98 protein-coding genes, 1 tRNA gene and 2 rRNA genes (2 of these 101 cut by a window edge) are annotated in these 107,500 nt (G+C 65.7%); 42 read left to right on the forward strand and 59 right to left on the reverse strand.

Annotated features, from left to right (window positions below; all coding sequences use genetic code 11):
* The 3 genes in view from cysD (E5554_RS01965) to E5554_RS01975 are tightly spaced (at most 8 nt apart) and all read left to right on the forward strand, a layout consistent with a single transcriptional unit that may run on beyond the window.
* Positions 1-348, forward strand: the end of a protein-coding gene (cysD, locus tag E5554_RS01965; protein WP_136185816.1) for a sulfate adenylyltransferase subunit CysD. 558 nt of this gene lie to the left of the window's left edge; only the last 348 of its 906 coding nucleotides appear in the window; its start codon lies off the left edge, out of view; its stop codon occupies positions 346-348.
* Positions 348-2,270, forward strand: coding sequence for a sulfate adenylyltransferase subunit CysN (cysN, locus tag E5554_RS01970; RefSeq protein ID WP_136185817.1), 1,923 nt, complete (start codon positions 348-350; stop codon positions 2,268-2,270). Before cysD (E5554_RS01965) ends, cysN (E5554_RS01970) begins: the two co-directional genes overlap by 1 nt.
* An 8-nt stretch (positions 2,271-2,278) precedes the next feature.
* Positions 2,279-3,010 carry a 3'(2'),5'-bisphosphate nucleotidase CysQ gene (locus E5554_RS01975; RefSeq protein WP_281729015.1) on the forward strand — a complete coding sequence of 244 codons (732 nt, stop codon included), beginning with the start codon at positions 2,279-2,281 and terminating at the stop codon, positions 3,008-3,010.
* Here the strand turns inward: E5554_RS01975 and E5554_RS01980 are convergent.
* Both E5554_RS01980 and E5554_RS01985 read right to left on the reverse strand, forming a co-directional pair.
* Positions 3,007-4,458, reverse strand: coding sequence for a carboxylesterase family protein (locus tag E5554_RS01980; RefSeq protein WP_136185819.1), 1,452 nt, complete (start codon positions 4,456-4,458; stop codon positions 3,007-3,009). The genes E5554_RS01975 and E5554_RS01980 overlap by 4 nt on opposite strands.
* A gap of 97 nt (positions 4,459-4,555) precedes the next feature.
* Positions 4,556-5,116 (reverse strand): TetR/AcrR family transcriptional regulator, encoded by a 561-nt coding sequence (locus E5554_RS01985; RefSeq protein ID WP_136185820.1) that lies wholly within the window; start codon positions 5,114-5,116, stop codon positions 4,556-4,558.
* A gap of 124 nt (positions 5,117-5,240) precedes the next feature.
* On the opposite strand from E5554_RS01985, the gene E5554_RS01990 reads away from it, so the two are divergent.
* The 6 genes from E5554_RS01990 (at position 5,241) to E5554_RS02015 (ending at position 10,120) form a co-directional block, all read left to right on the forward strand.
* Positions 5,241-5,753 (forward strand): nuclear transport factor 2 family protein, encoded by a 513-nt coding sequence (locus E5554_RS01990; RefSeq protein WP_136185821.1) that lies wholly within the window; start codon positions 5,241-5,243, stop codon positions 5,751-5,753.
* 104 nt (positions 5,754-5,857) lie between these two features.
* Entirely contained in the window at positions 5,858-6,679 is an 822-nt protein-coding gene (locus E5554_RS01995) for a TauD/TfdA family dioxygenase (RefSeq protein ID WP_210729791.1), read from the forward strand.
* Between the two features lie 37 nt (positions 6,680-6,716).
* A complete protein-coding gene (locus E5554_RS02000) occupies positions 6,717-7,469 on the forward strand; it encodes a 3-oxoacyl-ACP reductase family protein (RefSeq protein ID WP_048939222.1) in 753 nt (250 codons plus the stop codon).
* A gap of 37 nt (positions 7,470-7,506) precedes the next feature.
* Positions 7,507-8,121, forward strand: coding sequence for a TetR/AcrR family transcriptional regulator (locus tag E5554_RS02005; RefSeq protein WP_136185822.1), 615 nt, complete (start codon positions 7,507-7,509; stop codon positions 8,119-8,121).
* 73 nt (positions 8,122-8,194) lie between these two features.
* On the forward strand, positions 8,195-9,034 hold the full coding sequence (locus E5554_RS02010; protein ID WP_037512962.1) for a TauD/TfdA family dioxygenase: 840 nt from the start codon (positions 8,195-8,197) through the stop codon (positions 9,032-9,034).
* 78 nt (positions 9,035-9,112) lie between these two features.
* Positions 9,113-10,120, forward strand: a complete 1,008-nt coding sequence (locus tag E5554_RS02015; protein ID WP_136185823.1) for an LLM class flavin-dependent oxidoreductase — start codon at positions 9,113-9,115, stop codon at positions 10,118-10,120.
* 9 nt (positions 10,121-10,129) lie between these two features.
* Here the strand turns inward: E5554_RS02015 and E5554_RS02020 are convergent, their stop codons facing one another.
* Genes E5554_RS02020 through E5554_RS02040 form a run of 5 tightly spaced genes read right to left on the reverse strand, consistent with a single transcriptional unit; the run spans position 10,130 to position 14,684 of the window.
* Positions 10,130-11,137 carry an alpha/beta hydrolase gene (locus E5554_RS02020; RefSeq protein ID WP_247594355.1) on the reverse strand — a complete coding sequence of 336 codons (1,008 nt, stop codon included), beginning with the start codon at positions 11,135-11,137 and terminating at the stop codon, positions 10,130-10,132.
* Positions 11,112-11,858 carry a DUF2889 domain-containing protein gene (locus E5554_RS02025; RefSeq protein WP_136185824.1) on the reverse strand — a complete coding sequence of 249 codons (747 nt, stop codon included), beginning with the start codon at positions 11,856-11,858 and terminating at the stop codon, positions 11,112-11,114. Before E5554_RS02025 ends, E5554_RS02020 begins: the two co-directional genes overlap by 26 nt.
* A gap of 5 nt (positions 11,859-11,863) precedes the next feature.
* A complete protein-coding gene (locus E5554_RS02030; protein ID WP_136185825.1) occupies positions 11,864-13,030 on the reverse strand; it encodes a thiolase family protein in 1,167 nt (388 codons plus the stop codon).
* Complete coding sequence (locus tag E5554_RS02035; protein WP_136185826.1) at positions 13,027-13,431, reverse strand: OB-fold domain-containing protein; 405 nt, start codon at positions 13,429-13,431, stop codon at positions 13,027-13,029. The genes E5554_RS02030 and E5554_RS02035 overlap by 4 nt, the downstream gene beginning before the upstream one ends.
* Positions 13,431-14,684, reverse strand: a complete 1,254-nt coding sequence (locus tag E5554_RS02040; protein WP_010336460.1) for a cytochrome P450 — start codon at positions 14,682-14,684, stop codon at positions 13,431-13,433. Before E5554_RS02040 ends, E5554_RS02035 begins: the two co-directional genes overlap by 1 nt.
* Before the next feature lie 234 nt (positions 14,685-14,918).
* Here E5554_RS02040 and E5554_RS02045 point away from each other — a divergent pair, with 234 nt between their 5' ends.
* Genes E5554_RS02045 through E5554_RS02060 form a run of 4 tightly spaced genes read left to right on the forward strand, consistent with a single transcriptional unit; the run spans position 14,919 to position 19,038 of the window.
* The gene (locus tag E5554_RS02045) at positions 14,919-15,149 is read left to right on the forward strand and encodes a ferredoxin (protein ID WP_004209034.1); all 231 of its coding nucleotides are present in this window, start codon (positions 14,919-14,921) and stop codon (positions 15,147-15,149) included.
* A 22-nt stretch (positions 15,150-15,171) separates the two neighbouring features.
* A complete protein-coding gene (locus E5554_RS02050; protein WP_136185827.1) occupies positions 15,172-16,005 on the forward strand; it encodes a coniferyl-alcohol dehydrogenase in 834 nt (277 codons plus the stop codon).
* 5 nt (positions 16,006-16,010) lie between these two features.
* Positions 16,011-18,221 (forward strand): acyl-CoA dehydrogenase, encoded by a 2,211-nt coding sequence (locus tag E5554_RS02055; RefSeq protein ID WP_136185828.1) that lies wholly within the window; start codon positions 16,011-16,013, stop codon positions 18,219-18,221.
* A gap of 10 nt (positions 18,222-18,231) precedes the next feature.
* On the forward strand, positions 18,232-19,038 hold the full coding sequence (locus E5554_RS02060) for an enoyl-CoA hydratase/isomerase family protein (RefSeq protein ID WP_136185829.1): 807 nt from the start codon (positions 18,232-18,234) through the stop codon (positions 19,036-19,038).
* 264 nt (positions 19,039-19,302) lie between these two features.
* Here E5554_RS02060 and E5554_RS02065 read toward each other — a convergent pair whose 3' ends face one another.
* The 4 genes from E5554_RS02065 to E5554_RS02080 form a co-directional block, all read right to left on the reverse strand.
* On the reverse strand, positions 19,303-20,037 hold the full coding sequence (locus E5554_RS02065) for a transcriptional regulator (RefSeq protein ID WP_010336464.1): 735 nt from the start codon (positions 20,035-20,037) through the stop codon (positions 19,303-19,305).
* A gap of 31 nt (positions 20,038-20,068) precedes the next feature.
* Positions 20,069-21,538, reverse strand: coding sequence for an aldehyde dehydrogenase family protein (locus E5554_RS02070; protein WP_136185830.1), 1,470 nt, complete (start codon positions 21,536-21,538; stop codon positions 20,069-20,071).
* Between the two features lie 51 nt (positions 21,539-21,589).
* A complete protein-coding gene (locus tag E5554_RS02075) occupies positions 21,590-22,327 on the reverse strand; it encodes an SDR family oxidoreductase (protein ID WP_136185831.1) in 738 nt (245 codons plus the stop codon).
* Between the two features lie 100 nt (positions 22,328-22,427).
* The gene (locus E5554_RS02080; RefSeq protein ID WP_136185832.1) at positions 22,428-23,210 is read right to left on the reverse strand and encodes a hypothetical protein; all 783 of its coding nucleotides are present in this window, start codon (positions 23,208-23,210) and stop codon (positions 22,428-22,430) included.
* 185 nt (positions 23,211-23,395) lie between these two features.
* On the opposite strand from E5554_RS02080, the gene E5554_RS02085 reads away from it, so the two are divergent.
* Positions 23,396-23,935, forward strand: coding sequence for a cupin domain-containing protein (locus E5554_RS02085; RefSeq protein WP_136185833.1), 540 nt, complete (start codon positions 23,396-23,398; stop codon positions 23,933-23,935).
* Positions 23,936-23,941: 6 nt separating this feature from the next.
* Here the strand turns inward: E5554_RS02085 and E5554_RS02090 are convergent, their stop codons facing one another.
* From E5554_RS02090 to E5554_RS02125, 8 genes are all read right to left on the reverse strand, one after another.
* A complete protein-coding gene (locus tag E5554_RS02090; protein ID WP_017501849.1) occupies positions 23,942-24,634 on the reverse strand; it encodes a CDP-alcohol phosphatidyltransferase family protein in 693 nt (230 codons plus the stop codon).
* 78 nt (positions 24,635-24,712) lie between these two features.
* Positions 24,713-25,135 carry a nuclear transport factor 2 family protein gene (locus E5554_RS02095; protein ID WP_136185834.1) on the reverse strand — a complete coding sequence of 141 codons (423 nt, stop codon included), beginning with the start codon at positions 25,133-25,135 and terminating at the stop codon, positions 24,713-24,715.
* Positions 25,135-25,896, reverse strand: coding sequence for an SDR family oxidoreductase (locus E5554_RS02100; protein ID WP_069338578.1), 762 nt, complete (start codon positions 25,894-25,896; stop codon positions 25,135-25,137). The genes E5554_RS02095 and E5554_RS02100 overlap by 1 nt, the downstream gene beginning before the upstream one ends.
* Before the next feature lie 27 nt (positions 25,897-25,923).
* Positions 25,924-26,823, reverse strand: a complete 900-nt coding sequence (locus E5554_RS02105) for a TIM barrel protein (protein WP_136185835.1) — start codon at positions 26,821-26,823, stop codon at positions 25,924-25,926.
* Positions 26,820-28,496, reverse strand: coding sequence for a class I adenylate-forming enzyme family protein (locus E5554_RS02110; protein WP_136185836.1), 1,677 nt, complete (start codon positions 28,494-28,496; stop codon positions 26,820-26,822). The genes E5554_RS02105 and E5554_RS02110 overlap by 4 nt, the downstream gene beginning before the upstream one ends.
* A gap of 4 nt (positions 28,497-28,500) precedes the next feature.
* Complete coding sequence (locus E5554_RS02115; protein ID WP_017501844.1) at positions 28,501-29,484, reverse strand: MDR family oxidoreductase; 984 nt, start codon at positions 29,482-29,484, stop codon at positions 28,501-28,503.
* Positions 29,485-29,526: 42 nt separating this feature from the next.
* Entirely contained in the window at positions 29,527-30,207 is a 681-nt protein-coding gene (locus E5554_RS02120; protein WP_136185837.1) for a TetR/AcrR family transcriptional regulator, read from the reverse strand.
* Between the two features lie 210 nt (positions 30,208-30,417).
* Entirely contained in the window at positions 30,418-32,847 is a 2,430-nt protein-coding gene (locus E5554_RS02125) for a TonB-dependent receptor (RefSeq protein ID WP_136185838.1), read from the reverse strand.
* 258 nt (positions 32,848-33,105) lie between these two features.
* On the opposite strand from E5554_RS02125, the gene E5554_RS02130 reads away from it, so the two are divergent.
* Positions 33,106-33,906: an SDR family NAD(P)-dependent oxidoreductase gene (locus E5554_RS02130; RefSeq protein ID WP_247594356.1), complete on the forward strand. Its 801-nt coding sequence runs from the start codon at positions 33,106-33,108 to the stop codon at positions 33,904-33,906.
* A gap of 1 nt (position 33,907) precedes the next feature.
* Here E5554_RS02130 and E5554_RS02135 read toward each other — a convergent pair whose 3' ends face one another.
* From E5554_RS02135 to E5554_RS02150, 4 genes are all read right to left on the reverse strand, one after another.
* Positions 33,908-34,291 carry a VOC family protein gene (locus E5554_RS02135; protein WP_099231316.1) on the reverse strand — a complete coding sequence of 128 codons (384 nt, stop codon included), beginning with the start codon at positions 34,289-34,291 and terminating at the stop codon, positions 33,908-33,910.
* A 13-nt stretch (positions 34,292-34,304) separates the two neighbouring features.
* Entirely contained in the window at positions 34,305-34,772 is a 468-nt protein-coding gene (locus E5554_RS02140; protein WP_136185840.1) for a VOC family protein, read from the reverse strand.
* A gap of 3 nt (positions 34,773-34,775) precedes the next feature.
* The gene (locus tag E5554_RS02145; protein WP_136185841.1) at positions 34,776-35,927 is read right to left on the reverse strand and encodes a sulfotransferase; all 1,152 of its coding nucleotides are present in this window, start codon (positions 35,925-35,927) and stop codon (positions 34,776-34,778) included.
* A 127-nt stretch (positions 35,928-36,054) separates the two neighbouring features.
* On the reverse strand, positions 36,055-36,921 hold the full coding sequence (locus tag E5554_RS02150) for an AraC family transcriptional regulator (protein WP_136185842.1): 867 nt from the start codon (positions 36,919-36,921) through the stop codon (positions 36,055-36,057).
* Between the two features lie 151 nt (positions 36,922-37,072).
* On the opposite strand from E5554_RS02150, the gene E5554_RS02155 reads away from it, so the two are divergent.
* Genes E5554_RS02155 through E5554_RS02190 form a run of 8 tightly spaced genes read left to right on the forward strand, consistent with a single transcriptional unit; the run spans position 37,073 to position 45,388 of the window.
* Positions 37,073-37,894 (forward strand): SDR family oxidoreductase, encoded by an 822-nt coding sequence (locus E5554_RS02155; RefSeq protein ID WP_136185843.1) that lies wholly within the window; start codon positions 37,073-37,075, stop codon positions 37,892-37,894.
* Between the two features lie 21 nt (positions 37,895-37,915).
* Positions 37,916-38,929, forward strand: coding sequence for a zinc-binding dehydrogenase (locus tag E5554_RS02160; RefSeq protein ID WP_136185844.1), 1,014 nt, complete (start codon positions 37,916-37,918; stop codon positions 38,927-38,929).
* On the forward strand, positions 38,926-40,182 hold the full coding sequence (locus E5554_RS02165; RefSeq protein WP_136185845.1) for an alkyl sulfatase dimerization domain-containing protein: 1,257 nt from the start codon (positions 38,926-38,928) through the stop codon (positions 40,180-40,182). Before E5554_RS02160 ends, E5554_RS02165 begins: the two co-directional genes overlap by 4 nt.
* 23 nt (positions 40,183-40,205) lie before the next feature.
* Positions 40,206-41,111 (forward strand): sulfate adenylyltransferase subunit CysD, encoded by a 906-nt coding sequence (cysD, locus tag E5554_RS02170; protein WP_125989614.1) that lies wholly within the window; start codon positions 40,206-40,208, stop codon positions 41,109-41,111.
* Positions 41,111-43,033 (forward strand): sulfate adenylyltransferase subunit CysN, encoded by a 1,923-nt coding sequence (gene cysN, locus E5554_RS02175; protein WP_136185817.1) that lies wholly within the window; start codon positions 41,111-41,113, stop codon positions 43,031-43,033. The genes cysD (E5554_RS02170) and cysN (E5554_RS02175) overlap by 1 nt, the downstream gene beginning before the upstream one ends.
* Before the next feature lie 8 nt (positions 43,034-43,041).
* Positions 43,042-43,791: a 3'(2'),5'-bisphosphate nucleotidase CysQ gene (locus tag E5554_RS02180; protein ID WP_281729016.1), complete on the forward strand. Its 750-nt coding sequence runs from the start codon at positions 43,042-43,044 to the stop codon at positions 43,789-43,791.
* A 21-nt stretch (positions 43,792-43,812) separates the two neighbouring features.
* Positions 43,813-44,976 carry a sulfotransferase gene (locus E5554_RS02185; RefSeq protein WP_136185847.1) on the forward strand — a complete coding sequence of 388 codons (1,164 nt, stop codon included), beginning with the start codon at positions 43,813-43,815 and terminating at the stop codon, positions 44,974-44,976.
* Positions 44,977-44,980: 4 nt separating this feature from the next.
* Positions 44,981-45,388, forward strand: a complete 408-nt coding sequence (locus tag E5554_RS02190; protein WP_136185848.1) for a nuclear transport factor 2 family protein — start codon at positions 44,981-44,983, stop codon at positions 45,386-45,388.
* A 4-nt stretch (positions 45,389-45,392) separates the two neighbouring features.
* Here the strand turns inward: E5554_RS02190 and E5554_RS02195 are convergent, their stop codons facing one another.
* The 4 genes from E5554_RS02195 to E5554_RS02210 all read right to left on the reverse strand — a co-directional run bounded on the left by E5554_RS02195 (position 45,393) and on the right by E5554_RS02210 (position 50,425).
* On the reverse strand, positions 45,393-46,310 hold the full coding sequence (locus E5554_RS02195) for an SDR family NAD(P)-dependent oxidoreductase (RefSeq protein ID WP_136185849.1): 918 nt from the start codon (positions 46,308-46,310) through the stop codon (positions 45,393-45,395).
* A gap of 83 nt (positions 46,311-46,393) precedes the next feature.
* Complete coding sequence (locus E5554_RS02200; RefSeq protein ID WP_136185850.1) at positions 46,394-47,611, reverse strand: CoA transferase; 1,218 nt, start codon at positions 47,609-47,611, stop codon at positions 46,394-46,396.
* A gap of 68 nt (positions 47,612-47,679) precedes the next feature.
* Positions 47,680-48,828: a MaoC family dehydratase N-terminal domain-containing protein gene (locus tag E5554_RS02205; RefSeq protein WP_136185851.1), complete on the reverse strand. Its 1,149-nt coding sequence runs from the start codon at positions 48,826-48,828 to the stop codon at positions 47,680-47,682.
* Positions 48,829-48,844: 16 nt separating this feature from the next.
* Positions 48,845-50,425 carry an AMP-binding protein gene (locus tag E5554_RS02210; RefSeq protein ID WP_136188225.1) on the reverse strand — a complete coding sequence of 527 codons (1,581 nt, stop codon included), beginning with the start codon at positions 50,423-50,425 and terminating at the stop codon, positions 48,845-48,847.
* A gap of 158 nt (positions 50,426-50,583) precedes the next feature.
* On the opposite strand from E5554_RS02210, the gene E5554_RS02215 reads away from it, so the two are divergent.
* The gene (locus E5554_RS02215) at positions 50,584-51,417 is read left to right on the forward strand and encodes an IclR family transcriptional regulator (RefSeq protein WP_037521968.1); all 834 of its coding nucleotides are present in this window, start codon (positions 50,584-50,586) and stop codon (positions 51,415-51,417) included.
* Here E5554_RS02215 and E5554_RS02220 read toward each other — a convergent pair.
* The 12 genes from E5554_RS02220 to E5554_RS02270 all read right to left on the reverse strand — a co-directional run bounded on the left by E5554_RS02220 (position 51,403) and on the right by E5554_RS02270 (position 65,248).
* A complete protein-coding gene (locus E5554_RS02220) occupies positions 51,403-53,001 on the reverse strand; it encodes an SMP-30/gluconolactonase/LRE family protein (RefSeq protein ID WP_136185852.1) in 1,599 nt (532 codons plus the stop codon). The genes E5554_RS02215 and E5554_RS02220 overlap by 15 nt on opposite strands.
* A gap of 1 nt (position 53,002) precedes the next feature.
* Entirely contained in the window at positions 53,003-54,418 is a 1,416-nt protein-coding gene (locus E5554_RS02225) for an aldehyde dehydrogenase family protein (protein WP_136185853.1), read from the reverse strand.
* A 144-nt stretch (positions 54,419-54,562) separates the two neighbouring features.
* A complete protein-coding gene (locus E5554_RS02230) occupies positions 54,563-56,347 on the reverse strand; it encodes a thiamine pyrophosphate-binding protein (protein WP_004209074.1) in 1,785 nt (594 codons plus the stop codon).
* Entirely contained in the window at positions 56,344-57,720 is a 1,377-nt protein-coding gene (locus E5554_RS02235; protein WP_048939217.1) for an aromatic ring-hydroxylating dioxygenase subunit alpha, read from the reverse strand. The genes E5554_RS02230 and E5554_RS02235 overlap by 4 nt, the downstream gene beginning before the upstream one ends.
* Before the next feature lie 167 nt (positions 57,721-57,887).
* Positions 57,888-59,717: an NAD(P)/FAD-dependent oxidoreductase gene (locus E5554_RS02240; protein WP_136185854.1), complete on the reverse strand. Its 1,830-nt coding sequence runs from the start codon at positions 59,715-59,717 to the stop codon at positions 57,888-57,890.
* A gap of 186 nt (positions 59,718-59,903) precedes the next feature.
* Positions 59,904-60,074: a hypothetical protein gene (locus tag E5554_RS22920; RefSeq protein WP_155276487.1), complete on the reverse strand. Its 171-nt coding sequence runs from the start codon at positions 60,072-60,074 to the stop codon at positions 59,904-59,906.
* Between the two features lie 137 nt (positions 60,075-60,211).
* On the reverse strand, positions 60,212-60,889 hold the full coding sequence (locus tag E5554_RS02245; protein ID WP_136185855.1) for an SDR family NAD(P)-dependent oxidoreductase: 678 nt from the start codon (positions 60,887-60,889) through the stop codon (positions 60,212-60,214).
* A gap of 19 nt (positions 60,890-60,908) precedes the next feature.
* Positions 60,909-62,357 (reverse strand): NAD-dependent succinate-semialdehyde dehydrogenase, encoded by a 1,449-nt coding sequence (locus E5554_RS02250; protein WP_136185856.1) that lies wholly within the window; start codon positions 62,355-62,357, stop codon positions 60,909-60,911.
* Between the two features lie 163 nt (positions 62,358-62,520).
* On the reverse strand, positions 62,521-63,069 hold the full coding sequence (locus E5554_RS02255; RefSeq protein WP_136185857.1) for a nuclear transport factor 2 family protein: 549 nt from the start codon (positions 63,067-63,069) through the stop codon (positions 62,521-62,523).
* Position 63,070: 1 nt separating this feature from the next.
* Positions 63,071-63,949 carry an SDR family NAD(P)-dependent oxidoreductase gene (locus E5554_RS02260; protein WP_136185858.1) on the reverse strand — a complete coding sequence of 293 codons (879 nt, stop codon included), beginning with the start codon at positions 63,947-63,949 and terminating at the stop codon, positions 63,071-63,073.
* Between the two features lie 11 nt (positions 63,950-63,960).
* Positions 63,961-64,500, reverse strand: coding sequence for a nuclear transport factor 2 family protein (locus E5554_RS02265; RefSeq protein ID WP_136185859.1), 540 nt, complete (start codon positions 64,498-64,500; stop codon positions 63,961-63,963).
* Between the two features lie 112 nt (positions 64,501-64,612).
* Positions 64,613-65,248 carry a TetR/AcrR family transcriptional regulator gene (locus tag E5554_RS02270; RefSeq protein ID WP_004209084.1) on the reverse strand — a complete coding sequence of 212 codons (636 nt, stop codon included), beginning with the start codon at positions 65,246-65,248 and terminating at the stop codon, positions 64,613-64,615.
* Positions 65,249-65,331: 83 nt separating this feature from the next.
* On the opposite strand from E5554_RS02270, the gene E5554_RS02275 reads away from it, so the two are divergent.
* Positions 65,332-66,456 (forward strand): acyl-CoA dehydrogenase family protein, encoded by a 1,125-nt coding sequence (locus E5554_RS02275; protein WP_136185860.1) that lies wholly within the window; start codon positions 65,332-65,334, stop codon positions 66,454-66,456.
* 34 nt (positions 66,457-66,490) lie between these two features.
* Here E5554_RS02275 and E5554_RS02280 read toward each other — a convergent pair whose 3' ends face one another.
* Positions 66,491-67,573, reverse strand: a complete 1,083-nt coding sequence (locus E5554_RS02280) for an IS110 family transposase (RefSeq protein ID WP_247594309.1) — start codon at positions 67,571-67,573, stop codon at positions 66,491-66,493.
* A 79-nt stretch (positions 67,574-67,652) separates the two neighbouring features.
* On the opposite strand from E5554_RS02280, the gene E5554_RS02285 reads away from it, so the two are divergent.
* Genes E5554_RS02285 through E5554_RS02305 form a run of 5 tightly spaced genes read left to right on the forward strand, consistent with a single transcriptional unit; the run spans position 67,653 to position 72,532 of the window.
* A complete protein-coding gene (locus E5554_RS02285; protein WP_136185861.1) occupies positions 67,653-68,792 on the forward strand; it encodes an acetyl-CoA C-acyltransferase in 1,140 nt (379 codons plus the stop codon).
* A 22-nt stretch (positions 68,793-68,814) separates the two neighbouring features.
* Complete coding sequence (locus E5554_RS02290; protein WP_136185862.1) at positions 68,815-69,576, forward strand: 3-hydroxyacyl-CoA dehydrogenase; 762 nt, start codon at positions 68,815-68,817, stop codon at positions 69,574-69,576.
* Positions 69,576-70,367 (forward strand): enoyl-CoA hydratase-related protein, encoded by a 792-nt coding sequence (locus tag E5554_RS02295; RefSeq protein WP_136185863.1) that lies wholly within the window; start codon positions 69,576-69,578, stop codon positions 70,365-70,367. Before E5554_RS02290 ends, E5554_RS02295 begins: the two co-directional genes overlap by 1 nt.
* A gap of 3 nt (positions 70,368-70,370) precedes the next feature.
* The gene (locus E5554_RS02300) at positions 70,371-71,534 is read left to right on the forward strand and encodes an acetyl-CoA C-acetyltransferase (RefSeq protein WP_010336216.1); all 1,164 of its coding nucleotides are present in this window, start codon (positions 70,371-70,373) and stop codon (positions 71,532-71,534) included.
* Positions 71,534-72,532 carry a nitronate monooxygenase family protein gene (locus E5554_RS02305; protein WP_136185864.1) on the forward strand — a complete coding sequence of 333 codons (999 nt, stop codon included), beginning with the start codon at positions 71,534-71,536 and terminating at the stop codon, positions 72,530-72,532. Before E5554_RS02300 ends, E5554_RS02305 begins: the two co-directional genes overlap by 1 nt.
* Position 72,533: 1 nt before the next feature.
* Here E5554_RS02305 and E5554_RS02310 read toward each other — a convergent pair whose 3' ends face one another.
* From E5554_RS02310 to E5554_RS02325, 4 genes are all read right to left on the reverse strand, one after another.
* The gene (locus E5554_RS02310; protein WP_136185865.1) at positions 72,534-74,150 is read right to left on the reverse strand and encodes an alpha-amylase family glycosyl hydrolase; all 1,617 of its coding nucleotides are present in this window, start codon (positions 74,148-74,150) and stop codon (positions 72,534-72,536) included.
* A 302-nt stretch (positions 74,151-74,452) separates the two neighbouring features.
* On the reverse strand, positions 74,453-75,823 hold the full coding sequence (locus E5554_RS02315; RefSeq protein ID WP_136185866.1) for an efflux transporter outer membrane subunit: 1,371 nt from the start codon (positions 75,821-75,823) through the stop codon (positions 74,453-74,455).
* The gene (locus tag E5554_RS02320; protein ID WP_010336212.1) at positions 75,820-78,981 is read right to left on the reverse strand and encodes an efflux RND transporter permease subunit; all 3,162 of its coding nucleotides are present in this window, start codon (positions 78,979-78,981) and stop codon (positions 75,820-75,822) included. Before E5554_RS02320 ends, E5554_RS02315 begins: the two co-directional genes overlap by 4 nt.
* A gap of 10 nt (positions 78,982-78,991) precedes the next feature.
* Positions 78,992-80,125: an efflux RND transporter periplasmic adaptor subunit gene (locus tag E5554_RS02325; RefSeq protein WP_026109107.1), complete on the reverse strand. Its 1,134-nt coding sequence runs from the start codon at positions 80,123-80,125 to the stop codon at positions 78,992-78,994.
* 197 nt (positions 80,126-80,322) lie between these two features.
* Between E5554_RS02325 and E5554_RS02330 the strand changes: the two genes are divergently transcribed.
* Positions 80,323-81,051: a response regulator transcription factor gene (locus E5554_RS02330; protein WP_136185867.1), complete on the forward strand. Its 729-nt coding sequence runs from the start codon at positions 80,323-80,325 to the stop codon at positions 81,049-81,051.
* Complete coding sequence (locus E5554_RS02335) at positions 81,048-82,418, forward strand: HAMP domain-containing sensor histidine kinase (protein WP_136185868.1); 1,371 nt, start codon at positions 81,048-81,050, stop codon at positions 82,416-82,418. The genes E5554_RS02330 and E5554_RS02335 overlap by 4 nt, the downstream gene beginning before the upstream one ends.
* On the opposite strand, the gene E5554_RS02340 is transcribed toward E5554_RS02335, so the two are convergent.
* Genes E5554_RS02340 through E5554_RS02355 form a run of 4 tightly spaced genes read right to left on the reverse strand, consistent with a single transcriptional unit; the run spans position 82,415 to position 86,665 of the window.
* The gene (locus E5554_RS02340; RefSeq protein ID WP_097384879.1) at positions 82,415-82,729 is read right to left on the reverse strand and encodes a DUF3325 family protein; all 315 of its coding nucleotides are present in this window, start codon (positions 82,727-82,729) and stop codon (positions 82,415-82,417) included. The genes E5554_RS02335 and E5554_RS02340 overlap by 4 nt on opposite strands.
* Positions 82,726-84,240 carry a PepSY-associated TM helix domain-containing protein gene (locus E5554_RS02345; RefSeq protein ID WP_136185869.1) on the reverse strand — a complete coding sequence of 505 codons (1,515 nt, stop codon included), beginning with the start codon at positions 84,238-84,240 and terminating at the stop codon, positions 82,726-82,728. Before E5554_RS02345 ends, E5554_RS02340 begins: the two co-directional genes overlap by 4 nt.
* Complete coding sequence (locus E5554_RS02350; RefSeq protein ID WP_136185870.1) at positions 84,237-84,545, reverse strand: ketohydroxyglutarate aldolase; 309 nt, start codon at positions 84,543-84,545, stop codon at positions 84,237-84,239. The genes E5554_RS02345 and E5554_RS02350 overlap by 4 nt, the downstream gene beginning before the upstream one ends.
* Positions 84,542-86,665 carry a TonB-dependent siderophore receptor gene (locus tag E5554_RS02355; RefSeq protein WP_136185871.1) on the reverse strand — a complete coding sequence of 708 codons (2,124 nt, stop codon included), beginning with the start codon at positions 86,663-86,665 and terminating at the stop codon, positions 84,542-84,544. The genes E5554_RS02350 and E5554_RS02355 overlap by 4 nt, the downstream gene beginning before the upstream one ends.
* Before the next feature lie 197 nt (positions 86,666-86,862).
* Between E5554_RS02355 and E5554_RS02360 the strand changes: the two genes are divergently transcribed.
* Positions 86,863-89,256: a membrane-bound PQQ-dependent dehydrogenase, glucose/quinate/shikimate family gene (locus tag E5554_RS02360; RefSeq protein WP_136185872.1), complete on the forward strand. Its 2,394-nt coding sequence runs from the start codon at positions 86,863-86,865 to the stop codon at positions 89,254-89,256.
* A gap of 22 nt (positions 89,257-89,278) precedes the next feature.
* On the opposite strand, the gene E5554_RS02365 is transcribed toward E5554_RS02360, so the two are convergent.
* A complete protein-coding gene (locus tag E5554_RS02365) occupies positions 89,279-90,448 on the reverse strand; it encodes a TonB-dependent receptor (protein ID WP_136185873.1) in 1,170 nt (389 codons plus the stop codon).
* Positions 90,445-91,530, reverse strand: coding sequence for an endonuclease/exonuclease/phosphatase family protein (locus E5554_RS02370; protein WP_136185874.1), 1,086 nt, complete (start codon positions 91,528-91,530; stop codon positions 90,445-90,447). Before E5554_RS02370 ends, E5554_RS02365 begins: the two co-directional genes overlap by 4 nt.
* Positions 91,531-91,728: 198 nt before the next feature.
* Here E5554_RS02370 and E5554_RS02375 point away from each other — a divergent pair, with 198 nt between their 5' ends.
* Complete coding sequence (locus E5554_RS02375) at positions 91,729-92,499, forward strand: thioesterase family protein (RefSeq protein WP_136185875.1); 771 nt, start codon at positions 91,729-91,731, stop codon at positions 92,497-92,499.
* Here E5554_RS02375 and E5554_RS02380 read toward each other — a convergent pair whose 3' ends face one another.
* Positions 92,500-93,834, reverse strand: coding sequence for an acetyl-CoA hydrolase/transferase C-terminal domain-containing protein (locus tag E5554_RS02380; RefSeq protein ID WP_136185876.1), 1,335 nt, complete (start codon positions 93,832-93,834; stop codon positions 92,500-92,502). It lies immediately after the preceding gene.
* A 129-nt stretch (positions 93,835-93,963) separates the two neighbouring features.
* The gene (locus E5554_RS02385; protein ID WP_125989431.1) at positions 93,964-95,463 is read right to left on the reverse strand and encodes a CoA-acylating methylmalonate-semialdehyde dehydrogenase; all 1,500 of its coding nucleotides are present in this window, start codon (positions 95,461-95,463) and stop codon (positions 93,964-93,966) included.
* Between the two features lie 154 nt (positions 95,464-95,617).
* On the opposite strand from E5554_RS02385, the gene E5554_RS02390 reads away from it, so the two are divergent.
* The 3 genes from E5554_RS02390 to E5554_RS02400 all read left to right on the forward strand — a co-directional run bounded on the left by E5554_RS02390 (position 95,618) and on the right by E5554_RS02400 (position 98,578).
* A complete protein-coding gene (locus tag E5554_RS02390; protein ID WP_136185877.1) occupies positions 95,618-97,246 on the forward strand; it encodes an AMP-binding protein in 1,629 nt (542 codons plus the stop codon).
* A 49-nt stretch (positions 97,247-97,295) separates the two neighbouring features.
* Positions 97,296-97,733 (forward strand): c-type cytochrome, encoded by a 438-nt coding sequence (locus tag E5554_RS02395; protein WP_136185878.1) that lies wholly within the window; start codon positions 97,296-97,298, stop codon positions 97,731-97,733.
* A gap of 68 nt (positions 97,734-97,801) precedes the next feature.
* Positions 97,802-98,578 carry a DUF4019 domain-containing protein gene (locus tag E5554_RS02400; RefSeq protein WP_136185879.1) on the forward strand — a complete coding sequence of 259 codons (777 nt, stop codon included), beginning with the start codon at positions 97,802-97,804 and terminating at the stop codon, positions 98,576-98,578.
* Between the two features lie 30 nt (positions 98,579-98,608).
* Here E5554_RS02400 and E5554_RS02405 read toward each other — a convergent pair whose 3' ends face one another.
* Positions 98,609-99,001 (reverse strand): group III truncated hemoglobin, encoded by a 393-nt coding sequence (locus E5554_RS02405; RefSeq protein ID WP_136185880.1) that lies wholly within the window; start codon positions 98,999-99,001, stop codon positions 98,609-98,611.
* A gap of 98 nt (positions 99,002-99,099) precedes the next feature.
* Positions 99,100-100,008, reverse strand: coding sequence for an SDR family NAD(P)-dependent oxidoreductase (locus E5554_RS02410; protein ID WP_136185881.1), 909 nt, complete (start codon positions 100,006-100,008; stop codon positions 99,100-99,102).
* A 157-nt stretch (positions 100,009-100,165) separates the two neighbouring features.
* On the opposite strand from E5554_RS02410, the gene E5554_RS02415 reads away from it, so the two are divergent.
* Both E5554_RS02415 and E5554_RS02420 read left to right on the forward strand, forming a co-directional pair.
* Entirely contained in the window at positions 100,166-100,942 is a 777-nt protein-coding gene (locus tag E5554_RS02415) for an SDR family oxidoreductase (RefSeq protein WP_136185882.1), read from the forward strand.
* Between the two features lie 37 nt (positions 100,943-100,979).
* Positions 100,980-101,594, forward strand: coding sequence for a glutathione S-transferase (locus E5554_RS02420; RefSeq protein WP_136185883.1), 615 nt, complete (start codon positions 100,980-100,982; stop codon positions 101,592-101,594).
* Here E5554_RS02420 and E5554_RS02425 read toward each other — a convergent pair.
* On the reverse strand, positions 101,591-102,046 hold the full coding sequence (locus E5554_RS02425; protein ID WP_136185884.1) for a MarR family transcriptional regulator: 456 nt from the start codon (positions 102,044-102,046) through the stop codon (positions 101,591-101,593). The two genes, E5554_RS02420 and E5554_RS02425, sit on opposite strands and share 4 nt — an antisense overlap.
* An 82-nt stretch (positions 102,047-102,128) precedes the next feature.
* Here E5554_RS02425 and E5554_RS02430 point away from each other — a divergent pair, with 82 nt between their 5' ends.
* On the forward strand, positions 102,129-103,214 hold the full coding sequence (locus E5554_RS02430) for an alpha/beta hydrolase fold domain-containing protein (protein ID WP_136185885.1): 1,086 nt from the start codon (positions 102,129-102,131) through the stop codon (positions 103,212-103,214).
* On the opposite strand, the gene E5554_RS02435 is transcribed toward E5554_RS02430, so the two are convergent.
* Positions 103,211-103,861, reverse strand: a complete 651-nt coding sequence (locus tag E5554_RS02435) for a TetR/AcrR family transcriptional regulator (RefSeq protein WP_237235285.1) — start codon at positions 103,859-103,861, stop codon at positions 103,211-103,213. The two genes, E5554_RS02430 and E5554_RS02435, sit on opposite strands and share 4 nt — an antisense overlap.
* 101 nt (positions 103,862-103,962) lie before the next feature.
* Between E5554_RS02435 and E5554_RS02440 the strand changes: the two genes are divergently transcribed.
* Positions 103,963-104,286 carry a 2Fe-2S iron-sulfur cluster-binding protein gene (locus E5554_RS02440; RefSeq protein ID WP_069337270.1) on the forward strand — a complete coding sequence of 108 codons (324 nt, stop codon included), beginning with the start codon at positions 103,963-103,965 and terminating at the stop codon, positions 104,284-104,286.
* Between the two features lie 11 nt (positions 104,287-104,297).
* Positions 104,298-105,518, forward strand: a complete 1,221-nt coding sequence (locus tag E5554_RS02445; RefSeq protein WP_136185886.1) for a cytochrome P450 — start codon at positions 104,298-104,300, stop codon at positions 105,516-105,518.
* Positions 105,519-105,576: 58 nt separating this feature from the next.
* On the opposite strand, the gene E5554_RS02450 is transcribed toward E5554_RS02445, so the two are convergent.
* The 3 genes from E5554_RS02450 to E5554_RS02460 form a co-directional block, all read right to left on the reverse strand.
* Positions 105,577-105,653: transfer RNA gene (locus E5554_RS02450), tRNA-Met, on the reverse strand.
* A gap of 110 nt (positions 105,654-105,763) precedes the next feature.
* Positions 105,764-105,878, reverse strand: a 5S ribosomal RNA gene (rrf, locus tag E5554_RS02455).
* 143 nt (positions 105,879-106,021) lie between these two features.
* Positions 106,022-107,500, reverse strand: a 23S ribosomal RNA gene (locus tag E5554_RS02460); it runs 1,313 nt beyond the window's last position.

Below are 107,500 nucleotides of genomic sequence, written 5' to 3' on the forward strand. Positions count from 1 at the left end.
TGGACCGAGCTCGACATCTGGCAATATATCCAGCTTGAGGGCATCGAGATCGTGCCGCTCTATTTCGCCGCCCCCCGCCCCACCGTCGAGCGCGACGGCATGCTGCTGATGGTCGATGATGACCGCTTCCCGCTTGAACCGGGCGAAGTGCCGGTCGAGCGATCGATCCGCTTCCGCACGCTTGGCTGCTATCCGCTCACCGGCGCGGTCGAGAGCGAGGCCAGCACCCTGTCGGAGGTGATCCAGGAGATGCTGCTCACCACCACATCCGAGCGCCAGGGCCGCGCCATCGACAAGGATGCCGGCGGCGCCGGCATGGAGAAGAAGAAGCAGGAGGGTTACTTCTGATGTCCGACGTGATCACACAGGACCCCGTCTACCAGACCGATGCGCTGATCGCGCAGGATATCGACGCCTATCTCGACGTCCATCAGCACAAGACCATGCTGCGCTTCATCACCTGCGGCAGCGTCGATGACGGCAAGTCCACCCTGATCGGGCGACTGCTCTATGACAGCAAGATGATCTTCGAGGATCAGCTCGAAGCGCTGCAGGCAGACTCCAAGCGCGTCGGCACGCAAGGCGGCGAGATCGACTTCGCCCTGCTGGTCGATGGTCTCGCCGCCGAGCGCGAACAGGGCATCACCATCGACGTCGCCTATCGCTTCTTCGCCACCGAGAAGCGCAAGTTCATCGTCGCCGATACGCCCGGCCATGAACAATATACCCGCAACATGGTCACCGGTGCCTCCACCGCCGACCTCGCCGTCATCCTGATCGACGCGCGCAAGGGCATATTGACCCAGACGCGGCGCCATAGCTACCTCGCCCATCTGATCGGCATCCGCAACATCGTGCTGGCCGTCAACAAGATGGACCTGGTCGGCTATGACCAGGCCGTGTTCGACAAGATCGTGGCGGATTATGCCGCGTTCGCCCAGAGCATCGGCATCAGCGCCTTCACGCCGATCCCCATCTCCGGCTTCAAGGGCGACAATATCACCGCCCGGTCCGACAACACCCCCTGGTATCAGGGGCCGACCCTGATGGCGCATCTCGAAAGCGTCGAGGTCGATGCCACCACCGCGGCGGCCAAGCCCTTCCGCATGCCGGTCCAGTGGGTCAATCGCCCCAATCTCGACTTTCGCGGCTTTGCCGGCCTGATCGCCAGCGGATCGGTCAAGCCGGGTGACGCCGTGCGCGTGCTGCCCTCGGGCAAGACATCGACCATCTCGCGTATCGTGACGCTCGATGGCGACCTCGACGAAGCGATCGCCGGCCAGTCGGTCACGCTCTGCTTTGCCGACGAGATCGACTGTTCGCGCGGCGACGTCATCGCGGTCGCCGACAATCCGCCGGAGGTCTCCAGCCAGTTCGAGGCGACCATCGTGTGGATGGATGACGAGGCGATGCTGCCGGGCCGGCCCTATTGGCTCAAGATCGGCACGCAGAGCGTCTCGGCCACCGTCCAGGCGCCCAAATATGTCGTCAACGTCAACACCATGGAGCATCTGGCCGCCAAGACGCTGGACTTGAATGCCATTGGCGTTGCCGAACTGGCGACCGACAAGCCGATCAGCTTCGAGCCCTATGCCGACAACCGCACGCTCGGCGGCTTCATTCTGATCGACAAGATCACCAACCGCACCGTGGCGGCGGGCATGCTCCACTTCGCGCTGCGCCGCGCCCAGAATGTCCATTGGCAGGCGACCGACATCGGCCGTGACGCCCATGCCAGCCTCAAGAACCAGACGCCGCGCGTGCTGTGGTTCACCGGCCTCTCGGGCTCGGGCAAGTCGACCATCGCCAATGAGGTGGAAAAGCGGCTCGCGCTGATGAACCGCCACACCTTCCTCTTGGACGGCGACAATATCCGCCATGGCCTCAACAAGGATCTGGGCTTTACCGATGCCGACCGGGTGGAGAATATCCGCCGCGTGGGCGAGGTCGCCAAGCTGATGACCGACGCGGGCCTGATCGTGCTGACCGCCTTCATCTCCCCCTTCCGCGCCGAGCGCGAGATGGTGCGCGAGATGCTTGCCGACGGCGAGTTCATCGAGATCTTCGTCGATACCCCGCTCGAGGTCGCCGAGGCGCGCGACGTCAAGGGTCTCTACAAGAAGGCCCGTTCGGGCAGCCTCAAGAACTTCACCGGCATCGACAGCCCCTATGAGGCGCCCACCAGCCCCGAAATCCGGGTCAACACCGTCGAGATGACCCCGGAGGAAGCCGCCGAGCATATCATCCGCAAGATCATGCCGCTCAAATGAGCAATGTCATGACGGACGCGGACCTCGCCGCCCATCTCGCCGACACCGCCGGCCGCCTGCTGCTGGAGGTCCGTGCCTCGGGCCTGTTCAGCGCCAAGGCGCTCGGCAAGGCCGGCGACCAGACCGCCAACCAGTTCCTCGTCCATGCGCTGCGGGAGCAGCGGGCACAGGATGGGTTGCTCTCCGAGGAGATGGCCTGCGATGGAGCCAGACTTACCCACAGCAGGGTGTGGATCGTCGATCCGGTCGACGGCACTCGCGAATATGGCGAGGAACGTGCCGACTGGGCCGTCCATGTCGGCCTCGCCATCGACGGCGTGCCGACCATCGGCGCGGTTGCGCTGCCCGGCCATGAGCAGGGCATCGTCCTGCGCACCGACCAGCCGCGCGCCATCCCGCCCGCGCCCGAGAAGCTCCGCATGGTCGTCTCCCGCACCCGACCCGCCCCCCAGGCGGTCGCGGTCGCAGAGGCGCTGGGCGCCGAACTGGTGCCCATGGGCAGCGCCGGCGCCAAGGCCATGGCGGTGATCCTGGGCCAGGCCGACATCTACCTCCATGCCGGCGGCCAATATGAATGGGACAGTTGCGCCCCCGCCGCCGTCGCACTCGCCCACGGCCTCCACGCATCCCGAATCGACGGATCGCCGCTCATCTACAACCAAGAAGACACATACATGCCAGACCTCCTCATCTGCAGGCATGAACATGCCGACATCGTGCTGGGGGCGCTGAAGGGCTAGGCGCGGGTCGTCAGTCCGGCACCGACATCGGCGCCCGCCCAGGCGCGCCAGCGACCGCCGTCGGGATCGACCGCCACCCGGTCCGCCAGGTCGAAGATCTTCACTGCCGGTCGATCGACATGATAGGCGGGCCAGTCCGGCTCGGGCGCGCCATGGCGGACGAAATGGGCGATATGATCGGTCATCCGCCGGCCGAGCGCCGCGCGGCGCCCGCGCATCGGCCCGCCCCGCGCAAAGGCAGCGCGCAGGCCGCGCATCGGCCAGGTCAGGGTCAGGTCGAGCCCATGGGCAGCGCCGGCGATCGGATGGCGATAGTCGAAGCGATAGAACCACGTCGGCGCCTGCCCCGACTGGCGATCGGCGAAATGGCGCGTCGGCATCAGGAAGGTGAGATCGGTGGCGAGCGCGCGGCGCCCCGCCTTGTCGCGCGGATAGGTAGCGAGGATGCGCGCGGCGTGATCGGCCGGCAATTGCGCATGGAGCAAGGCTTCGAGCGCCGGCCAGCCGGTCGGCAGGATATCGCCGGGCATCAGTTCGAACAGGCGGATTTCCTCACGCGTGGCGCCGGCGAGCAACGGCACCGGCGCGGCCGGCTCGGCCACCGCATCCGCCAGCGAGGCGGGCAGCAGGTCGCCGTCGAACCAGGGGGCGGCGGGAATAGTGCCGGGATTGGCGACGCCGGCCGCGCCCTGCGCCTCGAACAGGCGGATGAGGTCCATGCCGCGCAGCGCGGCGAGATCGGGGTTGCCGAGCGCCGCCATATAATCGCGCGCCACCTGTTCACTGCGGTCGCGGCCATGGATCAGGCTGACCGCACCGCTCTGCATGATCGCCCCGGCAAAGAGACCGCGCGCGGCAGGCGCATGAAGCAGCAGCGAGACCGACATGGAGCCGGCCGACTGGCCGCCGACCGTCACCCGCGCCGGATCGCCGCCGAAAGCCGCGATATTGTCCCGCACCCAGGCCAGCGCCGCGATCTGGTCGCGCAGGCCGAGATTGGAAGGGATGCCCGGCACGACCGCGCCGAAATTGACGAAGCCCAGCACGCCCAGCCGATAGTTGATGGTGACGACGATGATGTCACCGTCGCGTGCCAGGTCGCTGCCGTCATAGCTATGGCCGCCACCCGCGACGAAGGCGCCGCCGTGAACCCAGACATAGACTGGCAGCGGGCCGGTCGCGTCGTCGGGCACATGGATGTTGAGCGACAGGCAATCCTCGGCAAAGTCGGGCATCGACAGCCGTGCCCGTTTCGCCTGATTGCCATACATTTGCGGACATTGTGGACCGGGACGCGCAGCATCGCGCACATCATTCCAGGGCGTCGGCGCCTCCGGGGCAGCAAAGCGGTCGGCCCGTGCATAGGGAATGCCGCGCCAGCATCGCACGCCGTTCGCCAGGGTGCCGCGCACCGGCCCGGCCGTCGTCGTCACCGTCAATCCGTCCATGCCACGCCTCCCGTCTTGCGGCGAAGATGCTAGGCGGCGCCGGGTGAGGCGCCAACGCACGGGGCGGAGATAGCGGCGGGGCGATGCCCCTGCCCGATCAGGGCTGCATCGACGGGGTGACGACCAGCCGATCGAGAATTTCCGCCATGCGATCGAGCGGATAATCGGGTTCCTGCTGCAGCCACCAGGCAAGAATCTCGACCGTGGCGCTGACCGCGAAGACGATGCGCAGTTCGTCGGGTAGCCAGCCGGCATCATGCGGCCTCTGCTGCGCCAGCTGGCGCGCCTGGTCGGAAAATTCCTGCTTGAGCATGGTCGCTGCGCCGCCGGTCAGGAAGGCGGACCAAAGCGCGCGCCGTTCGGCGACATAAGCGAACAGGGTCATGCAGGACTGGCGCGCATCATCGGCGAACAGGATCGGCAGCGCGCGCTGCAGCAGATCGGCGATCTGTCCGGCCGCCAGATCGTGCAGCAGCGCATCCTTGGACGGATAATGGCGGAAGAAGGTGGCGTAGCCGACCTCCGCCTCGCGCGCGACCTCGCGGATCGTCACCTGATCATAGGGGCGGGTTTCCAACAGGTGGAGCATCGCGTCGAGCAGTTGGCGGCGGGAGCGCAGCTGGCGCGCGTCGGTCGGCAGATTATCCATCGGGGCCATGGCTTAGGGCCTTCGCACCCGCCTGAACAGAGGGGAGGATCGCCGGGCCGATGATCCGCCCCCGCCCCATTGCCCGGCGCCCCTGCCCGACTAGGGTCCGGCCCGACAGGAGAGGAAGCACGCCATGGACAACCGGATCGAGACGCTGATCGCCAGGGAAGAGATCAGGGAACTGGCCCAGCTCTATTCGCGCGGGGTCGACCGGCAGGATTTCGCGCTGATCCGGTCGCTCTACACCGACGACGCGACCGACAGCCATGGCGCCTATTATGACGGGCCGGTCGATGGCTATGTCGCCTTTCTCGAAGCGTCGCTGCCGCACATGCATATCGGCAATCATTTCGTCTGCAACCATCTGGTCGAGGTCGACGGCGATACCGGCGAAGGCGAGGTCTATGCCATTGCCTGGCACCTGATCCCCGACGGCAAGGGCGGGCTGCTGCACGACATCCAGGGGGTGCGCTATATCGACAGCTATCGCCGCGTCGATGGCCAGTGGCGCTTTGCCAAGCGGGTGGTGAGTTTCGACATGAAGCTGCTGCAACCGGCCGCCGACCATGGCGACAAGCCGGTGCCGGTGAAGGATCCCAGCTATGCGCTGCTGGCGCCGCTGTTCGCGCGCGGGGCCGGCCGCTAGCCGCTTCGCCGCAGCGATGTCGCCGCCGCTTCCTTGACAGTCAAATCAACAATCCTGTTGATGATCGCCAAGAAGAGCGGCGCGACAGGCGCCCGCTGGAGCGGATGATGGCCTTTTCGACGATCGACCTGACGCCGCGCATCGGCACCGAGATCCGGACCGACGCGGCAACCCTGGTGTCGGGCAAGCATGCCGACACGATCCTGGCGCTGTTGCAGCAGCGCGGCGTGCTGATCGTGCGCGGGCTGCACATGAGTCGCGAAGATCAGCTGGCCTTTTCCCACACGCTGGGCCGGGTCCAGCCCCAGGGCGAAGGCGGCATCTTCAAGGTGACGATCGATCCCAAGGAAAATCCGGGCGCCGAATATATCAAGGGCGCCTTCTTCTGGCATATCGACGGAGCGAGTGACGACGTACCCAATTTCGCCGCGACGCTGAACGCCAAGTCGCTGTCCAGGACCGGCGGCAGCACCTATTTCGCCAACACCTATGCCGCCTGGGACGACCTGCCCGACGAAGAGAAGGCCGCCTATGACGGGTTGCGCGTGGTCCACAGCTTCGAGACGTCGCAGCGCTATGTGAACCCCGAACCCACCGTGGCGGAGCTGAATTTCTGGCAGATGCGCACGCCCAAGGTCCATCCCTTGGTCTGGACCCATGAGACCGGGCGCAAGTCGCTGGTGCTGGGGTCGACCGCCGACCATATCGAGGGAATGGACCCGGCGCAGGGCCGCGTGCTGCTGTCCCGGCTGCGCGAATGGGCGATCCAGCCGCAATTTGTCTATCGCCATGACTGGACGGAAGGCGACCTGCTGATCTGGGACAATAGCGGCACGATGCACCGGGTCGATCCCTATCCGCTGGAAGAAAATCGCATGATGCACCGCACGACGATCGAGGCGATCGAGCAAATAGTCGGCGCCTGAAAGCGACACCGAAATTGACATATAGGAAGGAATTGCGATGACGAGGTCTCTCAACGGCCGCACGGCCGTGGTCACGGGTTCGGGTTCGGGCATTGGTCGCGCGATCGCGCTGCGCCTGGCCGAAGATACGGCGAAGATCGCGGTGTGGGACATTAATGGCGACGGCGCGGCCGAGACGGTCAAGCTGATCGAGGCGGCCGGCGGCACCGCCATCGCCATCACCGCCGATTGTTCGGACAAGGCGGCGATCCATGCGGCGGCAGAAGAGACGCGGGCGAAGCTGGGGCCGATCGCCATCCTGGTGAACAATGCCGGCATCGCCCCCTTCACCCCGTTCATGGACATTGACGACGATCTGTTCGACAAGGTCATCCACATCAACCTGCGCGGCCCCTATCTGCTTACCAAGGAAGTGCTGCCCGACATGCTGGCCGCCGGCTGGGGTCGGGTGATCAACATCACCTCCTCCTCGGTCCAGTCGGGCTCCTTCGCCCAGGGCCATTATGTCTCGTCCAAGGGTGGCCTGATGGGCATGACCAAAGCGCTGGCGCTGGAATTCGCGCCGAGCGGCGTGACCTTCAACATGGTGCCGCCCGGCTTCATCGATACGCCGATGCTGCGCGCCGCGCCGATCGACGCCGACGCCTTTGCCCAGACGCTGCCGATGAAGCGGATCGGCAAGCCGGAAGATATCGCCGCTGCCTGCGCCTATCTGGCGTCGGAAGAGGCCAGCTACATCACCGGCCAGACGATCAGCACCAATGGCGGCCGCTATATGGGGTCGCATTAACAGGACCGCATCGGGCGATGAGAGCCGGGACGCTTGCATGGGCGGCCCGGCCATTTATGCTCCGACCATGGTCCAGAAACGTCGCGTCGGCGCCGAAAGCTCCGAAACCCGCGCCCGGATCGTGGAGGCCACCGAACAGGTGATCCGCGACGAAGGCTATGCCGCCGCCAGTTCGCGCCGGGTGGCGCTGCGCGCCGAACTGCCGCCCTCGCTGGTCCATTATTATTTCCCGACCACCGACGACCTGCTGCTGGCGGTGTTCCGCCGCGGGGCCGAACAGAGCGACGCGATGATCGAGGCCGCGCTGACCAGCGCCGATCCGGTGCGGGCGCTGTGGCGCTTCTTCTCCGACCCCAGCCGCAACGCGCTGGCGATGGAATTCGTCGCCATGGCCAATCATCGCAAGGCGATCCGCGCCGAGATCGCCCGCCACAGCGAAGCGATGCGAGATCGCCAGGCGCAGTTGATGGAGCAGTTGCTGGGCGATCGACTCGCCGATCACAAGGTGACGGCGGCGGGCCTAAGCCTGTTGCTCGCGGCGGTGGGCCGCACGTTGGTGATGGAAGCCGACATGGGGGTCGCGAGGGGCCATAGTGATGCCCGCGCTTCGGTCGAGGCGCTATTGGACGAATTGCTGCCGCCCGAAAAATGAGAGGTATTGATTTTTCCATGCAAGCATGTTGAACATGTGTTCAAACGCGCAGGGATGCATAGGAGAGCAAGGCATGTCCGCCACCACCATTACCCGTTTCGTGCATGAAGATATCAAGCCGAGCATCGGCAGCCGCATCCTCAACAGCAAGGAGGAGCTGCTGGCCGGCGAACTGGCGCCGCAGATTCGCGAGCTGCTGGAACAGCGCGGCGTGCTGGTCTTCCCGAAGATCGACTTCACCGACGAGGAACAGATCGCCTTCACCAAGACACTGGGCGCCTTTGCCCCCGAGCATCGCGGCGGCGAGGAAATCCACAAGATCACCCTCGACGTGAAGGAAAATCCGCAGAGCGCCGAATATCTCAAGGGATCGCTCTACTGGCATATCGACGGCACGATGAACGATGTGCCGATCCTCGCCTCCTTGCTGTCGTGCAAGGTGCCGGCCACCTGGGGCGGCAATACCGGCTTCTGCAACACCTATGCCGCCTATGAGGCGCTGACCGACGAGCAGAAGGCGGAGTATGAGACGCTGCGCGTGATCCACTCGGTCTGGGCGACGGTCTTCTATTATGAACCCGAACCCAGCCTCGCCAAGCTGAAGGGCATGCGCCAGGTCGGCGAGAATGAGCTGCCGCTGGTGTGGAACCACAAGTCGGGCCGCAAATCGCTGGTGCTGGGCTGCACCGCCCAGCGGGTCAAGGATCTCGATCCCTATGACAGCGCCGAAATCCTGGTTGGGCTGCGCGAATGGGCGACCCGCGAGGAATTCAGCTACAGCCATGAATGGAGCGTCGGTGACCTGGTCATCTGGGACAATACCGGCACCATGCACCGGGCCGAGAAATATGATCCCGACTGCAACCGCATGATGCACCGCACCAAGCTGCAGGGCGAAGAACCCTTCGAATAAGGATCGGCCCCACCGCCTTTCCACGCCCGCCGCCCCACCGGGTTGGCGGGCGTTTTGCCCTGCCCTCGGAGCATCGTCATGAGCACCCCGCTGACCTTCGGCTATCTCTATGATTTCCGGAACCCGCCCCAATGGCAACGGCGCCCGGCCGATCTCTATGCCGAGATACTGGATTTCGTCGCCTGGAGCGAGACGGCGGGCTTTGCCGGTGCCTGGGTGCCCGAACATCATGGCGCGCAGGATGGCTATATGCCCACGCCCAATGTCGCGCTGGCGGCGATCGCGGCGCGCACCAGCAAGATCAGGCTGGGATCGGCGATCGCGCTCGCCCCGCTCTATCATCCGGTCCGCTTTGCCGAGGAATGCGCGGTGCTGGATATCCTGTCCGACGGCCGGCTGGAGATGGCGCTGGCAATCGGCTATCGCCGCCGCGAGACCCAGGCCTATGGCGTCGATTTCGGCAAGCGCGGCGCGCGCTTCGATGAGTTCCTCGCGATCGTCCAGCAACTCTGGGCCGGCGAGACGGTCGATTTTACCGGGCAACATTACAGCATCGCCGGCGCAACCCTACGCCCGGCCGCGCCGCGCGGCCGCATCCCCCTCTATATTGGCGGCTTTGCTGAAAAGGCGCTGGCGCGGGTGGCGAAATATGCCGACGGCTATTTCGGCAATGAGGAGGTATGCGGCCTCTATGCGGACAAGCTGCGCGCCGAGGGGAAAGACCCGGCCGCCGCGCGCATCCGCATCCAGAGCCTGTTCACCCTGGTCGCCGAAGACCCCGAGGCGGCGATGGCGGAGATGGCCCCCTATTTCCACCATGTGAACGAGACTTACGGCGCCTGGCTGGCCGAGGATCAGGCATCGGGCATCGACAAGGTGGCGCTGAAACCCACGTCGCTCGACGCCTTCAAGCGCAGCGGCATCCTGCAGATCCTGACACCCGACGCCGCGATCGACCATTTCCGCGCAATGCAGCAGCGCATCAATCTCGAGCATATCATGATGATGATGCCGCCCGGCCTGCCGCCTGCAAAATTCCAGCCCTATGCCCAGTTGTTCGCCGACAGGGTGATGCCCGCCTTCTGAAGGGCGGCGTCAGTTCCCCTGCAAGGCGCGGCGCAGCGCCGCGAGGCGCAGCGCCTGGAGCGCCTGCATCTGCGGCGTATCGGGCCCGGCCAGGCCGAAGCCATGATAGGCGCCGGGCGTGATATGCAGCTCGACAGCGATGCCGAGCGCCATCAACCGGCGGGCGAAGTCGATATCCTCCTCCAGAAACAGGTCGAGCGCGCCGACACTGATGAAGGCGGGCGGCAGGCTGGACAGGTCGGGGCAACGGGCCGGCACGGCGTCGCTCGGGACATGATCGGTTCCCGCTTCCTGCCCGAGCAGCGCGCCCCAGCCATAGCGGTTCTGCGCCGGGGTCCAGACGAACCGGCCGGTGACGGGGTGGAGCGGTGCGCTGCTGCCGGTGCGATCGTCCAGCATCGGCGCGTCGAGCAGCATGAAGCAGATCGGATAGGCGCCAAGGTCGCGGGCATGGATCGCCAGCGCCACGGCATGGCCGCCGCCCGCGCTCTCACCGCCGACCGCGATGCGGCTGGGGTCGATGCCCAGCGCGTCGGCCTGGTCATGCAGCCAGCCGAGCGCGGCGTAGCAATCGTCGCGCGCGCCGGGGAAAGGGGTTTCGGGCGCCAGCCGATAGTCGACCGACAGGACGATACAGCCCAGCTGCGCCACCCAGGCCCGGTTGGACAAGTCGCTCATATCGGCCATGCCGAGCACGAAGCCGCCGCCATGGATATGGAGATAGGCCGGCCGCAGCGCGTCGCCAATCGCCTCGGCCGGGCGATAGAGCAGGCAGCGCACATCGGGCGATCCGGGCGCGCCGGGCAGGAAGACTTCTTCGCGCTGCACGGCGGCCAGCGCTTCGGGCATCGGCTCGGTCGCGCGGGTGGCAAAGGGCTGGCGGAAGGCAGCGATAGTCTGGTCGCTGAGATCGAGCGGCGGGAAGAGGTCGAGCGCCGCGCGCAATTCAGGGGCCACCAGTTGCCGCGCCTCGTCCATCGTCCCGTTTCCTCTATTGAGCGTCGCGCGGCCGGTCATAGGCGGCGCCATCGAAATGGTCGAGCGGCACCAGAGGTTCGGCGGTGAAGTCGATCACCCGGCCGACGCGGATCGCATGGACCGCATTTTCCGGCTGGAAGGTGAAGCAGTTGGGCGGCACGCGGGTCGCGGTCGATTGCCGCTCCATCGGGATCAGCCGGCCATTGGCGAGGATCGTGCCCCATTGCAGCAGCCGGGCCGCCTCGCGCGGGGGTTCTTCCAGCGCATCGATCCACGGCCGCAGCTTCATCAGCGACTGGCCGGCAATGTCGGCTGGCGCGGTCATGACATGGCTGCGATGGGCGACCTGCAGCAGCGGCATGCCATCGCGTCTGATTTCCGCCACGGCCTCGCCCTCAATCGGGTCGCAGGCCAATATCTCGTAGCGGGTCGGCGCCGCGTCACCAGCGTGCGCCGCCGCCAGCACGGCCAGGTCGTGCAAATGGGTGCAGTTCGCCTTCTTCTCGCCGCGCGCGGCCGCCTCAGCCAGCGCGACACCGGTGAAGGTCGCCTGAAGCACCGCCGGCGCGCCCGGACAGGTGGTCCAGGGCACCCGCTCCATGATCGCGTCGACGCCGCTGATGCGCGCGCCGTCATGGTGCAGGATGACGGCCATGCTGTGATAGTCATCCTCGACTGCCGCCGTCACCCGGCCGGGCAGCGGCGTCACCAGGAAGCGACGGCGAAAGCCGGGCAGCATGTCCAGCATGCCGCTGTCCATCGCGATCAGTCCTTCGCCAGCAGCAGCGCCGCTGCCATGGGGCCGCCACCCGATGTCGCCACAGCCACCTTCGGGTCGCCAGCGATCTGGCGCGCGCCGCCCTCTCCGCGCAACTGCACCACCGATTCATAGGCAAAGCCGAAGCCGTGCAGCCGTCCCCAGCCAAGCTGGCCGCCGCCGGTATTCATCGGCAATTCGCCGTCGAGCGCGATGCGCTTGCCGCCTTCGAGGAACTGGCCGCCTTCGCCGACATCGCAAAAGCCCAGCCCTTCGAGCCAGGTGATCGGCTGGAAGGCGAAGCCGTCATAAAATTGGACGGTATCGACATCCTTGGCCGTGTAGTCCGTGTTCTTCCACAGGTCGCGCCCGGTCGGATAGGCGCTCGCCCATTCGGCTTGGTCCCAGCTGTAGCGTTCGACCGATCCGGCGCTGGCGGCGATGCGGATCGGCGTCGTCTTCACCTCGTCCAGCGCATCGCCCGCCGACACGATCAGCACGGTCGAGGCATCGGTGAAACGATCGCAATCATAGAGGCAGAAAGGCGAACTGATCATCCGCGCCGCCATATACTCGTCCATGGTCAGCGGCTTCTTGACGATCGCGCGCGGATTGCGCGCGGCATTGGCATGATCGTTCAACGCCACCTGGGCGAGCTGTTCGCGGGTCAGGCCATAGCGCTTCATGTGGCGCATCGCGAATTGCGCGGTCCAGTTGGCGGCCGAAAAGGCGCCGAAGGGCGAGACCCATTGCGAATTGCCCGACACATCCTTGCGCCGTTCCATCGGCGGAAATTCTTCGGGGCGGGCCAGCGCCGCCGCTTCATAGACGGTACGGAAACACAGGACATGGCGGGCAAGGCCGGCCTTCACGGCCATTGCCGCCTCGGCGATCGCGCCCAGTTGTGCCGTCGCCTCGGCCGCGCCGATGTGCCAGCGTGTGTTGAGCCCCAATATCTCGATCACATCGTCGGCACTGACCGGCGAGAAGCCGAGGAAGGTCGACATCTTGCCGGGATAGGTGGCGACACCATCGATCTGGTCGAGCGTCAGGCCGGCGTCGGCAATCGCCTCGCGCACGGCGTCCAGCGTCAGGCCCAGCGGCGACCGGGTCAGCCGCACGCCGACCTCCGACATGCCGATGCCGGTGATATAGGCTTCGCGCGCCATGCTCATGCGACCTTCTCGAACAGGGGAAACCAGATGCCGTCCTGCTCCTCGAAGGTGACGCGGACGCGGTCATCCATGTCGACGGCATCGACTGGGCAGTTGACGATATTGGTGGTCAGATAGACGCCGGGCACATCGTCGAGCCGGACGCGGGCGATGACGAAGGGCACCTCCATATCCTTGGCCCAGGCCTGATAGTTGATCGTATAGGTATCGACCGCGCCGGTGCCGACGACCGCATGGGGGCCGACATTTTCCGACTGGCAATGGCGGCAGATCTCGCGCGGCGGATGGGTGAACTGGCCGCAATCGTCGCAGCGGGTGATGTTGAGCTTCCCCTCCGCCCCGCCTGTCCAGAAGGCGCGATTTTCCCGGTCGAGGCGCGGGCGCGAACGTTGCCAGACCATCAGACGTCCCAGACCAGGTTCAAGCTTTCGATGCCGATCACATGGCCGCCATGGAAGACCGTGGGCTTGGCCGGATCGAGCCGGAATTCGGGGAGACGCGCCAGCATCTCCTCATAGAGAACCTGCAATTCGACGCGCGCCAGGTGGGAACCCAGGCAGCGGTGCGGGCCGACGCCAAAGGCGATGTGAACATTGTTCTCGCGATCAAGATCATAGCTGTCGGGCTGCGGGAATTCCTTCGCATCGAGATCGGCAGCGGGCAGGAACAGCTTGAGCATGTCGCCGGGCATCATCTTGGCCCCGGCCAGTTCGGCCGGCTTCTTGATGACCCGCATCGGCACGGTGAAGGTATAGCGGCGCAGCATTTCCTCCGCCGCCTCGGCCACCAGCTTGGGCTCGGCCCGCAACTTCGCCTGCAATGGCAGGTCGAGCGCCAGGCCGCGCATGGCAAGGCCCATGCCGTTCATCACCGTGTCGAGACCTGCGATGAACAGCAGCACGCCGTAATTCTCCATGTCGGCAAGCGTGCTCGGCTGGCCGTCCACCTCCAGCTTCCACAGCATGGAAATGATATCGTCCTTCGGATTATCCCTGCGCTCCAGCACGGTATCCCGCATCGCCGCGGCAATGCGCTGCAAGCGGCGCATGGAGCCTTCGCGATCGGTATCGATCGCCTCCATATGCTCCTTCACGATCTGGCGATATTCCGGCAGCCGTTCCAGCGGCAGGCCCAGCATCTTGAGGAAGACCTGCACCGGCAGCGGCTCGGCCACCGTGCTCATGAACTCGCATTGGCCATCGGCCTTGATCGCGTCGATCAGCTCGCCGGCCAGTTCGCGGATGCTGTCCTTCAGGGCCGCGATCGTCTTGGGCGAGAAGACCTTCTGCAGCGGCTGGCGATATTTGGTGTGTTCGGGCGGATCGAGCGTGATCGGGATCGGCTGCGGGATATGCGGCGCGCCCGGCGGCAGCGAGGCGAGCAGCGCCTTCATCTTGTCGGCCGGCACGAATTCGCTGGAATAGGTCTCGGTATCGCGCGACGCTTCATAATTGGCGGCATGGGTCAGCGCGACCCAGCCGCCGCCATTGCGCGGCGTCCAGAAGACCGGCGGCGCCGTCTTCAGCAGGTCGAGGATGCGCGCATGCGGATCGGCCAGCAGGCCCGGATCGGCATGGACATCGAAATCATAGACGAGCGCGTCGGGCACATGGGCCGGCTGTGGCGCGGCGGGGCTCAAGGTGGCGTGGGCCATGATTCTCTCCGTCTTCCCTGCTGGGGCGGGCGCGTGCAGGACGCGTCCCTTCTTGTCGGACCCGTTTTGCCCGGCGGCCCGGCAAAGGCAAAGGGGCTGGGTGCGGTGATGCCAGATAACGCACCGACGATCCGCGCCGCGGCTCCGTATCGCGATGGCGATTGTGCCGGGCGCCACGTTGATCGGGGCCGTAATCTCCTTTCTAAGGAAGGTCAGAATAGCCGGAGAGGGCAGATGAGAATCCGCATCGAAAAGTCAGGCTGCGTGGGCAATGCCCGCTGCGCCGCCGTGTCCGAGGACATGTATCCGCTGGACGAGGACGGCTATATCGCGACCGAAGGTTTCGACGTGGCAGACGGTGAACAGCAGACCGCCAAGCGCGGCGCGCGCGCCTGCCCCGAACGCATCATCGTCGTCGAGGAAGATGATGGCAGCATCAGCTGGCCGCCCAAGGCCAAGGCATAATCAGAGAATCCGGGAGAGCGAGATGAGCGACATTTTGGGCTATAAGGGCAAGCGCGTGATCGTGAGCGGCTGCTTCTCCGGCATGGGGGAGGCGACCGCCAAGCTGCTGCTGGAGCTGGGCGCCGAGGTTCATGGCCTGGATTTCAAGGACAGCAGCCTGCCGCTCGCCTCCTTCACCAATGTCGACCTGCGCGATCCGGCCTCGATCGAGGCGGCGGTGGCCGGTATCGGCGGCAAGGTGGATGCGCTGTTCAACTGCGCTGGCCTGCCCCAGTCCTTCCCGCCGCTCGACGTCATGAAGGTGAACTTCATCGGCCTGCGCCACCTGACCGAACAGGTGCTGCCGCTGATGGGGCCGGGCGGCGCGATCGCCAGCATCGCCTCCACCGGCGGCCTGGGCTGGAGCCGCCGCATCCCGACCAACATGGAATTCGTCACCACCAAGGGTTATGACGCTGCCGTTGCCTGGTGCGAGGCGCATCTCGAGGACGTGGTCAAGGAAGGCTACAGCTTCTCCAAGGAGAATGTGATCGTCTGGACCCAGTATATGGGCGCGCATCTCATCAAGAAGGGCATCCGCATCAACTGCACCCTGCCCTCGCCCACCCAGACGCCGATGATGGCAACGTTCGAGGCCGCGTCCGGCAAGGATGTGGTCGCCGCCGCCGCCGAGCCGATGGGCCGTTACTCGACCCCGGCCGAACAGGCGGGCGGCATCGTCCTGCTGAACAGCGATCTGGCCGGTATCGTCAATGGCGTGGTCTTCCCGGTCGATGGCGGCTTCATGGGCGGCGTCGCCACTGGCCAGGTGGACCTCAGCGTCATGATGCGGCGTTCGGCGCCCGCCGAGGCCTGACCCCCATGAATTTCGACCTGACCGACGATCAGGAGATGATGCGCGACATGTTCGCGCGCTTCCTGGACGAACATAGCAGCATGGCGCGGGTCCGCGCCGCCGCGCCGACCGGCTTCGACCCCGCTTTGTGGCAGGGGCTGGCGGAACTGGGGGCGCTGTCGATCCGCGTGCCCGAAGAGGCCGGCGGGCTGGGCCTTGGCCTGTTCGACGCGACCATCCTGATGGAGGAAGCGGGCCGGACGCTGGCATCGGGGCCGCTGGCCGAAGCGCTGGTGGCGGCGCGCTTGCTGGCGCAGCTGGGCGGCGAGGCGACGGCCGACCTGCTCGGCCGGGTGCTGGCGGGCGATGCGGTCGCCAGCTTCGCCTTCGAGGATGTCGCGGACACGCCCGTCCAGTGGATTGGCGGTGGCCTGGTGGCCGAAGCGGTGCTGGCCCGGTCGGGCGAAGACATCATCCTCGTCACCGTGCCCGCAGAGGCACGCAAGGCGGAGGATAATCTGGCCTCCACCCCGATCGCGCAGATCGACCTGTCGGCGCATCCGCGCACGGTGCTGGCATCGGGGGCCGAGGCGCTGGCGACCTTCGCCGCCGGGATCGAGGAATGGAAGCTGCTGATCGCCGCCGGTCTGGCCGGCATCGGCCGCGAGGCGCTCAAGCTCGCCGCCGCCTATGCCTGCGAGCGCAAGCAGTTCGACCAATATATCGGCCAGTTCCAGGCCATTTCCCATCCGCTGGCCGATATTCTCTGCGAGATCGACGGCGGCAAGTTCCTGGTGTGGAAGGCGATCCGCGACCTGGCCGATGGCGCAGCCGAAGCCGGGGGCGCGATCTCGATCGCCGCCTGGTGGAATGCCAACAGCGCGGCCAAGGCGGTGGCGCAATCGCTCCACACCTTCGGCGGCTATGGCCTCACCACCGAATATGACATCTTCCTCTATAATCTGCGCGCCAAGGCCTGGCCGCTGATCGGCGGCGATCCGCAACGCTGGCTCGACGAGGCCGGACGCCGGCTCTACGCCGATGGGGCCGCCGCCCTGCCCGACGCCGGGCCGATGCCGGTCGATTTCGACCTGGGCGAAGCCGCGCAGACGATCAAGGACGAGATCAACGCCTTCTTCGCGGCCAATGTGACGCCGGAGATGCGGGCCACCTTCCACTATAGCTGGGAGGGCTATAACCCCGAACTCAACCGCAAGCTGGCGGCGCAGAATCTCCTCTATCTCGGCCTGCCCAAGGATGTCGGCGGTCGTGGCCTGTCCGCCTATGAAAAGACGGCGGCGATGGATGCGTTCGAGGAGCAGGGATATAACAACCCCGCCGCCAATGTGACGCAGATGGTGTCGCTCATCATCCACCGCTTCGGCACCGAGGAGCTGAAGCAGGCGGTGCTGCCGGAAATCATGCGCGGCGAGGTGATCTGTTCGCTCGGCTATTCCGAACCCGGATCGGGCTCCGACGTGTTCGCGGCGCAATGCCGCGCGACGCAGGAGGCGGATGGCAGCTGGCGGATCGACGGCACCAAGATGTTCACGTCGGGCGCCAACCTGTCCACCTATGTGCTGATGCTCTGCCGCACCAATCCGGACGTGGCCAAGCACAAGGGCCTCACCATGTTCATCGTGCCGCTGAAGGCCGATGGCGTGACGGTGCAGCCGGTCCACACCTTCCAGGACGAGCGCACCAACATCACCTTCTATGATGGCGTGCGCATCCCCGACAGCTGGCGACTGGGCGAGATCGACGGCGGCGTGCGCACCATGAGCGCCAGCCTGGAGCTGGAACATGGCGGCGGCTTCGCCAAATATCAGCGCAAGATGCTGCAGGCCGGCGAAGCCCTTTGTCGCGAACTTATCCACAGGGGCAGGCCGTTGATCGAGGATGGCGGCGCGCAGGCGCGACTGGCCCGCACCGCCGCCAATCTGTGGGCGTCGGAGCTGATCACCTATCGCGCCCAATGGGTCATGTCGGAAAAGAAACCGAACCATGCCTATGGCCCGATGGCCAAGATGTTCAGTTCGGAGAAGTTCCTGACCGACGCGCGCGACCTGCTCGATCTTACCGCCCCGGCCTCGCTGTCCAAGCGCAAGGGGCCGGCGGAGGAGATCAACATGTTCTATCGCCACGCCCAGGGATCGACCATCTATGGCGGCACCAGCGAGGTGCATCGCAGCATGATCGCGGAAAAGGGCCTGGGCCTGCCGCGCACCCGCGCCTGAGGAAGATCGCATGACGGACGAAGCCCCCCATCTGCTGACGCAGGAACAGGATGGCATCCTCATCGCCACGCTGAACCGGCCGGACAAGCTCAATGCCCTGTCGGCCGAGACGATGGCGCTGTTCGAGGCGGCGCTGATCCGCTTCCGCGACACGCCGGACCTGAAGGTGATGCTGGTCCGATCGACCGGCCGCTATTTCTGTTCCGGCGCGGACATGAAGAGCGGCGGGTCGCCCAGGGACTATCCCCGCACGCCCAGCGGCATCCGCGAAAATCACCGGCTCCAGCTCAACGGGATGCAACGCATCTATGACGAGATGGAGCATGTGGAAAAGCCGATCGTCTGCGCCATCCACGCCACCTGCGTCGGCGGCGGGCTGGAAATGGCGCTGTCCTGCGATTTCCGCCTGGCGGCCAGGTCGGCCGCCTTCTCCTTCCCCGAAGGGCTGTTCGGCGTGCTGCCGGCCTCCAACGGGGTCAGCCGCCTGACCCGCATCTGCGGCCCGCACTGGGCGCGCTGGCTGATCATGGGCAACCAGAAGGCCGATGCCGACCGTGCGCTCATCATGGGCCTGGTGCATGACGTGATGCCCGACGAGGGCTTCGAGGACGCAGCCCTGGCCTTCTGCCGTCACCTCACCAAGCAGAATGGCGAACAGATGGGTGCCGCCAAGATCGCGATCGAGCTGGCCGCCGAAGTCGGCCCGTCCATGGGTCGCCATGTCGAACGCATGGCCAACAGCGCGCTGATGCTGAACCCCGCCTATCTGGAGGGGATGGAACGCTATCTGAAGGGCATTGGCGGCAAGAAGGAATAGGAGTTCTTTTGGAGAAATGCGCCTCCGGCGCATCGGCACCAGCCCACACCCCCACCCGGCCTCCCATCAGGATACCATGTCTGGGCAGTCGGGTGGGGGTGTGGGCTGGTGCGGCAATCCGGCTACGGCCGGATTTTCCAACACATGCCAAGCGCCTTCATCTGTCCACACACTTATCCACAGCTTTTTCCACAGATAGGCGTGGGAAAAGCTGTGGATAACTTCTGTCGATAAGCCTGTGGATAAGTCGAACGCGCGCCGGTCTCAGGCGCGCGCGTCCCGCAGCATCGCGCGATAGTCGCGGATGCCCAGTTCCATCAGCCGCGCCTCGGCCCGCAGCAAATGGGTGCGCGCCAGCGGATGGGGGGAATGGAGAATATTCTGCAGCGCCATGTCGGTGGTGACGGTGACGACACGCTCCAGCCCGGTCATCAGCGCGGTGCCCATGCTGAACACCGGCGATCCGGCCTCTTCGCTGCCGCCATCCATCTGGTCGACCAGCAGCCGCATCACCGGCTGGGCGGCATGGACGCGATGCAGCATCATCCGCTCATTCTGGCGATCGGCCATATTGTTGCGCAGGTGGAGCAGCCGGGAATGCTTGACCCAGAAGCCATGATAGGCGGTGACGAAGGCCAGCGCCTTCTCGCCCAGTTCCTCCTCGCTCCATCGGGTCCGCAGCAGGCCGACATAGTCGGCCTCGGCCGTGGCCATCACCGGCTCCAGCACGGCGAGCAGCAATTCGGTGAGGTCGGAGAAATAATTATAGAGCGACGTCATGCCGAGCGACGCCTGACGCGCGACCGCGCTCAGCGAAATTTCGACATCCACCGGCCCCGCCAGCAATTCATTGGTCGCCGCCAGGATACGCTCGCGCGTGTCGCGCCCCTTGCGACCCAGGCGCTGGCCATTGAGATTATGGCTCAGCGCCTTGGTGGCCCGTCCCCGGCCCTTGGGTTCCGACGGCCCGTCCGCCGCAATCGATGCCTTTGCCGTCAAAACCCGTCCTATCCATGCCCCGTCGCGCGCCTCAGGCGGCGCGCCAGGCGATCAGCTTGGTTTCCAGGAACTCCTCGATCCCTTCGAGGCCCCATTCGCGGCCTACACCACTGGCCTTGTAGCCACCGAAAGGCAAGTCGCCGGCGATGCACATGCCGCCATTGACGCTGATCGATCCGCTGCGGATCTGCTTGGCGACATTGATCGCCCGGTCAAGATTGCCCGAACTGACGCCGCCCGACAGGCCATAGCTGCTTTCATTGGCGATGCGCACGGCATCGGCATCATCCTCGAACGGGATGACCACCAGCACCGGTCCGAAAATCTCTTCCTGGGCGATGCGCATGTCGTTGGTGACGTCGACGAAGCAGGTCGGCTCGATGAAATAACCCCCGCCCTTGTCCGGCCGCGCCTTGCCGCCCGCCAGCAGGGTCGCGCCCTCGGCCTGGCCGATATCGACATAGGACAGCACCCGCTCCATCTGCCGCTTGGAAATGACCGGCCCCATGATGTGCTGGGGATTGTCGAAATCGCCCCAATTGTCGCCGAAACTGGCATAGGCATGCTTGAGGATCGCCTTCGCCTCCTCATAGCGGCTGCGCGGCACCAGCAGGCGCGAATGGACGGCACAGCCCTGGCCGGCATGGAAGACCAGCATGGTCTGGGCGACGTCCATCGCGAAATTGGCGGAATCGTCGAGCACGATCTTCGCCGACTTGCCGCCCAGTTCCAGGAAGACGCGCTTCAGCGTGGCAGCGCCCTGTTCCATGATGCGCTTGCCAACGCCCGTCGATCCGGTGAAGGAGACAAGATCGACGCGCGGATCGGTGACCAGCATCTCGCCGGCCAGTGCCGGGTCGCTGCCGAACACGACATTGATGACGCCGGCGGGGAAGCCCGCCTCCGCCGCCAGTTCGCCGAAGATCGCGCCCATGCCAGGCGTGTTGGGCGCGGGCTTCAGGATCACAGTGCAGCCGGCCAGCAGCGCGGCCACGACCTTGCCGACATTCACATAGAGCGGCACGTTCCACGGCGTGATCGCCGCAACCACGCCGACCGGCTCATAGACCGCCTTGCGCAGACTTTCGAAGCCATAGCCGGTGCGGCCGCCATAATCCTTTTCCCATTCCAGCTTGGGAAAGACGGCGAGATAATCGTCCCAGCCGTCGAGCGCCATGTCGCCATGGGCACGGCCGACCGCGCCCATGGCGGCGCCGGCCTCATGCCGGGCCAGATCCGACAGCCGTTCCTTGTTCGCCTGGAACAGGTCGCGCAGCTTCGTCACCAGCGCGACGCGCAGGTCGACATTGGTCGACCAGTCGGTTTCGTCAAAGGCGCGGCGGGCGGCGACGATCGCGGCCTCGACATCGGCGGGCGAGGCATCGGCGGCGGTGCCGACCGGCTCGCCGGTCCAGGGGCCGATCACGTCAAAGGTCTTGCCGCCTTCGGCACCGCGCAGCACGCCGTCGATATAGAGCTTGGCTTCGGGAAGAGTGGCCATGATCGCCTTCCTGTGGATAACTTCTGTGGATGTTGTGGATAAGTCGCCCGGTCAGCGCTTGCGCGCGCTCAGGGCGACCGATCCGATGTGCAGGTCCGCCGGCATGTCGAGCACGGCGCGGAAGACGTCGGTGACCGAATTATAATGGCTGATGCCGCGCTCGCGCAGATTGAGGCCGACCTTGGCATTTTCCTGGGCGAAGCGGATCGCGACATCCATCGGCCAGCTGCTGCCGGTCTTGGTCTCATCCATCATCATGCCGGCCTGGACCACGGTGACGCGCACGCCCTCGGGCTCCAGTTCGCGCGCCCACATGTCCGACATCAGTTCCAGCCCCGCCTTGCCGCCGGCATAGAGCCACAGCATCGGCATTTTCAGCGGCACGGATTCGCTGGTGACATTGATGATATGGCCGCCCCCGCGCAGCAGCGGCAGCGCCTCCCGCGCACAATGGATCGGGCCGGCGACATTGGTGGCGAGCGATGCTGCGATCTGCTCGTCGCGCACTTCGGCCAGGGTGAAGGGTTCGTAGATGGCGGCGTTGTTGATCAGCACGTCGACCTTGGGGTGGCGCTGCGCGATCGCGGCAAAGGCGGCGCGGACGGAATCGGGATTGCCGACATCGCATGCCAAGGCGAAATGGGATTCGCCCAGTTCCTGCGCGACCGCCTCGACCTTCGACAGGGTGCGGCCCAGCAGGATGACGGTTTCGCCATCGCGCGCGAACCGCCGCGCCAATGCGCGTCCCAGCCCGTCGCCCGCACCGGTAATGACGATGACCTTGCTCACCTCTCGCTCCACCTGTTCTTTTCAAACTTCATGCTAATAGCGCATGGCTTCCTCGGCCGGGCAAGGCCATGCCGCATCGCGCTTGCGATGGTTCCCCGCCTCAGCCTGCCGGCCGGGCAAAATCGGCCGGATAGACGGACAGGTCGCCATCATAGGCGATGCCGCCGGGCCAGAAGCGGGTGCCGCTGACCCTGGCGAAATAATGGACCGTGCGGGCGAAGGAGCCGGCCGAGGAGCGCGGCTGGAAGGCGACGCCGCTGGGGCTGACGCCACGCGCGCGCGCACTGAAATCCTTGACCGTGAACAGCAGGTCGTCGGTCTGCTGGGCGCAGAAGACCAGGTCGCTGCCGGGACAATAGCGGCGCGGCTCGACCTGCAAAGGCGACAGCCGGCCGCGCTTCATCGCCACCTTGCCCGGCACGCGCGTCACTTCGGGACCATGAACCGTTTCATACCAGTGATGATATTCCGCCTCCCGCCCGGCGACGAAATTGGCGAGGATGATCGAGACCCCGGAAAAGGGCTGATCGGCCTGGTGATTGGGGCTGGAAACCCAATCGGAATACATGGCGTAGCTGTGGATGCGCTCGCTTTCGTCGCTGTCGTCGATCAGCCCCGCGTCGCGCGCATCGGCCAGCAAGGGCGCAAGCGCGGGCAGGTCGATCTCCGTCGCGGCATAGTCGAACTCATAGACCGACAGGAAGCGCCAGGGCTGAGGAATGTCGGGCATGATCTGCTGCGGCGTGACTTCATAGCGATCGGCCGAACGAAAACCCCGCAGCCGGGTCAGATCCTGCTGATGCGCGCCGTCGAACCAGCGGGCATAATCCTCCGCGCGGCCGGCCGCGACATTGTGCAGATGGATGGTGGTATACAGGCTCATTCCTCGTCCCCGGCTGCCCGGCCGGCTGGTCCCGACCCTGTGTGCGGCGGCAATCCAGCATGGATGCCCCGGACATGCCAGAGCCGCCGGCCAATGATCGCCGGGGCATTGAGAGGCGGATGCGAATTGACCCTGTCGGCAGCGCTCCGCATCCTCACGCGGCAATCATGCCGGAAGGACGCGTGATGACCGACCCCGTAGCCGCGCCCCGCTTCGCCCTGTTCCGCGCGAAGGACGCGACCGATTTCGAGGAAAGCGGCCTGATGGCGACGGTGCCGCCGACGCCGATCGAGATGGCAGGATCGATCGCCGCGGTCGAGGCCGGCATGCTGGAAGGCACGCGAGTGAAGCTGCTCTTTTCCATGCCGGGTCTCAGCCTCACCCATGCCTGGTTCCGCAGCGGCTTCCCGCTGCCGCGCCACAGCCATGATGTCGACTGCCTCTATTTCATCCTCGCCGGATCATTGCGCATCGGCACGGAGGAACTGGGCGCGGGCGACGGCTTCTTCGTCGGCGCCAACGTCCCCTACACCTATGTGCCCGGCGACCAGGGCGTCGAGGTGCTGGAATTTCGCGGTTCCGACAGCTTCGACATCAGGATGCTCGCCAACAACCGCGCCTATTGGGACCGGGCGGTGGCGCAGGTTGCGGCGCAGCGCACGCATTGGACAGGCGAGACGCCGCCGTCGGGCCTGTCCTTCGGACCCGAAGCCGGCGGCGGATAGGGGCGATCAGCCCCGGCCGTTTGCCGCCTCATGCGCGGCCAGGCGGCGCCCGGTCACCAGCGTCTGGCCGACGAACAGGATGATCAGGATCACCCCGACCGTGCCGACGAAGATGTCGAAGCCGGACCAGCGCCCGAACAGGCCGGGCTTGTCGCCCAGCACCATCATCATCACCGTCAGCGCGATCAGCATCAGCCGCAATTCGGTGGGGCCGGCCGACAGATAGGAGAGCTTGAACTCCCCCAGCACGCGGGCGGAGAGATAGGCGTGGATCGACAGCAGCAGATAGCCGGCAAGCGCCACAAGCGCGACATCCATGGTGACATAGGGGCTGAGGCCGATGCCGGCGAGGATCAGCAAGGTCACCAGGCCATCGCAGCTATGGTCGATGAAATAGCCATAGGAGGGCCGTTCGATCCGGCGGTAGCGCGCCAGGCTGCCATCCATGGAATCGCCGAACCACTGGATGACATAGCCCAGGATCGCGAGCAGCAGCCAGGATGCACCGACATTGCTGGCGGTATAACCGATGAAGGTCATCAGCGCGCCGATCAGCCCCAGCAGGGTCAAAAGGTCCGGCGTGACCTGTCGCGGCATATGCGCGCACAGCCAGGTGAGAAGCTGGCGTTCGGAGCGTGCCAGGAAATTTTGCTGGATGCGGTCCAGCGTCGTGGCCGCATCATGTCTTTGATCTGTCATGATCCCTTATCGAGGAGATATGTGGCGCGGACAAGGCAACATCCCCCACGCATGACGACAGGGTGCCCGCCTTCCCGTTCAGGCCGGCGGCGCCTTCATGTCAATCGCCAGCCGGGTGAGGCGGGATCGGGCGATCCGCCAGTGGCCGTCTTCGCGGCGATATTGTTCATGATAATGGCCATGGCCGATCAGGCTGCGACCATCGGGCCAGACCAGATGGTCCTGCATCGCCCAGATGGCGGTCGCTGCATCGCCGTTGATGGCGATTTCGGGCGAATGGACATGATGGACCGTGCGCGCGGCGTCGATCGAGGCGCGGACGCTGGCGATCGCACCGTCGCGCCCCTCCAGCAGCGGCCCGCCCGATCCGGTCGCGTCGAGCCGGAAGTCGGGCGTGAACAGCGCGGCAAAGCCATCCCAATCCTTGGTATCGAGCAGGCGACAATAGCGCGCCTTCACATTGGCGATGGCCAGCCAGTCGGCGAAATCGGGCGCGGCCATCAGAAACGGAACCCGCGCATCTGGTTGCCGCCGTCGCACAATATCACCTGATTATTGATGAAGCTGCCCTCGTCGGAGGCGAGGAACAGGCCGAGATTGGCGATATCCTCGGCCGTGCCCTGGCGCTTGACCGACTGCATGCCCTTCAGCCGTTCCCAATTGTCGGCGGCAACGCCGTCCTGCGCCGCCTCGGTCGCCATCAGGCCCGGCGCGATGCCGACGCAGCGTATCTCGTCCTGGCCGAACTGCATCGCCATCGCATGGGTGAAGATGTTGAGCGCGGCCTTGGTGATGCCATAGGCGGTGGCCGGATTGTAGCTGGCCATCGACGACTTGTTGATGATGACGCCCTTCGCCTTCGCCAATGCCGGCCGCAATGCTTCGGCCAGCAGCAGCGGGCCGATGGTGTTGACCGCGAAATAATGCTGCCACTTGGCCTGGCCCAGGCCGAAGAAGCCGCGCGCAATCTCGCCCAGATGCAGGCCGGCATTGTTGATCAGCACGTCGAGCCGGTCATGGACGGCCAGCACATCGGCGGCGAAGGCCTGGATATCGGCTTCATCGCTCATGTCGACGCGGTGGACGGTGGCAGTCACGCCAAGCTGTTCGACCAGCGCCTTGCTCTCGGCCAGCCCCGCGTCGTTGATGTCGGCCAGGATCAGATGCGCGCCCTCGCCGCCAAAGGCGAGCGCATAAGCGCGCCCCAGCCCCGCCGCGCCGCCCGTTACCAGCACGGTCTTGCCCGCGAAACGTCCCGCCATCCTCTGCCTCCTATTCTGGTTGAAACCCTATCGCCCGCGCAGATAGGCCATGGCGGCGCGTGCAGCCGCCAGCCCATCCTGGGGATTATCGACCTCGACATAGCCGGTCACGCGGGTCAGCCGGGCGATCCGCGGCATCAGCGCGGCATAGCCCATCTCGCCACTGCCGGGCGTGACCGCATGGTCGGTGATCGCCGTGCCATGGTTCCGGTCGATATCCTTCAGATGCATCGACACCACGCGCGGTCCCAGCGCCGCCAGCAGATCGAGCGGCGCCACGCCGGCATACCAGGCCCAGGCCAGGTCGATTTCGAACGAGAGCAGGTCCGGCGCGATCCGGCTGGCCATCAGGTCGAGCGGCCGGTCGCCGTCGATCGGCATCAGATCATACCAGTGATTATGATAGGCGAGCGTCAAACCGGCCGCCTTCGCCTTTTCCCCCAGCGCCGCAAGCTGCGGGATATAGGCGTCGAGCGCAGCGCGGGTTGTCTGGCCGAGGGTGCGGCTGGCGATGAAGATCGGCGCAGTGGTCAGCGCGACGATGTTCGCGCCGATCGCCGCCGCCTGATCGAACTGCCGGTCATAGTCCGCGCCGCGCACGCCGAGCCGGACCACGCCCACCGTCATGCCGGCGTCGCGCACCATGCGGGCCTTGTCCTGCGGCGTCGGTTCGGACGGGTCGTTGGCGACATAGGAAGCGAGGCGGAAGCCGAACAGGCCATAGCCCATTGCCGCCACGGCGCGCAGCGTGCCGGCATAGTCACGCGCCAGTTCCTTGCGCACGGTCGTGTCGGCCAGGCCAAGCGTCGATGCGCGACGCTTCGCCGCCGCGTGGCCCGGCAGCAACAAGGCCGCGCCACCGCCCAGCAGCAGCGACCGGCGACCAAGGCATTGCGTTGCCCGCAATGGCCCGGCCGGATCGGTCACGCCGCCTCGACCTCCAGCCGCTTGACCACCAATGCCTTGAGATCGGCGGTCTTGATCTTGGCACTGCCGGTCAGTTCCAGATCGCTCTCGGCAAAGAAGAGGACGCGGCGAGGCACCTTGAAGCTGGCCAGTTGCTCCCTGGCGAAGCCGCGAATGCCGTCCTCGTCCAGCGTGGCATCCGCATGCGGGACGATGCAGGTGACCACCAGTTCGCCCAGCGTCTCATGCGGCACGCCCACGGTCTGGGTCACCTTCACCCCCGGACAGGTCTTGATGACGCTGTCGATCTCGATCGGCGAGACATTGGCGCCGCCGGTCTTGATGATGTCGTTGAGCCGCCCTTCCCAGTGCAGCCGCCCCTCCGTATCGAACCAGCCGCCATCGCCGGTGCGGAAGAAGCCCTCGCCATCGACCGAGTCGTCGAGCGGAATGCCGACATAGCCCAGCATCAAGGTCGGTCCCTTGACCGCGATCTCGCCCCGTTCACCGAGCGGCACGACCGCGCCGGTCAGCGGATCGACGATCTTGAAGATATTGCCGGGCAGCGGCGCGCCATGGCTGCCGGCGATCCGCTCTTCGGGCGTGCCGGACGGAAAGATCGAGCTGATCGTAAAGGTTTCGGTATTGCCATAGGCGGCCATCGGTTCCTGCCAGTCGGTGCTGACGGTCGGATGGCGGCCGAGCGGATTGGCCGGATTGACATAATAGAGCGAGGACAGGTCAACATCGGCCCAATTGGGTGCGGCTTCCAGCTGCGCCCATTGATGCGGCCAGGCAAAGGCCATGGTCGCCTTTTCCGCTTCCATCAGGCTCAGCGCTTCCGCCGGCTGGAAGGTCTGTTGCAGGATCAGGCTGCCGCCGCCGGTCAGCGCGCCGCCGATCGCCATGCAGAAATTGCCCGACCAGAAGAAGCCATTGGCCGACCAGGCGCGGGCGTCGGGCTTCGCCTGCAGGAAGCGTTTCCAGCGCCAGAGCTGCAGGGTCGGGCCGCGATGCGCGCTGATGATGCCCTTGGGCTTGGCAGTGGAGCCGGAGGAGAAGAAGAGCACGCCCGGATCGGCCGGCATGACGGTGGCGGCGGTTGCGTCGACCAGCGCCTGATCGACCGCGTCACCACGCGCGAGGAAGTCGTTCCAGCCCTCCATCCGGCCCATCGCTCCGTCGACCGCAGCGAGATGGCGCAGAAAGGGGAAGCGGGTGGAGACCAGTCGCCCCTCGCCCGCGACGCCGATCGCCGGTTCCAGATCGGCGAGGATCGCGCCGAAATCCTTCTTCAGGACCGCGCGTTCGAGCAATAGCACGGAGCAGGCCGAGGACTGGACCAGATGGTCGAGCTCGGCCGGGGTCGAGAAGGTGCTGAGCGTGGCGGCGACGCCGCCCGCCAGCGCCACGCCGAACACCGCCGAAAGGAATTCCGGCCGGTTGGTCATCAGCACGCCGACGCGCGTGCCCTTGCCCACGCCACAGGCGACCAGCGACCGGGCGACCGCATTGGCCTGCGCCCACAGATCGTCATGGCTCCAGCGGACCACGCCATCGGGCCCGTGGAAGACCAGCGCCTCCCGCCCGGCATGAGCCTGCGTGACCTCACGCAGCCAGCCGCCGAGCGTCAGCGTGCCAAGGCCCTCCTCTTCCGACAGAGGCGGGCCGGCGACGATCGAGAGCGCAGCCATCGGCTTAGCGGTTGACGTCGACGATGACGCGGCCGCGCACCTTGCCGGCGAGCAGGTCGGCGGCGACGCCGATCGCATCGCCGAGCGAGATTTCCTGCGCGATCACCTCCAGCAGTGCCGGGTCGAGATCCCGCGCCAGCCGCGCCCAGGCGGCGAGGCGCACGGGCTTGGGCGCCATCACGCTGTCGACGCCAAGCAGGCGCACACCGCGCAGGATGAAGGGCATGACGGTTGCCGGGAAATCGGCGCCCTGGGCAAGGCCACAGGCCGCGACCGCGCCGCCATAGCGGGTCTGGGCACAGGCATTGGCGAGGGTGAAGCTGCCGACCGAGTCGACCACGCCGGCCCAGCGTTCCTTCTGCAGCGGCTTGCCCTTTTCCGACAGTTCGGCGCGGTCGATCACGCCGTCGGCGCCCAGCGTCTTGAGATAGTCGCCCTCGGCCGACTTGCCGGTCGAGCCGATCACGGTGAAGCCCGCCTTCTTGAGCAAAGCGACCGCGACGCTGCCGACGCCGCCGGTGGCGCCGGTGACGAGGATTTCGCCCTGATCGGGGGTCACGCCCGCCTTCACCAGCGCCTCGACGCAGAGCGCCGCGGTATAGCCGGCCGTGCCGATCGCCATCGCCTGGCTGGGCGTGAAGGCGCTGGGCAGCGGCACCAGCCAGTCGCCCTTCAGCCGGGCAACCTGGGAGAGGCCGCCCCAATGGCCCTCGCCCACGCCCCAGCCGTTCAGCACCACCTTGTCGCCGGCCTTCCAGTCACCATGGTCGGAACTGCGGACGGTGCCGACCAGGTCGATGCCGGGCACCATCGGAAATTTGCGCACCACCGGCGAGGCGCCGGTGATCGCCAGGCCATCCTTGTAGTTCAGGGTCGAATAATCGACGTCGATGGTCACATCGCCCTCGGGCAGCTGCGCCTCATCGACCTGCGCGAGCGACACGCTCTGCTTGTCATCGGTCTTTTCGATCAGGATGGCGGAAAACATGCGGTCGGTCCTTCTTGAAGAGAGAAAGGGAAATCGGGCAGCCTATCCTTGGGCAACCCTGGGGAGCGGCGCGAGCGGACGGCCGAGCCGCTCGGCAATGTCGGGGAATTTGTCGCTGCGCATCGATCCGAACATGCACAGGCGCAGGCATTCCTGGGCGAGGCGACGGCCAAGGGTCCGCCGTTCCTCCTCTTCGCGCGCATGGCTGCGCGCCCAGATCGGCCAGAGAAAAGCACCGGCCAGCATCAGCACCGACAGGACTTCGGCATCGACGCCGTCTTCGGCGAGATCGCTGTTGGCGAAGCGCTGGAGCGAGCCTTCATATTCGCGCCAGAAGGGATCGGCCATCGGATCAGGCGAGGCCAGAAGCTGGAGCAGCCAGATGCGACAAAGCTCGGGATTGTCCATCGCAAACAGGGCCAGCCGATCGGTGGTGTCGGCAATGTCGACTTCCTCGACCCGACGTTCGCCGATCGTCTCGGGATCGCCGAAGACCGAACGGAACATGCGCTCGGACACCCAGTCCGCGGTCGCCTCGATCAGCTTCTCGCGGGTTTCGAAATGCTGATAGGCGGTGCCGCGATTGACGCCGGCGAGATGGGCGACTTCCGACAGGCTGACGCCATCCGGCCCATCCTTGGCCAGCAGCGCACGGGCTGCTTCCAATATGGCCTCGCGGGTCGCCACGGGATCGCGGGCGCGCCTTTTCCGAATGTCCGTCATGCTGCCTCACCTAGGTTGATCGTTCAGGGCCTATAATGATCAGCCCTGTTGATCGGCTCCATCCCTGCCCGCTCCGGGGCCAGAGTCAATCGCTGCGGCCCGGCGGCCGCGCCCTCATCGCTCCCGCGAAGGCCATGGCCCCAAACGCCGATCGGCCGGGCAACCCCCTGGGGCTGCCCGGCCGATCGTCTGGCCCTTGGCGCGGATGGATCAGCGCGAACCGAAGGCGAAGCGCAGATTGACGCCAAATTCGCGCGGCGGGGTGACCGTGGCACCGGTATAGGTGCTGGTATAGGTCGCCGCGGCGGTGGTCGCGCCGGTCGCGGTGAAGCCGGTGATCTGCTGATAGCCGGTGAAGAGCGGCGTGGTCCGCGTCAGCACCTTGGTCGTGTCGAACAGATTCTTGGCGAACAGCGAGATTTCCCAGCCGCCATCGGGATCGCGGATACCGGCATAGAGGTTGACCAGCGCATAGGCGCTGACATCGTCATAATTATTGCCCGGATCGCCCTTCGACTTGCCGTTATAATTGACGAGGCCACGGATGAAGCCGTCGGTCTTGCCCGAAATGCTGGTGTGGAACTCGCTCTGCAGTGTGGCGGTAATCGGCGGCAGGAAGGCCGCACGCTGGTTCACCTGACAAGCAGAGAGATTATCGGCGCCGACCGCACCCTGCAGCTCCGCCAGGCTGGGCGCATTGCCGACCGGATCGGGGATGCCATCGCCGTTGAGGTCGTTGCACGGGATGGTGCCGTTCTTGATCTTGCCAAGCGAATAGCTGCCGGTCAGATTGACGTTCCAGCTGCGGGTGATGTCGAAGCCCAGTTCGCTTTCCACGCCGTTCACCTCGACCGGGACAGCGCCCACGAAGTTGAACGAGCCGACCTGCTGCGCGGTGCCGGTCACCTGGCCGGCCGCATTGCGGACGGCGACGGTGTTCACATAGTAAACACCGTTGTTGGGCACGCGATAGGGGAAGTTCTTGTACTTCTGGTGATAGGCGGTGACGTTGAAGCGCATCCGCCCGCCCATCAGCGTGCTCTTGAAGCCCAGCTCATAGGATTTGGAGGTTTCGGGCGGCAGGTCGAGGAAGGACCGCTCCAGCGCCGACGGCGCGATGTTGAAGTCGCCGACCACGTTGATGCCCGGACGGAAGGAACTGCCGGTGGCGGCATAGACCAGGAAGTCCGGCGTGAAATTATGCTTGATCGACGCGCTGTAGATCAGCTTGTCGGTATCCTGCGAGTCCGCGGCAATGGTGTTGCCGTTGACCGCCAGATAGTTGTTCGACTTGTACTTGATCTGGCGCAGGCCGCCCGACAATTCGGTCGCCTCGCCGAAATGGGCGGTCAGGTTGCCGAAGAAGGACTGTTCGTGCGACTTGCCGGTGCGATCGATCTCGGTCTGCACGATCGAGGCAATCCGACCGCCAAGCGCCGCAGGCAGGCGCACGATCGTCGGCGAGGTCAGGTGGGTCGGCGGGTTGAGCCGGTCGTCGAAGAAGCCGATGACATAGTCGAACATGTCGAAGACACGCTCTTCATTCTGCAACCGGATTTCATGCGAGGTTTCCTTGGCCACCGTGTCGGTGACCTGGTTGACGTCGCGGCCGACGAAGAAATTGCCATCGTCGACATTGTCGGTCGAATGGAATTTCTGCTTGGTATACATGCCCTGATAGATCAGGCGCTGGCCGGCAAAGGCCAGTTCCGACCGCCAGTTGAAGATGTCGAAGCGCTGGTTGATGATGCGCGGCTGTTCCTGGATCGACAGGCGATCCTTGGCCGTGATCAGCACCGGGCTGGGCGTGGCGTCGGGATTGGCCTCGCTGAAGGAAATCGCCTGGTCATAGGTCCGCGCATCGCGGTCCATATATTGATAGGTGCCCTCCAGCTTCAGCCAGTCGGTCGGCTCGATCGTACCGACGATACGCGTGCTCTTGGTGCGCGACCAGGGGCTCGGCCCGCCGCTGAGCGGCCGCACGCGATCGGCATCATCCTCGTTCCAGACGCCCGACACGCGGATGCCGGCGATCCCTTCGATGATCGGCAGGTTGAGCCCGCCCTTGAAGTTGAGCGTGCCGATATCGTTGCCGGTCCAGTCGATGAAACCGCCAAACTGGTTGAGGTCGGGCTTGCGCGTGGTGATGGTGATCGAACCCGACGGAGAGGCGCGGCCGCGCAGCGTGCCCTGCGGTCCGCGCTGCACTTCGATCTGGCCGATGTCGTACATCTGCTGCAGCACGGCGCCCGGCGAGAGCGGTGCGTCGTTGAAGTAGAATTGGATGGTGCCGCTGTTGCCGCTGGCATTGGCGTCGAAATTCACGCCGCGCAGGCGCGCATTGCCGCCGATGCCATTGGCATTGTTGGTCAGTTCGAGGCCCGGCGCCAGCGCCTGGACCTCGTTGAAGGTGCGGATGTTGAGGTTGCCGATCGCCTGTTCGGTGACCGCGTTGACCACCGCGGGCACGTCCTGAATGTCCTCGCCGCGACGACGCGCCTCGACGATGATGATCTGGGCGTCGAAACCAGTGTTGCTGGTTGCAGCCTGCTCCTCGGGCGCCTGGGCAAGAGCCGGCGTCGCGATGGTGAGTGCCGCGACACTCGCGCCGATCAAATAATAGGCCGACATGCGATTCATAAGTGAAGCCTCCCCAAATAAACATCATGTTGACTATTGAGTCACCATTGATGCAGTGATCTTTTTTGCTTTGGTTGATTCTCGTTATGCCTGATATTGGCGGCCCGAGAAGCCCGGCCGCCTTGCAGATGGCGACATATCGCCATCGCGATTCCACCAGATCGTCACTGATCCCCCAGGCGATTTGCGCCTGCCCATTCCCCCTGCATGATCGCCAGCCGATGGCGCATGAGAGGGGAGAGCGCAATGGACATGCAAATGACGGGCAGGGTCGCGATCGTGACCGGCGCGACCGCCAATATCGGCCGCGCCATCAGCCTGGGGCTGGCGGCCGAAGGGGTTAAGCTGGTCGCGGTGGGGCGCGATCAGGCGGCCGGCGCCCGGCTGGTGGAGCAGGCGATCGCCACCGGCGCGCAGGACGCCCATTTCGTGGCGGCCGACCTCAGCGATCCGGCCGCGCCGGGGCAGATACTGGCGGCGGCTTCCGCGCTGGGCGAGGTCGCGATCCTGGTCAACAATGTCGGCGGCAATATCGGCGCGGGATTCTTCGTCGATTCCGATCCGGCGAGTTGGGCCGGCGACATCGACCTCAACCTCGGCACGCTGTTGCGCATGACCCATGCGGCACTGCCCGGCATGATCGCGCGCAAGGCGGGCGCGATCGTCAATATCGGTTCCACCGCGGGAATCGTCGGCGACTATATGCTGCCAGTCTATTCGGCGGCCAAGGCGGCAGTCCACGGCTTTACCAAAGTGCTGGCCAAGGAAGTCGGGCCGCACGGCATCCGCGTCAATTGCGTCGCCCCCTATGGCACCGTGTCGCGCGATCCCGCCGCCTTCTCCAGCGGCAGCCGATTCCACCCCGATCGCAACTTCTTCGGCCGGGCCTTTGCCAGCACCAGCCCGAAGGACATGGAGAAGCGGTCGCGCCAGACGGTGCTGGGCCGCCCCGTCGCCTTTGCCGAGGAAGTCGCCTCACTCGCCGTCTATCTGGCGTCGGACCAGGCCGGCTTCATCACCGGCCAGGTCTATCCGGTCGACGGCGGCAGCCTGCTGTGAATCAGGCGTCGGGCGGGCCGAAGCGGAAGATCGTCATCTTGTTGCCGTCCAGATCGCGGAAATAGGCGCCGTAAAAGCCGTTGGGATCATCGCCACGAATGCCGGGCTTGCCCTCGCACTTGCCGCCCAGTTCGAGCGCGCGGGCATGGACCGCATCGACCTGTGCCCGGCTGTCCGCCTGGATGCCGACCTGATTGCCATTGCCCGGCGTTGCATCCCCCTCGAACGGGATGCCGATCAGCAGCATGCCGCCCTCGGCCGTCTTGTAGGCGACCAGATCGGGCCGGTCATAGGCGCGGACCGCGCCCAGCAGTTCGGCAATGCCGTCATAGAATGTCTTCGCACCATTCAGGTCGCGGGTGCCGAAACGGGCCATGCTGATCATCTGTCACTCTCCTTTACAGGCCGCCCATGCCGCGCCAGCGGTCCGGCCCCATCCACACATATTCGACATAATGGCCGAGCCATTCGCGCGTATCGAGATAGACGAATTCCAGCATGCCCGGCGTCCCGCCCTTGAGCACCACCGGATAGGGCTGCGCCTCGACCCGCGCCATGAAGGCGGCCCAGTCATCGACCCGGTTGCAGATATGGTGGAAGACCAGCCGATCATCGTCGGGCAGCGCATCGCGATAAAGCGCCAGCACATCGCCCGATATCGGCTGGATCAACTCGAACTGCATGTCGTCGACCCAGACGAAGGCGAGCTTCTGCACCCCCTGCCCCTCACCCTGCGGCGTCCAGAGCTGCACCGGCACCTCGATTTCGGACAGGGAGCGGATATCCGCCTGGTCGCGGAACTGGGCGACGGCCTTGTCGACATTGCGGGTGACATAGGCGTTCTGGAAATGATGACCGGTCAGCATGGCTCAGCCCTCCCGCGCGACGTCATAGCGCGACAGATAACGCTCGAAATGCGGCGCCAATTGCTCCACCGACAGGCCATATTGGGCGAGCTTATAGTCGTGGCGACCGAACTTGCCCTGCGGATTGTCGTCCAGCCAGGCCTGCATCGCGGCTTCCGCCTGCGGCGTGAAATCATCGCCCAGCGCGGCATAGAGCCGCCGCATCGTGCCGATCGGATCGCTGGTGAGATCGGCATAATGGACGTCGACCATGCTGTCCTCGCCCAGCCGCTCGCGCGCATCCATGATCCGGTCGGCATGCAGCTTCGCCTGATAGGTGCAATTTTCCGCCAGCCATTCCGGATCGACCCGGCCGGTAAAGGCCATCTGCCCCAGGCTGATGATCGAGCAGAAGCTGCCCATGGCGGTATAGGGATCGCGATGGGTCCAGATGAAGCGGGCGTCGGGATAGATTTTGCGGATCGTCTCGATCCACAGGCTGTGGCTCGGCATTTTGAGGTTCCACACGCCCGGCGCATCGGCCTGCAGCAATTGCAGGAAGCGTTTGTGATAGGCGTAAGCCGACGTCATGTCGGTCGAGAACAGCCAGTCGCGATAATTGGGCAGCTTTCCCCGCGATTCCAGCGCCAGCGCCTTGAAATCATGCGCCATGAAGAAGATGCATTCATTGGGATAGACGGCCGAATTGCGATAATATTTGCCCATTTCCGGCCGGGCGGCGAGCATCGCCTTTTCCTGTTCCAGCCGGGCGATGGCACGCGGATCGCTCTTGAGCGTGGCGCTGGTCGCCGGCGGTACCGGCTCGTCAATCTCCCAGGTCAGCGGCGATCGCCGGGCCGGATCGCAGGCGAGCAGATTGCTGAGCAGGGTCGTGCCGGTGCGCGGAATGCCGAAGACGAAGACCGGCCGTTCGACCGGCCGTTCCAGCAGTTCGGGCCGCTGCGCCAGATAGTCGGTGGTCCTGAGGCGATTGGACAGGAGGTCGACGACATTGGCCTCCATCCGCGCGTGGCCGCTGTCCGACAGGCCGGCCTGGTTCGCGTCGGCCAGCAATATGTCCAGCCCTTCGCGATAGCTGTCGGAATCGAAGCGATCGAGGCCGGTGGCCTTGATCGCACGGTCGATCAGCGCGTCGGCAACCAAAGCAGCGCCCATGGCATGTCTCTCCTGATGTCTTTTGCCGCCATCATGGGCAGCAGGGCGATGCGCGCCAATGCCACCCGATGAAGCGGCCCGGCCGCACTATCGATATCGGGCCATATCAGAAGCGCGCAGCCACCCCCTATCGCGGGCGCGATGTCAGATGCTGGCGAAACTGGCGCGGCGTCGCCCCGGTGGCGCGGCGAAAGGCGAAGGCGAAGCTGGAAGGCGAGGCGAATCCGAGCGCGAAGGCAATCTCCTTGATGCTCTCGCTCGACCCCAGATAGCGTTTGGCGACATCGATCCGGCACTGGACGATATAGTCGCCGATCGAACAGCCCCGGCTGGCGCGGAAGCCGCGCGTCAGTTGCCGCACCGACAGGTTGCACAGAGTCGCCAGCTCCTCCAGCGAGGGCGACGCGCCGCCCAGTTGCAGCCGCTCGTCGATCCGCCGCAGCCGCCAGGTGGCAAGCCCTCCGGTCGCCGGTCCCTCGGCGATCGCCTGGCAATAGCGCGCCACCTCGATCGCCAGTTGCCCGGCGATCAGTTCGGTCAGCACGATGCTGCCCGGCCCCGGCCGGTTCACCTCCTCCGCCAGGCGGAACAGGCAGGCGCGCATATGCGGATGGGCGATGTCGAGACAGGCCGCGAGCCGACTGTCGGTCCATTCGATCGGGCCGTCGAGCCAGCGGTCGATCGCCTCCGCCTTGATCTCGCACACGACCGAAGACTGACTGCCCTGCCCTTCGGTCCGCAACCGCAAGGCCTGCCCCGGCGGCACCAGGAAAATCTCGCCCAGCCGCTCATAACGATGCGGCCCCCAATGCTCGGCATAGCAGCCGCGCACCCGCTCGGGCCGGGGGGTCAGGCACATGTCGAGCCAATAATGGCGCTCGCGCCGGAAAATGCGGTCGGTCGGCCCCGCCAGGTCGAGCCGCATGATCCGCGCCTGCGCCTGCGGCACCGCAATCTCGGCCTCGAAAACCGACTTGGCATAGGATTCCGCCATCGCTCCCCCGCTCTCTGGCCATGTTTGGCCCTATCGCTGCACTATGGCTCATTCTCGATAGTCTGGTCAATTGCGTCGGCGCCGGAGTCGCCCCCATCCTTGGGCCATCAGGCAAGCCGCCAACGATGCGGCACCCTATGGAGAGAGATGAATGGCTAAGGGTCTTTTCGACTGCACGGGCAAGGTCACGCTGGTCACCGGCGGCAATGGCGGCATTGGCCTGGGCTTCGCCATGGGCGTCGCCAAGATGGGCGGCGACATCGCCATCTGGGCCCGCAACGCGGACAAGAACGAAGCGGCCGCTGCCGCCCTGCGCGAAGCCGGCGCCGGCCGGGTCGAAACCTATCGGGTCGATGTCGCGTCGGAAGAGGCGATCGTCGATGGCTATGCCACATTGCTCGCCGATTTCGGCCGCATCGACTGCGTCTTCGCCAATTCGGGCCGCGCCTCGCGCTCGCGATCGGTGCTGACGCTGGATTCGGCGGAATGGCATGATCTGCTGGCGGTCAACCTGCACGGCGCCTTCTTCACCCTGCGCGAAGGGGCCAAGGCGATGGTCGCCCGCGCCGAGGCCGGCGAGCCGGGCGGCAGCCTGGTCTATTGCGGCAGCCTGTCGATGTTCCATGGCATTGCCGGGATCAACAATTATGCCGCGTCCAAGGGCGGCATGGGCGCAGCCGTGCGCGGCATGGCGGCGGAGCTGGGCAAGTACGAGATCCGCGCCAACAGCATTGCGCCCGGCTATATCAAGACCGGCATCGGCGGCGATGGCGAAATGAGCGAGGAGATGAAGGCCCGCATGGCCGCCGTCGACGCCCATTTCTCGGCCAAAACGCCGATCCATCGCCCCGGCGCGATCGAGGATTTCGAGGGCATCGGCGCCTATCTCGCCTCCGACGCGTCGCGCTATCATAGCGGCGACACGATCGTCATCGACGGCGGCAGCCTCGTCTATCCGCCCTACGCCTTCTGAGCCGATCGACGGAGCGCCCCGATGCACCTGCTCAACATCCATGATGTGAACGATGTCCGGCTCGACGCCTATCAGCGGCCCGAGCCGGGTCCGAAGGACGTCGTCGTGAAGATGAAGGCCTGCGGCATTTGCGGCAGCGACCTCAGCTATATCAAGAATGGCGGCATTCCCGGCCCCGGCAAGCTGACCGCGCTCGGCCATGAGGGCGCGGGCGAGATCATGATCGTGGGTGACGAGGTCACGGGCGTCAGCGTCGGCCAGAGCGTCATCATCAACCCGATGATGACCCCCAGCTTCATCGGCAGCGGCGGACCGGAGGGCGCCTTTACCGAGGAATTGCTCGTCCGCGACGCGCGGCTGGGCGACAGCCTGCTGCCGATCCCGGACGGCATATCCTATGATGTCGCCGCCATGTGCGAGCCGCTGTCGGTGGCGATGCACGGCGTCAACCGGGCGCAGGCCAAGGCGGGTGACAAGGTGGTGATCTTCGGCTGCGGCCCGATCGGCCTTGGCATGGTGCTGTGGGCGATCGACCGCGGTTGCCAAGATGTGATCGCGCTCGACCTGGCCGAGGAACGGCTGGAACGCGCCCGCGCGCTCGGCGCCCACACGATCAACCCGGCCAAGGAAGATGTGATCGCCCGGATCAAGGCGATCCACGGCACCACCACCGTGTTCGGCCGCGAAAAGGCGCAGACCGACGCCTATATCGATGCGGCCGGCGCGCCCTCCATCCTGTCCGACGTGATCGCCATGGCCAAGACCCATGCCCGCCATGTCATCACCGCCGCCTATATGAAGCCGATCGAGCTGCCCGCCGGCCCGATGCTGACGACGGAAATGACGATCACCACGGCGGTCGGCTATCCGACCGAAATGCCCGACGTGATCGCCGCCATGCCGCGCCTGAAGGACAAGATCGCGGCGCTGATCAGCCATAAATTGCCGTTCGCGCGGGTGATGGAGGGGCTGGAAATCGCCGCCCGTCCGCAATCCGCCAAGGTCATGATCGAGTTCGAGGGAGCCGACGCATGAGCACGCAAGCCACCGAGAAGCCGCAGACGCCGCTGGGCGCTCTGGTGATGGCCGGACAGGGTCAGGCCGACGCCGAAGCCATTACCGACAGCATCTTCATGGTGAAGGATATTTCCAACGCCTATCTGGTGACGACCGCCGATGGCGACCTGCTGGTCAATACCGGCTTCCTGGGCAATGGCGCGCGCAACAAGGGGCTGTTCGCACCGCACCGCACCGGCGCGCTGAAACGCATCATCGTCACCCAGGCCCATCCCGACCATTATGGCGCCCTGCCCGACCAGCAGGAGCCGGGCACGCAGGTCATCACGGGTGCCAACTTCGTCGACACCGAGGATTATTTCGACCGGCTCGGCCCTTTCCTCGGCATCCGCTCGGGCAAGCTCTGGGCATCGATGACCCGGCGCGACGGTCCGCCGCCCAAGCCGCCGCGCATCATCCCCGACCACATGGTCGAGACCGTCCATGCCTTCGAGCAGGGCGGCCGCAAGTTCGAGGTGGTGAAGACGCCGGGCGGCGAGACGCTCTGCGCGGTGTTCGTCTGGATGCCCGAGGAAAAGATCATCTTCACCGGCAATCTGTTCGGCCCGGTGTGGCGCTCCATGCCCAATCTGGTGACGATGCGCGGCGACCGCCCCCGGCTGGTGCGCGCCTATCTCCAGTCGCTGGAGCATGTCCGCGCGCTGGAGCCCGAACTGGTCATCACCGGCCATGGCGATCCGATCCGCGGCGCGGAAACGATCCGCGCCGATCTCGACCGGATGCATGCCGCCGTCACCTATATCGAGCGCGAAACGATCGCCGGCATGAATGCCGGCCGGCATGTCCAGGATCTGATGCGCGAGATCGTCCTGCCAGAGGATATCCGCATCGGCGAATTCCATGGCAAGACCAGCTGGGTCGTCCGCGCCATCTGGGAGGAAAATGCCGGCTGGTTCCATTATGAGGATGGCACCACCGCCCTCTACGGCGTGCCGCGCCCGACCGTCTATCCCGATCTGGTCGAACTGGCCGGCGGCGCCGGGGCGCTCGCCGCCCGCGCCCATGTCCATGCCGCAGCGGGGCGCCCGCTCGAGGCGCTGCACCTGCTCGACATCGCGCTGGGCGTCGCGCCCGACCATGAGGCAGCGCTGACCGTCAAGAAGGCGGCGCTCGAACAATTGCTCGCCCGCAGCGGCGGCACCAACCTGTCCGAAACCATGTGGCTGAAGGCGGAAATCGCCGATGCCGAAAAGCGGCTTCCAGCCGCCTGACCCCCATTTCAGGAAGCAAGATCATGGCACGCAGTCTTACGCACCTCGAACGCCTTGAGGCGGAGAGCATACATATATTGCGGGAGGTGGTGTCGGAGGCGGAGCGGCCTGTGATGCTGTACTCGGTGGGCAAGGACAGCGCGGTGATGCTGCATCTGGCGAAGAAGGCCTTCTATCCCTCACCGCCGCCCTTCCCGCTGCTCCATGTCGACACCACCTGGAAGTTCCGCGCCATGTACGACCTGCGCGACAAGGCGGCGCGCGACGCGGGGATGGAGCTGCTGGTCCATCATAATCCCGAGGCACAGGCGCGCGGCATCAACCCGTTCGACCATGGCGCCCTCCATACCGACATGTGGAAGACGGAAGGGTTGAAGCAGGCGCTCGACAAGTTCGGCTTCGACGCGGCCTTTGGCGGCGCGCGCCGCGACGAGGAGAAGAGCCGCGCCAAGGAGCGCATCTTCTCCTTCCGCACCGCCTCGCACGGCTGGGATCCCAAGAACCAGCGGCCCGAACTGTGGAACCTCTATAATGCCCGCAAGGCCAAGGGCGAGAGCATCCGCGTCTTCCCGATCAGCAACTGGACCGAGCTCGACATCTGGCAATATATCCAGCTTGAGGGCATCGAGATCGTGCCGCTCTATTTCGCCGCCCCCCGCCCCACCGTCGAGCGCGACGGCATGCTGCTGATGGTCGATGATGACCGCTTCCCGCTTGAACCGGGCGAAGTGCCGGTCGAGCGATCGATCCGCTTCCGCACGCTTGGCTGCTATCCGCTCACCGGCGCGGTCGAGAGCGAGGCCAGCACCCTGTCGGAGGTGATCCAGGAGATGCTGCTCACCACCACATCCGAGCGCCAGGGCCGCGCCATCGACAAGGATGCCGGCGGCGCCGGCATGGAGAAGAAGAAGCAGGAGGGTTACTTCTGATGTCCGACGTGATCACACAGGACCCCGTCTACCAGACCGATGCGCTGATCGCGCAGGATATCGACGCCTATCTCGACGTCCATCAGCACAAGACCATGCTGCGCTTCATCACCTGCGGCAGCGTCGATGACGGCAAGTCCACCCTGATCGGGCGACTGCTCTATGACAGCAAGATGATCTTCGAGGATCAGCTCGAAGCGCTGCAGGCAGACTCCAAGCGCGTCGGCACGCAAGGCGGCGAGATCGACTTCGCCCTGCTGGTCGATGGTCTCGCCGCCGAGCGCGAACAGGGCATCACCATCGACGTCGCCTATCGCTTCTTCGCCACCGAGAAGCGCAAGTTCATCGTCGCCGATACGCCCGGCCATGAACAATATACCCGCAACATGGTCACCGGTGCCTCCACCGCCGACCTCGCCGTCATCCTGATCGACGCGCGCAAGGGCATATTGACCCAGACGCGGCGCCATAGCTACCTCGCCCATCTGATCGGCATCCGCAACATCGTGCTGGCCGTCAACAAGATGGACCTGGTCGGCTATGACCAGGCCGTGTTCGACAAGATCGTGGCGGATTATGCCGCGTTCGCCCAGAGCATCGGCATCAGCGCCTTCACGCCGATCCCCATCTCCGGCTTCAAGGGCGACAATATCACCGCCCGGTCCGACAACACCCCCTGGTATCAGGGGCCGACCCTGATGGCGCATCTCGAAAGCGTCGAGGTCGATGCCACCACCGCGGCGGCCAAGCCCTTCCGCATGCCGGTCCAGTGGGTCAATCGCCCCAATCTCGACTTTCGCGGCTTTGCCGGCCTGATCGCCAGCGGATCGGTCAAGCCGGGTGACGCCGTGCGCGTGCTGCCCTCGGGCAAGACATCGACCATCTCGCGTATCGTGACGCTCGATGGCGACCTCGACGAAGCGATCGCCGGCCAGTCGGTCACGCTCTGCTTTGCCGACGAGATCGACTGTTCGCGCGGCGACGTCATCGCGGTCGCCGACAATCCGCCGGAGGTCTCCAGCCAGTTCGAGGCGACCATCGTGTGGATGGATGACGAGGCGATGCTGCCGGGCCGGCCCTATTGGCTCAAGATTGGCACGCAGAGCGTCTCGGCCACCGTCCAGGCGCCCAAATATGTCGTCAACGTCAACACCATGGAGCATCTGGCCGCCAAGACGCTGGACTTGAATGCCATTGGCGTTGCCGAACTGGCGACCGACAAGCCGATCAGCTTCGAGCCCTATGCCGACAACCGCACGCTCGGCGGCTTCATTCTGATCGACAAGATCACCAACCGCACCGTGGCGGCGGGCATGCTCCACTTCGCGCTGCGCCGCGCCCAGAATGTCCATTGGCAGGCGACCGACATCGGCCGTGACGCCCATGCCAGCCTCAAGAACCAGACGCCGCGCGTGCTGTGGTTCACCGGCCTCTCGGGCTCGGGCAAGTCGACCATCGCCAATGAGGTGGAAAAGCGGCTCGCGCTGATGAACCGCCACACCTTCCTCTTGGACGGCGACAATATCCGCCATGGCCTCAACAAGGATCTGGGCTTTACCGATGCCGACCGGGTGGAGAATATCCGCCGCGTGGGCGAGGTCGCCAAGCTGATGACCGACGCGGGCCTGATCGTGCTGACCGCCTTCATCTCCCCCTTCCGCGCCGAGCGCGAGATGGTGCGCGAGATGCTTGCCGACGGCGAGTTCATCGAGATCTTCGTCGATACCCCGCTCGAGGTCGCCGAGGCGCGCGACGTCAAGGGTCTCTACAAGAAGGCCCGTTCGGGCAGCCTCAAGAACTTCACCGGCATCGACAGCCCCTATGAGGCGCCCACCAGCCCCGAAATCCGGGTCAACACCGTCGAGATGACCCCGGAGGAAGCCGCCGAGCATATCATCCGCAAGATCATGCCGCTCAAATGAGCAATGTCATGACGGACGCGGACCTCGCCGCCCATCTCGCCGACACCGCCGGCCGCCTGCTGCTGGAGGTCCGTGCCTCGGGCCTGTTCAGCGCCAAGGCGCTCGGCAAGGCCGGCGACCAGACCGCCAACCAGTTCCTCGTCCATGCGCTGCGGGAGCAGCGGGCACAGGATGGGTTGCTCTCCGAGGAGATGGCCTGCGATGGAGCCAGACTTACCCACAGCAGGGTGTGGATCGTCGATCCGGTCGACGGCACTCGCGAATATGGCGAGGAACGTGCCGACTGGGCCGTCCATGTCGGCCTCGCCATCGACGGCGTGCCGACCATCGGCGCGGTTGCGCTGCCCGGCCATGAGCAGGGCATCGTCCTGCGCACCGACCAGCCGCGCGCCATCCCGCCCGCGCCCGAGAAGCTCCGCATGGTCGTCTCCCGCACCCGCCCCGCACCCCAGGCGGTCGCGGTCGCAGAGGCGCTGGGCGCAGAGCTCGTCCCCATGGGCAGCGCCGGCGCCAAGGCCATGGCGGTCATCCTGGGCCAGGCCGACATCTATCTCCACGCCGGTGGCCAATATGAATGGGACAGCTGCGCACCCGCCGCCGTCGCACTCGCCCACGGCCTCCACGCCTCCCGCATCGACGGATCGCCGCTCATCTACAACCAGCAAGACACATACATGCCCGACCTCCTCATCTGCCGGCACGAACATGCCGACAGCGTGCTGGGGGCCTTGGCCGAGATCGCGGCGCAGGCCGCCTGAAAAACAGAAGGGAAGAGGATCATGACCACCGACACCATCGGCCTCGACGCCGATGCCCTGGTCGCCGCCGCGCGCGAACAGACCGGCCTTACCGACCTGGGCGATGACGCCATATTGGAAGGCCTCGACGTGCTGGTCGACGCGATCAACCGCGAGGCCAACCTCACCGAAGCCGCGCAAGGCCGCTGGGCGCAGCAGCTGACCGCGACGCTCGCCAACCGGCTGCAGGTCGAGGACTGGCTCGCCCGCCATCCAGACCTGCTCGACGCCCCGATCGAAAAGCCGATGTTCGTCTTCGGCCTGCCGCGCACCGGCACAACCTTGACCATCAACCTGCTGAACGCAGATCCGGCTCGCCGCTCCTTCCTGCGCTGGGAAGCATTCAATTCGGCGCCGCCCGCTGCGGCCGGCACGCTCAGCAGCGACCCGCGCTATTTCGCGGAACAGGCGCGGCTGGACATGTCGCTCAAATATGCGCCGCATATTTCGGCCATCCATCATGAGGATGCCGACAGCCCGACCGAGTGCCAGTTCGCCATGGCGCCGTCCTTCTGCGCCCAATATTATGACTCGGTTCTGCATGTGCCGAGCTATCAGAAATGGCTGTTCGCCACGAGCTACCTGCCCGCCTTCCGCTATCACAAGCGGCTGCTGCAATTGCTGCAGGCGGAAAATGGCGGCCGCTGGACGCTGAAGAACCCCTGGCATCCGCTGTTCCTGGACGACCTCACCAGCGTCTATCCTGACGCCCAGTTGGTGATGACCCATCGCGATCCGGCCGATGTCGTCGGCTCGGCCTGCTCCCTCGTCTATCAGGTGCGCAAGATGTTCAGCGCCGATGTCGATCCGGTCGAGGTCGGCCGGTCGCAGCTGCGCACCTTCGACCTGATGATCGAGCGGATGCTGGCCTATCGCGCAAAGCATGGCCAGGATGCGATCCACGACATCCAATATGACGACCAGCTGCGCGACCCGATCGGCGAGATGCGCAAACTCTATGCTCGCTTCGACGAACCGTTCACGGCGGAAACGGAAGCCGGCATGACCGCGATGCTGGCCGCCAATCCACAGGGCAAACATGGCAAGCACAGCTATGACCTGGCCGATTATGGCCTCGATCGGGCGCAGATCCACGCCCATTTCAAGGCCTATACCGACCGCTTTTCGATTCCCGTGAAGGCCTGATCCGATGACACAGGCCCATCATGACTTGGCCCGCCGCTTCTTCGCCGCCCTGTCGGCGGCGGTACTGCCGGACGAATTGCTGACCGACGACATGACCGCCTGGACGACGACGTCGGGCGTCGAGGCGCCGCGCGCATCCTATCAGCGCGGCGTCGCGATGCTGGGGTCGCTGTTCCAGGGCGGGCTGAGCTTCACCGTCGATTCATTGACGGCGCAAGAGGACCGGGTCGCGGCCGAAGTGCGGTCGGCCGGCACGCTGGTGAATGGCGAGCCCTTCGCCAATCGCTATGTCTTCCTGCTGCGCATCCGCGACGGTCAGATCGCGTCGGTCGCCGAGCATTTCAACCCGGCGCCGGTCGAAGCCCAGATCAAGCCGCTGATCCAGGCGATGATGGCGGCCAAACAGGGCTGAGGGATCAGCCCTGTTTCATGCCCTGGCTGGCCATGGTGAAGCTGTAGCGCAGATGGTCGAGATGGCCGGTCGGCACCGGCGGGAAGAGCAGCGCGTCCTGCGTGTCGCGTATTCCCTCCAGCCGATCGGCAATCTGCTCGATCGTCCAGTCGGGCTGGAACAGGCCGACGGTTTCCATCGTGTAGGCCCGCGCGACGCGCCCGGCCATGGCGATCAGCATCTCGCCGCTGACCGCGCAATTCTGATGCGCCAGATAGCCGACGGCGGGCGCCACCAGTTCCGGGTCCATCGGCGGATAGGCACTGGTGTCCAGCCCCTCCGCCATGCGGGTGACGGCGCCGGGCAGGATGATGTTGCTCTTCACGCCATGGGCCGCCCCCTCGATCGCGGCGACATTGGACAGGCCGATCATCCCCGCCTTGGCGACGCTGTAATTGACCACGCCGGCATTGCCATACAGGCCGTTGATCGATCCGGTGAGGACGATGCGGCCATAGTTCGCCGCGCACATATGCGGGAAGGCGGCGCGCACGACATGGAAGGCACCGCGCAGATGGACGTCGAGCACCGTCTCGAAATCGGCATAGCTTAGCTCCGCCAGACCGCCGCGCCGGACGATGCCGGCATTGTGGATAAGGATGTCGATGCTGCCGAACTGGTCACGGGCGAGGTCGATCATCGCCTGCCCGCCTTCGGGCGTGGCGACGCTGTCGGTCGAGGCGATCGCCTGGCCGCCGGCGGCGCGGATTTCGTCCACCACCGACTGGGCCGGGCCGGCATCGGTCCCCTCGCCCTGCATGCTGACGCCGGGATCATTGACCACCACCTTCGCGCCGCGCGCCGCCAGCAGCAGCGCATAGGCCCGGCCGAGGCCACGCCCGGCGCCGGTGATCAGGGCGACGCGGTCGTCAAATCGCAGCATGATAGTCTCTCTCCCGGATAATGATTGGCCGGGAGCTTAGCGGCGGCGGTGGCGTCGCCCCAAGCGTGGCGCCAAATGATCGCTCAGGCGACGACGCCCGCGCCGCGCAACCGGGCGATGGTCTCCGCATCCATGCCCAGAAGGTCTGCCAACACCATATCGCTATGCTCGCCCAGCACCGGCGGGGCGCTCGGCACTGGCTGCTCCGCGCCAGGGAAGCGGAAGGGACGGTTGACGATCGGGATCGTGCCCAAACTCTTATGCTCGGTCTCCACCACCATGTTGCGGGCCAGCGTCTGCGGCTGGGCCAGCGCCTCGCTGATGGTCAGGATCGGCGCATGGGGCACCTGATGCGCGGCGAACAAATCGGCAAGGTCGGCCACGGTGCGGGTCTGCGTCACCGCCGACAGCAGGGCGTTCACCTCCGCCCGCCGCTCGCGCCTCTTGTCGAGCATGTCATAGCGCGGATCGTCGGCCAGCGCATCCAGCCCCAGCGCGGCGCAGATCTTGCCCCAGAAATGATTGGTGAGACAGGCGATCACGATCGACCCGTCGCTGGCCGGGAAGACGCCATAAGGGACGAGATTGGGATGCTGCGATCCCTGCGGCACCGGATCCTGCCCGGTGAAGAAACTGAGTTGCGCCAGATAGCCGAGCAGGCCGATCATCCCGTCCATCAGGCTGATGTCGATCAGCCGGCCGCGCCCGGTGGCATGGCGTTCGTGCAGGGCGGCGAGGATCGCGATCGGCCCGTTGATGCCACCGACCAGATCGCCCAGCGGAATGCCGAGCTTGGTCGGCAACCCGCCCGGCTCGCCATTGACGCTGAGCGCGCCCGACATGGCCTGCAAGACGATGTCGAAGGACGGCCGGTCCTTGAGTGGCCCGGTCATGCCGAAGCCGGAAATGGCGCAATAGATGAGGCCGGGGTTGATCGCCGACAGCGCCTCATAGCCAAGGCCCAGCCGGTCCATCACGCCGGGCCGGTAATTTTCGATGACGATGTCCGACTTGGCCGCCAGATCGCGGGCGATCGCCAGCCCCTCGGGGGCTTTCAAGTCGAGCACGATGCTCTTCTTGCCGCGATTGACGCTGAGGAAATAATGGCTCTCGCCTTCGCGCAGCGGCGGGAAGCTGCGGGTGTCATCGCCGCTGCCCGGCGGCTCCACCTTGATGACTTCCGCGCCCAGATCGGCGAGCGCGAGCGCGGCCGAGGGACCAGCCAGGACGCGGGTGAAATCCAGCACCCGCACCCCGGCCAGCGGCCCTGCCCATTCACTCTTGTCGTGGCTGTCCATCATGCCTCTTTCGGTGGGCCGTTCCGTCCCAAATCCTCCCCAGGGGGAAGGAACGGCCCACCGCGCCCGGATCAGGCCGGGCGGCTGGGCAGTTCGGCAATCGAGGTGCCGAAGGCCGAGACTTCGCCGCGATGGGTTTCCGCGCGCTGCTGGATCTCGACATATTTCTTGCCGTTCTCCTCGAACTTGCGGATCACGCTGCCGTCGATGAAGATCACGTCGCCATCGGGATTATGGCGGCGGATCTGGCACTTGCTCTTGTGCAGGAAGCCGTCGTCGCCGATCCAGTTGGTGACCTGATGGGTCAGCCAGCTGCAGCGTTCCGGACCATAGTCATAGGCGCCCGGCGCGCCGACTTCGAGCGCGAACGCCTCGTCCCAATGGACGCGTTCCGGGCAGTCGGGCACGTTGAAGCGGTTCTTGATGCCGGTGCCGGGATGCTTCTGCTGCATCTTCCACGCCAGCTTGTTGGCGCGGATATAGAGGCCGCCCCAGCCCTGCGCGTAGCAGATGAAGCCGGTGACGGTCATCGGCCCCTTCATCATGCGCGGCAGTTCATCGCCGACCTGCACATCTTCCCAGTAACGGGGCGTGGCGCCGCGAATTTCTTCCTTCTCGTACAGCTTGTACATCTCGGCCAGCTGTTCGTCGGTGAAGGGCTCCACCCGGCCACGGGCTTCGGTGTACTTCGTCCCGCGCTCACGCGCTTCGTCGCGGTCGGTGCGGAACACCCAGCTGTCGCCTTCGGCGACCTTGTCGCCATGCTGGTTGAAGAAATCGACATGATAGATCTGCTGGAAGCTGCGGCCGGCGAACTTGGTCTGATGTTCGATCAGATCCTTCAAATAGGCCTCGGTGCGGATCGTGTCGTTGCGCAGCACCGGCTTGTGCCAGGTCCAGTCGGCACCCGCCCACATCGCATGGACGCCCGACAGGCCACCACAATAGCCCGAGATGATGCGGCTGGTGGTGAACAGGAAGCTCGGCAGCGCGACCAGCGAACCATGCTTGGTCTTTTCGGCATAGGCCGGATCGCACCACAGCGGATTATCGTCACCGATACCGTGCGCATAGTGGCGGATCGCGTCGCGCGTGGCTTCGTAGTTCCACGGCTCGACGGTATTCTCGATCTTGACGCCGATGCGCTTGCGCAGGTCGTCCAGCCCCTCCTCGGTGATCTTGGGGAATTTGTTCACGGGCGCTTCGGCCAATGTTGCCATCTCTCTTCTCCTGACTTCAGTTGGCGAGTTCGACCGCCTTGGCGGCCTCACGATCTCTCAAAATCTTGCGGTGAACCTTGCCGGCCGGCGTCTTGGGCAGGTCGGTCACGAATTCCACGATGCGGGGAAATTCGTGCTGGGCGAGCTTCTCGCGGGTGAAGTCCTGCAATTCGCGGACCAGCGCGTCGCTGCCGTCGCGATTGAGGATGATGAAGGCCTTCACCACCTGGCCGCGCTTGTCATCGGGCACGCCGATCACCGCGCATTCCAGCACCGCCTCATGCTTGAGCAGCGTATTCTCGATCTCGACCGCGCTCATCGTCCAGCCGGCCGAGATGATGACGTCGTCGGCGCGGCCGCAATGGTAGAAATAGCCGTCAGCGTCGATCTTCGCCCGGTCCTTGGTGGTTTCCCACCGGTCGCGGCGCCACAGCATCAGCTCGCCAATCTCGCCGGGATCGCAGGCGCTGCCATCGGGGCGCTGCACTTCCAGCCTCTGGCCCGGCACCGCCTTGCCCAGCGAACCCGGCTTCACCATGAAATCCTGCGCGCCGGGATAGTTGACCAGCACCACGCCAATCTCGGTCGTGCCGTACATGGAACAGGCCGGCACCTTGAAATGGGCGTCGATAAACTCCAGCGTCGCCGGGTCGATCGGCTCGCCGGTGTAGGACAGCTTGTCGAAATGGAAGGCGAAATCGGCGGCCCGGCCGCTATTCTTCATCATGCGATAATGGGTCGCGGCGGCCGACATGTTGGTGATGCCATAGGCATCCAGCGCCTGCATCAGCCGCACCGGATCGAAGCGGCCGGCAAAGGTGCCGGTGGTCACGCCCAGCCCCAGCGGCGCCAGCGTGCCATGCCACAGGCCATGACCCCAGGCCGGCGAGGAGGGGCAGAAAAATTCGTCGCCCGGCCGGATGCCGGTGCCGTAGAGGGCGGCGAACATCAACGTCACCAGCGCGCGATGGCTGTGCTTCACCGCCTCGGGCAGTTCGCGCGTGGTGCCCGACGTATATTGGAAGACGGCCAGGTCATTGGCCTTGGTCTTCGGGCTGTAGCTCGCCGGGAAGCGGGCGAGATCGGCCAGCAATGCGTCGTCGGCGACGATCACGCGCGGGCCATCCATACTGCGCGCCAGCTCCGCCTTTTCCGCGTTGGTGATGAGGATGGTCGGCTTGCAGTCGTCGACCCGCAGCCGCAGCGCATCCGGGCCGAACAGGGTGAAGAGCGGCACCGAGATCGCGCCGGTCTGCATCGCCCCGAACAGGCAGACATAGAAGGGCAGCGAAGGTTCCAGCATGAAGGCGATGCGTTCGCCCGGCCGAATACCCTCGGCATCGAGCCAATGGGCAAAGCGCGCGGCGCCCGCCGCGATCGCGTCGAAGCTCAATATCTCGTCCCGGCCGCCATCATCACCATTGGCGGCATGGGCGATGCGCACGGCGGCGCGGCCCGATCCATCGGCATGGCGGGTGATGCATTCATGGGCGATGTTGAGGTCTTCGCGGTCGCCGTCGAACAAATCCCACAGCGCCGCTGAGGTCGCATGCGCCTGTGCATCGGCATAGCTGCGATAGTCGGTTAGCTTCGCCATCATCCCATCCCATCGGTCCGGCATTCAACCGGGCGAACGGGTCGAAATCCCGTCGCTGCTTGCAACAAGCGATGTCACAGCGACTCATTTGTTGTAAATGGTGAATGATGTTCTATATTTCGAATGACAGCCCATCGGCGTCGCGATAGGATGACGCCATGACCGACAGCCGCACCACGCCCCGCCCGCCCTCCACCGTCCGCAAGGTCGCCAAGGCCGTGCAGGAGAGCAAGGCGCCCGCCATCGCCCGTGCCGCCGCGATCCTGCGCCTGCTGGGCAAGAGCGACCGGCCGCTCGGCGTACAGGCGATCGCCAAGGAACTGGGGCTGGTGCCCAGCACCTGCCTCTATGTGCTGCGCGCGCTGGTGGAGGAGGAACTGGTCGCCTTCGATCCCGATACCAAACGCTATGCGCTGCAGGCCGGCGTGCTGACGCTGGCGCGCAACTGGCTGCGCCGCGACGCCTTCAACGACCTTGCCCAGCCGGTGCTCGACCGGCTGGCGCAGCGCTTCGGCCTCACCATGCTGGGGGTGCAGGCGGTGGGCCTCGATCATATGATCGTCGTCGCCATGGCGCAGTCGGGCAGCGGCTTCCAACTGAGCGCCCAGGTCGGCAGCCGTTTCCCGGCGCTGATCAGCGCCACCGGCCGCTGCATCGCCGCCTTTGGCGATTATGGCGAGAAGGAACTGAAGGCGCGGTTCGACACGCTGCGCTGGGACGATCCGCCGCCCTTCGCCGACTGGATGGAGCAATTGCGCCAGACCCGCGCGCAGGGCTTCGCGGTGGACGAGGGCCAATATATTGCCGGCGTCACCGTCGTCTCCGCGCCCGTATGGAAAGGCGCGGGCCGCCCGGTCCATGCGCTGGTGGCGATCGGCATCGGCGCCGCGCTGCAGCGCGAGGGGCTGGGCGCATTGCAACAGGCGCTGGTCGAGGCGGCGGACGCGCTCAGCGAGCAGCTCAGCGGCGACCGTCCCCTACCGGCGGCGTAGCGCCAGCACGCTGCCTTCAGCGTCGCCCGACACATAGAGCGTGCCATCCGATCCCGCCGTCACATCGGCGAAATTGATCATCGGCCCGGCCATGTCGCCGATCGGGCCCAGGAATTTGGGCGTGACGCCGGCGGGCGCGCCGACTGGCAAGGCGCTGGCGATCGTCTCACGCGCGCCGCCCGACAGGTCGGTGGCGACCAGTGTCTTGGCCCGCGTATCGACGACGAACAGCTTCCCATCATGGATCGCCAGCCCTTCCGGTCGGCCGAGACCATCGATGATCGTCTCGCTGCGGCCGCCCGCGATGCGCAGCACGCGCCCTGCCCCGGCCTCGGCGACATAGGTTGTCCCGTCCGGCGCCAGCGCCACGCCCATCGGCTTGTCGAGTCCGGTCGCGAGTTCGCTGACCGCGCCATTCTCGATCGAGAGCAGCCGGCCGGTGCCATATTCGGCAACCACCACCGCGCCGCCCGGCGCGACCGCCACCCCCATCAACTGGTCGAGGCCGGTGACGAGGAAATCGCTTTCCCCCTGCCCCGGCCGATAGCGCGCCACCACGCCAAGACCGGTGCTGATGATCCATTCGCCCGCCTGCACGCCGGCGGCAACGCCGCGCATATAGCCGGGACAGCCGGGGTAGAAGATCATGCCGGCCAGGGTCAGTGCCTCGCCGGCTCGCAGCGTATATCCGAAAGTGCCATCGGCAACGAACAACGCGCCGTCCGCGCCCATGGCGAGACCCAGCGGCCATTGCAGTGCGCGGGGCACGACGGAGCGGACCTTGCCGTCGCCCAGCAATTCGGTGATCTCGCCCGGAATGCTCGACACGAAGATGCGGTCGCCGATGAAGCTGACATTGTCGAGACCGGGGCCAAGATCGGCCAGCACTTCGCGCGTGCCACTCACCAGGTCGAGCCGCAGCACCTGGCCGCTGGCCACCTGGGTCGTGACGATCCGCCCCTTGCTGTCGAACTTCACCGAATCCGGTACGCCCAGATCGCCGGCCACCACCTCGGGCGCACCACCATTCAGGTCCACCCGCCAAATCTCGTTGGCGCCCATCACCGGGAAATAGAGCTTGCCGTCCGGGCCGACCTGAAAGGCGTTGGCCATCGGTATATTGTCGAGGATGATGCGCGGTTCGCCGCCATCCAGGTCCAGCTCCATGATCCGCGCGCCGATCCGGCATTCGCCCGCGATCAGCCGGCCCTGATGCCAGGTGATCGGGTTGGCGACCGGAATGTCGCCGCGCACCACCCGCACGTCGCCCGATGGCGTGCGCATCGCGACCCGGCCCTCGGTAATCTCGGTCAGATACAGGTTGCCGGCATCGTCGAACACCAGATCGTCGGGCGCGACGATGGCGCCGCCCATCGCGCTGATCGTCTCGATCGCGCCACTGTCGACATCGATCGCGCTGACCTGGCTACCACCGACCTGCGCGACATAGAGGCGCCCGTCCGGTCCGGTGGCCAGGCCATTGGCGCCGTGCAGGCGGCTGGGCGGGGTCAGACGCGCGAGGGACCAGCCCTCGGCAGCGATAGCAGCACTGGCGGCGCCATAGCGCCCGGACTGGACCGCCATCTCAGGCGTAGCCCAGCAGCGACTTCACTTCGAGATATTCGAGGAAGCCATGCTCGCCCCATTCGCGGCCATTGCCGCTGCGCTTGTAGCCGCCAAAGGGGGCGTGGAAATCGAAGCCGCCATTGATGCTGATCCAGCCGGTGCGCATGCGCCGGGCGACGGCACGGCACTGGTCAATATCAGTGCCGCTGACATAGCCGGCAAGGCCGAAATTGCTGTCATTGGCGATGTCGACTGCGTGGTCGATATCGTCATAGCCGATGATCACCAGCACCGGGCCAAAGATTTCCTCGCGCGCGATCACCATGTCGTTGGTGCCGACGAACACCGTCGGCTTCACGAACCAGCCCTTGTCGATCCCGTCCGGGCGACCGGCGCCGCCAGCGATCAGGGTCGCGCCCTCGTCCAGGCCCTTGCGGATATAGTCCTGGATGATGTTGTACTGGCTCTTCGACACCACCGGCCCCATGGCGACATTGCCGGTCGGATCGCCGACCGTCACCGCGTCCGCCGCCGCCCTGGCTGCGGCCACCACTTCATCCATGCGTGCGGCCGGCACCAGCAGGCGCGATCCCGCGCTGCAGGTCTGGCCCGAATTGCCCATCATGCCGCCGGTCGCGCCCGCGACATTGGCGGCCAGCGCATCATCGTCCAGCACGATGAAAGCGCTCTTGCCGCCCAGTTCCAGCCCGACCCGCTTGATCGTGGTCGCCGCATCCTTTTGAATCTGCACGCCAACCGGCTCCGACCCGGTGAAGGACACCATGTCGACATCCTCATGGGTGGAAAGCGCGGTGCCGATCACGCTGCCACTGCCCTGCACCATGTTGAACACGCCCGCCGGCACGCCCGCCGTATCGAGGATTTCAGCCAGGATCTGGGCCGAGAAGGGCGCGAGTTGTGGCGGCTTCAGGATCATGGTGCAGCCAGTGGCCAGCGCCGGGAAAATCTTCACGCAGGTCTGGTTCATTGGCCAGTTCCACGGCGTGATGAGGGCGCAGACGCCGATCGGCTCGCGCGCGATCATCGTCGCGCCATGCGGCTCGTCGAACTTGAACTCGCGCAGCACCTCGATCGCGGTCTGCAAATGCCCCGCCCCCAGGCCGACATGGAAGCCATGGGCCAGCGAGGACGGCGCGCCCATTTCCTCGATGATCGCGTCGCCCAGCTCGGCCTGACGCCGCGCATATTCCGCCTGAATGGCGAGCAGCAGGTCGAGCCGCTGTTCGCGCGTGGTCTGCGACCAGCTGGCAAAGGCCTTGCGCGCAGCGGCGACCGCCTTGTTCACGTCGGCAACGCCGCCGAGCGAGATCGTGCCGGCCACCGCCTCGGTCGCGGGATTGATGACATCCGCGGTCTTCGGTTCGACCGGGGCGACCCATTGGCCGTCGATATAGAAGTTCCGATAGTCGCGCATGTCGATGTCCCATCCTCTCCAAAATCCTCCCCCTGAAGGGGAGGTGGCTGGCCAAAGGCCAGACGGAAGGGTGTGTCCGCCGGGATGACACCCCTCCACCGCCCGCGGCGGTCCCCCTCCCCTTATCCGGGGAGGAAGGGCGTTTTACTGGGTGCCTTCGGCATACCAGGTGCGGAATTCGGCATATTTCGGCATTTCTTCCGAATTGGCCTTGGGGTCGATCACGACATGGACGACGCCCGGCTTGCCGCTGGCATAGGCGCGCGCGATCGCCGGCTTGATGTCCTCCGCGCGGGTCACATATTCGCCGTGGCAGCCAAAGCCCTCGCCGATCTTGTCGAAGCGGACTTCCTTGCTCCAATGGGTGCCGGTTTCTTCCGTGCCCTGGCCGAAGGTGCGCTTGTAGACGCCCACTTCCAGGCCCCACTGATTATCCACGCCGACGACGCAGACCAGCGGCAGCTTGGTGCGCACCGCCACTTCCAGTTCGGCAATGTGGAACATGAAGCTGCTGTCGGAGGTCAGCAACAGGCCCGGACGGCTGACCCCGGTGGCCGCCTTGTCCGCCAGCATCGCGCCGGTAGCATAGGGAATGCCGGTGCCGATATGACCGAAATTCTGGTTCCAGATGACGTCGTTCGGCTTGCACTGCGAATAGGTCCACTGGAAGATCACGCCGGCGCCGCCGTCGCGGATCAGGATGCCGTCCTTGGGGAAGGCTTCGGTCGCTTCCACCGCCAGACGGGCGGGATGGATCGGCAAATCGCCGGTGCCATCGCTCTTGGTACGCGATTCCGCCGCCAGTTCGTCCAGTTCCGCCTGGCCGTCACGCATGAAGGCTTCCAGCATCGGCGCGGGCGCGCGCGGCGTGTCCTTCAGCGCCTCGACCAGCTGCGGCACGACGCCGCGCAGGTCGCCGACCAGCGGCACGTCGATCGGCCGGTTGACGCCGATCGCGGCCGGGTCCTGCTCGACATAGATCCACTTGCGGATCGCTTCATTCTTCATCCAGTAGCGCCATTTGCCGAAATGGACCGGCTCGCCCAGTTCAGTGCCCAGCGCCAGCACCAGATCCGATTCCGTGACCGCTTCGATCGACGCCTTGGAGAAGACGTACTGGAAAGTGCGGTCTTCCAGCCCCTTGATATAGCTGGTGCCGCCCGAGGTCTGGATCACCGGGCAGTTCATCAGGTCCGCGAGTTGCTTCACCGCCGCGCCCGAGCGCGAGGTGTGGACGGCATGGCCGACCAGCAGGATCGGGTTCTTGGCCGCGCGGATCAGGTCGGCCGCTTCCTTGACCCGGTCGATGTCCGCGCCCTGGTTGACCAGACGATAGCGGTCCGGCGCCAGCGGCGCGGGCAGGTCCAGCTCCTCCAGAATGATGTGGCTGGGATATTCGATATAGACCGGGCCGGGGGTGCCGCCCATCGCCTTGCGAATGCCCTCGCGCACGACCTCGTCGGTCTGGTCGGCATATTCGATCGAGGCGGCATATTTGACGCTATTTTCGAACAAGGGCATCTGCTTGACGAACTGGATGCGGCCGCGACGGACGCGCTGTTCGGTGACGCGGGCGCGCTGGCCCGACAGGAAGATGACCGGCGAATTTTCGACCAGCGCGCACTGGATGGCGGGCGCCATATTGGCGATGCCCGGCCCCAGCGTGCCGATCGCGACGGCGGGCTTGCCGGTGATGCGCGACGCGGCCTCGGCCATGAAGCCGGCTGCGGCTTCATGATGGGGCGCAACCACGGTCCAGCCGCGACGCTCGGCCTCCAGGAACATGTGGACGAAATTGGGGTCGGGAATGCCGAACAGCGTGTTGATGCCTTCGGCCTCGAACAGGTCCAGCATCCGCTTGTAGACCGGCGTGCCCTTCTTGTCGGTGGCGTTCACGTTGACGGCGGGCTTGGGATCGTCATAGCTCATTTGAGTAACCTCGGTGCGCCCGTACCCATGTACGTGGCTAGGTTGCGGTGGAAATTGGTGATCTTGCGTTCCTGGTGGGGGTTGGGCAGCGGCCCGCGGAAACCGCGCGACTTCATGCCCTTCTGCACCCATTCCATGTTCGAGAAATCCTGGGCGAGGACGGCGCCCCAGCCCTCGGCGGTGGCCTCCGTCTCTTCCCATTCGGTGACCGGCACTTCGCCTTCGGGAAATCGCTCGATCGCGTAGGATTCAAAGATGCACATGTCGGGATCGTCGCCATAGGGACGGGTGCGGTAGCAAAGGGCGAAGGTGATCCCCTGCAGCACCGACATGTTGGGAAAGACGTGCCAGGCAAGCCCCGCCTCGGCCATCACCTCGGGCGGGATTTCCGGCCAGATGACGCCGCGCGCGGCATCGTCTGCCTTGGCGGATTTCAGCCAATGGGCGATCACGTCGCCGGCCGCCGTGCCCTCGGGCAGTTCGTCGACCAGCCGGCTCGCCGCATTGACCAAAGTCTCGGTCGAGGCCGCATAGTTCAATGTCTCGTAATTTTCGCGGATCAGCTCATAGGTGGAGCGGCGCGGATCATCGCCCTTGCCCGCGCGGGTGACGCTGCTGCTCTGGCTCATCTGGAAGGCCGGGTCGCGCTGGTCGAAACCGCTCACCCCATGCAGGCCATAGGCCGCACTATAGGCGTAATAATCGCCATAATCGAGCAGCTGGGTATGGGTGCCCGCGACATGATAAGGCTCCATGAAAGCCTCCAGCGCAGTCTTCCAATTGGCCGGATAGACCACCCATTTGCGCCATTTGTAGCGCATCTTGTCCATTTCGAAGTGGGACAGGATGCGACCGGCATCGCCCAGGAAATCGATCAGCGGCTCGGCATTGAGGTCCATGTGGATCCAGATCCAGCCGCCCCATGTGTCGATCTTGACGTCCGACAGGCGGGTGCATTCGGCATTGAGCGCGCCCTGCCAGTCCTGCGGGTCGAGGATGTAGGTGTTGTTGCCCTCGGTATCGAAGGTCCAGCCATGGAAGCCGCAGACGAAGCTGCGCCGGTTCTTGCCACGCACCGAATGCACGTCCTTGGGCACATCGACCAGTTGGCGGCCGCGATGCGGACAGACATTGAAGAAGGCGCGCAACGTATCGGGCGCGGTCCGCACGATGATGATCGACTCATCGCAAATGTCGTAGGTCATCCAGTCGCCGACATCGGGCAGTTCCTCGACCCGCGCCGCCATCTGCCAGACATGGGGCCACAGCTTTTCCTTCTCCGCCAGGGCATAGTCCTTCGACAGGAATGCCTCGGTCGGATAGGTCAGCGGCTTGGCCAGCGCCTCCACATCGATATTGTCGATCTTGCTCATGGCATCCTCCTGCAACGTCCGCGTTGCCCGATGGGTACGGCCCGCGAGTCCGCTCGCCGGGTCCGCAAGGACAATATTTTCAACCTGCCTATCGCAACTGGCGGGAGCGTCCCAAGGGAAGAGCGGCGACCGCCACGAACCATCCCCGGGGCGATCCGGCCCATGGCTCAGGACCGCAATTCCATGCCGTCGAGATCGCCCTTCGCGCGCCAGTCCTGCACCAGTTTCTGGAATGCGCCCCAGCCCGGTCCATAGCTGCGGAACAGCGCCCAGGGCGCCTTCACCTGGCCCTCATTGGTGAAATAGCTGGGGGTGCATTCCTGCTGGAAGGCGGTCATGTCGATTTCCATTTCCTCGAAATGGCGGACATAATCCTCCTGCCCCTGCAGGGTGGTCTCGACCACCTTGGCGCCCTTATCCATCACCGCATGGATGATATGGGCGATATGCTCCGCCTGGCGGCCGAACTGTTCGGTGACGCTGGCGTTGAGGCCGCCCTGAATATAGCCGATGAAGAACTGGTTGGGGAAACCATGGGTCATGGTGCCGTGCAGGGTGCGCGGACCATTGGCCCAATGATCGTAGATGGACAGGCCATCGCGCCCCTCGACCGCGTCGATGCCCCAGCGGCGCTTCAGCTCGCTCGTCACCTCGAAGCCGCTGGCGAAGATGATGCAGTCGACCTCATATTCGACGCCGCCCGACACGAAGCCCTTCTCCGTGATCTTCTCCAGCCCCTTGCTGTCGGCGACGTCGATCAGCGTGACATTGGGCCGGTTGAAGGTCGGATAGAACTCGTTGCTCGACAGCGGCCGCTTGCAGAGGAAGCGATACCAGGGCTTCAGGGCCTCGGCCGTCGCCTTGTCCTCGACCATCTCGTCGACGCGGGCGCGCAGCCGCTCCATCACGCGATAATCGACCACTTCGCGCTTGGCCATGAACTGCTCGATCGACATTTCCGGCCAGCCTTCGGCTTCCAGTTCGGCCGACAGGTTGCGGGCGATCTCGGTCCAGATGTCGCAGATCAGATCCGGCTCGCCCGGCGCAAAGGACTCCATTGCGGCGCGGTGGAAATTGGCCTGGCGATCGGCCTGCCAGCCGGGCTGGAGCGACGCCGCCCAGTCGGCATCCGTCGCCGGATTGGGCCGCTCGTCCACAGTCGATGGCGTGCGCTGGATGACATAGAGCTGCTTGGCGTAGCGGCCGAGATAGGGCACCGCCTGGATCGCAGTCGCGCCGGTGCCGATGATGGCGACGCGCTTGTCGGCCAGCTTGTCGAGCACCGGATTGGCATAGCTGCCGCCGCTATACTCATAGTCCCAGCGGGCAGTGTGGAAGATCTTGCCCTTGAAGCTGTTGATGCCGGCGATGCCGGGCAGCTTGGGCATGTTGAGCACGCCGCAACCCATCACCACGAAGCGGGCCAGCAGTTCGTCGCCCCGGCTGGTGGCGACGCGCCAGCGCTGGATCGTCTCGTCCCATTTCAGCGAGGTGATGAGGGTGTGGAACAGCGCCTTGTCGGCGAAACCGAAGCTTTCGGCGATCTGGCGGCAATAGGCCTGGATCTCCGCGCCGTCGGCGAATTTCTTCGACGGCATGAAGCCGGTTTCTTCCAGCAGCGGCAGATAGCAATAGGCGTCATTGTCGCACTGGATGCCGGGATAGCGATTCCAGTACCAGACGCCGCCGAAATCGCCGCCATGGTCGATATTGCGGAAATTGGTGACGCCCTGCTTGGTCAGGTGATAGCCGGCAAGCAGGCCGGCAAAGCCCGCGCCCAGCACGACGACATCCAGTTCCTCGACGATCGGATCGCGTGCGACGACCGGCATATGCGGGTCGACGTCATAGCTGTGCGTCGTGTCGTCGGTGGTCGGCTGATATTGGCCTTCCCGGTCGGCGCGCATCCGCTTGTCGCGCTCGGCGCGATATTTCTCGCGCAGGGTCGGGATATCGAATGTGTCAGCCGCAGGCGTCTGCGTCGGCTTGCAGGTCATGACCTCTCCTGGGGATCGCTGTTCTCGCCATTTTGTTAATCAACACATATGTTGACTTGCAATGGCGGAGCGGCGGGCCGGCGCTGTTAGCGCTGTGGCGATCCCTTGGCGGCCTTCTGGCCGCGGCGCTGCCCCGAAAATGGGCAGTCAGCGGGAGAGGTAGTCAGTCGTCAGCTGGCGCGCCGATCAGGCGGCGCGGGCCAGCTTTTCTTCCTTGGCGACCGGGAAAGTCACGACGTCGGCCGAAACCGGCTCGGCAGCGGGGGTCAGCGCGGCGATATAACGCTCGGCGGTGACGACGTCCCGGCGATAGGCGAAATAGAGCGAGATGAGCGAAAACATAAGAACCTCAGACAAGAATATTGCTGCGTCGCAGCATCGAGGTTCATCTGGTCCTCCCCGGCTTTTTTCGCAAATGCAAAGGCGCCAAGGCCAGTTGCACGAAACGCCATCGACCGGTTGCGCGCCTTGCAACGGCAACCGGTCGATCGCGATCAGACCCGGCCAGTGACCGGGATCAGCGCGCCGGTGATCGGCGCAGCGGCGGGCGACAGCAGGAAGGCGATCACCCCTCCCAACGCCTCGGGCGAGACCCAGCGGCTGGCATCCGCGTCGGGCATGTCGGCGCGGTTGGCCGGCGTGTCGATGATGCTGGGCAGCACCGCATTCACGCGCACGCCCGCATCCTTCAGTTCTTCGGCCAGCGCTTCGGTCAGGCGCGCCACGCCGGCCTTGGACGCGGCATAGGCGCCCATGCCGGCCGCCGCCTTAACCGAGGCCGCCGCGCCGATATTGACGATCGCCCCGCCGCCATCGCGCAGCAGCGGCAACAGCGCGCGAGTCGCGATCAGCGTGGTGCGGACATTCATGCCATAGAGCCGGTCCCAGGTGGCGACCGAGCCATCCTCCACCGTCTCCCAGCTGAAACCGCCGGCAATATTAACCAGCGCGTCGAGGCCGCCCAGCGCTTCGCCGATCTTGTCCGCCGCGCCGGCCACCGCCTGCTCGTCGGACAGGTCAACGCCGTCCAGCGCCAGGTCGACGCCATCGGCCGTAACCGCGCCCAGGTCGATACCCGCCACCGTCCAGCCGGCCGCGCGCAGCACCTGCACCGCCGCCCGGCCCAGCGCACCGGCCGCACCGGTTACCGCCACCACTCCCGCCATCATCATCCCCTTTCGATAGTCTGCGTCAGATCCCGGACATGCACAGATATTTGATCTCGACATAGTCCTCGATGCCATGGCGCGATCCTTCGCGGCCCATGCCCGATTCCTTGATGCCGCCGAACGGCGCGACCTCGGTCGAAATCAGGCCGGTATTGATCCCGACCATGCCGACCTCCAGCGCCTCGCCCACGCGCCAGGCGCGCGACAGGTCGCGGGTGTAGAAATAGCCCGACAGGCCGACTTCGGTGGCGTTGGCCAGCGCGACCGCCTCCTCTTCCGTGTCGAACAGGAAGAGCGCGGCAAGCGGCCCGAACGTCTCCTCGTCGGCCAGCTTCATCTCCGGCGTGCAGCCGGAGATGATGGTCGGCTCGAAGAAGCTGTGGCCCAGTGCGTGGCGATGCCCACCGCTCACCAGCGTGCCGCCCTTGGCCAGCGCGTCGGCGACATGTTCCTCGACCTTCTCGACCGCCTTCTCGTCGATCAGCGGCCCCTGGGTCACGCCCGCTTCCGTACCCGGCCCGACCTTGAGCTTCGCGACGGCCGCCTTCAGCTTCTCGGCAAAGGCCGGCGCGACGTCACGCTGGACAAGGATGCGGTTGACGCAGACGCAGGTCTGGCCGCTGTTGCGATATTTGGACGCGATCGCGCCTTCGACCGCAGCATCCAGATCGGCATCGGCAAAGACGATGAAGGGCGCATTGCCGCCCAGCTCCATCGACAGCTTCTTCATCGTCGGCGCGCATTGCGCCATCAGCGTCTTGCCAACCTCGGTCGATCCGGTGAAGCTCAGCTTGCGCACCAGCGGGTTGCCGGTCAGTTCCGCGCCGATCACCCGCGACGATCCGGTGACGACGTTGAACACCCCCCTGGGCACGCCCGCCCGTTCGGCCAGCACGGCGAGCGCCAGCGCGGTGAGCGGTGTCTGGGTCGCGGGCTTCAAGACCATGGTGCAGCCTGCCGCCAGCGCCGGCGCCGCCTTGCGCGTGATCATCGCGGCGGGGAAATTCCACGGCGTGATCGCGGCGACCACGCCGACCGGCTGCTTGATGACGACGATGCGGCTGTCGGCGCGATGGCTGGGGATGATCTCGCCATAGATGCGCTTGGCCTCTTCCCCGAACCATTCGATGAAGCTGGCGGCATAGGCGATCTCGCCCTTGGCCTCGGTCAGCGCCTTGCCCTGCTCGCGGGTCAGGATCATCGCCAGGTCATCCTGATGTTCGATCAGCAGTTCGAACCAGCGGCGTAATATGCGCGAGCGTTCGGCCGCCGTCTTCGCCTTCCACTCTGGCAGTGCCGCCTCGGCCGCCTCGATCGCCGCGCGTGTTCCCGCCTCGTCGATCGCGGGAATGCCGGCCAGCCGCTCGTCCGTCGCCGGATCGGTCACGTCGATGCTGGCGGCGCCGATCCACTGGCCGTCGACATAGCATTGTTCGCGCAGCAGGCTGGGGTCGGCAAGGGCTATGGTCATCGGATCACCTTCTTCGGCAGGATGTAGGGCAAGGGGCGCAGGGCGCGCCCGTCGCTGCGTCCAACGCAGCATGGCCCCATTTCGATGCGAAGGTGGGATGCGCGGCAGGCGGCGTCAACGTGGACAGAATGTCCCCGCCCAAGGATCGACCCCGCGATGCGCGCTATTGGGGAATATGCAGCGCCCGCCGATTGACCAGCGGCCGCTGATAGGAAGGATCGCTCTTGTCCCGTGCCGGCGCGCCATTGGCATGCAGGTCCGCTATATCGCCAAAGGGTAGCGGCAGGGTCGGCACCAGCCCGGACCATTCGATCATGTTGGTGCGCAGCACAATCTTCCACTGGCCATCGCGCCGTTCCAGCCGATCGAGATAGCGGCCCCCGGCGATCCAGTTACTCTCGTCCCGGTTGCGGCCGACGAACAGATAATAGGTTTCGGCATGGGCACCGTCGCCATCGATATCGATCGTCATGTTGAGCAGATTATGATGGGTCGCCACCTGCCCGCCCTCGTGCAGGGCACTGGCCCAGGCATAAAGCGCATCGGGCGCGCCGACGAAGCTGCCCGCCGCGACCGTGGCATCATCATGAAAGGCCGACAGGAACAGGTTGCGGTCGAACCGGTCCATGCCCCGGCTGAACCGGGTCAGGCAGTCGACAATATCCTGCCGGTCGAGCAGCGCATCGATCCGCGCCTGGCGATCCGCGGCCATCCTATGCCTCCGTCCGCGGGGCGATCGGTTGCCAGATCGGTGCGCCGCGCTCGGCCCGCAGCGACGGGATGGTCTTCCCGTCGACATCGGTGATGCCATAAGCCTGCGCCAGCTCCGCGGTGATGAAGGTGCCGCCCGATCGCGCCATGATCGCCGGATCGGCCAACAACGCGGCGATCACCCGGCCGGGAAATTCGGGCGAGCAGCCGACCAGCGGATTGGTGACGGTCAGCGCCTTCATCGCCGGATTGGCGGCGATGTTGCGCTGTGCCCGCTCGGTCATGGTCAGCCCCTGCCATAGCGAGAGCGAGGCGACGCCATGGGGTTGCAATTCGATCGCCATATCGCGCGCCATGCGATCGACCGCCGACTTGGCAGTACCGAACACGACGCCATAGGTATAGGTGACGCCGACATAGCCCGATATCGCCACGATGAGCCCCGAACCCTGCGGCACCATCATCTGCGCGGCATGGCGCGCGGCGACGAAATTGGAACGGACGCCGACATCGACCATGTCCCAGTTGGACAAGGGCTTTTCCCAGAAGCTGCCCGGCACGGTCAGATCCTCGGGGATCGCAAAGGCATTATTGACCAGCAGGTCGAGCCGCCCCTGTTCGCGCTGCACCTGGTCGAACAGCGCCGCAACCTGCGCATCGTCGCCATGATCGACCTGCACCGCAATGCCGCGGCCGCCGCGCGCATCGCACTGCGCCGCCGTCTCGCCGACCGTGCCCGGCAATTCATGATCGACCGCCTTGACCGTGCGCCCGGTGACATAGACGGTCGCCCCCTGCTCGGCGAGCGCCAGCGCCATCCCCTTGCCGATGCCCCGGCTCGCGCCGGTGACGATCGCGACCTTGTCGTCCAGCGGATTCATGATCCTCTCCCTCAGTCGGTTTCGCGCGCGAAGAAGCGCACGCTGTGATCGCCGTTCGCGCGGCCGGTGAAATGCGGCGCGCTGAACGCCATCCCCATCACGCCCTGGCTCCAGTCGGCTGAGACGCCGATATCCTGCACCCAGTCATAGAGCATGGTGCGCCGCGCGATCCGCCACTGGCCCTCGCGCCGTTCGAAAATGTCGAGATAGCGGCCGCCGATCATGACATCGCGCTGCGCATCGCCCATGTCGATGCGATGATGGGATTGGACCTGCGTCTCGCCCCGCGCCGTGTCGCCCGCCAGATCGATGACGCTCTGCCCCAGCAGATGCTGGGTGCAGAGGATCGCATCGGCGCCGGGCACCACCCAGGCGAGATAGGCGTCGAAATCGCCGGCGAACACGCCATAGTCGGTGCTGCCGTCGGGCCAGCAGCAGGCCCGGATCAGATCGGGGTCGCGCCGGTCCTCACCTCGCGCCAGCCGGGCGAGGCAATCGCGGATCGCCTCCCGGTCCAGCATCGCCTGCACCTGCGTCGCGGCAATATCCATCCGGCCCTCTCCTTCGCGCCCGTCATGGCGGGCTGTCTGTCCATGGGCCGGTCATAGGCGCGCGCCATGGCGCGTCGCTTGACCAATTCGGACAGGAGAGAAGCGGGCAGCCTCAGCCGCGCGGGGCGAGCCCCGCGATCAGCAGATCGACCTGCGCCGCCGCGATCGCCTCGGCGCTCATCGCGCCCGCCGGATCGCGCCAGCGCGCCGACCAGTTGAGTGCGCCGGCCAAAGTGAAGGCCGCCAGCTTCACGTCGACCGGGGCGATCGACCCGTCCGCCACCGCGTCGGCGATCAGCCCGCGCATGGCGAGGTCGATGTCGCGCTTGCGCGATCGGAACAGGATCGCGCCTTCGGCCGACAGGCATTCGTCACCCGTCCGCACCACGCAGGCGCCAAAATCATCCATGATCACCGCGCCATAGCGGCGCAGGAAATAGCCGAGCCGGGCCAGGCCATTGCCTTCCCCCGCGCGCGCTTCATCAGCCGCCGCGCGCAGCATCTCCAGGCCGCGGGTGACGCATTCGATCAGCACCTGCTCCTTGTTGCCCAGATAATGATAGATGGTCGGCTTGCTGATCCCCAGGCTCGCGGCGACATCGTCCAGCGAGGTCGCATGAAAGCCGCGCGCGTTGAACATGCGCACCGCCGCGCGCAGCACCGCCTCGCGCTTCTCCTCCCGCTCGCGCGCCTTTTCCTCCCGCGTGCGGAAGGGAGACGGGATCGCCACTGCGCTTTTCGCCGACACTCGCTGTTCCTCCATGCCGCCTGTTGACAAGAAATCGCAACAGGCGCAACCTACTCATGAGTATAGGAGAGACGCAAGGGTTTATGCTGACCGAAATCCAGAGCGCGATTCGCGATACCGTCCGGGATTTCGCCCAGGCGACGATCCGCCCGCATAGCGCCCGGTTCGAGGCGGAGGGCGGCTATCCCCGTTCACTGTTCGAGGAGATGGCGGGCCTTGGCCTCTGGGGCATGACCGCGCCCGAAGCCTATGGTGGCGCGGAGGCGGATTCGGTTTCCTATGCCCTCGCCCTGATGGAACTGGCCGCTGCCGACGGCGCCCTTTCCACCATCGTCTCGATCCAGAATTCGATCCTCGTCTCGGGCCTGCTCAAGGATGGTAGCGAAGAGCAGAAGGCCCGCTTCCTGCCCGAGCTGATCGGCGGCCGCACTATCGGCGCCTTCGCCCTCACCGAAAGCGACGCCGGCTCCGACGCCTCGGCCGTGCGCACCCGCGCGGTCAAGGTCGATGGCGGCTGGCGCATCAGCGGCGCCAAGCAGTTCATCACCTCCGGCAAGATTGGCGGGCTGGTGATGATCATCGCCGTCACCGATCCCGACGCCGGCAAGAAGGGCCTGTCCGCCTTCATCGTGCCGACCGACCGGCCCGGCTATGCGGTCGACAAGGTCGAGCACAAGATGGGCCAGGGCGCGTCGGACACCTGCGCGCTGCGGTTCGACGACATGTTCGTCGAGGATGATCTGCTGATCGGCCAGCCGGGCCAGGGCTATCGCATCGCTTTGGCCAATCTGGAGACCGGCCGCATCGGCATTGCCGCCCAGTGCGTCGGCATGGCCCAGGCGGCGCTGGAGATTGCAGTCGCCTATGCCAAGGACCGCAAGAGCTTCGGCAAGGCGATCATCGAGCATCAGGCGGTCGGCTTCCGCCTTGCCGACCTCGCCACCCGGCTAGAGGCCGCGCGCCAGCTCGTCCTGTCCGCTGCCGCGATGAAGGACAGTGGCCAGCCCGCGCTCACCCAGGCGTCGATGGCCAAGCTGTTCGCCTCCGAAGCGGCCGAGGCGGTGGTATCCGGCGCGATGCAGACACTGGGTGGCTATGGCTATCTTGAAGAATTCGGAATCGCGAAAATCTACCGCGATGTCCGCGTGTGCCAGATTTACGAAGGCACGTCGGACATCCAGCGCATGGTCATTGCGCGCAGCCTTTGAAGGAGTATTTCGATGCAGGACGATCCGGTAGTCATCAACTCAGTTTGAGTGCGGCATTTGCGAATGTGATGAGCTTTCGCATGACGGCGGTGATGGCGACGATAGGCTTTTTGCCGTTTTGGATGAGGCGTTGGTAGAAGGGCTTGATGAGGGGGTGAGATCGGACGGCGGCGAGTGCGGCCATGAAGATGGCGTTTCGGACGGCGGGTCGGCCGCCCCTGACGCGGCGATAGGCGTCCTTTGATCCGCTTTGGCGGGGATGGGGCGCAAGGCCGGCGAGGGAGGCGGCCTGTTTACGCGAGAGGGTGCCCAACTCGGGCATGAGGGCAAGCAGGCTGTAGGCGGTGGTGGCGCCGATGCCGGGGATGGCGAGCAGGGTGCGAGCCCTTGCGGCGATCTGGCTGTGCCGAACGAGGGTGGCGATGGCGCCGTCGATGGCCTTGAGCTGGGTCCTGAAGCTGTGGACGATGGGATCGATGAGCGGCTGGATGTCCGCGGCGCCGGGGGCCTTTGTGCGATTGTTCCAGGCGGTGATGGCCGCGACGATATCGCGTCGCGCCATGACGAGGGCGTGCAGCTTCTGCTGCTCGGCCGGCCAGGGCTTCCATCGGGCCAGGCGATCATGGCGTTCCTGCCCGTAGCGGGCGAGCATACGCGCGTCGATGGCATCGGTCTTGGCAAGCGTGCCGAGCGAACGGATGAAGGCCTTCACCTTGCGTGCATCGGCGCGGTGGCAGGCATGGCCGGCGCTATACAGGGCGTCCAACAGGGCCGCTTCATAGCCGCCGGTCGCCTCGCACAGGACGAGGCAGCCCGGATCGAGGGTTTGCACGAAACGCGCCAACGCTTCAGGCTGGTTGGGCAGGATGTAGCTGGCGCCGCCATTGCTGTGAAAGACGGCGATCTCCTTTTTGCCGACATCGCAGCCGATAAAGCAGGTGGGGGTGATCATGGGCAGGCTCCTGACAGGCTTGCGATTGTCTGCGGGCATGCGCGAGGGCAGCCCCTTCAACTCATCAAGCATTGCAAGACAGCGGCCGGACGACCATGATGACGACGGGCGACGAGCCCTATTGCGAGACGGTCGATCCGGCCGCGCGCCGGGCCGGGTGGCCACCCGGCCCGGCGCATCCTCAGCGGATCACACAGCCATAGCCTATCTCAAACAGACAATTGCGAGCTATGCCCGCACCCCCATGGGCGGGTTCCAAGGCGCACTCTCGGCGGTCAAGGCGACCGATCTCGGCGCCACGGCGGTGAAGGCCGCGGTCGAGCGCGCCGGCGTCGCCACCGACGCCATCGATCGCATCTACATGGGCTGCGTACTGCCCGCCGGCTTGGGCCAGGCACCCGCGCGCCAGGCGGCGCTCGGCGCAGGCCTCGGCCTCAATACCGAGGCGACGACCGTCAACAAGATGTGCGGGTCCGGCATGCAGGCGGCGATCATGGCGCATGAGGCGCTGGCATCGGGCGCGGCCGACATCGTCATCGCCGGCGGCATGGAGAGCATGACCAACGCCCCCTATGCCCTGCCCAAGCACCGCAGCGGCGCGCGCATCGGCCATGACCGCATCATCGACACGATGATGATGGACGGGCTGGAGGATGCCTATGAACCCGGCAAGGCGATGGGCGTCTTCGCCGAAGAGGCCGTGCGCGACTATCAGTTCACCCGCACCGACCAGGATGATTATGCCATCCGCTCGCTCGACCGCGCCAATGCGGCGATCGGCAGCGGCGCCTTCGTCCGCGAGATCACGCCGGTCACTGTTTCGGGCCGGGGCGGCGACACCATCATCGATACCGACGAACAGCCCGGCAAGGCCCGGCCGGAAAAGATCCCCGGCCTCAAGCCCGCCTTCGTCAAGGATGGCACCATCACCGCCGCCAATGCCTCGTCCATTTCGGACGGCGCCGCCGCGCTGGTGATGACCCGCCAGAGCGTCGCGGAAAAGCAGGGCCTTAAAGTGGTGGCGAAGGTCGTCGCCACCGCCGCCCATGCCCATGAGCCCGCCAAATTCACCACCGCGCCGGTGCCCGCGATGCGCAAGCTGCTGGCCAAGGCCGGCTGGTCGGTCGAGGATGTCGACCTGTTCGAGGTCAACGAAGCCTTTGCCGTGGTCGCGATGATCGCCGCCAAGGAACTGGGCATCCCGGCCGACAAGCTCAACGTCAATGGCGGCGCCACCGCGCTTGGCCATCCGATCGGCGCATCGGGCGCGCGCATCGTCGCCACCCTTTTGGGCGCGCTGGAAACACGCGGCCTCAAGCGCGGCGTCGCCAGCCTCTGCATCGGCGGCGGTGAAGCCACCGCCATGGCCGTCGAACTCGTATAATTCTGCCGGGAGAGGACAGATAATGGATATCAAAGGACTGGCCGCCATCGTCACCGGTGGCGCCTCCGGCCTCGGCCGTGCCACCGCGACCATGCTCGCGGCGCAGGGCGCCAAGGTCGCGATCTTCGACCTCAATGAGGAAGCCGGCAAGGCGGTCGCCGCCGAAATCGGCGGGCTTTATGTCGGCGTCAACGTCGCCGACGATGCCAGCGTCACCGCCGGGCTCGACACGGCGGAAGCCGCCCATGGCACCGCCCGCATCCTCGTCAACTGCGCCGGTATCGCCCCGGCCGTGAAGACGGTGGGCAAGGAAAATGTGCCTCATCCGCTCGACAGCTTCGCCAAGACGGTGACCGTCAACCTGATCGGCACCTTCAACATGATCTCCAAATTCGCGGCCCGCGCGGCAGCGGCCGAGGAGATGGACGGCGAGCGTGGCGTCATCGTCAACACCGCCTCGGTCGCGGCCTATGACGGCCAGATCGGCCAGGCCGCCTATTCCGCGTCGAAGGGTGGCGTGGTCGGCATGACCCTGCCGATCGCCCGCGATCTCGCCCAGCACAAGATCCGCGTCATGACGATCGCACCGGGCATCTTCCTGACCCCGATGCTGGAGGCCTTCCCCCAGCATGTGCAGGATGCGCTGGGCGCGCAGGTGCCCCACCCCAGCCGCCTCGGCAAACCGGCCGAATATGCCCAGCTGGTCGAATCAATCGTCCGCAACCCGATGCTGAATGGCGAGGTGATCCGCCTCGACGGCGCCATCCGCATGGCGCCGCGCTGATGAGCGGGTCGGGCAGCGGCGTGACGCTGGCGATCGCCGACGGCATCGCCCGGATCACGCTCGACCGGCCAGCGGTCGGCAATGCGATCGATCTGCCGCTCGCCCGCGCGCTGCTCGACGCCGCCATCCGCTGCGAGGGCGATGCGGCGGTCCGCTGCGTTGTCCTCACCGGCAATGGCAAGCTGTTCTGCGCCGGCGGCGATGTCGCGCTGATGGGCGGCGCGGGCGCGCAGCTCCCCACCGTCCTCGCCGAACTCATCGCCACCTTCCACGCCGCGGTCACCCGCCTCGCCCGCATGGCCAAGCCGCTGGTGACTTTGGTCAACGGCCCGGCGGCGGGCGCCGGATTCAGCCTCGCCATATTGGGCGATGTCGTGCTGTCCGCCCGCTCGGCCCATTATACCGCCGCCTATGGCGCGATCGGCCTCACTGCCGATGGTGGGCTTAGCTGGCTGCTGCCGCGCCTCGTTGGCCTGCGCCGCGCGCAGGAAATCATCCTCACCAACCGCCGCATCAAAAGCGAGGAAGCCGAAGCCATCGGCCTCATCACCCGGCTGGTCGATGATGACGCGCTGGAGGCCGAAGGGCTGGCGCTCGCCACCCGCCTCGCCGACGCGCCGACGGCGGCCTATGGCGCCGCCCGCACCCTGCTGCACGACAGTTTCGACACCGGTTTCGAGACCCAGCTCGACCGTGAATTGCGATCGATGGCGGTCGCCGGCGCCGGCGAGGCGCAGGAAGGGCTCGCCGCCCTGCTCGCCAAGCGTCCCCCGAATTTCAGAGGAGCCTGATCCATGGCCGAGGCCTATATTGTCGATGCCGTCCGCACCGCCGGCGGCCGCGCCCGCAAGGGCGGGCTGATCGACGTTCATCCCGCCGATCTGGGCGCCACCATTCTCAACGCGCTGGTCGATCGTACCGGCATCGATCCCGCCGCGATCGAGGATGTCATCGTCGGCTGCGTCAGCCAGGCGGGCGAACAGAGCTTCGCCTTCGGCCGCAACCTCGTCCTCGCCTCCAAGCTGCCCGACAGCGTCCCCGCCGTGACGATCGACCGGCAATGCGGCTCCTCGCAACAGGCGCTGCATTTCGCGGCGCAGGCGATCATGTCCGGCACCCAGGATCTGGTGATCGCGGCGGGCGCCGAAAGCATGACCCGCGTGCCGATGGGCTCCAATTTCCAGCTCCACGCTGCCGCCGGTCTGGGCGACGGCCCCTGGCCCAAAAGCATCCAGAAACGCTATGGCGTCGCCGAATTCAGCCAGTTCCATGGCGCGCAGGCGATCGCCGACAAATATGGCTTCACCCGCGAGGATATGGACGCCTATGCGCTCGCCAGCCACGCCAAGGCGGCGGCCGCGATCGACAGCGGCGCCTTCAAGGCGGAGATCGTGCCGGTGCTGACGCCCGAGGGTATTTTCGACACCGACGACGGCGTGCGCCGCGGCGGCACGATGGAGGCGATGGCCAGCGTCAAGACGCTGGAGGAAGGCGGCACCATCACCGCCGCCAATGCCAGCCAGATGACGGATGGCGCGTCGGGCGTGCTGGTGGCGAGCGAAGCGGCGATCAAGCGCTTCGGCCTCACGCCCCTCGCTCGCATCGTCAACCTGACCGTCACGGCGGGCGATCCGGTCATCATGCTGGAGGAGCCGATCCCCGCCACCCGCAAGGCGTTCGAACGATCGGGCCTGAAACTCGACGATATCGACCTGTTCGAGGTGAACGAGGCCTTCGCCTCCATCCCCATGGCCTGGCTCAAGGCGATCGGCGCCGATCCGGCCAGGCTCAACGTCCATGGCGGCGCGATCGCGCTCGGCCATCCGCTCGGCGCATCGGGCACCAAGCTGATGAGCACGCTCGTTCATGCGCTCAAGGCGCGGGGCAAGCGCTATGGCCTGCAAACCATGTGCGAAGGCGGCGGCATCGCCAATGTGACGATCGTGGAGGCACTGTGATGGCTTTGAAGACGCGTTTCACCGAATTGTGCAGCATCGAGCATCCGATCGTGCAGGGCGGCATGATGTGGGTCGGCCGCGCCGAACTGGCCGCTGCCGTCTCCAATGCCGGGGGCCTGGGCATTCTGACCGCGCTCACCCAACCGACGCCGGACGATCTGCGCCGCGAGATTGATCGCTGCCGCACGATGACCGACAAGCCGTTCGGCGTGAACCTCACCATCCTGCCCTCGGTCAATCCCCCGCCCTATGCGGAATATCGCCAGGCGATCATCGACAGCGGCGTCAAGATCGTCGAGACCGCCGGCCACAAGCCGCAGGAACATGTCGATGATTTCAAGGCGCATGGCATCATCGTCGTCCATAAATGCACCGCCGTCCGCCACGCCCTTTCAGCCGAACGGATGGGCGTCGATGCCATCTCGATCGACGGTTTCGAATGCGCCGGTCATCCGGGCGAGGACGATATTCCCGGCCTCATCCTAATCCCGGCGGCGGCCGACAAGCTCAGCATCCCGATGATCGCCAGCGGCGGCTTCGGCGACGGCCGGGGCCTTGCCGCCGCGCTGGCGCTGGGTGCCGAGGGCATCAACATGGGCACCCGCTTCTGCGCCACGGTCGAGGCGCCGATCCACCAGAATGTGAAGCAATTCCTGGTCGACAATGACGAGCGCGGCACCAACCTCATCTTCCGCAAGTTCAAGAATAGCGCTCGCGTCGCCAAGAACAGCGTGTCGGACGAGGTGGTCGAAATCTCGCTGCGCGAAGGATCGGTCTTCCCCGACATCCAGCCTCTGGTGTCGGGCGCCAAGGGCCGGGTCGCACTCGAAACCGGCGATCTGGACGCGGGCCTGATCTGGGCCGGGCAGATTCAGGGCCTGATCCACGACATCCCGACCTGCCAGGATCTCATCACCCGCATCGTCGACGACGCTACCGCCATCATCCAACACCGCCTTGCCGGCTTCATCACGCCGGAACTGGCGGCAGTAGGCTGACCTAATCCTGCGCCAGCAGCAGCGCCGCATACGGCGGCAATGCCATCCCCGGCGCGGCATCGCCAATCGCCGCGATGATCGCGCCGCGCCCTTCCACTTCCTCCGGCCAGGGCGCGGGTGTCGGCGACAGGTTGAAGATGCAGGTCAGCGCCTGGGCCTCTGTCACCCGGCGGAAGGCCAGGCACTGGTCGTCGGCACGCATGATATCCAGGCGCCCATGGCGCAACGCCGGATTCGCCTTGCGCAGCGCGATCATCGCGCGGGTGAAGTGCAGCAGCGACGCGGGGTCGCCCTCCTGCGCCGCCACGGCCCGCGCGACATTCTCCGCGCCCAGCGGCAGCCAGGGCTCGCCATCGGTAAAGCCCGCCTCAGCCGCATCGACCGACCAGGGCAGCGGCGTGCGCGCGCCGTCGCGCGACAGGGTCAGCGGCCAGTTGGCGATCGCCTCGGGATCCTGCAATTTCTCGAACGGGATATCGACCTGGGTTATGCCCAGTTCCTCGCCCTGATAGAGGATGACATTGCCGCGCAGCGCCATCAGCAGCAGCATCTTGAGCCGGGCGAACGCCGCCTGATCCTCCGGCGCGCACCAGCGCGACAGGGCGCGCGGCGCATCATGATTCTCGAACGCCCAGCTCGGCCAGCCCATGCCCGGTTCGTCCGGCCAGCGCGCCAGCGTGTCCGCGATCAGGCCCGGCGTCAGCGCCGGGGCATAGAGGAAGTTGAAGCCATAGGCGCTGTTGAGATGGCCTTCGCCCGCCGTATAGGCCTTCATCTCCTGCTCGGCGAGGTCGCCGCCCACCTCCGCCACGGTAAAGATCGCGCCATAGCGATCGGTCAGTGCCCGGATGCGCGCGACGAAATCGACCACGCCGGGATGCGACTGGCTGTAGCGGCGAATCTGATAGTCGAACGGCCGGGTGCGTGGCCCTTCCCCCTCGGGCGCGGGCGGATTGTCGCGCAATTCCGGGTCGTGCATCGCATGGTTGAGCGCATCGAGGCGAAAGCCGTCGACGCCCCGGTCCAGCCAGAATTGCATCGCGCCCAGCAGCGCATCCTGCACCGCAACATTGTGAACGTTGAGCTGCGGCTGGCTGGTCAGGAACTGGTGCATATAATATTGCCGCCGCCGCGCGTCCCAGGTCCAGGCCGGGCCGCCGAACACCGACTGCCAGTTGTTGGGCGGGGTGCCGTCCGCCCTGGGATCGGCCCAGACGAACCAGTCCGCCTTGTCATTGTCCCGGTCCTGCCGGCTCTGCGCGAACCAGGGGTGCAGGTCGGAACTATGAGCATAGACCTGGTCGATCGTGACCCGAATGCCCAGTTCATGCGCCCGCGCCACCAGCGCGTCGAAATCGGCGAGCGTGCCGAAGATCGGATCCACCCCGCAATAATCGGCGATGTCATAGCCGAAATCGCGCATCGGCGAGGGGAAGAAGGGCGAAATCCAGATCGCGTCCACGCCCAGCCGGGCGACATGCTCCAGCCGCGCGGTGATGCCCGGCAGGTCGCCAATGCCATCGCCGTTCGAATCCTGAAAACTGCGGGGATAGATTTGATAGAGGACCGCGCCCTTCCACCAGGGCCGATCGCCTGCATCACGACTGTCGGGAGCCATTTGCGCCACCCCATGTCCCAAGCCTGCGGCGCATCATGCCGCAGCGCCAGTCTACACGGCGGCGCGCGCAGGTGAAGAACTATGTTGCGGCTGCGAAGGGATCAGGGCGTATGTCGGGATCGCGTCACGCTGGAAATCAGCTGGTTGATGACGCACTCATCCTGCGCGGCGGATGCACAGATGCCGCACAGCCAGTCCAGACACCGAGCCAGAAATGCCATGGCCCTCTCCTTCTTCTTTATGCGCGCAGAATAACAGGATTCGCAGGCATGGAAAAGCGGGAGAAGAGGGCGGATCGGCGCCTATTGGTCGGCGCCGATCACCCGGTAGAGCAGGATGCGATTCTGCACCGCCGCCAGCTCAGTTGCGATCGCCGACTGCTGCGCGCTGTAGAGCGAACGCTGGCTGGTCAGCGAATTGAGGAAGGTGTCTATGCCCGCCCGATAGCGCTGGTCCGCCAGCGCATAATAGCGCTGGTTCGCCGTCACCAGCGCCTGCTGCGCCGCCTGCTGCCGGTCGATCGTGCCGGCCCGCGCCAGCCCGTCCGACACTTCCTGGAAGGCGGTCTGGATCACCTTCTCATATTGCGCGACATAGAGGTCGCGCTGCGCCTTGCTATAGTCCAGATTGCCGCGCGCGGCCCCGCCAAAGATCGGCATGCTGGCGGATGGTGCCGCCGACCAGGCAAAGCCGCCATCGCTGAACAGCGAAGACAGGGCCGAGCTGGCCACGCCGATCGCCGTGGTCAGGCTGATCTTGGGGAACATCGCCGCCCGCGCCGCGCCGATATCGGCATTGGCGGCTTTGAGCTGATGTTCCGCCTGCAGCACATCGGGCCGCTGCAGCAGCACGTCGGAGGAGAGACCGGCTGGCACCTTCGCGGTCGATTGCAACAGGCTATCGAGCGATTGCGGCAGCAACGCATCCTCGACCGGTGCGCCCACCAGCAGTTCCAGCGCGTTGCGGTCCTGCGCCACCTGGGTGACATTCGCCTCGATGTCGGAGCGCGCCTGCTCCACCGTGGTTTCGGCCTGATGCACGTCCAGCTTGCCGGCCAGGCCCGATGTGTTCAGCGTCTGGGTCAGTTTCAGGCTGCGCTCCGCGCTCGCCAGCGTCTGGCGCGACAGGGCCAGCAATTCCTGGTCCGCCGCCATGGTCGCATAGGCGTTCGCCGTCTCGGCAATCAGGGTGATGCGGGTCGATCGCATTCCTTCCTGCGTCGCCAGATAGGATTCGAGCGCCGATCGGGTCAGATTCTTGACCCGGCCGAACAGGTCGATCTCGAACGCGCTGAAGCCGACATCGGCGCTATAGCTGTTCTGCCGATTGTCGTTCTGGCGACTGAAGCTCGCCGCCGCGTCACCCGTGATCGTCGGCAGCTGCGCCGCCCGCTCGACCTTATATTGCGCCCGCGCCGACTGGACATTGGCCAGCGCCACCCGCAAGTCGCGATTATTGGCCAGCGCCCGATCGATCACGGTCTTGAGCCGCGTGTCTCCGATCAGCGCGGTCCAGGGCAGGCCCGCGGGTTCGGCGCTGGCCGGGGCATAGGCCTCACCCGTGGGGAAGGCCGGCGCCACCGGCGTTTGCGGCCGGACATATTTGGGCGCCATGTCGCACCCGGCCAGCACCAGCGCCGACAGCGGCATCATCATCCATGCAGCGCGGGTCATGCGGGCACTCCGTCCACGGGCGGTTCCTGGGCCGGCGGCTCGCCACCCGGCTTCTTCTTGTCCATGCCGAACAGGCGGGCGATCGAGACGAAGAAGAGCGGGACGTAGAAGATCGCCAGCACCGTTGCCGTCACCATGCCGCCGACCACCGCCGTGCCGATCGCGACGCGGCTCTGCGCGCCCGCGCCGGTGGCGATGGCGAGCGGAATGACGCCCGCGATGAAGGCCAGGCTGGTCATCAGGATCGGACGGAAGCGCAGCCGCGCCGCCTCCAGCGCCGCTTCCAGCGCATTGCGACCATTGCGATGCGCCAGTTCGGCAAACTCGACAATCAGGATCGCATTCTTCGCCGCCAGACCCATGGTGGTCAGCAGGCCGACCTGGAAGAAGATATTATTCTCCAGCCCGCGCAGCGTCACCGCCAGCACCGCACCGATCAGGCCGAGCGGAATGACCAGCAGCACCGACAGCGGGATCGACCAGCTTTCATAGAGTGCAGCGAGGCAGAGGAATACCACCAGCACCGACAGGCCATAGAGCAGGGGCGCCTGTCCGCCGGACAATTGCTCCTGATAGCTAAGGCCGCTCCAGGCATAGCTGGTGCCGGCCGGCAGCTGCTTCTGCAGTGCCACCATCCGGTCCATCGCATCGCCCGAGCTGGCACCCGGCGCCGACTGGCCCTGGATCTCGAAGGAGGACAGGCCGTTGAAACGCTGCACGCTGCTCGGCCCCATCACCCAATGGCTGGTGGCGAAGGCGGAAAAGGGCACCATCTCGCCGGTCGTGCTCGACCGCACCATCCAGTTGTCGAGATCGCTCGGCAAGGCGCGATAGGGGGCGTCGGCCTGCATATAGACGCGCTTCACCCGGCCGCGATCGACGAAGTCGTTGACATAGGTGCTGCCCCAGGCGGAGCTGAGCACATCGTCGACATTGGCCTGGGTCAGGCCCAGCACGGTCAGCTTCTCGGTATCGATGTCGATCTTGAGCTGCGGCGTATCCTCCAGCGAGGCCGCCCGCACCCCAGCCAGCACCGGATCCTGCTGGGCGGACGCGATCAGCTGGTTGCGCAGCTCCAGGAAGCGCTCGCGGCTGAGGCCGCCGCTGTTCAGCAGTTCGAAGGTAAAGCCGTTGGACTGGCCCAGGCCGCGGATTGCCGGCGGCGTCATCGCCAGCACCTTGGCATCGCGGATCGCGCCCAGCTGCTTGGTCGCCCGGTTGGCGATCGTGCCGGCCTCGTTCGTCTTGCCCTTGCGGTCGTCCCATGGCGCCAGGTTGATGAAGCCCTGGCCGACATTCTCGCCCTGCCCCTGGAAACTGAAGCCGGTCATGATGAAGGCGAAGGCGACATTGTCCTTCTCGTCATTCAGGAAATAGCTCTGCACCTGGTCGATCGCCGCATTGGTGCGGCTCGACTTGGCGCCGGACGGCAGCGTGACCTGCACCATCACCTGGCCCTGATCCTCGACCGGCAGGAAGCTGGTGGGCAGGCGCATGAACAGCACGACCAATATACCCAGCACCACCACATAGAGGCCCCAGAAGATACCCCGCTTGCCGATCACGCCCTGGGTGCGGCGGACATAGCCATTGGTCAGCCGCTCGAACCAGCGGTTGAACTTGCCGAACCAGCCCTTCTCGCGATGCGCCTTGTCGATCGGCTTCAGCATGGTGGCGCACAGGGCCGGCGACAGGATCAATGCGACCACGACCGACAACAGCATCGACGACACGATCGTGATCGAGAATTGGCGATAGATGACGCCGGTCGATCCGCCGAAGAAGGCCATGGGCAGCAGCACCGCCGACAGCACCAGTGCGATGCCGACCAGCGCGCTGCCAATCTCCATCATCGACTTGATCGTGGCGTCGCGGGGCGACAGCCCCTCTTCCTCCATGATGCGCTCGACATTTTCCACCACGACGATCGCGTCGTCGACCAGCAGGCCGATCGACAGCACCATGCCGAACAGGGTCAGCGTGTTGATCGAATAGCCGAACAGCGCAAGGATGCCGAAGGTGCCGAGCAGCACGACCGGCACCGCGATCGCGGGCACCAGCGTCGCACGCCAGCTCTGCAGGAAGACGAACATCACGATGACGACCAGCACGACCGCCTCGATCAGCGTCTGCACGACTTCCTCGACCGACAGCTTGATGAAGGGCGTGGTGTCGCGCGGATAGACGATCTTGTAGCCGTGCGGCAGGTTGCCGCCCAGTTCGGCGACGCGCGCCTTCACCAGTTCGGCGGTCTTGAGCGCGTCGGCGCCCGGCGCCAGCTGCAACGCCATGCCCGATGCCGGATGGCCGTTGAGGCGCGCGCTGGTGGTATAGCTTTCATTGCCCAGCTCGACGCGGGCGACGTCGGACAGGTGGACGACCGACCCGTCGCTCTGCGTCTTCACCACGATATTGCGGAACTGGTCCGGCGTTTCCAGGCGCGCACGCGCCGTGACGGTGGCGTTGATCTGCTGGTTCGCCGGTGCCGGATCGGCACCGATCTGGCCGGCCGACACTTCGATATTCTGCGCCTTGATCGCCGTTTCGACGTCCGACGGCATCAGCTTGACCGCGGCCAGCTTATAGGGGTCCAGCCAGATGCGCATCGCATATTGCGACCCGAAGATCTGGGTCGCGCCGATGCCGTCGATACGGGCGATCGAATCCTGGAAATTATTGACCAGATAGTCGGCAATGTCCGCCTGGGTGGCATTGTCGGTCTCGTCATAGAGACCCACCAGCATCAGGAAGTCGGTCTGCTGCTTGGTGACCGACAGGCCCTGCTGCTGCACGGCGCTGGGCAGGCGGCTCAGTGCCTGCTGCACCCGGTTCTGCACCTGCACCTGCGCGGTGTCGGGATCGGTGCCCTTCTGGAAGGTGACGGTGATGCGCGACTGCCCCGTCGATGTCGACGAGGAGGAGAAATACATGAGGCCGTCGATGCCGGTCAGCTGCTGTTCGATGACCTGGGTAACGCTGGTCTCGACCGTTTCGGCCGACGCGCCCGGATAGGTGGCGCTGATGCCGACGCCCGGCGGCGCGATGTCGGGATATTGGGCGACTGGCAGCGACAGCATGCCGCCGAGGCCCGCCAGCATGATGCCGATGGCGATGACCCAGGCAAAGATCGGCCGGTCGATGAAAAAGCGGCTCAGCACCGGGCCTCTCCTACTTCTTCGCCGCGACGGCGACGGGCTTTACCTTGTCGTCGGGCTGGACCTTGTCGGTGCCCTCGACGATCAGCCGGTCGCCGGCCTTCAGGCCTGCGGTGATCAGCCATTTGTCGCCGATCGCCTGCGCGGCGGTGACGGTGCGGCGCTCGACCTTGTTGTCCTTGGTCACGACCAGCGCGGTCGCGTTGCCCTTGGCGTCGCGGGCGATGCCCTGCTGCGGCGCCAGGATCGCGCCGGGCACGACCGACTGGGGCGCGACGACGCGCACGAACATACCGGGCAGCAGCATGCCGTCGGGATTGGGGAAGCGCGCGCGCAGCGTCACCGTGCCGCTGTCGACATCGACGATCGGCTCGGCAAATTCGATCCGCCCTTCCAGCGGATATTCGCTGCCATCGTCCAGCTTCAGCCGGATCGTCGCGCTGGCCGGCAGCGTCTTGCCCGCCGCCAGCGATCGCCGCAGCTGCAGCAACTGGCTGCTCGACTGGGTGACGTCGACATAGATGGGGTCAAGCTGCTGGATCGTCGTCAGCGGATCGGTCTGGCTGGCGGTCACCAGCGCGCCGGGGGTGAAGAGGGTGCGGCCGATCCGGCCGCTGATCGGGGCGCGCACCTGGGTGAAGGTCAGGTTCACATTGGCGGTGTCGAGCGAGGCGCGCGCCTGGCCCACGGCGGCCGCTGCCTGGCGCGCCGTCGCGATCACATCGTCGCGGTCCTGCGCGCTCACCGCCTCGGTATCGCCAAGGCCGCGATAGCGCTGTGCCTTGGCCTGTGCCGCTACCGCCGTCGCCTGCGCGCTCACCAGTGCCGCCTGCGCCTCGTCGCGCGACGCGCGATAGAGCCGTTCGTCAATCTGGTAGAGCGGCTGCCCCGCCGTCACCATCGATCCTTCGGTGAACAGCCTTTTCTGGATCACGCCGGTGATCTGCGGTCGGACTTCCGACTGCATGGTCGACACGGTGCGCGCCGGCAATTCGGACGAGACGGTCACATTCTGTGCCGCCAGCGTCACCACGCCCACTTCCACAGGCCCTTTCTTTGGCGCCTTTTCCTGTCCGCAAGCGGTGATCAGGATGCATAATGCGATCGGTGCGACCCGGAGGCTCCGGAGCTCTGTGAAAATGGGCATGGCTTCACATCGTTACCGCCGGCAGGCAGCGCCGACGATCGCCTGATCGCGATTTGAGGCGTATCCTGCTAGACCAAGTTGATATCCTGACGCATCATCATGTCGCGTGACATCCGAACGCGTATCGCTTTGTATCGCCCTGTATCATCCCCGGTAGAGGCACAGACTTTTGCAATATCCGCCGCTAGAAGCGCACCATGGCTGACCTGTCCGATCCCCGCCGCAACAGCGTCATCGTCGTCGACGATGATGCCGATATTCGCGGTCTGATCGTCGATCAGCTGCGACAGGAAAATTACGACCTGCTCTCTGCATCGAACCTCGCCGAACTGCGCCAGGCCCTGCGCGACCAGCCGGTTGACCTGATCGTGCTCGATCTCAACCTGCCCGATGGCGACGGCCTGTCGCTGTGCCGCGAGCTGCGCGGCGAAGGATCGGGCATCCAGATCATCATGGTGACGGCGCGCGGCAGCGCGATCGACCGCGTGCTGGGGCTGGAACTGGGCGCCGACGATTATCTGACCAAGCCGTTCGAGCCGCGCGAGCTGCTGGTGCGCATCCGCAACCTGCTGCGCCGCCCCCGCGTCGAGGCCCCGGCACCCGCCGACCAGTCCCGCTATGCCGTCTTCGGTCCCTGGCGGCTCGATCTGCTGCAACGCCGGCTGATTGCCCCCGATGACCGGCTGGTGATGCTGTCCTCCGCCGAATTCCGCCTGCTCTCCCGCTTCATCGAGGAGCCCAATGTCGTGCTGGCGCGCGAGACGTTGCTGCCCGAACGACGCGCCACCGCCGCCTTTGACCGCACCATCGACCTGCAGGTCAGCCGCCTGCGGCAGAAGCTGGCCGGCGCCACCGGCGGCGCTGACCTGATCCTGACCGTTCGGGGCGAAGGCTATGTCCTCGCCAGCCCGGTGCGCTACGAATGATCGGCCAGCCGGTGCAGCGCGTGCGGGATTTCTTCCGCTCGATGGCGGGGCATATCTTCGTGCTGCTGACCGTCGGCATCTCGCTCTCGGCCATCCTCGCGCTTGCCGTATCGGAACAGGGCCGCCGCCATGATTTCGAACGCGTCCGCCGCCAGCGCGTGCTGGCCAGCGCCTTCGACGTCGCCGACCGGTTGCGCCGCGATCCGGTGCGCGTCCAGCAGATGCTGGAAAATCACGGCATTGTCGGCGCTTCCATCGCCCCTGACGGCATCTCCATCAACGAGCCCGATCCCGATCTCGAAGCCGCGCTCGCCCGGCGTTTCGGGCCCCGCGCCCAGCCGGAGGCGGGCCAGGTGCCCTTCGGCCTCTGCTTCCCGGACAAGGATGCCGGGCGCAGCCGCGCCGCCGGCCTGATCGACGCGCCCCGGCCCGATTGCTGGATCGTGCGCATGACCGACGCGACTGGCCAGCGCCGCGGCATGGCGCTCACCTTCCCGCGCCTCGCCCGACCGCCCAGTTCGCTGTTCAGTCCGGCCTATCTAGTCGTCATCCTGCTCTCGGCCGCCGGCCTCTCGATCCTGATCGGCCGGATCGCCGCCAAGCCGCTGCGCCGCCTGTCCCAGGCCGCCGAAGCCTTTTCCGTGTCGCGCGACCCGGAGGAGATTCCCGAGCGCGGGCCGGAGGAGGTGCGCGCCGCCCTCTCCACCTTCAACCTGATGCAGCGCCGCGTCCGCGCCGGTTTCACCGAACGGACCCAGTTGCTGGCGGCGATCAGCCATGATCTTCAGACCCCGCTCACCCGGCTGCGGCTGCGGCTGGAGCTGGTCGAGAATGAGGAACTGCGCGCCCGCCTGCTGCAGGATCATGAGGCGATGCAGAGGCTGGTGCGCGAAGGGCTGGACCTTGCCGCCAGCACCGAGACGCATGAGGAATGGTCGGTGATCGACCTTGATTCCCTGCTCGCCAGCATGGCCGAGGATGCGCAGGAACTGGGCGCCCCGGTCCAGTTCGCCGCCGGCTGTGGCGCGTCGGTCCGGGTCAAGCCCAATGCGCTGACCCGCTGCATGAGCAATCTGGTCGACAATGCCGTCAAATATGGCGGATGCGCAAAGATCAGCTGCCTGCGCACGCCCGGCCATGTCACGATCGAGATACGCGACCATGGTCCCGGCATCCCGCCGCAGAATCTGGACCAGATGTTCGAACCCTTCACCCGCGGCGCCAGCAGCCAGCCGGGTGGCCGGCACGGCACCGGCATCGGCCTCACCATCGCGCGGTCACTGGGCCTCAGCTTCGGTGCGATCGTCGCGCTGCGCAATGCACCCGATGGCGGGCTGATCGCCAGTATCGAGATGAAGGCGGCCTAAACCGCGCCGACGACCATCAGCGCCAATGCCAGCAGCAGCCCGCCACGCGCCAGCCGGGGCCCATAGGTCAGCGCCAGCAGCACCGCCCCCGCCATCAGCGGCAGCAGCCCGCACCAGGTGACGACGCCGATCCCGTCGGCGCCGGCCAGGATCGCGCCGAGCAGCGACAGGGCAATCGCGCTCCAGCCGAGCAGCGGCAGATGCCGGGCCAGCCCATGGCGTTGCCAGGGGCCAAGCAGCGCCGGTCCATGCCGCGTCATCGCCGCCGCCAATGCGAAGAAACCGATATAGAGCAGTCCCGCGACGATCATGCCGGCTGCTCCCGCATCCGCCGTCGCGCTGGCGTTGGCGCATTGCGCCGCCGCATCTGCCGACGCACGATCAGCGCAAGCGCGCCGGCCATGGCCAGGAACAGAAGATTGCCGGCCAGCAGGACCGGTTCGGTCGACCAGACCGGCCCCAGCACCGCCGCCAACGCGCAGGCAAAGGCGAGCAGCCCCATCATCAGCGGCCAGCCAATGGCCGGACGCAGCGCCAGCCCGGCCAGCACGGCCGCCGCCGCCGTCCACAAGGCCACGGACACTTCCGCGTCCGGCCGCCCCGCCATGCCGATCGGCAAGAGGCGATTGGCGATGAAATAGGCCACGGCGCCCAGCGGCACGCCGGTGATCACGCCGACATTCAGCCGTTCAAGGATGCGATTGCCGATCGAGAGCGGCTGGCGCTCGCGCCGCTTGGCGATCCACAGCACCATGCCGGTCGAGATCGCCAGCGTCAGCATCGCCCCGCCCAGCACATAGAGCCAGCGCGTCGCCATCGGTGCGAAGCGCGCCATGTGCAGCCCATAGGCCACCTGATAGGTGCGCATCGCCGGCCGCCGTTCGACCCAGCTCTTGAGCAGCCGGCCGGTGGTCCCGTCAAAACTCGCCTGCCCCCGCATATAGCCGATCGTGTCGGCATCGGACTGATAGACGGTGACGACCGATGCCGCGTCGCCGGGATTGAACACATAGACGCGGCCGACATGGCCGCCGCCAAATGCGCGCTCGGCCGCTGTCAGCATCGGTGCGATCGGCGCCAGCGACGCGGGCTTGCCGGCCGCCGGACGGGTCACCGAACCCGGCGCCAGCGCCTCGTACATCTCCATCACCTTGTCACCATAGCCGGCACTGATCGGCCAGGGCATGTTAAGCGACGCCAGCGTCAGCAGCCCGGTGAAGGTGATCATCAGGTGGAAGGGCATGGCCAGCACGCCGGTCGCATTATGCCCGTCGAGCCAGGACCGCTGCCCCTTGGCCGGGCGGAAGGTGAAGAAGTCCTTGAAGATGCGCTTGTGCGCGATGATGCCGGTGACCAGCGCGACCAGCATGACCATCGCCGCCAGCGAGGCGAGCAGCCGGCCCCAGGGATAGGGAATCTCCAGCTCGAAATGGAGGCGGTAGAAGAATTCGCCGCCCAGCGTCTCGCGCGCAACCGGCGCGCCGGTCACCGGATCGAGCGCGCGATACAGATAGTCGCTGCCCTGGTCATAGGAGGCCTCGACCGTATTGGCCCGGCCGTCAGGCGCGGTCAGATACCAGCCGGTGGAACCGGGCGCATTTTTCGACAGCCAGCCGGTCGCCGCGACGATCGCGCTCTTGCTGTCCGCCTGCGCCGTCACCTCGGGCCGCATCCAGCGGCCGATCTCCGGCTTGAAGACGCTGAGCGTCCCGGCCAGGCACATGACGAACAGCACATAGCCCAGCAACAGCCCGGTCCAGCCGTGCAGCCAGGCCATCGCCTGCCGCACGCCATCCCGCACCATCGCCGATGCCCCGCTCATGCAAAGCCTCCGCTCGTCCAGACCAGCCCAGCCAGCAGTGCGGAAAGAACTATCACGCCGCCGAGCGCCACCCAGGGGCCGCGTGCGAGGAAGGCCCACACGGTTACTGCTGGCGCAAACAGATAGGAGAACATGGTCGCCACCGTCACCGCCTCCAGCCGGCCCATCGGCAGGGTGCGGGCCAGCAGCATCGCCGCCAGCGCCGCCACCGCATAGGCGCCCACCGTGCCCGCGAGCGTGCGCAGCGCGACATTGCCGCGATAACGCCAGCCGCTACGGGCGCGCAGAGCCGCCGCCTTCGTCAATAGTCGACGCTCAAGGTGAACACCGCCGTGCGCGGCGCGGCATAGAAGGCCTGGCCCCACATCAGGCTGCCCAGATATTTGGTGTTGGTGACATTCTTCACGTTCACGCTCGCCCGCAGATGATCGACCACCCGGATACCCGCCATCAGGTCGAGCACGGCATAGCTCTTCTGCTTAACGACCACATCGCCCATGTAAACATCGCCGTCATAGACATCGGTCAGCGTCGTCTTGATCGCATTCTGCCAGCGCAGCTGCGCGCCCAGCTTCAGGTCGTTGAGCTGCGGCACCTGATAGGTGGTGGCCAGCTTCAGCGACTTGGTCGGCAGCCAGGTGCGGGTGTCGTTGCCCTCGTCATCCTCGATATCATATTGGGTATAGCCGCCGCTCAGCGTCCACTGGTCGGTGATCTTGCCCGCCACTTCCAGCTCGAAACCGGTCGAGGTGGTATCGACGCCGGCATAATAGCTGCCGCCGACCTTGCCCGGTCCATCCTCGCCAAAGGTGCCGGCATAGTCGGCCAGCCCCTTCTGCTTGGCGCGGAACACGGTGGCCGTGGCATAGAGGCGATCGCCGAACCAGCTGCTCTTGATGCCGCCCTCGATGCTGGTGCCCTTGGCCGGATCCAGCTTGCGATTATTCGCGTCGACCTCGGCCTGCGGATTATAGATATCGGTATAGCTGGCGTAGAGGGTGACGTTGGGCGTCACGTCATAGAGCAGGCCGAGATAGGGGCTGATCTTGTGGTCGTCGCGCGCCTGATCGGTGCCATAGGAAGTGCCGGACGACTTGATCCACATCGCGCTGGCGCCGATCACGCCCTTCAATTGGTCGGTGAAGTTGAGATGCGCCGCGCCATAGAGGCGGGTCAGCTCGTCGCTATATTTGGCGGCCAGATATTCGCCCGGATAATCCGGCTCGGTCACCTGCGCGCTGCCCCAGTCATAGACCGACGGATAGACCAGCGCGCTGTCCTCGGCGAAATTCTCCCACTCCTTGGCATTGGACTTGGCGTAGGAGAGGCCGATCACCAGCTTGTGCTCGCGGCCGAACAGGCTGAACGGGCCGGTCGCGCTGAAATCGCCCAGATATTGCTTATAGTCGGACGGGTAGATGCCCGCCATGCCATAGACGCCCTCGCCGGTTTCCTTGTCGGGATAGCCATAGGCATAGAGCAGCTTCGCATTCTCCTGGAAGCGCTTGTAGGTGAACATGCCGCTCAGCGTCCATTGGCCCATGGTATAGACCAGTTCGCCAAAGCTATTCTGGTCCTTGGTGTTCCAATAGGTCCAGTCGGCCGAGGTGGTCGCCGAGCGCGCATAGTCGATCCGGGTGCCGTCGGTGAACACCAGCGGCATCGCCCCCCACAGCACGCCGTCGGCGTCATTTTCCTGGCGCGTGTGACCGACCGTCGCCTTGAGATCGGGCGTCACCTGCCAGGCGAGGATCGCGCCAAAAACGTCGCGATTGATATGGTTATAGTCCAGATGCGTGTCGCGATCCTCATGCGCATAGATGAAACGCGCCGACACCGTATCGGTCACCGGGACATTGACGTCGCCCTCCACGCGCCACAGGTCACGCGAACCGACCTGGGCCGTGCCCTTGGCCTGAAACTCGTCGAGCGGCCGCTTGCGGACATAGTTGATCGTCGCCGACGGATTGCCGATGCCGGTCATGATCGCATTGGCGCCGCGCACCGCCTCGACATTCTCGAACAGGGCGGTGTCGAGGTCGCCGAACTGGATGCCCCAGGCGAGCGGCAGGCCGACGCCGTCGACCTGGAAGTTGGACACGTCGAAGCCGCGCGAGTTGAAGTAGGTGCGGTCCGTCTCGACGCGCTCGACATTGATGCCGATCGTCTGGTCGAGCAGGTCGTTGACATTGGTGATCGCGAAATCCTCGATCCGCTCGCGATTGATGATCGTCACCGACTGCGGCGTCTCGCGCACCGACAGCGACAGGGCGGTGGCGGAACTGGACGGCTGGTTGGCGGCGGTCACGACGATCCGCGACGCGTCCTCTGCGGCGTTGTCCGCTTCTGCCGCGCGGGCGACATGCGGCATCACGACAAGGGCAAAGCTGCTGCTCAACAGGAAGCGGCGCAAGGACAGACGCATTATGATTTCCCCGATGGCTCTCTATCTGCGCCGCGCGTTAGGCATGTCCAGAATGCGAGTCAAACGCATTAGCATTGCATGCGCGCTACAATCGCGCCACGAAGATGAAATTTTGTTCATGTCTGGAACGAAGCTGGTCGGTTTCTCCTTTGTAAACCGGCACCTGCCCGTGCCTCCTGCCCAGGGAGTATCCGACCATGACAAACGCACCGCCCCGCCGATCGATCGCCGCCCTGATATTGGGCATCGTCTTCGGCCTTATCGGGCTGGTGCTGACCGGCGGGGGTGCCTGGCTGCTGATCTCGGGCGGCTCGCCCTATTATCTGGTCACCGGCATCGCCCTGATCGTCGCGGGCGTGCTGCTGGCGCGCGGGCGCAAGGCCGGCGGCTGGCTCTACATTGTCATCTTCGCTGTCACTTTGCTCTGGGCCTATTGGGAAGTGGGCCTTGATCCCTGGGCACTGGTGCCGCGCGTCGTCGCCCCGCTGGTCCTCCTGATCGCGCTGCAACTGGTCTGGCCGACGCTCGACCGCAGCGCGGGTCGCTGGCGCCGTGCATGGGTCGGGGTGGCTGTCACTTTCGCTGTCGCGATCGGCTTTTTCTGGAGCATCGCCGGCAACTTCATCCCGCCGGTGCTGCAGGGTCTGCCCGACGCCCGCTATGCCATGGCCGATCCCTCGATCGGCACCACCGGCACCGACTGGCCGGCCTATGGCGGCACCAACAGCGCCCGGCGCTATTCGCCGCTCGCCCAGATCACGCCGGCCAATGTGGGTAACCTCAAGCGCGCCTGGCTGATCCACACCGGCGACCTGCCGGCCTCGGCCCAGATCCGCAACACCTATGGCGCGGAAAACACGCCGCTCAAGATCGGCGACACCCTCTATGTCTGCACGCCCAAGAGCATGGTGATCGCGCTCGATCCCGCCACCGGCAAGCAGAAATGGCGCTTCGATCCCAAGGTGTCGGACGAGGCCATTCCCTATACCGCCGCTTGCCGCGGGGTGAGCTATTATGCCGTGCCCGGCGCCGCGGCCGACGCGCCCTGCGCCCAGCGCATCATCCTCGGCACGCTCGATGCGCGGATCATGGCATTGGATGCCCGCACCGGCCAGCAATGTCGCGACTTCGGCAACAATGGCCAGGTCCGCATCACCGACGGCATGGGCCAGGTCCCTCCGGGCTATGTCTCCATCACCTCGCCGCCGACCATCGTGCGCGGCGTGATCGTCACCGGCCATCAGGTGCTGGACGGGCAGGATCGCTGGGCGCCGTCCGGCGTGATCCAGGCCTATGACGCGGTCACGGGCAAGATGCGCTGGGCCTGGGACATGATGCACCCGGAACGCAGCGGTCCGCCGCCGGCCGGCCAGACCTATGCCCGCGGCACCCCGAACATGTGGACGATCGCCTCGGGCGACGAGCAGCTTGGCCTCGTCTATCTGCCGATGGGCAACAGCGCCGCCGATTATTACAGCAGCCTGCGCCGGCCAGAGGAAAATCGCTACGCCACCTCGCTGGTCGCGATCGACGTGATGACCGGCAGGCCGCGCTGGAATTTCCAGGCGGTGCGCAAGGATGTGTGGGACTATGATTTCGGCGCCCAGGCGACCCTGATCGATTTCCCGACGGCGCGCGGTCCGGTGCCGGCGATGCTGCTGCCCAGCAAGCAGGGTGACATCTATGTGCTCGATCGCCGCACCGGCCGGCCGCTGACCCCGGTCGGTGACATCAAGGCGCCGCAGATCGGCGTGGAGCCAGCGCAGCGCGCCGCGACCCAGCGCATCTCGCTCTACCATACGCTGCGCAAGCCCGACCTCACCGAAAAGGACATGTGGGGCATGTCGCCGATCGACCAGATGATCTGCCGCATCCAGTTCCGCCGGGCGAGCTACAAGGGCTTCTTCACCCCGCCAGAGGCCGACAAGCGCTCGATCGAATATCCCGGCTATAATGGCGGCACCGACTGGGGCGGCATCGCCGTCGATCCGGCACGCGGGGTGATCGTCGCCAATTATAACGACATGCCCAACTATGTCCGGCTGGTGCCCCGCAAGGAAGCCAACAAGAAGGGCTGGGCGCCGCGCGACCAGGCACGCGGCGAAATTGGCGGGGCGGAAGGCGCGGGCGATCCGCAGGCGCACACCCCCTATGCGATCGACGTCAATGCCGGCTGGCGCCTGCCCTTCACCGGCCTGCTCTGCAAGCAGCCCCCCTATGGCGGGATCCGCGCGATCGATATCGCCACCGGCAAGACCATCTGGGATCGTCCCTTCGGCACCGCGCGCACCAACGGACCGTTCGGTATCCCCTCGATGCTGCCGCTGACGATCGGCACGCCCAATAATGGCGGGTCGGTGGTGACGGCGGGCGGACTGATCTTCGTCGCCGCGGCGACCGACAATCTGATCCGCGCGATCGACCTCAAGACCGGCAAGACTTTGTGGCAGGACGTGCTGCCCGCCGGTGGTCAGGCGACGCCGATGACCTACAGCCAGAATGGCAAGCAATATCTGGTCATCATGGCCGGCGGTCATCATTTCATGCAGACGCCGGTGGGCGATGCACTGATCGCCTATGCCCTGAACTGACGGGCCGTGCCGCCGCTCCCGCCTACAGGGCGAGGGCGGCGGTCAGCATCAGTGCCTGCGCCTGATCCTCCGGCCGCGCCGCGCCGGAGGCATCGGCGCGCAGGAGCCGGCTGCTCGCCAGTTGGTCGGGGTCGGTGAGGTGCAGGCCCACCCGCATCGGTCGACGCCCGGCCAACGCATAATCGATGCCGGCCTCCAACCGCAGGCCGCCATCATCCTGCATCAGCGCCGGCGCGCTGCTCTGCGCCGCAGCAACCCGGCATCGCCATGGCCCCAGCGCCCACAGTCCTTCCAGCATCAGCTGCTGTTCCTGCACGCGGCCGCCCCGCTCCGGGCGCAGTCGCGCCATATGGTAGCGCGCCGACAGGCTGAGCGCGGGCGTCAGCCGATGTTCCGCCCGCATCGCCAGCCCCCGCACATGCGCCGACCCGCGATTGACCGGCAGATAGCCGTCCTCGACGAAGGCCAGCCGGTCCTGAACATCGCCGTCAAAGGCATCGACCGCCAATGTCAGGTCCGGCGCCACCATCCAGTCGCTGCCCAGCCGCATGCGGCTGTCGCGTTCCGGCCGCAAACCGGCCTGCAATGTGCGGAACGCCTCGCGCGTCAGCCCCAGCGCACCCGACAGGCCGACCCCGGCATAGGCCTCTATCGTCTCGCGATAATCCGCGCGCAGGGTGACGCCGGGCGCGGCGTCATAGGCCAGCCGCCCCGTCGGCAAGAACAGGTCGCGGCTCTTGATTGCGTCGCTGCCATAGAGCGCCGTCACATTGGCCCCGCGATTGTTGAGCTTGGCCCCCTGCCAGCCCAGTTCGGCCTGCAAGCCGTCCGCCAGTGACAGGCTGCCATGGGCGTCGACCAGCATCAGACTGCTGCGCGGCTGGGCATCGCCGGACAGGTCGGCGGGCAGCGGCACCGCGCCGATCCGCCGCGCGGGCAGCGCCACCATCCGGTTGCGCTTGCGCTGGACCGCGATGCCGATCGCCGCCGGCTCGGCCGGCGATGGCGCCAGTTCGACCGCATAGATGCGCGCTGGCTTCGCTGCGCCGTCCAGCGGCGCGGGCAGCAGGGAAAACCGCAAGGGCCGTTTCAGCACAAAGCCGCCATGGTCGGAGTCAATCGTCTGCGCCAATGCCGGGACCGCGAACGCCAGGGCTGCCAGCGGCACCACCATCCAGCGGATCATCGTCATGACGCCACCTGCGCCAATTGGATAGCGGCCCCGGCGCGACGTTCCGGTTCATAGGCGATCATATAGCCGAAATGGTCGGACAGCGGCGCACCCTCCGTCTCCGTACCAAAGGGCACGGCCGTGTGGACGGCCCGCATCGGCCGGCCACGATCGTCGCGCGCGAACAGCCAGTCCTTGCCGCGCGCGCTCGCCTGTTCCAGATCGCGATGCGTGCCGGCATCGGATGGCAGGCTGTCCGCCAAAGCCCGCCGCGCGCCGCCCAGATGCGCCGCGACAAAGCCCATGCCCGCCCGCGCCCAGCGGGCGAAGAAGGCGTGGATGCGGTTGCGATCACCGCCGATATTGAGGTCGCCGCCCAGGATGATCGGCTGTCCGGCCGGCACATGGGCACGCACGAAGTCGGTCAGCAACCCGGCCTGCCGGTCGAATGCCCGCTGCGACCGGGCGATCGCCACGCCCGCCGCCTTGCGCGCGTTGAGATGGGTGTTGACGATGCTGACCGGCCGGTCGAAGCCCGGCACCGCCAGATGGGCGATCAGCACGCCCTTGTTCGCCAGGCAATCGAAGCCGGCGCAGGCGAAATCGGGAAAGGCCATGCGGTCGATGCCGGCGATCGGATAATCGGACAGGATCAGCAGACCGCTGTTCAACTGCTTGGGTGCCGTCTCGCCCCGGTCCCAGCGCGCCGCCTGCAGAAAGTTGCGGTCCTCCGTCCCCGCCGCGATCGCGGTGCGCAATCCGCTGTCCGGTCCGATCGCGACATGGGCATAGCCGGCGCGGCGCGCCAGTTGCGCGGCCTGCGGCGAAAAGGCTTCCTGCAGCAGGACGATATGCGGCTGGCGCCCGACCCGGCGCAGCGCCGCCAGCCGATCGGCGATACGGCCCAGCGCTTCGTCCCGGCCAAACGCGACCGGCCAGGGCAGGCCCATGACATTATAGGTCATCACCGACAGCGGCCTATCCGGCTGCGGCGCGGTCATCGCTAGCCCGGCAGCGTCGCTCTGCCGGCTTTCGCCCTGCGATCCCGTGGCAGCCAAGACCGCCAGGCTCGCGACCAATATGGCACGCAAAGGCTTCGCCATCCCTCATTCCCCTGCGTCCTTCCTAGCAGGCGCATGAGTCACGCTCGTGTCGTTCGCGCGGCAGTGGGGTTAAATTTTGAAGGCGGCAATCGTCATCCGACCGACGCCGGACTGTCATCTTCGCCGTCAGCTTGCGGGCGGACGGTTCCAGCTGATAGGGGAACTCAGACCCGCCCAGACGGCAATGAAGAGGACCCCATGGCCTATTTCCGGCGGCTTGATGCCCGCCATTTCACCCCGACGGAACTGGTCGGCGGCGCCTGGAACGTGACGGAGCAGCATGTTGCCCCCGCGATCGGCCTGCTGGCCCATGCGATCGAGGTGGACGCCAAATCCCGCCGGCCCGATCCGCTGCAACTGGGGCGCCTGTCCTATGATATCCTGGGCACCATCCCGCTCGATACGGTCGAAATCGACGTCAGCGTCATCCGACCCGGCCGCACCATCGAACTGGTCGAAGCGCGGCTCAGCCATGGCGGCCGGCCGGCAATCCTGCTGCGCGCCTGGCTGGCCCAGGCTTATGACACAAGCGCGATCGCCGGCGGCGGCTTCGATCCCATTCCCGGCCCGGAAACCATGGCACCCTGGGACGGCACCGGCGAATGGCCCGGCGGCTTCATCGCCAGCATCGATGCCCGCCGCCAATATGTCGCGCCGGGCCGCGCCATTGGCTGGATTCGCACGTCCCATGCGCTGATCGAGGATGAGGCGGTATCACCGCTCGCCCGCGCCATGGGGCTGGTCGATACCGCCAATGGCCTGGCACCCCTGGTATCGACCGCCGACGCCGCCTTCCCCAATCTGGACCTCACCGCCCATATCTTCCGCGCGCCGGTCGGCGAATGGCTGGGTTGCGATGTCACCGTTTCCTTCGGCGCCGACGGCATCGGCCTTACCCACAGCATCCTGCATGACCGGGACGGCGCGATCGGCACCGTGTCGCAATGGCTGACGATCCGTCCGCGCTGATCAGCCGGCGAACAATCCTGCCTCGAATGCGGCGCGCTCCAGTTGTTCCCTGAAATCGGGATGGGCGATGGCGATCAAGGCCTTGGCCCGCTGCCCCACCGACTTTCCCTTGAGGTCGGCCAGGCCATATTCGGTGACGATCAGATGCGTGTCCATGCGCGGCGTCGTCACCGGCCCGTCCAGACGCGGGGTGATGCGGGAAATCGTGCCCTTCGCCGCGGTCGAATGGCAGGCGATGATCGATCGTCCACCACGCGAAGCATAGGCGCCGCGCACGAAATCCACCTGTCCGCCGGTGCCGCTGAATTGTCGCCCGTTGACGAATTCGGAATTGCAGGCGCCGTGGAAATCGACCTGCAGTGTCGCGTTCACCGACACCATATTGTCATTGCGCGCGATCAGGAACGGGTTGTTCACATAATCAACCGGATGCGCCTCGACCGCCGGATTGTCGTGCAGGAAATCATAAAGCGCCTGATCGCCAAGTGCGAAGGTGTAGATCGCCTTGCCGGCATGGATCTGCTTGCGGCTATTGTCGACCACGCCCGACTGCATCAGTCCGGCGAGGCCCGTGGTCATCATCTCGGTATGGATGCCCAGATGCCGATGGTTGGCGAGACCCGCGCACACCGCCTCCGGCAGCGCACCAATCCCCATCTGCAGGCAATCGCCATCGCGGATCAGGCCAGCGACGGTCGCGCCGATCGCGTCGTCAACCGCCGTGCGGGTGATGGCCGGTAGAGTCGGCAGCGCGACATCATGCTCGACCAGCGCGGTCACGGCCGACAAGGGGATCATGCAGTCGCCTTGGACATAGGGCATATGCGCATTGACCTCCAGGATGATCCGGGTGCCCGGCTTGCGCGCCACCGCCAGCGCATAGTCGACATCGGTTCCCAGGCTGAAATTGCCGTCCGCATCCATCGGCGCGACCGTCGCGATCAGCGTGTCGACGCCGACATGCTCGACCATGGCGCGCGGCACCTGGCTGAAATGGCAGGGCAGGAAATCCACCATCGGCAGATGCGCGTCGCCATGCTGGCGATCCAGCGTCCGTTCGACGCCGCCATGGAACAGGCTCATCGGCGTGATCCGGTCGCGCAGCGCGAAGTCGAACACACTGGCCCCGGCGATCCCGGTGCAGAGCATATAATAGATACGCAGATCAGCGACAGAACCGGACCGGGCGCGTTCGGCAAGGGCAGCGAGCAGGGCGGGCGGCTGACCGGTACCCAAAGCCATGCAGATCTTCGCACCCGACGGGATCAGCGCCGCCGCCTCCTGCGCCGAACGCCGTGTCTGCTGATATAATGCCTGGTCGCCCTTTGGGGTCATGGATCGCCTCTCTCCTGTGGTCGATCCCTAACCTATAGCGGCCAGCGCGCGTTTCACCACGCGGCAAAAGGACCAAGGGCGGGTCCGGTCGCCCGGCCCGCCCTTGCCTTCTCCCCCTCAGGAGACGCGTCAGCCCATGGTCGGGATGACGAAGCTCTGATCCAGCACCGCGCCGCCGCTCGGCCAGCGCTGGGTGACGGTCTTGACCCGTGTGTAGAAGCGCACGCCGTCCATGCCATATTGGTTCATGTCGCCGAAGCCCGAGCGCTTCCAGCCGCCGAAGCTGTGATAGCTGACCGGCACCGGGATCGGCACGTTGATCCCGACCATGCCGACCTCGACATTGGCGCAGAAGCGGCGCGCGAAATCGCCATTGCGGGTGAAGAGCGCGACGCCGTTGCCATATTGATGCTTGGTCGGATAGCTGATCGCTTCCTCGAACGTTTCGGCTCGGACCATCTGCAGGACGGGACCGAAAATCTCTTCCTGATAGCTCTTCATCTGCGGCGTCACGCGGTCGAGCAGGGTCGGGGCGAGGAAGAAGCCATCCTCATAGCCCTGCAGCGCGAAGCCGCGACCGTCGATCACCAGTTCGGAGCCTTCATCGACCGCCATCTGGATATAATTTTCGATCCGCGCCTTGTGCGCGGCGCTGACCACCGGGCCATAATGGGCATCGGGATCGCTCGGCACGCCAACACGCAGCCCGGCGATACCCGCCTCCAGCTTGGCACGCAGCGCCACCGCGGTCTGCTCGCCCACCGGCACCACCACCGGCAGCGCCATGCAGCGTTCGCCGGCCGAACCATAGGCCGCACCCAGAATATCGGCGACCGCCTGATCCAGATCGGCATCCGGCATGACGATGCCGTGATTCTTGGCGCCACCCATGCACTGCATCCGCTTGCCGTTCGAAGCGCCCCGGCCATAGACATATTGGGCGATGTCGGACGAGCCGACGAAACTGACCGCCTTGATCGCGGGATGATCGAGGATCGCGTCCACCACCTGCTTGTCGCCATGGACGACGTTCAGGATGCCGGCCGGCAAGCCCGCTTCCATCGCCAGTTCGGCCAGGCGCACCGGGACAGAGGGATTGCGCTCGCTGGGCTTCAGGATGAAGGCATTGCCGCAGGCGATCGCCGGCGCGAACATCCACATCGGAATCATCGCCGGAAAGTTGAACGGGGTGATGCCGGCCGCGATGCCGATCGGCTGGCGCAGTGAATAGACGTCGATGCCCGGACCTGCCCCTTCGGTATATTCGCCCTTCAGCAAATGCGGGATGCCACAGGCAAATTCGACCACGTCGAGGCCGCGCTGGATATCGCCTTTGGCATCGGAATGAACCTTGCCATGTTCGACCGACAGCAGTTCGGCCAGTTCGTCCATATGCTGTTCGATCAGCGCCTTGAGATTGAACATCACGCGGGCGCGGCGCTGCGGGTTCATCGCCGCCCAGGCGGGTTGGGCGGCCTGCGCATTGGCGACGGCTTCATCCAGTTCGCTGGGCGCCGACAGGCGGACCTGCGCCTGCACCTGGCCGGTGGCGGGATTGAAGATGTCGCCCAGGCGCGTCGACGCTGATGCGCGATGCTGCCCCCCGATGAAATTGTCGACTATGCGCATGCTGCCCTCTCGAAACGGATCGGGTCGGCCATAAAGGAGGATCGGAAGGGTCGGAACCGGCCAGCCGATTTGATCGCGGGGACGGTGGATCGGCGCCGCGCTTGCCCGGTCGGCGCTTCTTTCGCATGGCTCATCCATCGACAGCGGAGCGAGCATGGCCGGGACAGGAGCAGGACGGCGGATCACCGCCGCAGGATGGGACATACGCTGGGACGCCGATCAGGCGGCGCAGGCCTATGCCGATGGCTGGTGGCGATCGGACACCGCCGCCGATGCGTTGGCGAACGCCGCCCGCGACACGCCCGACCGCATCCTGCTGATCGACGGCGATCATTGCCTGACCGCTGCGGGCCTGCACGATCAGGCACAGCGTCTGGCGCAGGCGCTGCTGGCGCGCTTCCCGGTCGGCAGCGTCATATCCTTCATGCTGCCCAACTGGCAGGAGGCGGCTGTCATCTATATGGGCGCGACCCTGGCCGGCATGGTCGCCAATCCGATCCTGCCGTCGCTGCGCGACCATGATTTGCGCTTCATCCTGGCGGATGTGGACAGCCGGATGATCTTCGTGCCGGAGCGCTTCCGCGGCCATGATTATGGCGCGATGCTGGAACGGGTGGCGGCGGAGATGGAAAACCCGCCGGAGATCGTCATCGTCCGGGCGGAAGATGGCAAAGTTTGCGCCTATGACGCCCTGTTGTCTTCGGCCCCGACCGGCCGGCCGCTGCCCGCGCTGGATGCCGACGAGGTGCGCATGGTGATGTATACCAGCGGCACCACCGGCCGGCCCAAGGGGGTGATGCACAGCCATAATTCGATCAATGCGCTGATCCGCCAGATCGGCCGCCACTGGCTGGTCGAACCGGGCGACCGCTTCCTGGTGCCCTCCCCGATCAGCCATATCGGCGGGTCGATCTACGCGTTCGAGACGCCGCTGCTGCTGGGCGCGACGGCGATCCTGATGGAACAGTGGAACCCGGACGATGCGGTGCGGATCATGGCCGAAGCCGATTGCACCCATATGGCCGGGGCCACCCCCTTCCTGCAACATCTGCTGGCGGCGGCGCGCGCGGCGGATACGCGGCTGCCAGCACTCAAATTGTTCATCTGTGGCGGCGCGTCGGTGCCGCCGGCGCTGATCCGCGAGGCCGCCGCCTATTTCGAGCAGGCGGTGGTCAGCCGCGTCTATGGATCGACCGAATTGCCGGTCACGACCGTCGGCGTGATCGACCGGGCCGATGTCGCCCATGCCGCCGAGACCGACGGCCGCCCCGGCATCGCCACCGTCCGCATCGCGCCGGATGGCGAGATCCGCGCGCGTGGGCCGCAGATGATGGTCGGCTATATTCACAAGGAGGATGAGGCCGCGAGCTTCGATCCGGACGGCTATTATCGCAGCGGCGACCAGGGCGCCTGGGCCGATGGCGACCATCTGGTGGTGACCGGCCGGATCAAGGATCTGATTATCCGCAATGGCGAGAATATCGCGCCCAGGGAGATCGAGGATCTGCTGGTCGGCCATGACGCCATTGCCGAGATCGCGATCGTCGGCGTCCCCGACGCGCGCACCGGCGAGCGGGCGGTGGCGGTGATCGTGCCGCGCCCTGGCGCCACACCCGATGTCGCCGCGCTGGCCGCGCATCTGGCCGGCCATGGCGTCGCGCGCTTCAAATATCCCGAGGCGGTGGCGCTGTGGGACGCGCTGCCCAAGAATGACGCCGGCAAGGTGCTGAAACAGCAGATCCGCGCCCGGCTGGTGGAAGAGGCCGCACCAGCGGCGTCGTAGGACAATTGGTCCGCTGGCCGCGCGCCCGCCGATCGGGCATGGGCGCGCCATGTTGCGCCATGCCTCCGCCGCCCTGTTGCTGACCCTGAGCCTGATCGGCTGTGCCGACGATCGCCGCGCCGAGCGGTTGAAGGCGGCCGGCCCCAATCCGACGCTGGAAAAGCTGATGACGGTGGCTGACGCCAAGGCCGGCGCCCGCCTGTTCGGCACCTGCGCCGCCTGCCACACCAGCAGCGCCGGCGGCCCCGACACCGGCGGCCCCAATCTGCACGGCATTTACGGCCAGCCGATCGGTCAGCACAGCGCCCGCTTCGGCTATACCGCCGCGTTGCGCGCCAAGGGCGGCGTTTGGGACGACAAGGCGCTCGACGCCTGGATCGCCAATCCGCAGCGCTTCGTGCCCGGCAGCAAGATGCAGTTCAGCGGTATCCCCGACCCGCTCGCGCGCGCCGACCTGATCGCCTATCTGCGCAGCCTGTCGGACTGACCGGCCCCGCCAAAGATACGAATTTTTTGGGGTAGCTGGCGCGCCGGGGGCTTCGTACATCTGGCGCCATGACCAGCGGGATGACAGACGGCCTTTGGGCGCTGACCGAGAAGGAAAAGCAGACGCTGCGCCTGATGGTCCGGGGTCATGACGCGAAATCCATCGCGCGCAGCCTGGACCTGTCGGTCCATACCATCAACGAACGGCTGCGCGAGGCCCGGCGCAAGATGGCGGTGTCGAGCAGCCGCGAGGCCGCCCGCCTGTTGCTGGAAGCCGAAGGCACGCCCGACACGGCGCCCCCCGATTTTCTGGGGGACAGGCTATTGGGGGCAGACGCAGCCCCGGTCGAAGCGGATCAGGACGAGGCGCCGGTAGTCGGCGTGGGGCCGGCCGATCGCCGGCGCCCGATCCTGCCTGGAGTGCTTCTCATGACTTTTGTCCTTGGCTTGCTGGCCCTCGCCGCCCTGCCCGATGCCACCCCCACACCACAAGCGATGCCGGCCGCCGCCCAGGCCCACAATGCCGAAGTCGTCGACGCCGCGCGCCAATGGCTGGCGCTGATCGACCAGGACAAATGGGCCGAGAGCTATCGCGGCACCGGCAGCGCTTTCCAGAAACTCAACACGGTGCAGGTCTGGACCGAGGTGTCGCAGACGATGCGCGGCCGGTTCGGCACCCTCCAGTCCCGCAGCCTGCTGAGCCAGGAGGAACTGCCCGCCCCGCCCCATGGCTATGAAGTGGTGAAATTCCGCGCCAGCTACGCCAACCAGGCGCAGGCGATCGAGACGGTGACGCTGGATCGCGAAAATGGCGCCTGGCGCGTGGTCGGCGTGACGATCGAATAAGGCGGACAGGGGCGCGGATCCGCGCGCCCTTCATGCCCCCGCGGCCGGCGGCGCCCCCAACCGGAAGAACAGCGCGAGTTGCAGGCTTTCCGCGATCCGCTGCGCCTTGTCCTGCAAGGCGGCGGCCGCCGCCGGAACCATGACGGCGTCGGTCGTCTGCGACCAGAGATTCAGCCAATGGTCGAACAGGTCGGGCGTGATCCGGTCGCGATGCGCCATATGCACCGGGACGGGCTGTCCCTTGTAACGGCCCGACGACAGCATCACCGACGACCAGAAATCGACCAGCCGGTCGATATGCGTCGGCCAGTCGTCCACGGCGTCGTTGAAGATCGGACCGAGCCGGTCGTCCGCACGGACGCGGGCATAGAAGCTTTCGACCAGCTGGCGCAGGCTGGCCTCGTCGATCCGTTCCGCCTTCATGGGTTCCGACTCCGCACGGGGATGCCCGATCCATAGCGCATCGACCGCCGGGATTCGACTGGCCGGATACGATCGGCCGGATACAACCGGAACGCGCCCTATTCCCCCGCGACGGCGCGGCCGAAGCTGTAGCGGATGTGATCGACATGGCCCTCCAGCCCGAAGACCAGCGGATCCTGGCTGTCCATGATCGCGTCGATGCGGGCGCCGACATCCTCCGGCGTCCAGCTGGGCTGATAGACGCCCTTGCTTTCGGCGATGAAGGCGCGGGCGACCCGGCCGGCGATCGACACCAGCATCTCGCCGGTGACCGAACAGCTTTCATGCGCCAGCCAGGCGACGACCGGCGAGACCAGTTCCGGCCCCATCGGCGGATATTGGGAGATATCCAGCCCCTCGGCCATGCGGGTGACGGCGCCGGGCACGATGATGTTGGATTTGACTCCTTCGGCCTCCCCCTCCAGCGCCAGCACATTGTTGAGGCCGATCATGCCCGATTTGGACATGCCGTAATTGACGCAATCCCTGTTGCCATAGAGGCCGCCGATCGAGCTGGTGAGGATGATGCGGCCATAGCGCGCCTTGCACATATGCGGGAAGGCAGCGCGCGCGACATGGAAGGCGCCGCGCAGATGAACGTCCAGCACGGCGTCGAAATCCTCCTGGCTGAGCGCCTGCATCGAGCCGTAGCGGACATTGCCGGCATTGTGGATCAGCCCGTCAATCCGGCCATAATGGTCGAGCGCCGCCTCTATGATGGCGCAGCCGCCCTCCGGCGTGGCGACGCTGTCGGTCGAGACGATCGCGTCGCCACCCTGCGCCTGGATCGCGGCAACCACTTCAGCCGCCGGGCCGACGTCGATCCCCTCGCCGCGCACCGCGCTGCCCGGATCATTGACCACGACCCTGGCCCCGCGTGCGCCCAGCAGTTCCGCATAGGCGCGGCCAAGCCCCCGCCCGGCACCGGTGATGACGATGACGCGATCGTCGTAGCGCAGTTCGGACATGAGCGGGCCTTTCGCTGGATTATGCAGATGATGGCGCAGGGGTGACGCGGCGCGCGCGCGGGTTCAAGCCGGGGCGGCGAGGCATCGCCACGGCGGTTCGCCGATGCCCGGCGAAGCGGATAAGAGCGGGGGCAGGACAGAGTAGAGGACAGGATAGATGCAGGTAGCGATCATCACCGGGGCGGGCAGCGGCATCGGGCTCTGCACGGCGAAGATGCTGCATGATGCCGGCATGGCGATCGTCGGCGTTGGTCGCGACCCGGCCAAGCTGGCGACGCTGGAGAGTGCAATCGGCGATCCGGCGCGGGTCGCCACTCTGTCGATCGACGTGACTCAGGATGATGCGCCGGCGCAGATCGTGCAGCTGGCGCTCGACCGGTTCGGTCGCATCGACTTCCTGGTCAACAATGCCGGCGCGGGCAGCCCCAAACCGCTGCACGAAACCGACGACGCCACGCTGGACGGGTTCCTGGACCTGATGCTGCGCGCGCCCTTCCGCCTGGCACGCGAGGCGATCGTCCATATGGGCGAGGGCTGTGGCATCGTGAACGTCACCTCCACCTATGCGGTGATCGGCGGGCGGCGCGGCGGCGCCTATTCGGCGGCCAAGGGCGGGCTGGACGCGCTGACCAAGCATATCGCCTGCGACTATGGGCCGCAGGGCATCCGCGCCAATTGCGTTGCGCCGGGCGTCACCATGACCGACATGGTGCGACACCGGTTCGAGGACGAGATGTTCAAGCGGGTGAATGTGGAGACCACCCCCTTCCCCCGACTGGGCGAGGTGGAGGATGTGGCCAGCACCATCGCCTTCCTCTGTTCGCCCGGCGCCGCCTTCATCAACGGCCAGACGATCGTCGTGGATGGCGGCTGGACATCGACCAAATATCTCTCGCCGCGCGCGCTGACGACGACATGGGTCGAGGCGGAGTAAGGCTACTCTTTGGCCGGCCGCTCGGTTAGGGCGGGCCATGGCCGATGTCCCGATCCTCTATTCCTTCCGCCGCTGTCCCTATGCGATGCGGGCGCGGCTGGCGCTGCTGGTGAGCGGGCAGCCGGTGGCGCATCGCGAAATCCTGCTGCGCGCCAAGCCGACGGCGATGCTGGCCGCCTCGCCCAAGGGGACGGTGCCGGTGCTGGTCCTGCCAGACGGCCGGGTGATCGACGAGAGTCTCGAGATCATGCGCTGGGCGCTGGGCCGGCATGATCCAGAGGCGTGGCTGGCGGGTGACGACGCGGCGCTGATCGCGACCAATGACGGGCCGTTCAAACGGCATCTGGATCGCTACAAATATGCCGAGCGCCATGGCAGCGACCCGATCGCGCATCGGACCGAGGCGGCCGGTTTGCTGGAGGCATTGGAGGCGCGGTTACGCGATCAGGCCCAGCTTTGCGGCGCGCGGCGGACGTTGGCCGACATGGCGATCTTTCCCTTCGTGCGGCAGTTTGCGGCGGTCGAACCGGACTGGTTTGCCGCGCAGCCCTGGGCCGCGTTGCGCGGCTGGCTGACCGGGCATCTGGAATCCGAGCTGTTCGCCCGCGCCATGGTCCGGCACCCGCTATGGGTGGAGGCGGACGCCGGCTAGGCCGGGCCGCAACAGGCGTCGAGGCAGATCTGGCGCAGCAGGGCGATGACGTCGCGGCGCTGTTCGACCGGGATGGCGCGGCCGATCCGCGCCTCATGCGCGTCAAACGCCGCACAGACCTGGCCGTGCAGCGCCTGCCCCTGCGCCGTCAGCGTCAGCGGGATCGCACGGCCCTTGCCCGCGCCCTTCTCCAACAGGCCAGACAGCGCCAGCTTGTTGATGAGCGGCACCAGATTGGCCGGCTGGGCGCGCAGCGCACGGGCGATGTCGCTCTGGCTGCACCCTGGATTGGCACCGATCAGGCGCAGCAAAGTCGCTTCGCCCGGATTGAGGCCAAGCGGCGCCAGCGCCTCGCCCAGCGCGCCGGTGACCGCCGCCGCGGTGCGGCGCAGATGGAAGCCCAGCATCAGGTCGAGCGGGTCGGTAAAGGCGCTGTCGGGATCGATCGTCACCCCGCCACTCTAGCCCCCTTGCCGTGCCGGCTCAAGTCGATATGTTATGTACCATAATATAAGATGGAGAGGAGCGATGTTCATGACGATGCGATTCGCCTTGCCGTTTGTCCTGCTGGCCCTGGCCGGGACGGCAGCGGCCCAGACGCCACAGTCCGATAGCCCGGCGGCTTCCGGCACGATCGAGCCGGATGGCACGGTCCATGTTCCCGGCTTTCGCTTGCCGCCCTCCATCTATCTGAGCGAGGCGGCGAAGAAGGCGCTGCCGCGCACGCCGACCGATCCTGAAGAGCCGATGATGCGCGCGGTCGCCGCCGGGCAGGCCGGCGCGCTGCGCCAGCGCATGCCGCAACTGATCGCACCACGCATCGATGCGCTGAAAGCAATGTACAAGGTGACTACACGCGAGGAACAGATCGCCGGCATAGCGGCCGTGCGCGCGACCCCGGCGACCGGCGTCGCACCGGGCAACCGCAGGAAGATATTGCTCAACCTGCCGGGCGGTGGCTTCATCATGGGCGTGGCCGGCGGCACCGGCATGATGGAATCGATCCCGCTTGCGGGGCTGGCCGGGGTGGAGATCCTCTCCATCACCTACCGCCAGGCGCCCGAGACCATCTGGCCGGCCGCGACCGAGGATGTGACCAAGGTCTATCGCGCACTGCTCAAGACCTACCAGCCGCAGGATATCGGCATCTTCGGCTGTTCGGCCGGCGGGCTGCTGACGGCCGAGGCGATCGCCTGGTTCATCCATGAGAAGCTGCCGCTGCCCGGTGCGATCGGCATTTTCTGCGCCTCGGGCGATGCCCGCTGGGGCGGCGACAGCCAGAGCTTCGCTAGGCCCTTCCAGGCGCTGCCGCCACGCGACGATGTCCGCGCCTATTTCAAGGGTATCGACCGCAGCGATCCGCTGGTGTCGCCGGCGCTGTCACCCACAACGCTGAAACTGTTTCCGCCGACGCTGCTGATCACCGGCACCCGCGCCTTCGAGATGAGCGCGACCGTCAACACCCATCGCGAACTGGTGAAGGCGGGGGTGAATGCGGACCTGCATATGTGGGATGGGCTGGGCCATGCCTTTTTCTACGATCCCGCCCTGCCCGAATCGCGCGAAGCCTTCGACGTCATGACCGCCTTCTTCCGCGATCGGCTGAAGCTGGCGCGCTAGGCCGCGATCGCCCGGCGGCAAAATTCCCATATCTCGACCGCCAGTTCGGATCGACGCTGGCGGTCGGGAATGGCGGCCTCCTCGGCAAGCAACTGGCTGTGGACGGTGGTCGAGACCAGATTATAGACAAGCAGCGCCATCCACGACGGCGGTCCTGCGCGGACCTGCCCCTCTGCCATGCCTTCGGACAGGATCGTGGCAATCAGGTCGATGAGCGGGCTTACCGCCTTTTGCAGTTCGACCGGACGCGCCTCCGCCAGGCGTAGATGCTCGCGGCTGAGCGCCGCGCTCCGGCGCTGGCCGCCTTGCCAATCGCCATCAATGGCTGCGCGACCGATGACGATGGCCGTCACGATATGATGCAAGCGCGCCAGCGGATCCGGCAGGTCGCGCACCTGTTCGCCGAACTGTTCCGCTGCGCGGCGCAGCGTATGGGCAAACACCGCCAGAACCAGATCGTCCTTGCCCGCAAAGCGATCGTATAGCGCCCGACGGGCCAGCCCGGTGCGCTGCAATACGGCACGAATGGTCAGCCCTTCCAGCCCCTCCTCGTCGAGCAGATCATAGGCGGCGGCAACGATCTGCTGGTTGCGATCGTCCAGTTCCGCGATCGCGTCGTCGGTCTGCGGCGCCCGGTACATGCTCATCGATCCTCTCTGCAATAATCGCTTTCCATCTAGCAGCCCGCGGCTATAGTGCCAGCACTGAGAACATCGTTCTCATCGCGAAAGAGATATGGGAGAGTGCAATGGCGACGGTCCTCTTTGTCGAGGCCAGCGGCGCGGAGCATCGGATCGATGTGCCGACGGGCGAGAATCTGATGCGCGCGGCGCTCAACGAGGGGCTGGAAGGCATGGTCGGCGAATGCGGCGGCGGCCTCGCCTGCGCGACCTGCCATTGCTATGTCGAGGAGGATTGGGCCGACCGTCTGCCCGCGCCTGCGCAGACCGAGCTGGACATGCTCGAATGCACCACCAGCGAACGCCGCCCGAGCAGCCGCCTTGGCTGCCAGATCATCGCCAGCGATGCGCTCGACGGGCTGGTCGTCCACCTGCCCGCTGCGCAATATTGAGGAGCCCGATCATGGCAACCACCCAAGCGACGCCGGTGATGGACATTCCCGCCCATGTCCCGCCCGAACTGGTGCGCGAGATCGGCCTCACCACCGGTCCCGAATTTCTCGCCGCGCCCCACGCCTTCATGGCCAAGCTGCACGAGACGCATCCGCCGATCTTCTACAGCGTCAATCCGCTGATCGGGAACAGCTGGTGTACGATCAAGCATGAAGATGCCTTCTTCGCGCTACGCCATCCGGAATATTTCACCACTGCGGGGGCGACCCCCTTCCCGCGCGATCCCAATAATTATTTCCATTTTATCCCGCTGGAGATCGATCCGCCGCATCATCGCAAATATCGCGCAATCCTCGATTCGACCTTCTCGCCGCAAAGCGTGCTGCGCCTCGAAGCCTATATGCGCCGTCTGACCAACGACCTGATCGACAGCTTCATCGATACGGGCGAAGTGGAATTCACCACCGCCTTCGGCCGACCGCTGCCGGTGTCGATCTTCCTCGACCTGATGGGCCTGCCGCAGGAGATGCGCGATACCTTCGTCGGCTGGGCGGTCGACCTGCTCCATTCGCAGGACCGCATGACCGCCGGCCTCGCCATGCGCGGGATCGAGGCCTATCTGGCGCAGGTGATCGTCGAGAAGACGGCCAGGCCTGACGAGGGCGTCATCAGCACCATCATCCAGGCACGGCCGGGCGGCGAACCGCTGAGCGAGCGGGAGATTTTCGGCTTCACCTTCTTCCTGTTCATCGCCGGTCTCGACACGGTGTTCGCGACGCTCAACAATATCTGGCTGTGGCTGGCGCAAAATCCCGATCGGCGGCGCGAGATCATCGCCCATCCCGATCAGATCAATGCCCAGGTGGAAGAATTGCTGCGGGTCTTTTCCGTTACCTTTTCCGGCCGGACCCTGACCCAGGATCTGGAAATGCGCGGCGTGCAGATGAAGAAGGGCGACAAGTTCAACAGCATCCTGCCCGCCTGCAACTATGACCCGGACGTCTTTCCCGATCCGACCCGTGTGGACTTCACCCGGCCGCGCAAGCCGATCCTGGCCTTTGCCGGCGGCGTGCATAGCTGCATTGGGGCGCATCTGGCGCGTCTGGAGGTGAAGGTGGCATTGCGTGAGTGGCTGCGTCGTATTCCGGACTTTGCGGTTCGGGGGGACGCGTTGATCAGTTACTGGCCTGGCGGAGTGGTTGGGCCCAGGTTGGTTCCGCTGGTTTGGTAGGGCGCGGACACAGAAAAGCCGCCTTGGGAATGATCCGAGCCGGCGTGTGTGTGTGATGTGGTTGCGGGAGTAGGATTTGAACCTACGACCTTCAGGTTATGAGCCTGACGAGCTACCGGGCTGCTCCATCCCGCGACACTGGGCTTTTGTGTGGCCCTGACATGCAAAAAGGGCGGCTTTGCGGGCCGCCCTGTTTTGTAACATTGTGATGGGTTTTTGATCCGTTGCTATGCGCGTGCTTCAATGCCTGGCGACGCCCTACTCTTCCAGTGCTTGAGCAATAGTACCATCGGCGCAGACTGGTTTCACGGCCGAGTTCGGGATGGGATCGGGTGGGTCACAGACGCTATGGTCACCAAGCAATGAAGCAGGCGCATAACTGCGGGTTTTTAATCGATACCGTGCACAATTTTGGAGTTTGTATGTTCGTATATCTGGGCTGGCTTAAAACCACGCCATCAGCGCCTTGGCTGTTTCCAGCATTGTCGTTGATGGTGGGACTCTTAAGCGCGAACAGAGCAATTAGGACTGGTTAGCTCCATGCGTTACCGCACTTCCACATCCAGCCTATCAACGTCGTGGTCTACGACGGCTCGATGAAATCTTATCTTGAGGGAGGCTTCCCGCTTAGATGCTTTCAGCGGTTATCCCGTCCATACATAGCTACCCTGCTGCGCCACTGGCGTGACGACAGGTACACCAGAGGTATGTTCAACCCGGTCCTCTCGTACTAGGGTCAACTCCTCTCAAATTTCGACGCCCACGGCAGATAGGGACCAAACTGTCTCGCGACGTTCTGAACCCAGCTCACGTACCACTTTAATTGGCGAACAGCCAAACCCTTGGGACCTGCTCCAGCCCCAGGATGTGATGAGCCGACATCGAGGTGCCAAACGATTCCGTCGATATGAGCTCTTGGGAATCATCAGCCTGTTATCCCCGGCGTACCTTTTATCCGTTGAGCGATGGCCCTTCCACGAGGGACCACCGGATCACTATGACCGACTTTCGTCTCTGCTCGACTTGTCAGTCTCGCAGTCAGGCGGGCTTATGCCATTGCACTCTAACAGACGGTTTCCAACCGTCCTGAGCCCACCATCGCGCGCCTCCGTTACTCTTTAGGAGGCGACCGCCCCAGTCAAACTACCCGCCACAGAGGGTCCCTGCACCGGATAACGGTGCGAGGTTAGACATCAGAAAACAACAGGGTGGTATTTCACCTATGGCTCCACATCAACTGGCGTCAATGCTTCAAAGCCTCCCACCTATGCTACACAGTTCTTTCCTAATGCCACTCTGAAGCTGCAGTAAAGGTGCACGGGGTCTTTCCGTCTAACCGCGGGTACTCCGCATCTTCACGGAGAATTCAATTTCGCTGAGCATATCCTGGAGACAGTGGGGAAGTCGTTACGCCATTCGTGCAGGTCGGAACTTACCCGACAAGGAATTTCGCTACCTTAGGACCGTTATAGTTACGGCCGCCGTTTACCTGGGCTTCAATTCAGAGCTTGCACTCCTCCTCTTAACCTTCAGGCACCGGGCAGGCGTCAGGCCCTATACGTCGTCTTGAAGCCGACTTAGCAGAGCCCTGTGTTTTTGCTAAACAGTCGCTACCCCCTGGCCTGTGCCCCCCATCAAAAGTTGCCTTAAGATGGGGCCTCCTTCTTCCGAAGGTACGGAGGCAATTTGCCGAGTTCCTTCAGGATACTTCTCTCAAACGCCTTGGTATACTCTACCATTCCACCTGTGTCGGTTTAGGGTACGGTCTATACGGTGGGGCTATTTCCTGGGACCCCTTCACTGCCCGGAGCAATCCAATAAGCCCGAACAATTTACGGCATCCGTCACACACCACCAGGCCCACGAATATTAACGTGGTTCCCATCGACTACCCCCTTCGGGCTCGTCTTAGGGGCCGGCTTACCCTGCTCAGATTAGCTTTAAGCAGGAACCCTTGGAATTTCGGCGAGAGGGCATCTCAC

The sequence above is a fragment of the Sphingobium sp. PAMC28499 genome, assembly GCF_004795815.1.
In the GTDB taxonomy this organism is placed as follows: Bacteria; Pseudomonadota; Alphaproteobacteria; order Sphingomonadales; family Sphingomonadaceae; genus Sphingobium; species Sphingobium yanoikuyae.

What these genes read in the sequence shown, in the direction of transcription:
- cysN (WP_136185817.1), top strand. Translation starts at nt 348, where the DNA reads ATGTCCGACGTGATCACACAGGACCCCGTCTACCAGACCGATGCGCTG.
- E5554_RS01975 (WP_281729015.1), top strand. Translation starts at nt 2,279, where the DNA reads ATGACGGACGCGGACCTCGCCGCCCATCTCGCCGACACCGCCGGCCGC.
- E5554_RS01980 (WP_136185819.1), bottom strand. Translation starts at nt 4,458, where the DNA reads ATGGACGGATTGACGGTGACGACGACGGCCGGGCCGGTGCGCGGCACC.
- E5554_RS01985 (WP_136185820.1), bottom strand. Translation starts at nt 5,116, where the DNA reads ATGGCCCCGATGGATAATCTGCCGACCGACGCGCGCCAGCTGCGCTCC.
- E5554_RS01990 (WP_136185821.1), top strand. Translation starts at nt 5,241, where the DNA reads ATGGACAACCGGATCGAGACGCTGATCGCCAGGGAAGAGATCAGGGAA.
- E5554_RS01995 (WP_210729791.1), top strand. Translation starts at nt 5,858, where the DNA reads ATGATGGCCTTTTCGACGATCGACCTGACGCCGCGCATCGGCACCGAG.
- E5554_RS02000 (WP_048939222.1), top strand. Translation starts at nt 6,717, where the DNA reads ATGACGAGGTCTCTCAACGGCCGCACGGCCGTGGTCACGGGTTCGGGT.
- E5554_RS02005 (WP_136185822.1), top strand. Translation starts at nt 7,507, where the DNA reads ATGGGCGGCCCGGCCATTTATGCTCCGACCATGGTCCAGAAACGTCGC.
- E5554_RS02010 (WP_037512962.1), top strand. Translation starts at nt 8,195, where the DNA reads ATGTCCGCCACCACCATTACCCGTTTCGTGCATGAAGATATCAAGCCG.
- E5554_RS02015 (WP_136185823.1), top strand. Translation starts at nt 9,113, where the DNA reads ATGAGCACCCCGCTGACCTTCGGCTATCTCTATGATTTCCGGAACCCG.
- E5554_RS02020 (WP_247594355.1), bottom strand. Translation starts at nt 11,137, where the DNA reads ATGACCGGCCGCGCGACGCTCAATAGAGGAAACGGGACGATGGACGAG.
- E5554_RS02025 (WP_136185824.1), bottom strand. Translation starts at nt 11,858, where the DNA reads ATGGACAGCGGCATGCTGGACATGCTGCCCGGCTTTCGCCGTCGCTTC.
- E5554_RS02030 (WP_136185825.1), bottom strand. Translation starts at nt 13,030, where the DNA reads ATGAGCATGGCGCGCGAAGCCTATATCACCGGCATCGGCATGTCGGAG.
- E5554_RS02035 (WP_136185826.1), bottom strand. Translation starts at nt 13,431, where the DNA reads ATGGTCTGGCAACGTTCGCGCCCGCGCCTCGACCGGGAAAATCGCGCC.
- E5554_RS02040 (WP_010336460.1), bottom strand. Translation starts at nt 14,684, where the DNA reads ATGGCCCACGCCACCTTGAGCCCCGCCGCGCCACAGCCGGCCCATGTG.
- E5554_RS02045 (WP_004209034.1), top strand. Translation starts at nt 14,919, where the DNA reads ATGAGAATCCGCATCGAAAAGTCAGGCTGCGTGGGCAATGCCCGCTGC.
- E5554_RS02050 (WP_136185827.1), top strand. Translation starts at nt 15,172, where the DNA reads ATGAGCGACATTTTGGGCTATAAGGGCAAGCGCGTGATCGTGAGCGGC.
- E5554_RS02055 (WP_136185828.1), top strand. Translation starts at nt 16,011, where the DNA reads ATGAATTTCGACCTGACCGACGATCAGGAGATGATGCGCGACATGTTC.
- E5554_RS02060 (WP_136185829.1), top strand. Translation starts at nt 18,232, where the DNA reads ATGACGGACGAAGCCCCCCATCTGCTGACGCAGGAACAGGATGGCATC.
- E5554_RS02070 (WP_136185830.1), bottom strand. Translation starts at nt 21,538, where the DNA reads ATGGCCACTCTTCCCGAAGCCAAGCTCTATATCGACGGCGTGCTGCGC.
- E5554_RS02080 (WP_136185832.1), bottom strand. Translation starts at nt 23,210, where the DNA reads ATGAGCCTGTATACCACCATCCATCTGCACAATGTCGCGGCCGGCCGC.
- E5554_RS02085 (WP_136185833.1), top strand. Translation starts at nt 23,396, where the DNA reads ATGACCGACCCCGTAGCCGCGCCCCGCTTCGCCCTGTTCCGCGCGAAG.
- E5554_RS02090 (WP_017501849.1), bottom strand. Translation starts at nt 24,634, where the DNA reads ATGACAGATCAAAGACATGATGCGGCCACGACGCTGGACCGCATCCAG.
- E5554_RS02095 (WP_136185834.1), bottom strand. Translation starts at nt 25,135, where the DNA reads ATGGCCGCGCCCGATTTCGCCGACTGGCTGGCCATCGCCAATGTGAAG.
- E5554_RS02100 (WP_069338578.1), bottom strand. Translation starts at nt 25,896, where the DNA reads ATGGCGGGACGTTTCGCGGGCAAGACCGTGCTGGTAACGGGCGGCGCG.
- E5554_RS02110 (WP_136185836.1), bottom strand. Translation starts at nt 28,496, where the DNA reads ATGGCTGCGCTCTCGATCGTCGCCGGCCCGCCTCTGTCGGAAGAGGAG.
- E5554_RS02115 (WP_017501844.1), bottom strand. Translation starts at nt 29,484, where the DNA reads ATGTTTTCCGCCATCCTGATCGAAAAGACCGATGACAAGCAGAGCGTG.
- E5554_RS02120 (WP_136185837.1), bottom strand. Translation starts at nt 30,207, where the DNA reads ATGACGGACATTCGGAAAAGGCGCGCCCGCGATCCCGTGGCGACCCGC.
- E5554_RS02125 (WP_136185838.1), bottom strand. Translation starts at nt 32,847, where the DNA reads ATGAATCGCATGTCGGCCTATTATTTGATCGGCGCGAGTGTCGCGGCA.
- E5554_RS02130 (WP_247594356.1), top strand. Translation starts at nt 33,106, where the DNA reads ATGACGGGCAGGGTCGCGATCGTGACCGGCGCGACCGCCAATATCGGC.
- E5554_RS02135 (WP_099231316.1), bottom strand. Translation starts at nt 34,291, where the DNA reads ATGATCAGCATGGCCCGTTTCGGCACCCGCGACCTGAATGGTGCGAAG.
- E5554_RS02140 (WP_136185840.1), bottom strand. Translation starts at nt 34,772, where the DNA reads ATGCTGACCGGTCATCATTTCCAGAACGCCTATGTCACCCGCAATGTC.
- E5554_RS02145 (WP_136185841.1), bottom strand. Translation starts at nt 35,927, where the DNA reads ATGGGCGCTGCTTTGGTTGCCGACGCGCTGATCGACCGTGCGATCAAG.
- E5554_RS02150 (WP_136185842.1), bottom strand. Translation starts at nt 36,921, where the DNA reads ATGGCGGAATCCTATGCCAAGTCGGTTTTCGAGGCCGAGATTGCGGTG.
- E5554_RS02155 (WP_136185843.1), top strand. Translation starts at nt 37,073, where the DNA reads ATGGCTAAGGGTCTTTTCGACTGCACGGGCAAGGTCACGCTGGTCACC.
- E5554_RS02160 (WP_136185844.1), top strand. Translation starts at nt 37,916, where the DNA reads ATGCACCTGCTCAACATCCATGATGTGAACGATGTCCGGCTCGACGCC.
- E5554_RS02165 (WP_136185845.1), top strand. Translation starts at nt 38,926, where the DNA reads ATGAGCACGCAAGCCACCGAGAAGCCGCAGACGCCGCTGGGCGCTCTG.
- cysD (WP_125989614.1), top strand. Translation starts at nt 40,206, where the DNA reads ATGGCACGCAGTCTTACGCACCTCGAACGCCTTGAGGCGGAGAGCATA.
- cysN (WP_136185817.1), top strand. Translation starts at nt 41,111, where the DNA reads ATGTCCGACGTGATCACACAGGACCCCGTCTACCAGACCGATGCGCTG.
- E5554_RS02180 (WP_281729016.1), top strand. Translation starts at nt 43,042, where the DNA reads ATGACGGACGCGGACCTCGCCGCCCATCTCGCCGACACCGCCGGCCGC.
- E5554_RS02185 (WP_136185847.1), top strand. Translation starts at nt 43,813, where the DNA reads ATGACCACCGACACCATCGGCCTCGACGCCGATGCCCTGGTCGCCGCC.
- E5554_RS02190 (WP_136185848.1), top strand. Translation starts at nt 44,981, where the DNA reads ATGACACAGGCCCATCATGACTTGGCCCGCCGCTTCTTCGCCGCCCTG.
- E5554_RS02195 (WP_136185849.1), bottom strand. Translation starts at nt 46,310, where the DNA reads ATGCTGCGATTTGACGACCGCGTCGCCCTGATCACCGGCGCCGGGCGT.
- E5554_RS02200 (WP_136185850.1), bottom strand. Translation starts at nt 47,611, where the DNA reads ATGATGGACAGCCACGACAAGAGTGAATGGGCAGGGCCGCTGGCCGGG.
- E5554_RS02205 (WP_136185851.1), bottom strand. Translation starts at nt 48,828, where the DNA reads ATGGCAACATTGGCCGAAGCGCCCGTGAACAAATTCCCCAAGATCACC.
- E5554_RS02210 (WP_136188225.1), bottom strand. Translation starts at nt 50,425, where the DNA reads ATGGCGAAGCTAACCGACTATCGCAGCTATGCCGATGCACAGGCGCAT.
- E5554_RS02215 (WP_037521968.1), top strand. Translation starts at nt 50,584, where the DNA reads ATGACCGACAGCCGCACCACGCCCCGCCCGCCCTCCACCGTCCGCAAG.
- E5554_RS02220 (WP_136185852.1), bottom strand. Translation starts at nt 53,001, where the DNA reads ATGGCGGTCCAGTCCGGGCGCTATGGCGCCGCCAGTGCTGCTATCGCT.
- E5554_RS02225 (WP_136185853.1), bottom strand. Translation starts at nt 54,418, where the DNA reads ATGCGCGACTATCGGAACTTCTATATCGACGGCCAATGGGTCGCCCCG.
- E5554_RS02230 (WP_004209074.1), bottom strand. Translation starts at nt 56,347, where the DNA reads ATGAGCTATGACGATCCCAAGCCCGCCGTCAACGTGAACGCCACCGAC.
- E5554_RS02235 (WP_048939217.1), bottom strand. Translation starts at nt 57,720, where the DNA reads ATGAGCAAGATCGACAATATCGATGTGGAGGCGCTGGCCAAGCCGCTG.
- E5554_RS02240 (WP_136185854.1), bottom strand. Translation starts at nt 59,717, where the DNA reads ATGACCTGCAAGCCGACGCAGACGCCTGCGGCTGACACATTCGATATC.
- E5554_RS02245 (WP_136185855.1), bottom strand. Translation starts at nt 60,889, where the DNA reads ATGATGATGGCGGGAGTGGTGGCGGTAACCGGTGCGGCCGGTGCGCTG.
- E5554_RS02250 (WP_136185856.1), bottom strand. Translation starts at nt 62,357, where the DNA reads ATGACCATAGCCCTTGCCGACCCCAGCCTGCTGCGCGAACAATGCTAT.
- E5554_RS02255 (WP_136185857.1), bottom strand. Translation starts at nt 63,069, where the DNA reads ATGGCCGCGGATCGCCAGGCGCGGATCGATGCGCTGCTCGACCGGCAG.
- E5554_RS02260 (WP_136185858.1), bottom strand. Translation starts at nt 63,949, where the DNA reads ATGAATCCGCTGGACGACAAGGTCGCGATCGTCACCGGCGCGAGCCGG.
- E5554_RS02265 (WP_136185859.1), bottom strand. Translation starts at nt 64,500, where the DNA reads ATGGATATTGCCGCGACGCAGGTGCAGGCGATGCTGGACCGGGAGGCG.
- E5554_RS02275 (WP_136185860.1), top strand. Translation starts at nt 65,332, where the DNA reads ATGCTGACCGAAATCCAGAGCGCGATTCGCGATACCGTCCGGGATTTC.
- E5554_RS02285 (WP_136185861.1), top strand. Translation starts at nt 67,653, where the DNA reads ATGGGCGGGTTCCAAGGCGCACTCTCGGCGGTCAAGGCGACCGATCTC.
- E5554_RS02290 (WP_136185862.1), top strand. Translation starts at nt 68,815, where the DNA reads ATGGATATCAAAGGACTGGCCGCCATCGTCACCGGTGGCGCCTCCGGC.
- E5554_RS02295 (WP_136185863.1), top strand. Translation starts at nt 69,576, where the DNA reads ATGAGCGGGTCGGGCAGCGGCGTGACGCTGGCGATCGCCGACGGCATC.
- E5554_RS02300 (WP_010336216.1), top strand. Translation starts at nt 70,371, where the DNA reads ATGGCCGAGGCCTATATTGTCGATGCCGTCCGCACCGCCGGCGGCCGC.
- E5554_RS02305 (WP_136185864.1), top strand. Translation starts at nt 71,534, where the DNA reads ATGGCTTTGAAGACGCGTTTCACCGAATTGTGCAGCATCGAGCATCCG.
- E5554_RS02310 (WP_136185865.1), bottom strand. Translation starts at nt 74,150, where the DNA reads ATGGCTCCCGACAGTCGTGATGCAGGCGATCGGCCCTGGTGGAAGGGC.
- E5554_RS02315 (WP_136185866.1), bottom strand. Translation starts at nt 75,823, where the DNA reads ATGACCCGCGCTGCATGGATGATGATGCCGCTGTCGGCGCTGGTGCTG.
- E5554_RS02325 (WP_026109107.1), bottom strand. Translation starts at nt 80,125, where the DNA reads ATGCCCATTTTCACAGAGCTCCGGAGCCTCCGGGTCGCACCGATCGCA.
- E5554_RS02330 (WP_136185867.1), top strand. Translation starts at nt 80,323, where the DNA reads ATGGCTGACCTGTCCGATCCCCGCCGCAACAGCGTCATCGTCGTCGAC.
- E5554_RS02335 (WP_136185868.1), top strand. Translation starts at nt 81,048, where the DNA reads ATGATCGGCCAGCCGGTGCAGCGCGTGCGGGATTTCTTCCGCTCGATG.
- E5554_RS02340 (WP_097384879.1), bottom strand. Translation starts at nt 82,729, where the DNA reads ATGATCGTCGCGGGACTGCTCTATATCGGTTTCTTCGCATTGGCGGCG.
- E5554_RS02345 (WP_136185869.1), bottom strand. Translation starts at nt 84,240, where the DNA reads ATGAGCGGGGCATCGGCGATGGTGCGGGATGGCGTGCGGCAGGCGATG.
- E5554_RS02355 (WP_136185871.1), bottom strand. Translation starts at nt 86,665, where the DNA reads ATGCGTCTGTCCTTGCGCCGCTTCCTGTTGAGCAGCAGCTTTGCCCTT.
- E5554_RS02360 (WP_136185872.1), top strand. Translation starts at nt 86,863, where the DNA reads ATGACAAACGCACCGCCCCGCCGATCGATCGCCGCCCTGATATTGGGC.
- E5554_RS02365 (WP_136185873.1), bottom strand. Translation starts at nt 90,448, where the DNA reads ATGACGATGATCCGCTGGATGGTGGTGCCGCTGGCAGCCCTGGCGTTC.
- E5554_RS02370 (WP_136185874.1), bottom strand. Translation starts at nt 91,530, where the DNA reads ATGGCGAAGCCTTTGCGTGCCATATTGGTCGCGAGCCTGGCGGTCTTG.
- E5554_RS02375 (WP_136185875.1), top strand. Translation starts at nt 91,729, where the DNA reads ATGGCCTATTTCCGGCGGCTTGATGCCCGCCATTTCACCCCGACGGAA.
- E5554_RS02380 (WP_136185876.1), bottom strand. Translation starts at nt 93,834, where the DNA reads ATGACCCCAAAGGGCGACCAGGCATTATATCAGCAGACACGGCGTTCG.
- E5554_RS02385 (WP_125989431.1), bottom strand. Translation starts at nt 95,463, where the DNA reads ATGCGCATAGTCGACAATTTCATCGGGGGGCAGCATCGCGCATCAGCG.
- E5554_RS02390 (WP_136185877.1), top strand. Translation starts at nt 95,618, where the DNA reads ATGGCCGGGACAGGAGCAGGACGGCGGATCACCGCCGCAGGATGGGAC.
- E5554_RS02395 (WP_136185878.1), top strand. Translation starts at nt 97,296, where the DNA reads ATGTTGCGCCATGCCTCCGCCGCCCTGTTGCTGACCCTGAGCCTGATC.
- E5554_RS02400 (WP_136185879.1), top strand. Translation starts at nt 97,802, where the DNA reads ATGACCAGCGGGATGACAGACGGCCTTTGGGCGCTGACCGAGAAGGAA.
- E5554_RS02405 (WP_136185880.1), bottom strand. Translation starts at nt 99,001, where the DNA reads ATGAAGGCGGAACGGATCGACGAGGCCAGCCTGCGCCAGCTGGTCGAA.
- E5554_RS02410 (WP_136185881.1), bottom strand. Translation starts at nt 100,008, where the DNA reads ATGTCCGAACTGCGCTACGACGATCGCGTCATCGTCATCACCGGTGCC.
- E5554_RS02415 (WP_136185882.1), top strand. Translation starts at nt 100,166, where the DNA reads ATGCAGGTAGCGATCATCACCGGGGCGGGCAGCGGCATCGGGCTCTGC.
- E5554_RS02420 (WP_136185883.1), top strand. Translation starts at nt 100,980, where the DNA reads ATGGCCGATGTCCCGATCCTCTATTCCTTCCGCCGCTGTCCCTATGCG.
- E5554_RS02430 (WP_136185885.1), top strand. Translation starts at nt 102,129, where the DNA reads ATGACGATGCGATTCGCCTTGCCGTTTGTCCTGCTGGCCCTGGCCGGG.
- E5554_RS02435 (WP_237235285.1), bottom strand. Translation starts at nt 103,861, where the DNA reads ATGAGCATGTACCGGGCGCCGCAGACCGACGACGCGATCGCGGAACTG.
- E5554_RS02440 (WP_069337270.1), top strand. Translation starts at nt 103,963, where the DNA reads ATGGCGACGGTCCTCTTTGTCGAGGCCAGCGGCGCGGAGCATCGGATC.
- E5554_RS02445 (WP_136185886.1), top strand. Translation starts at nt 104,298, where the DNA reads ATGGCAACCACCCAAGCGACGCCGGTGATGGACATTCCCGCCCATGTC.